The sequence below is a fragment of the Amycolatopsis sp. WAC 01376 genome (assembly GCF_003947415.1).
GTDB lineage: Bacteria > Actinomycetota > Actinomycetes > Mycobacteriales > Pseudonocardiaceae > Amycolatopsis.
On the sequence record NZ_QHKL01000013.1, the window covers coordinates 1 to 115,343 of the forward strand.

A 115,343-nucleotide genomic window follows, 5' to 3' on the forward strand; every position below is an offset into this window, starting at 1 on the left:
CAGTGTTTCGGTGGTCATAGCGTCAGGGAAACGCCCGGTCCCATTCCGAACCCGGAAGCTAAGCCTGACAGCGCCGATGGTACTGCAACCGAAGGGTTGTGGGAGAGTAGGACACCGCCGGACTAACTTCAGGACAGGGTCCTGACCAGGGTTGAGAACCCCACAGGTTCTCCCCGGGTCAGGGCCCTGTCTCTTTTCATGTCCATGGACCGACTAGAATGGTCCGTTGGCCCACCTGACGGGTGGGCGCAAGTGTCGAAACTTTTCAATAGTGGCAGGAGGCCAGGTGTCCGAGTTCGGTCGACGTGACTCAGATGATGGCGCGTCCGGCCGGTCGGGTCGCCGGGACGACAGTCCCCGCGGAGGCCGGTCTGACGCGCAGCGAGGTGACCGGCGCGGTTCCGCCGGCGGCGGGCAGGACCGGGGCGGCCGCGATGGTGGCTACCAGGGTCGCCCGCGTCGTGACGACCGCGGCGCACGCGGTACCGGCAGCAGCTATCCCGGCAAGCCCGCACGCAGTGGCGACGGTCCCCGTGACCAGCGCCCCGGTGGCAGCCGGTTCGCAAGCCAGGGGCGTGACGAGAACCGCCCGCGTTACAACAACAGCAGCGACGACCGTCGTGGCCCCGGTGCCGGCGACCGGTCCGGTAGCCGCGACAGCGACCGTCGTGGCGGCTACCGCTCCGACGACCGGCGCGACAGCCGTGACAACAAGGGTGGCGACCGCGGCGGTTTCCGTTCGGACAATCGTGGCGGCGACAGCCGCGGCGGTTACCGCTCCGACAACCGGGGTAGCGACAGCCGCGGCAGTGACCGCGGTGGCTTCCGCTCCGACAACCGGGGTGGCGACAGCCGGGGTGGCGACCGCGGTGGCTTCCGCTCCGACAACCGCGACAGCCGGGACAACCGTGGCGGCGATCGCGGTGGATACCGCGGCGGCGACAACCGTGGCAGTGACAGTCGCGGCGGCGACAGCCGCGGGGGCTACCGCTCCGACAACCGGGGTGGCGACCGCGGCGGTTACCGCTCGTCCGACAGCCGTCCCGAGCGTCGCTACGACAACCGCTCCGACAATCGTTCGGACACCCGTTCGGACAACCGCTCCGAGAACCGGTACGAGAAGCGCTCCGACAGCCGCCCGGCTCGTTCCGGTTACGGCTCGGACAATCGCGGCCGTTCCGACGACCGCCCGTCCGGCAACCGTTACGAAGGACGCCCCCAGGGCAAGTCCTACGGTGACCGCGACAACCGCGGTGACGACAAGCGGAGTGACGACAAGCGCGGTGACGATCGGCGTCCGTCCTACCGCGACGACCGCGGTGGGTCCCGTTCCGGTGGCTACAGCGGCGGCGACCGTCGTGGTCCGTCCTCGAGCGATCGCCGTCCCAGCAGTGGTGGCTACGAGCGCAAGAGCTTCGGCGACCGCGACAAGCGTGGCGACGACAACCGTGGTGCCGAGAAGCGCGGTGACGACAAGCGCGGTGCCTACCGGCCGTCCGGTGACCGTCCTGTCAGTCGCTCGTCCGACCGGCCGGAGAAGCGCTACGACGACAAGCGTGGCGGCTTCGAGCGCAAGCGTGACGACCGTCCCCAGCGCGACCGTTCCGAAGGACGGAAGGATTTCCGTTCCTCGCCTCGCACCGAGGACAAGCCGGTCGACGACGAGACCTTGGCGCGTGAGCTGCTCTCGGCTCCGGAGCTGCCGGAAGGCATCGAGTTCTCCGATCTCGACGAGGAGGTCCGCCGGGAACTCCGCACGCTGCCCAAGGCACTCGCGGAAACCGTCGGCAAGCACCTGGTCGCGGCCGGTGGCCTCGTCGACGAAGACCCCGAAGCCGCGATGGAGCACGCCAAGTACGCGAAGGCCAAGGCGTCGCGGGTCCCGATCGTCCGTGAGGCGCTCGGCCTGGTCGCCTACCACGCGGGCAACTGGTCCGAGGCACTGTCCGAGCTGCGGGCCGTCCGCCGGATGACCCGGACCGACGAACACATCGCGATCATCGCCGACGCGGAGCGCGCCATCGGCCGTCCGGAGCGGGCACTCGACCTCGCGAAGGAGGTCGACAAGGAGCGCCTGGCCAAGGCGACCCAGATCGAACTCGCGATCGTCGCCGCCGGCGCCCGGCGTGACCTCGGCCAGCTGGACGCCGCCGTCGTCTCCCTTCAGAGCGACGACCTCAAGGCGGAGAAGCGCGACCCGTGGAGCGCCCGGCTGTTCTACGCCTACGCCGACAACCTCGCCGCCGCAGACCGCAAGGACGAGGCGATCCGCTGGTTCCTGAACGCGGCAGAGGCCGACGAGGAGGACGAGACCGACGCCGACGGCCGCGCCGCGGAGCTCACGAATGGCTGACGCTCTGTCGGCCGGGTACGACGCGGTCCTGTTCGACCTCGACGGCACGGTTTACCACGGCGGCATCGTGGTCCCGGGCGCACCGGAAGCACTCCGGGCGCTTCGGGACCACGGCACCGCCGTCCGGTGGGTGACCAACAACGCCTCCAAGGCGCCCGCGGAGGTCTCCGCACACCTGGAGGCACTCGGACTCCCGGCCACGCCCGAGGAAGTCCACACGAGCTCGCAGGCCGCCGCCACCCTGCTGGGTGAGCGGCTGCCTCAGGGCTCCGTGGTGCTCGTCGTGGGCACTGACTCGCTGGCCGCCCAGATCGAGTCGGCCGGGCTGCGGACGGTCCGGGAAGCCGGTCCGGACGTGGCCGCCGTCGTTCAGGGGCATTCCCCGGAGAACACCTGGGCCGCGCTCGCGGAGGCGTGCCTCGCCATCCGCGCGGGCGCGCTGTGGGTGGCGACCAACGTCGACGCGACCCTGCCGACCGAACGCGGGCTGCTGCCGGGCAACGGGTCGATGGTGGCCGCGTTGCGCACCGCCACCGGCGTCGAACCGCTGGTGGCAGGCAAGCCGGCGCCGCTGCTGTTCACCACGGCGGCGCGGGACGCGGGCGCGGAGCGGTCGCTCGTCGTCGGTGACCGGCTGGACACCGACATCGAGGGCGCGGTCGCGGCCGGGATCGACGCGCTCTGCGTCCTGACCGGCGTCGCCGACGCGGCGTCCTTGATCAAGGCCAGGCCCGAGGAGCGTCCTCGCTACCTCTCGTGGGATCTGTCCGGGTTGAGCAGCCGCGCGGAGCTGCTCGAAATCGGGCCCAAGGACGGCTGGCGTGTCACCGCACAGGGTGACGTGCTCGAAGCCGACGGTGAAGGCGACTCCCTCGACCTGTTGCGCGCATTGTGCGCGGCGGCCTGGGAGTCGGGGATCACCGAGGTCCGTGGTGTGGGCGACACCGCCCGCGCCGCGCTCGGCGAGCTGCGCCTCGCCTGACCAGCGCTGCTAACTTGGTGGGGTGCAAGACCACTTCCACCCCGTGCCGCGACCGCCGGTACCAGGCCCTCCGCCGGTGTCTGGCCCCCCGGCGGTCCAGGTTGACCAGTTCGAGCAGCAGGACACGGATCCCCGAGCCGGGATCGACGAAGCCGTGGCAGGTCTCGACGACCTCGCCGCCCTTCCGCTCTCGGAGCACGTCGACCGCTTCGAAGCCGTGCACACCGAGCTGACGGTGGCGCTGTCCACCATCGACAAGGTCTGACCGCGTGCCCAAACGCGCCCGCCTGGACGCGGAGCTCGTCCGGCGGGGTCTCGCCCGTTCCCGGGAGCAGGCGTCCGCGCTGATCGCCGATGGCAAGGTCAGCGTGCGCGGGATGGTGGCCACCAAACCCGCGACCGGGGTCGAATCCGGCGCGCCGATCGTGGTGCGCGACAGCGACGACCCCGGCTGGGCCTCCCGCGGCGCGCACAAACTGCTCGGCGCGCTCGAAGCCTTCACCCCGCAAGGCCTTTCCACCGAAGGAAAGCGCTGCCTCGACGCGGGCGCTTCGACCGGTGGCTTCACCGATGTCCTGCTGCGCAACGGCGCCGCCACGGTGATCGCCGCCGACGTCGGCCGCGGTCTGCTGGACTGGCGGCTGCGCACCGACGACCGCGTGGTCGTGCTCGACAAGACGAATGTCCGCAACCTGACCCCGGAAGATCTCGGCGGGCAGGTCGACCTCGTGGTCGGGGACCTTTCGTTCATCTCGCTCAAACTCGTGCTGCCCGCGCTGGCCGCGTGCGCGCGGGACGGCGCCGATCTGGTGCCGATGGTGAAACCGCAGTTCGAAGTGGGCAAGGACCGGCTCGGCAGCGGCGGCGTCGTCCGTGACCCGGAGCTCCGGGCCGAATCCGTGCTCGGCGTGCTCGCCGAGGCCGGGAAGCTGGACCTGCGTCTGCGCGGCGTCGTGGCGAGCCCGCTTCCCGGGCCGTCCGGGAACGTCGAATACTTCGTCTGGCTTACCCGCGGGGCGGGGGAGACCGTCGGCACCGATGCCGAGCGGCTCGTCCGCACCGCAGTCCTGGAGGGACCCCAATGAGCGATCGCGAGGTGCTGCTCGTCGTGCACCCGGACCGGGACGCGACCCGGGACGCGGCACGTGAGGTGTCGGCCCGTTTCGCCAAGGCCGGTGTGCGGCTGCGGGTGCTCGACGAGGACGTGAAGGAGATGCTGGAGGCGGACGGCGGGATCGGCGGGCCCTGCACGGTCATGGCGCCGGAACAGGATCCGGCCGCCGGGACCGAGCTGGTGTTCGTGCTCGGCGGCGACGGCACGCTGTTGCGGGCCGCGGAACTGGCCAGGCCGAACGGCGTTCCGGTGCTGGGGGTGAACCTCGGCCGCGTCGGCTTCCTTGCCGAGGCCGATTCCGACAAGCTCGCCGACACCGTCCAGCGCGCCGTCGACGGTGACTACCAGGTCGAAGAGCGGATGACCGTCGACGTCGTCGTGACCGTCGACGGTGAGGAGACCGTCAACACGTGGGCGCTCAACGAAGCCAGTGTCGAGAAGAGCTCGCGTGAGCGCGTGCTGGACGCGCTCATCGAGGTCGACGGAAGGCCCGTGTCGTCCTTCGGCTGCGACGGCGTCCTGTGTGCCACACCGACCGGCTCGACGGCGTACGCGTTCTCCGCGGGCGGGCCGATCATCTGGCCGGACGTCCAGGCCCTGCTGGTGGTCCCGAGCAACGCGCACGCGATGTTCTCGCGGCCGCTGGTCGTCTCGCGTGACTCGGAGATCACCGTCGCCATCGATCCGGACGGTTCACCCGCCGTCCTGACCTGCGACGGATCGCGGACCTTCGATCTTCCCGCCGGCGCGGCCGTACGGGTCACCTGCGGCCGGGTGCCGGTGCGCCTGATCCGGTTGTGGGAAGGCCCCTTCACCGACCGGCTGGTGCACAAGTTCTCGTTGCCGATCAAGGGCTGGCGGGAACGACACGCCCGCTGACGGATGTCAGGAAAGGGTCGTTCAGGACAAAAAACGTCTTGAACGACCCTTTCATGACGTGCCGGGTGCGGGAATGGTCGGGGTGGGCCGCTACGGTGGGCGTCGTGCTGGCCGAGATGCGCATCCAGGGCCTCGGAGTCATCGAGGACGCCCTGCTGGAACTGCACGCGGGCTTCACCGTCGTCACCGGTGAGACGGGTGCGGGCAAGACCATGGTCGTCAGCGGGTTGCACCTGCTCTCCGGCGGCCGAGCCGAAGTGTCCAAGGTGCGGACGGGAATGCTGAAGGCCTTCGTGGAAGGCCGATTCGACTTGGGCGGCGCGGAGGGCGCCACCCGGATCGTCACCGACGCCGGGGCGGAGGTCGACGAGGACGGCAGCGTCATCGCGCTGCGCGCGGTCTCGGTCGACGGCCGGTCCCGCGCCCACCTCGGCGGCCGTTCGGTGCCGGTCGGCGTACTGGCCGATCTGTCCGAGCAGCTGATCGCGGTCCACGGGCAGAACGATCAGCTGCGGCTGCTGCGGCCCGCCGAGCAGCGCGCGGTGATCGACCGGTTCGCCGGTGAGGCCGTCACCGCACCGCTCGAGCGCTATCGCGCGGTGCGGGACGAATGGCTCGCCGTCGTCGCCGAGCTGACCGAGCGGTCCACCCGGTCCCGTGAGATGGCCCAGCAGGCGGACCTGTTGCGGCATGGGCTCACCGAGATCGACGCCGTCGCGCCCGAACCGGGCGAGGACACCGAACTCACCGAACAGATCAAGCGGCTCGCCGCGGTCGACGAGCTGCGGGCGTCGGCCAGCGCTGCGCACGCCGCCGTCGCCGGTTCGGCGGACGGGGATCCGGACGCGCCCGGCGCGCTGGGGCTGATCGGGGAGGCGACCCGCCATCTGAACGGTTCCGAGGACGCCGTGCTGCGGGAACTCGGGCCCCGGCTGGACGAGGCTTCGGTACTGCTGTCCGAAGTGGGCACCGAGCTGGGCAGCTACCTCGAAACGCTCGACGCCGACCCGGCGTTGCTGGAGAAGGTGCTCGCGCGTCAGGCGGATCTGAAGCGGCTCACGCGCAAATACGCGGCCGACGTGGACGGCGTGCTCGCCTGGGCCGACGACGCCCGCCGCCGGATGTCCACGATGGACACCTCCGAGGAGGCGCTGGCCGAACTGGCCAAGCGCCGCGACGAACTCGCCGTCACGCTGGCGGAACACGCCCTGACCCTGTCGGAGGCGCGCGTCGAGGCCGCCGCCGAACTGGCCGAGGCGATCACGGCCGAGATGTCCGGGCTCGCCATGGGGCAGGCCGAGATCGAGATCACCGTCGAGCGGCGCACCGTGGACGAGAGCGATCCGCACGCGGTGAAGGTCGAAGGCAGGCTCGTGCACGCCGGCCCCGACGGGGTCGACGACGTCGAGTTGCTGCTGCGCGCGCACAACGGCGCACCGCCGCTTCCGGTGCACAAGGCGGCTTCCGGCGGTGAGCTTTCCCGCGTGATGCTGGCGATCGAGGTCGTCCTCGCGCATGCGGACACTGTGCAGACGCTGGTGTTCGACGAGGTCGACGCCGGGGTCGGCGGCCGGGCCGCGGTCGAGATCGGCAGGCGGCTCGCGCGGCTGGCGCGTAGTCACCAGGTCCTGGTGGTCACCCACCTGCCGCAGGTGGCCGCGTTCGCCGATCAGCATCTGGTGGTGGACAAGGGGACCAGCGGCGGGGTGACCCGCAGTGGCGTGCGCGTGCTCGAACAATCGGAGCGCGTCGTCGAACTCGCCCGCATGCTCGCCGGAATGGAAAGCACCGAGACCGGCCGTGCGCACGCGGAGGAATTGCTCGCCGTCGCCGAGGCCGACAAGAGCGCGCCGGACAAGCCCAAGGCCCGCCGTGGCGGAAAGCGAAAGAAAGCGAAGTAGTGCCTGTCACGACCGGGTAGCCCGATCCGGTGTGGGTTAATCGGCGTGTTTCCATCGGCGTGGCGGACACGGAAGGCCGCGCGGATTTGTCACTATCGGTCGCATGAAGCTCACCGGCTTGCTCTCGCGTAACCAAGAGACCCTCCCCGGGATCACCGGCGTCGCCAGGGTCGACAGGCGTACGCGTGAGCTGCTCCGCCGGCTGAGCCCTGGCGACATCGTCGTCCTCGACCAGCTCGATCTCGACCGGTCGACGGCGGATGCCTTGGTGGAGGCCGAAGTCGCGGCGGTGGTGAACGCCTCGCCGTCGATCTCCGGCCGATTCCCGAACCTGGGCCCGGAGATCCTGCTCGAGGCCGGGATCCCGCTGGTCGATTCGGTCGGCGGCGAACTGCTGCGCAAGGTGAAGGACGGCACGAAACTCCGCCTGCACGAGGGCGTCGTCTACATCGGTGAGCGGCAGCTCGGATCGGGGGTCCAGCAGACGCGTGAGAGCGTCGCGGACCAGATGATCGAGGCCAAGGCCGGGATGTCCACCCAGCTGGAGGCGTTCTCCGCGAACACGATCGAATTCCTCCGCCGGGAACGCAGTCTCATCCTCGACGGTGTCGGCGTCCCGGAGATCCGGGTTCCCCTCAAGGACCGGCACGCCCTCGTGGTCGCGGGTGGCAACGGGCACGCCGAAGACCTCAAGAAGCTGAAGAAGTACATCTCCGAGCACCGTCCGGTGCTGATCGGTGTCGACGCCGGGGCCGACACCCTGCGCGCGCAGGGTTATCAGCCGGACGTCATCGTCGGCGACCCGCACGGGATCGGTGCCGAGACGCTGCGCAGCGGTGGCGAGGTCGTGGTCCCGGCGCAGCCGGACGGGCACGCGCCGGGTGTCGAGCGCATCCAGGACCTCGGGATCGGCGCCGTCACCTTCCCCGCGACGGGCAACGCCGAGGACCTCGCGCTGCTGCTGGCCGACGCGCACGAGGCGAGTCTCGTGGTCACCGTCGGCTTCCAGGCGACGCTGCGGGAGTTCCTCGACCACGGCCGGTCCGGGTCGAATCCGTCCACGTTCCTCACCAGGCTCAAACTCGGCACGAAACTGGTCGACGGCAAGGCGGTCGCGACCCTGCACCGCAGCCGGGTGTCCATCGGCGCCATCGTCCTGCTGGTGCTGGCGGCCCTGGTGGCCGCCGGCGTCGCGCTGCTGGTGTCGGACGTGGGTTCGGTCTACCTCGACTGGATCCGCGACACCTGGAACTCGTTCATCGCCTGGGGCAAGGGACTTTTCACGTGATTTCACTGCGGTACCACATCGTTTCCATCGCCGCCTGCTTCCTGGCGCTCGCCATCGGGGTGGTGCTCGGATCCACGGCGCTGAACGGTTCGCTGCTGGCCGGGCTGGCCGGGCAGAAGGAGGACCTGGGTTCCCAGGTCGCGGATCTGGAGGCGCAGCGCAACTCGCTCAACGCGAGGCTCGGTGACGCGGACGCGTTCGCCGGTGCGATGGGGCCGAAGGTCGTCGCCGGGCAGCTCGACAAGCGTTCGGTGGTGCTGGTGACCACTGAGGACGCGAAGCCCGCGGACCGCGACGCGCTCAAGCAACTCATCGGGCAGGCGGGGGCCGCCGTCACCGGCGAGATCCAGCTGACCGAGGCGTTCTCCGACCCGATGCGGTCGGATCAGCTGCGTGACGTCGTTTCGCGGTTGCAGCCCGCCGGTGTCCAGTTCCCGACCGCGGGCGACCCCGGCACCCTCGCCGGCGCTCTGCTCGGCTCGGTGGCGCTGCTGAACAAGGACAACGCTCAGCCGCAGTCCACGCCGGTGGAGCTGGCGGCCGCGCTCGGCGGGCTCACCGACGGCGGTTTCCTCAAGACCGGCGGGGAGGTGAAGCCGGCGCAGCTCGCGATCGTGCTCACCGGCTCCAAGTACACCGGGGACGGCGCCGGTGACCGTGCCTCGACCGTCGCGCGGTTCGCCGCGCAGCTCGACCGTTCCGGCGCGGGCACCGTCCTGGCGGGCGACGCGGGATCCGCCGACGGCACCGGCGCGATCGGCGTCGTCCGCGCCGACACCTCGTCGACGTCCATCCTGTCCACTGTGGACAACGCGGAGACCGCCGCGGGCCGGGTCACCACGATCATGGCGCTGCGCGAGCAGCTCGAAGGCGGCGCGGGGCGCTACGGCATCGCGGGTAACGCCCAGGCTCCCGCACCCGGTATCGCCGCCGCTGGCAACTAGCCCCCTTCGCATTTCGTCCTCTGAACGCGGTACTTGCGTGTGCAACTACCGCATTCAGAGGACTAAACGCGGGGCCAGAGGCGGGTTTTCGGGAGCGGGCGGGCGTAGGAGCCTGCCCGGCTGGTCTTGAGGTTCAGCGCGACCAGGGATTCGGCGAGGCGGACGACGACGGCGACGCCGTCGATCACCGGGATGTCGAGCATCGCCGAAATCCGGCGATCGAGGCCCGTCATCCCGGCGCAGCCGAGGACGAGGACTTCCGCCCCTGCGTCGCGGGCGCGCCGTCCGGCGGTCAGCAGCGCGGATTCCGTCCGGCGTTCGTCGGTCAGTTCGAGCACGCCGAGCCCGGCACCGAGGACGCCGACGCAGTTCCGCGCGACGCCCGCGGCGTGCAGGCTGTCTTCGATGAGCCCGCACGTCCGGTCCAATGTGGTCACCACGCCGTAGCGTCTTCCCAGCAGGCAGGCCAGATGCGCGGCCGCTTCGGTGATGTCGACGACCGGGACGTCCAGCAGTTCCCGCGCGCCTTCCCGCCCGTGCTCGCCGAAACCGGCCAGCACGAGCGCGTCGAACGGCTCGTCCAGCCCGTTGAGAAGGTCGAGGACGGCCGCGGCGCTCAGGAAGCTGTCCAGCCAGCCTTCCGCGGATTCCGGGCCCCACAACGGTGTTCTGGCCAGGATTTCGGTGCCGGGACTCGCCGCGGCGCGCGCGCCCGCCTCGATCTCCTTGGTCATCGCCTCGGTGGTGTTGCAGTTGGTGACCAGGATCCGCATCACGCGACCCGCTGTTTCCGCGACACGGCGAAGTACAGCGCCGCCGCGGAAGCGGTGCCGATGAACCACGAATACGGTGCGGCCGGGGCGAAGAACGGCACGAGGGCGATGATCGCGGACAACGCCGCCGTGGGCAGGAAGGTGACCATCGCCCGCGGGTTGAACCCGCGTTTGTAGTGGTACGGCGAATCCGGTCCGGCCACGAACAGCTTGTCCACGTCGATCCCGCCGCGTTTCACCAGGTAGTAGTCCACGATCATGATGCCGAACAGCGGGCCGAGGAAGGCCCCGAGGCCGCCGAGGAAGTAGTTGACCACCGCGGGGGAGGAGTACAGCTTCCACGGCAGCACGCACAACGCGGCGACCGCGCTGATCATCCCGCCGATGGTGAAGGTGATCCGTTTCGGCCAGATGTTGGCCAGGTCGTAGGCGGGGGAGACGAAGTTCGCGACGATGTTCACGCCCATGGTGGCGATCGCGAAGGTCAGCGCGCCGATGATCAGCACGGGTGTGTTGTCGATGCGGGCCAGCAGTTCGGCGGGGTCGGTGATGGCTTCGCCGAACACTTGGAGGCTGCCCGCGGTCACCAGCACCGACAGCAGCGCGAACGCCGTCGAGTTGATCGGCAGACCCCAGAAGTTCCCGCGCCGCACAGTTTTCTGGTTCGGGGCGAATCGGGAGAAGTCGCAGAAGTTGAGCATCAGGGTGCCGTAGATGGACAGGATCAGGCCGACCGCGCCGAACCACTGCCGTACTTGCTCCCCTGTGGACAGTGCCTTCGGGTTGCTGGTCAAGGAGATGTTCCAGTCGGCGGCGGCGAGGATCCACACCGCGAGCGCGATCATCACGACCCAGATACCCGGACCGCACCAGTCCTGGAACTTGCGCACGGCCTCCATCCCGCGGGTGAGCACCAGCGCCTGCGCGAGCCACAACGCGATGAAACAGATCCAGCCGAGTGCGTGAAGGCCGAGGAAACCCACCTCTGTCAACGGTTTCAGCCCGGGATCGATCGCGAGCACCAGCAGCGTGATGGCCACGGAGGCGAGGTAGGTCTGGATGCCGTACCAGAAGATGGCGATGATCGCGCGGATCAGCGCGGGAAGGTTCGCGCCGAAGGTGCCGAAACTGATGCGGGCGACCACGGGGAAGGGGACGCCGGTCTTCTGGCCGATCCGGCCCATCAGGTTCATGCCGAAGTAGATGAGCACGAACCCGGTCAGCAGTGCGGTGAACACCTGCCACGCTGAGAGCCCGAGGACGAACAGGCCCGCCGCGAAGGTGTAGTTGCCGAGGTTGTGCACGTCCGACATCCACAACGCGAAGATGTCGTAGACCTTCCATCGGCGTTCTTTCGCCGGGGCGAGGTCTTCGTTCCAGAGCCGGGGATCGGCGTTCTCGGTGGTAGGCGCTTCGGACCGGGTTGCTGGGGCGGCGGTCATGCGGGCCTCCGATCGACGGGGACGTCCGGTCGATTTGGTATCCCAAAATTTGGCATCCCAAATATCACCCCGCGGTGGCCCGTCGTCAAGGTTCCTGCCGATAAACTCGGGTTACGAGCTGTTACGGCAGTGTTGAACGAGGGGGTCGGGTGGCCGAGGAAGGACCGCGTCAGCCGCTGGCCGCGACCCGGCAACGGGTCCGGGACGCGCTGCGTGAACGGATCCTCGACGGACGGCTGAAGCCGGGGGACAGGCTGGTCGAACGGGAACTCGCCGAGGGCCTCGGCGTCTCGCGGGTCCCGGTGCGCGAGGCCATCCGCAGCCTGGAGGCCGAAGGGTTCCTCGCCGTCCAGTCGCCGCGGCGCATCGTCGTGCGCCAGCTGGCCAAGGCCGACGTCGAGGAGCTGTTCGACGTCCGTGAAGCGCTCGAAGGGCTCGCCGCCGGGCTGGCCGCCGAACGGGCGGGCAAAGCGGAACTCCGCGCACTCGAACGGCTGCTCACCGACGCCGCCCGCGCGACCGAAAGCGGCGACGCGGCCCGGATCACCCTGCTCAACACCCGCTTCCACGACGAGATCGTGGCGCTGGCGGGCAACGGGCTCCTGCACGAGATCCTCCGCCCGCTCGAGGGCAGGCTGCGCTGGCTGACCAGTCAGAACGAGCACTGGGGCGAACTGCTCGACGAGCACCGCCGCCTCTACGACGCGATCGCTTCGGGCGACGCCGACCTAGCGCGGTCCCATGCCGTCGAACATGTGCGGGTGAACCGGGAGGTCACGCTGAAGGCGTTGTTCCCCGAAGATGACGGAGAACGCTCCGCCGGGTGAACCGGAGATGTCAGACTCGCGACATGATCACCGACGAACAACGGGCCGCCCGCACCGCGCGGGCGGTGGCCGCCGCGGTTTCCGCGGGCCGCGACCTCGGACTGACGGTCACCGAACCCGAGGTCCTGTACGACGTTTTCTCCGTCATCGTGCGGCTGGCGCCTTCGCCTGTCGTCGTGCGCGTGCCGACCGTGCTGCCGCGCACGACCACACTGGAGACGCAACTGACCGACCAGCGGCGTGAACTCGCCGTCACCGCCTGGCTCGCCGAGAAGGGGCTCCCGGTCGTCAAGCCGAGCCCGCTGGTCCCGGCGGAGCCCGTGCAGCGCGACGGTTTCTCGATGACCTTCTGGGAGCTCATCGAGTCCGTCGAGGACGCGAACCTCACCGCAGAGCATTCGGCCGAGCTCGTCGCGACGCTGCACGCCGCGCTCCGCGACTATCCCGGCGACCTGGCGTTCCTGAACGGTCTCGACCCGTTCATCCCCGACGGCCTCGCCCAGCTCGAAGGCAAGCCGGAACTGCTCGCCCCCGCCGACCTCGACCGCGCCCGCCGCGAATGGGAGGTCTTCCGGCCGCTGCTGGCCTCGGAGGAGGCCTTCGCCAAGGCGTTCCCCGGGGCCACCGTCCAGCCGGTCCACGGTGACGCGCCGGGCTACAACCTGATCGTCACGACCGAAGGCGAGCTCTACTCCGACTTCGAGCTCGTCAACCGCGGCCCGATCGAACGCGACCTCGCCTTCAACGGCCCCGAAGGCATCGAGGCCTACAACGCCGCCGCTAGGGAACTCGGGCTGCGCGAGGTCGACGAAGGCTTGCTGCGGACCTTCGAAGCGGTGGGCCTGCTTCAGGTGGTCGCGTGCCTGGCGATGGCGCCCGACCTGCCGATGCTCGTCGACGGTCTCAAACCGATGATCGACCAGTGGCGGGAAACCCCGTTCGCGGGAGGGCTCGCCTAGGCGCTGTCCTGTAAGTCATGTTCGCGGGCTTCGCGCCCAGGCGGTCCCTGACGGCACGGGCGGACACGGCCGAGTACGACCCGGTACGAGGCCGATCCGCCCGCACCGCCAGGAACCGCCTGGATCACGAAGCCCATCGAACAGACTCACAGGACAGCGCCTAGCCGAGCATCGAGGTCCAGGCTTCGCCGAATCCGGGGAAGGTCTTCCCGACCGTCTCCGGGTTCTCCACCTCGACCCCTTCGACCTTCAGGCCGAGCACCGCGGCCGCCATCACCAGCCGGTGGTCGTCGTAGGTGCGGAACTTCCCGCCGTGCAGCGGCGCCGGCGTGATCCGCAGCCCGTCCTCGGTCTCGCGGACGTCGGCGCCGAGCGACGACAGTTCGGTGGCGAGCGCGGTCAGCCGGTCGGTCTCGTGGCCGCGCAGATGCGCCACCCCGGAGATGACCGACGGTCCCTCGGCGAAGCACAGCAGCGCCGCGATCACCGGCGTCAGTTCGCCGACGTCGTGCAAGTCCAGCTCGACGCCGGGGATCGTGCCGCTTCCGGTGACCGTCAGGCCGCCCGCGTCGAGTTCGGCGGTGGCGCCCAGGACGGGCATCAGGCTGCGCAGCCAGTCGCCCGGCTGGGTCGTCCGCTGCGGCCAGCCCGCGATCCGCACCGTGCCGCCGGTCGCGACCGCAGCGGCGACGAACGGGGCGGCCGTCGAGAGATCCGGCTCGACGATGTACTCGGGGCAGGAAAGCCTTGTCGGCGCGACGTGGAACTCGTCGCCCTCGCGCTCCACAGTGGCCCCGAAGCGGCGGAGCATTTCGACGGTCATCGCGATATGCGGTTCGCTCGGCACCTCTCCGCCGACCAGGCGCACGGTGACACCCTGCTGGAACGACGGCCCCGCGAGCAGCAGCGCGGACAGGAACTGGCTCGACGCCGACGAATCCAGGTCGACCTTGCCGCCACGCAGGCCGCCTTCGCCGTGGACGGTGAACGGCGGCGCGTCGCGGCGGTCGTCGTCGATGCGGGCGCCGAGGCCGCGCAGCGCCTTCAGCAGCGGCCCGATGGGACGGCGGCGGATCGCCTCGTCGCCGTCGAACAGCGCCGGGCCGGTGCCCAGCGCGGCGAGCGCGGGCGTGAACCTGGCGACCGTGCCCGCGTTGCCGAGTTCCACCCGGACGGTCTCTTCGGGATGGACACGGCCGGGGCCGAGCGGGTGCACGAGATAGCCGCCGATGCTGCCCTGCGAGTGCGCGCCGAGCGTGTAGAGGGCGCCGAGCATCAGCCGCGCGTCCCGGGAGTCGAGCGGGGTCCGCACCCGCGTCGGCGCGCTGGCGAGTGCGGCGAGGACGTAGGCCCGGTTGGTGATCGACTTCGAGCCGGGGACGCGGATGTCCGCGTCGAGCGGACCTTCCGCGACCGGTGCGGTCCAGGTGTCGTGCGCGTCTGTCACGCCGCGAGGGTAGCGGTTTTCCACTCCATCGGACGCTTGCGGCGTGGCCGGTGAGCGCTCCGGCGGGCGTGCGATAAGGTGGAAGCCCGTGGGACTTCAGTCGCGGGCTACCAAGTATGTCTTTGTCACCGGAGGCGTTGCCTCCTCTCTGGGTAAGGGACTCACGGCTTCCAGCCTGGGTCAGCTCCTTACCGCACGTGGGCTCCGGGTCACGATGCAGAAGCTGGATCCGTACCTCAACGTCGATCCAGGCACGATGAACCCGTTCCAGCACGGTGAGGTGTTCGTCACCGACGACGGCGCCGAGACCGATCTGGACATCGGGCACTACGAGCGTTTTCTCGACCGGGCTCTCGACGGCAAGGCGAACGTCACCACCGGGCAGGTGTACTCCGAGGTCATCGCCAAGGAGCGCCGCGGTGAGTACCTCGGCGACACCGTGCAGGTCATTCCGCACATCACCGACGAGATCAAGGCGAGGATCACCGCCGCGGCGGGCGCCGACGAGGACGGGAACAGCCCGGACGTCGTGATCACCGAGGTCGGCGGCACCGTCGGCGACATCGAGTCGCTGCCGTTCCTGGAGGCCTGCCGTCAGGTCCGCCACGACGTCGGCCGTGACCAGTGCTTCTTCCTCCACGTCTCGCTGGTCCCGTACCTCGCCCCGTCGGGCGAGCTGAAGACCAAGCCGACCCAGCACTCGGTCGCCGCGCTGCGCAACATCGGTATCCAGCCCGACGCGCTCGTGTGCCGCGCCGACCGCGAGCTGCCGGAGGATCTCAAGCGCAAGATCGGCCTGATGTGCGACGTCGACACCGAGGCCGTCATCGCCTGCCCCGACGCGCCGTCGATCTACGACATCCCGAAGGTGCTGCACCGTGAGGCGCTCGACGCCTACGTGGTGCGCCGTCTCGGGCTGCCGTTCCGCGACGTCGACTGGACCGTGTGGGGCGACCTGCTCGACCGGGTGCACAACCCGTCGGAGACGGTGCGGGTCGCGGTCGTCGGCAAGTACATCGACCTGCCGGACGCGTACCTGTCGGTGACCGAAGCGCTGCGGGCGGGCGGATTCGCCCACCGCGCCAAGGTCCAGATCGCCTGGGTCCCCTCGGACTCCTGCGAGACCCCGGCCGGTGCCGCGGCCGCCCTGTCCGATGTGGACGGTGTGCTGATCCCCGGCGGGTTCGGCATCCGCGGCATCGAGGGCAAGGTCGGCGCCATCGCCTACGCCCGCACCCAGGGACTGCCGCTGCTGGGCCTGTGCCTCGGCCTGCAGTGCATGGTGATCGACGCGGCGCGGAACCTGGCCGGGATCAAGGACGCGAACTCGGCCGAATTCGACGACGAGGGCGCGAACCCGGTCATCTCCACGATGGCCGACCAGCGCGACGTCGTCGCCGGCGAGCGCGACATGGGCGGCACGATGCGGCTCGGCGCCTACGTCGCCAAGCTCAAGCCGGGTTCGCAGGTCGCGAAGGCGTACGGCAGCACCGAGGTCTCCGAGCGGCACCGCCACCGCTACGAGGTCAACAACGCCTACCGCAAGCGCCTTTCCGAGGCCGGTCTGGTGTTCTCGGGCACCTCGCCCGACGACCACCTTGTCGAGTTCGTGGAGCTGCCCGCCGACAAACACCCGTTCTTCGTCGGCACCCAGGCGCACCCGGAGCTCAAGAGCCGCCCGACCCGCCCGCACCCGCTGTTCAGCGCGTTCGTGAAGGCCGTCGTGGACCGCAAGGTCGCCGAGCGGCTGCCGGTCGAGCTGCCCGAAGCCCCGCAGACGGTGGCCCGGTGACCGAACCCGGCAAGCACGAGTTCACCGTCGCGTCCACAAGGGACGTCCACATCGGACGCGTCGTCGGGCTGCGGGTCGACGAGGTCGTGATGCCCGGCGGCGGCACCGCCCGCCGTGAGGTCGTCGAGCACCTCGGCGCGGTCGCCGTCGTCGCGCTGGACGACGACGGCGCGGTCACGCTGATCCACCAGTACCGGCACCCGATCGGGCGACGGCTGTGGGAACTGCCCGCCGGGCTGATCGACAAGGCGGGGGAGGACCCCGTCGGCGCGGCCGAACGGGAACTGGTCGAGGAGGTCGGGCTCAGCGCCGAGCGCTGGGAGACCCTGGTCGACGTCGCGGCGTCGCCCGGCTTCACCGACGAGGTCGTCCGCGTCTATCTCGCCCGTGGACTGTCCGAAGTGGACAGGGAGGTCCTCGGCGACGAGGAGGCGGACCTCGTCATGCGGAAGTTCCCGCTCGACGAAGCGGTCCGGATGGCGCTGGCAGGTGAGCTGGTGAACGGGTCGACCGTCGGTGGTGTGCTCGCCGCGCACGCGGTGCTTTCGGGGGCGGCTTCGGCGCGGCCCGCGGACGCGCCTTGGGAGGACCGGCCGACGAAGTTCGCTTCGCGCGGTCACTAGGCGCTTAGCGCGCTATGAACGGTCCGTTACTTGCAAAATTTGCAAGTAACGGACCGTTCATGGCATTCGGGAGAGGAGCGGGGTCAGTCCCGGAGGCGGCGGCCTTGAGCGTCGGTGCCGCCGTTCGCCAGCAGCACGATCCCGTCGACCATCGGCCAGACCACCCCGATGCCGCAGGTGACCACCACGACCGCCAGCTGTCCCAAGGCGAGTCCGACGTGCCCGGTGTAGAACCGCCCGGTCCCGAACGGCAGCACGAGCTGCAGCACCCCGGCGGCGATCTTCGACTTCGGTGAGTACGGCATGACCGCGGCAGGCTGCTGGTACACGGGCACGAACGGCGGCGGGTCGAACCGCGGCGCCAGGTACGTCGGATGCGGCGCGGGCAGGTCCTGGAACAGCGGCCGGAGTTCGCCGAGCGTCACGGCCTCGTACGCGGCGAGGACCCGGCCCTCGTACTCGTCGGGCGTGATCCTGCCCTGGCTGTAGTGGTCGGCGAGCAGCCGCGCCGCCTCCTCGCGCTCGGCGGTGCCGGCGCGCATCTCGTCCGGGTCCGGTTGCTGGGACATGCTCCCAAGGTAGCCCGTTTCACACCCGCGACGCGGTACGCGCGGCGAACCCCCGAACGGGTCGTGATGGTCCTAGAGTGTCCGTGTGTCACAGGCCGGTGGTACCGGAGTCGCCCAGGTGGTCGCCGCATACCTCGACCATCTGGTGGTCGAACGCGGAACCGCGAGGAACACCCTCGACAGCTACTCCCGTGACCTGCGCCGGTACACCGCGTACCTCGACGGCGCCGACGTCGAACGCTTCACCGACGTCACCTCGGCGCACATCACCTCGTTCGGCGCGGCGCTGCGCGAAGGCGACGAAGAGCATCAGCCGCTCGCCGCGTCCTCGGCCGCTCGCGCACTGGTCGCCGTGCGGGGGCTGCACAAGTTCGCGCACGCCGACGGCATCACCGAGAACGACCCTGCCCGCGAGGTCCGCCCGCCCGCCGCGGCCAAACGGCTGCCCAAGGCACTACCGGTGGACGCCGTGCTGAAGCTGCTCGAAACCCCGCCGCCCGAGGGCGAACGGCCGCTGCGGGATCGGGCGCTGCTGGAACTGCTCTACTCGACCGGCGCGCGGATCTCCGAGGCCGTCGGGCTCGACGTCGACGACATCGACGACGCCGAACGCACCGTGCTGCTCGACGGGAAGGGCGGCAAACAGCGCATCGTGCCGATCGGCCGTCCCGCGCTGGAAGCGGTGCACGCGTACCTCGTCCGCGCGCGGCCGGCGCTCGCCACCCACGGCAGGGGGACACCGGCGATGTTCCTGAACGCCCGCGGCTCCAGGCTTTCCCGGCAGAGCGCGTGGCAGGTTCTCAAGGACACCGCGGAATCCGCGGGGATCACGGCGGGCGTTTCCCCGCACACGTTGCGCCATTCCTTCGCGACCCATCTGCTCGAAGGCGGCGCCGACGTCCGCGTCGTGCAGGAACTGCTCGGCCACGCCTCGGTGACGACCACGCAGGTGTACACGCTGGTCACGGTGAACACACTCCGCGAGGTTTACGCGACAGCACATCCCCGCGCCCTCGGCTAAACGACCCGGTCGGTCCCGGCGTGCCTCGTTGGCTCGACTCGTGAATCGCGCATAGGCTGCCGAGGATCCTGCCGAAGAGGAGCTTTCGCGTTATGTCGACACCGAACGAGCCGGCGAAGCCGTCCGCGTCCGCCGGTTCGGCCGCGGCGAGCCTCAGCCAGGTGACCATCGCAACCCCCGCCGAACACGACGGCGACGAACCGTCGGAGGACACGATCTCTTCCCGCGGCCGCAAGGCCAAGCGCGCCAAAGAAACCAAACAGCAAGAACTCGAGAGGGAAGGTATCGGCCCCACCGGCCGTCCGTACCGCGAGATCCCCGATCCGCCGCCGCTGGAACGGCACGGCCCCGCACTCGTGATGGCCATGTGCAACCAGAAGGGCGGCGTCGGCAAGACCACCTCGACCATCAACCTGGGTGCGGCGCTCGCCGAATGCGGCCGCCGGGTACTGCTGGTCGACTTCGATCCGCAGGGCGCGCTCTCGGTCGGTCTCGGCATTCAGCCGCACGAGCTGGACCAGACGGTCTACAACGTCATCATGGAGCGCTCGGTCAGCATCACCGACACCATCCGGAAGACCCGGGTGGACGGCGTCGACCTGCTGCCGAGCAACATCGACCTGTCCGCGGCCGAGGTCCAGTTGGTCGCAGAGGTAGGGCGCGAACACACGTTGTTACGGGTCCTTCGTCCGGTCATGAACGACTACGACTATGTTCTTGTCGACTGCCAGCCCTCGCTAGGCCTGCTGACGGTGAACGCACTGACCGCCGCGGACGGTGTGATCATCCCGCTGGAGTGCGAGTTCTTCAGTCTGCGAGGCGTAGCGCTCCTGATCGACACCATCGAGAAGGTGCAGGAACGCCTCAACCCCAAACTGGACATCACCGGGATTCTCGCCACCATGTACGACCCGAGAACCCTGCACTCGAAGGAGGTCATGGCGAGAGTGGTGGAGGCATTCGGCGACATCGTGTTCGACACGGTGATCAACCGCACCGTGCGGTTCCCCGAGACGACCGTCGCGGGCGAACCGATCACGACGTGGGCCCCCAAATCAGCCGGTGCGGCGGCCTATCGCGCGCTGGCACGCGAGGTGATCGCCCGGTGAGCAGGCGAGCTTCCCTGCCCGGAGCGTCCGAACTTTTCAGGATCACCTCCAGCCCCGCCCTCGATCTCCCGCCCGCGCCCGAACAGCCCGCCCCCTCGACGGGGAACGGCAACGGGAACGGATCCGGGAACGAGACGGGGCCCGCGCACAAGGAACAGCTGTCCCGTGCCGCGCGAAGCGGTTCCGGGCGGACCAAGCACGACGCGAAGATCACCGTCTACGTCTCCGGCGACGAACTGCTGGCGATGGAGCAGGCCAGGCTGAACTTGCGGGCGAAGCACGGGCTCGTGCTCGACCGCGGCAGGCTGGTCCGCGAGGCGGTGGCCGTCCTGTTGGCCGACTTCGACGCGGCGGGCGAGGAGTCGGTGCTCGTCCAGCGCTTGCGGGCGGGCAGCGAGGACGGGAAAGAGACCGAGAGCTGATGGACGACCCGGCCGCGGCTGCTCCCAGCGGCTCAGAGCCGGTCGAGCGGACAGAGGCAGACGAGACTCCCGCCGTGCACGAGACCGTGCACGGCGGGATGGTCCCCGAAGGGCTGGCCAGTGAAGAGCTGAGCACGTCCAAGTTCAAGGTGAACCTGTCGAATTTCCAGGGCCCCTTCGATCTGCTGCTCCAGCTGATCTCGCAGCACCAGCTCGACGTCACCGAAGTCGCGTTGCACCAGGTCACGGACGATTTCATCGCCTACACCCGTGCGCTCGGCACGGAGTGGAACCTCGACGAGACGACCGAGTTCCTGGTCATCGCGGCGACCCTGCTCGACCTCAAGGCGGCACGCCTGCTGCCCGCCGCCGAGGTGGAGAGCGAAGACGACCTCGCCCTGCTCGAAGCGCGGGACCTGTTGTTCGCGCGCGTGCTGCAGTACCGGGCGTACAAGCAGGTCGCGGCGCTGTTCGGTGAGCTGGAGGCCGGTGCGCTGCGGCGGTATCCGCGGTCGGTCGCGCTCGAAGACCGGTTCATGGGGCTGCTGCCCGAGGTGATGCTCGGCGTCGACCCGGCGAAGTTCGCCGAGATCGCCGTCGCGGTCTTCAAACCGAAGCCGCCGCCGACGGTGTCGATCGCGCACATCCACATGGGCCGGGTCTCGGTGCGCGAACACGCCGCGCTGCTGCGGCTCAAGCTCGCGGAACGAGGCGAAGCGACCTTCAGCGAGCTGGTCGAGGACTGCGAACACACCGTCGAGATCGTGGCGCGGTTCCTCGCGCTGCTGGAGCTGTACCGGGAGGCCACGGTCCAGTTCGAGCAGCTGGAGGCGCTCGCCGAACTGCACGTGCGCTGGACCGGCGGGTCCGTGGCGCAGGCGTCGGTGGCGGCTGAACAGGACCTCGCCGCCGCGGAGGACGAGGAGTACGGGTGAGCCCCGAAGAGACCCAGAAGACCGAAGAAACCCCCGAGACCGGTGATGGGCCGAAAGCTCCCATCACCGAGTCCGACGAGGCGAAGGACGCTTTCGTCGCGTCGGATGAGGTGAAGGACGCTTTCAGCCCGCCGGAGGCCGAGGTGCCTGCGGTCGAGGCGGAGCCGCCTGCCGACGAGGGGCTCGTGGCGGCAGGCGACGGCGACTATCCCGACCTCACCTCCGACGAGGCCCTCGAAGCGTCGCTGGAGGCGTTGCTCCTGGTCGTCGACTCGCCGATCAACGAGGAATCGCTCGCCGACACCGTCGGGCAATCCGTGTCCCGGGTCACCGTGGCGCTGCGCACGATGGCGCAGAAGTTCACCGAGCGGACCAGCGGAATCGACCTGCGCCGAGTCGGCGAAGGGTGGCGGTTCTACACTAGGGACGTCTATGCCCCGTTCGTGGAGAAGCTTCTGCTCGACGGCCAGCGTTCCAAGCTGACGCGAGCCGCACTGGAGAGCCTCGCCGTGATCGCCTATCGGCAGCCGGTGACCAGGGCCAGGGTCGCCGCCGTCCGAGGGGTGAACGTGGACGGGGTGATCAGGACGCTGCTGGCACGCGGCCTGATCGAGGAGATGGGGACCGACCCCGAAACCACAGGCACGCTGTACGTGACGACCGAGCTGTTCCTGGAGCGACTGGGCCTCTCGTCCTTGGCCGACCTTCCGCCCATCGCTCCGTTGCTACCCGAAGTGGACACCATCGATGACATCTGACCCGCATCCCGACGGCATTCGGCTGCAGAAGGTCCTTTCGCAGGCCGGCGTCGCCTCGCGGCGCGCGGCCGAGGACCTGATCGTGCGCGGTCGCGTGAGCGTGGACGGCAAGGTGGTCACCGAACTCGGCCGCCGGGTCGATCCGGACAACTCCGTGATCCACGTCGACGGCACCCGCGTGCAGGTCCGCGAGGACCTCGTCTACCTCCTGCTGAACAAGCCCAAGGGCGTGCACAGCACGATGAGCGACGACCGCGGCCGCCCGTGCGTCGGCGACTACCTGCGCGGCCGGTACGAGGAGACGCCCGGCATCGTGCACGTCGGCAGGCTCGACGAGAACACCGAAGGCCTTCTGCTGCTCACCAACGACGGCGACCTCGGCCACCGGCTGATGCACCCGTCGTACCAGGTGCTCAAGACCTACTTCGCCGAGGTCGAGGGCATCGTCCCGCGCGGCCTCGGCAAGGAACTGCGGGCCGGTTTCGAACTGCCGGACGGCATCGTCAAGGTCGACCAGTTCCGGGTCAAGGACATGCTGGCCGGTCGCACCCAGATCGAACTGGTCATCCACGAGGGCCGCAAGCACATCGTGCGGCGGCTGATGGCGGCCACCGGGCACCCCGTGCGCAAACTGGTCCGGACCGCGCTCGGCGACGTCCAGCTCGGTGCCCAGCGGTCGGGCTCGATCCGGCGGCTGAACCGCGGCGAGGTCGGTTCGCTCTACCGCGCGGTCGATCTGTAAGACTTTCCGCTCTACTGCACAGGTGATCATCGCGTTTAGCTCTCCCTGACGGGCTTTCAGCCGACGGGGAAGGGCTCAACCGTGAAAACAGTTGTGCTGGCAGGGATCTTGGCGGTCGCCGCGGCCGTGGTCGCGGCACCGCAGGCCGCGGCGAAACCGCGGGGCAGCGAACCGGTCTACGACTTCGCCCAGGCCGTCCGCGAGACGGCCTGGGTGGACATCGGCCTCGATGGGGACGGCGACGGCCGTTCCGACCGGGTCGCCGCCGACATCATCCGCCCGAAGGAACCGGCGGCGCGGGCCGAAAAGGTCCCGGTCATCATGGACGCGAGCCCGTACTACTCGTGCTGCGGGCGAGGGAACGAGAGCGAGCGCAAGACCTACGACGCGGCGGGCAGGCCGGTCGGGTTCCCGCTCTACTACGACAACTTCTTCGTTCCGCGTGGCTACGCCGTGGTACTGGTGGATCTGGCCGGTACCAACAAATCCCGCGGCTGCACCGACATCGGCGGGCCCTCGGACGTCAACTCGGCGCGCAAGGTCGTCGACTGGCTGAACGGCCGGGCGAACGGCTACACGACGGCGACCGGACCGGCCAGGACGAACGCGACCTGGTCGACGGGCGCCGTCGGCATGATCGGGAAGTCCTACGACGGCACGGTCGCCAACGGCGTCGCCGCGACCGGTGTCGACGGGCTCAAGACCATCGTGCCGATCGGCGCCATCAGCTCCTGGTACGACTACTACCGCTCCGACGGCGCGAATCTGCGCCAGGGCAGCCCGGCGGGGCTCGCGCAGACCGTTTCCCAGCGCAACGGCGGGCAGAACTGCAGCGCGGCGAACCAAAAGCTCACCGCGGGCGCGACGGCGAACGGCGACTACAACGCCTTCTGGCTCGACCGGGATCACGTGCAGAGCGCGTCGAAGGTGAAGGCCAGCGTGCTCGCTTCGCACGGGCTGGGCGACCTCAACGTCAAGACGATCAACTTCGGGCAGTGGTGGGAAGCGCTGAACGTCGAGCGCAAGATCTGGCTGACGCAGGCCGGTCACGTCGACCCGTTCGACTACCGGCGGTCGGCGTGGGTCGACACCCTGCACAAGTGGTTCGACCACTACCTGCTCGGCGTGGACAACGGCATCGAGAAGACCCCGGGCGCGAGCGTGGAACGCGAGCCGGACGTCTGGGTGGACCAGGCGGCGTGGCCCGCGGGCAGTGCGGTCACCCTGCGTCCCGCGGCAGGCGGCACCCCGGGCGTCGGCACGCTCGGCACCACCGCGGGGACGGGTACGGCGTCGTTCACGGACTCCTCCGGTCAGTCCTCGAACAGCTGGGCCGCACGTCCGACGGAGACCTCGAACGGACGCTTGCTGTTCAGCACCGGCGCGCTGGCGAAGGATCTGCACGTGTCCGGGACGGCGAAGGTGACTGTGACCGCGACGCCGTCGACGTCCACAGCGCAGCTCTCGGCGATCCTCGTGGACTACGGCCCGGCGACGATCCGGAACTACACCGGGCCGAAGGAAGGCATCAAGAACGAGCTGACGCAGTCGTGCTGGGGCGCGAGCGCTTCCGGCAACGACGCCTGTTACCTGAACACGAGCACCGACGCGGTCTCGGTCGGGCTGAACATCATCAGCCGTGGCTGGGCCGACCTGGCCAACCACGGTTCGCTGACCCAGGAGTCGCCGCTGACGCCGGGGCAGCCGTACACGATGACGTTCCGGCTGGCGAGTACGGATCATGTTGTCCCGCAAGGACATCAGCTGGCGCTGATCATCGGCGGGACGGATGGTTCGTTCATCTCGGGTCCTTCGCAGTATCCGAAGATCACCGTGGACCTGGGCAAGACTTCGCTGGCTCTGCCTGTCTCGGGTGCGGGACCGTCGGCGGTTCCGGCTCCGCTTCCGGCGGCTCCGGTGCAGATCGCGCCGGCGACCGTTTCGGGGCTTGAGCGCGGCTAGGCAAGTGCCATGAACGGTCCGTTCCTTGCAAAATTTGCGAGGAACGGACCGTTCATAGCGTCAACGTGCGGCGGTGACGATCCAGACCCCGCCTGGGATTCGTACCCCGTGCGGTGTCTCGAACTCGCCGAGCGCGTCCCGTACCCGGGCGCGGAGGCCGGTGATCGCGTCCGCGTCCACGGTCCGCAGGTTGTGCTGGATCGGGGCCATCGAGAAGACGAAGTCGGTCGCGTCGGAAGTGTCCGCGCCGAAGCCCATGTCCGCGTCCACCGGGCTGATCTCGATGTCGCGGAAGCCCGCAGCCGTGAGCACCTCGGTGATCCGTTCGGAGGCCAGTAGCGAACCCATCCCGCGGGCGGCGGGCGATGGCTCACGAAGGTAGGGAGCGAGCGCCGCCGTCGCGCGGGCGTAGGCGCTGTCGACGTCACCCGACCGCGGCCCCAGGAAGGCCAGCCGGCCGCCGGGCGCGAGCGCGCCGTGGAGATGACCGAACGCCGCGACCAGATCGGCGAAGAACATCACGCCACCCCTGCTCATGATGACGTCGAAGCCAGGTCCTTCGAACGGGTATACCTGCGCGTCTCCCTGGACGAACTCGACATTGGTGAGGTTCTCGGCCGCCGCGTCCAAGCGGGCCCGCTCCACCAGCGGCGCCGAAATGTCGATCCCCAGCGCGTGCCCGCTCCCGGCCTTTCTCGCGGCCAGCCGGGTGGTGAGCCCGGCGCCGCAGCCCACGTCCAGGACCGCGTGGCCGTCTTCGATGTTCGCGGCGGCGAAAAGCGGTGCGTCGAAGGCTTCCATCATTCCGTTGTAGCGCTCCGGGTGATCCGCCCAGAGCTTTCCCTCCCAGCCGTTCCATGCTTCGGCCTGCTGCTGGTTGGCGATCGCCACCATGGGACACCTCATCGTCGTCGTTACTAGAGTTGGACTCTAGTGCTTGACTCTAGAGATAGACTCCAGTCATGAGTGGTGTCAAGGGTGCGCGGGCCGAGCGGGCGGCGGAAACGCGGCGGCGGATCATCGAGGCCGCCAGGGAACTCTTCCTCGCCGACGGGTACGGGGCGACCACGCTTCAGCAGGTCGCCGACCGCGCGGGGGTGGCCGTCCAGACCATCTACTTCACGTTCCGCAACAAGCCGGCGTTGCTGAAGGAACTGGTCGACGTCGCGATCGCCGGCGACGACAGTCCGGTGGCGACGATGGAGCGGCCATGGTTCGCGCAAGTGCTGGACGCGCCGGACGCGCGCACGGCCGTCACCGCCCTCGTCACGGGTAGCCGCGCCGTGCTCGAACGGGTCGCCGCCGTCAACGACATGGTGCGCACCGCGACCGCCGCCCACCCCGATTTGCGCGAGCTCTGGCCTGATCGCGAAGACCCGCGCCACACCGTGCACACGGCGGCGGCGAAGGCTTTGCTGGAGAAGCCCGGCGTCAGGACCGATCTCACGGTCGAGAAGGCGGCGGACATCCTCTATGCCGTGCTGAGTCCGGAGTTGTTCCTGATCCTGACCCGTGACCGCGCCTGGGCTCCCGGCGACTGGGAGCCTTGGGTGGAGGAACTCTTGGCCGCACAGCTGCTCGAGAACGGCTGATCCGATGCAATGAACGGTCCGTTCCTTGCGAAATTTGCAAGGAACGGACCGTTCATGGCGCGTGTGGGGCGGGGTCAGCCGGTCTGCGAGGCCGCACTCTTCGACCCGAAGGGCCTTCGCTGCAGAGCCCGCGCCACCGGTTCGACGATCCGCGCGGCCGTCGGGCCGAGGATCGCCATCAGGAGCACGTACGCCGTCGCGAGTGCCGCGAGTTCGCCGGCCACCGCGCCCGCCGCCACCGCCAGCCCGGCGATGACGATCGAGAACTCGCCTCGCGCGACCAGCGCGGCTCCGGCACGAGCCCGGCCCATCTTCCCGATGCCTTGCCGTCGCGCGGCCCACCAGCCGGTGCCGACCTTCGTGAGCGTCGTCGCGACCGCCAGGATGACCGCCCAGCCGAGCACGGGCGGGATCGACGCGGGGTTCGTGTTGAGCCCGAACACGACGAAGAACACGGCCGCGAAGAGATCGCGCAGTGGTTCGAGCAGGTGCGTCGCGTTCTCCGCGGTCGAGCCCGAGATCGCGATGCCGAGCAGGAACGCGCCGACCGCGGCCGACACCTGCATCGCCGAAGCCAGGCCGGCGACCAGCAGGGCCGCGCCGAGGACCTTGAGGAGGAACACCTCGCGGTCCGGGCTGTCCACCGCCGCGGAGACGTACCGGCCGAACTTCAGCGCGATCACCAGCACGACCGTGATCACCATCAGCGAGATCCCGACCGCCTTCATGCCGCCGAGGAAGCTGACGCCACCGAGGACCGCGGTGAGGATCGGCAGGTACAGCGCCATCACCAGGTCTTCGAACACCAGGATCGACAGCACCACCGGCGTTTCCCGGTTACCGAGCCGCCCGAGGTCGCCGAGCACCTTCGCGATGATCCCGGAGGACGAGATGTAGGTGACGCCCGCCATCACGATCGCGCCGATCGGTCCCCAGCCGAGGATGAGCGCGACGATCGCACCCGGCGCGGCGTTGAGCACGATGTCGACGAGCCCCGCCATCCACGAGCGTTTCAGCCCGGTGAACAGTTCGGCCGCCGAGTACTCCAGGCCAAGCAGGAGCAACAGCAGGACGACGCCGATCTCGCTGGCGAGGTGGGTGAAGTCGCCGATGTCGCCGAGCGGGATCAGTCCGCCCTGGCCGAAGCACAGGCCGCCGATCAGGTACAGGGGGATGGGGGACATCCCGATCTTCCCGGCGAGGCGGCCGAGCGCGCCCAGCCCGAAGAAGACCGCCCCGAGTTCGATCAAGGACAGTGCGGTGTGATCCATCCGCGATCAGCCGTACTTCAAGATCTTGACGGCGGCCTCGAGACCTTCCGAGGTGCCGACCGCGACGAGCACGTCGCCCGCGGTGAGATTGAAATCCGGAGTGGGGGAGGGGTGGACCTGCCCGGCCCGCATCACCGCGACGACCGAGACGCTCGTGCGGGTCCGCATGGCCGTGTCGCCCAGCGTCCGCCCGTCGAACGGCGACGACGCCTTGATCGGCAGCTGCTTGGTGTTGATGCCGGGCAGGTCCCGGTGCTCTTCGGTGAGCTGAGCGACCAGCTGGGGCGCGCCGAGCAGGTTCGCCAGCGCGCCCGCTTCGTCGGTGGTGAGCGGAAGTGAGGCCAGGCAGGCGTCGGGATCGTCCGTTTTGGACACGATCAGCTCGACGTGTCCATCGCGATGGGTCACCACGCCGACGCGGCGGCCGTTGCGGGTGGCGAAGTCCTTGCGGACGCCTATTCCGGGGAGCGGGGTCACTTCGACGTTCACGACGTCAACAGTAACTCACCGTCCGGTTCGCTTCGGGCGGATCAGGAACAGCGCCGAGATCACGACCATCAAGGCGCACGTCGCGCCGTGGATGCCGAGCGCGGCGCCCACGGAGCCGTTGTGGGTCAACACGATCAGCATGTCGCCGAACGGGATGAACGCCAGTGCGAGCATCGCCCAGCCCAGCGCGCGGGCGTTCCGGAACAGGATCAGCGCGAGCACCACGAGCGCCGTGCCGATGTCGCGGACCCCCTTGACCGCGAGGAACGGGTCGCCGACGGACGGCATCACCGGCAGTCCGAAACCGCCCGTCTGGGTCTGCGGGAAGAACACGTATCCGCTCCCGAAGTAGAGGACGAAGAGCACGAGGGCGGCGGACAGGATGTAAGCGATCTTGGTTCTGGTCATGATCTCCGACTCCAAAAGCTAGCAGTGCTAGGAACAGTGCAGACGTTAGCGCTAGCAGCGCTAGCTTGTCTAGCGATGCTAGGATATTCGTATGGTCACGAACCCCCGGCGCGAGCGGGACCGCTCGCAGCGCGAACAGCTGATCGTCACCACCGCCCGCGAGATCGCCGAAGAAGAAGGCTGGGACGCGGTCACGACCCGGCGGCTGGCGGCGAAGATCGAGTACAGCCAGCCGGTCCTCTACAGCCACTTCTCCGGCAAGGGGGCGATCATGGCGGCCGCGGCTCTCGAGGGCTGCACCGAAATGGCCGCCCATATGCGGAAGGGGGCCGGTGCGGCGGAGGACTCGCGTGGCGCCCTGCGGAGGTTGGCGGGGAACTACTTCGACTTCGCCGACCGCAAGCCCGCGCTCTACGACGCGATCTTCACCCTTGCCAGTGAACTGGACTTCGCCAGTCCGGACAGCCCCGAGCCGTTGAAGGACGCGTTCGGCGCCCTGCTCGAAATCGTGGGCCCGGTGGCGGGCGATTACGACCCCGGCCTCTACACCGAGACGTTTTGGGCCGCCTTGCACGGCCTCGTCACCCTCGAGCGCAGCCGACGGCTCCCGGCGGCCGCGCGCGCGGAACGGATCGGCATGCTCGTCGACCGGTTCGCCGTGGGCGGCTGAGGCGTGTCGCGCGCCACCAGGCAGAATGGTCATCGATCAGATGAGCGACGAATGAGCTGAGGAGAGTTTCGGTGACGGGAGCCCTGCGTGGTGTGGTCGCGATGGACGGCCCGTCCGGAACCGGGAAATCCACGGTTTCGCGGAAGCTCGCGACGAAACTCGGCGCCGGCTACCTCGACACGGGCGCGATGTACCGCGTGGTCACCCTCGCCGTCCTGCGCGCCGGGGTCGATCCGTCCGACGCGGACGCGGTCGCCGACGTCGCGCGGAAGGCCGAACTCGGCATCGGAACCAGCCCTGACGACGCGACGGTGACCCTCGCGGGTGAAAACGTCGCCGCCGAGATCCGCGGTGCGGACGTCACCACGGCGGTGTCACCCGTTTCGGCCGTCCCCGCGGTCCGCGAATTGCTCGTCGACCGGCAGCGCGAGATCATCGCCGAGGTGCTCGGCCGCGTCGGCGGCATCGTGGTCGAAGGCCGCGACATCGGCACGGTCGTCTCACCCGACGCCCCGCTCAAGATCTTCCTCACCGCTTCGGCCGAGGTCCGCGCCGCACGCCGCAGCGCACAGGATTCCGCCGCAGGCCGCGAATCCACGCACGACGTCGCGAAGGCGGCGGTGGAACGGCGTGACCGCCTGGACTCCACGCGGGCGGCTTCGCCCCTGCGCGCCGCGGAAGACGCCGTCGAGGTGGACACCTCGGCGCTCAACATCGACCAGGTGATCGTCGCGCTGGCGGAACTGGCGCTGCACCGCGGTCTCCTCGAAGGCTGCCCCGCCGAGGCCGCCAGGTGAGCGCGAAGGGACTGCCCGAAGGCGCGAGCGACCCGTTTCACACCTTCGGCCGGGGGATCTCGAAGTTCATCGTCCGGCCCGCGTTCCGGGTCCGGGTCCACGGTGCCGAGCGGGTACCGGCGTCCGGGCCGGTGGTGTTCATGGCCAACCACAGCTCGATGGCGGAACCCGCACTGCTGTTCGGAATGTTCTCGCGGCGCACCGCGTTCCTGGTCAAGGCGGAACTCTTCAAGGGTTTCGTCGGCTGGTTCTTCCCGAAACTGGGTCAGATCCCGGTGAAACGGGGTGCGGTGGACCGCAAACCGCTGATGATGGCGGTCAAGGTGCTCGAGGACGGCGGTGCGGTGGGGATCTTCCCCGAAGGCACCCGCGGCCTCGGTGACGCCGAAAACTTCGAGCGCGGCGCGGCCTTCCTGGTCCGCGCCGGGAACGCGACCGTGGTTCCGGTCGCCACTCGGGGAACGTACAAACCCGCCGGCGCCAAGAGGCGTTGGCGGCCACGCGTCGACATCATGGTCGGCGAACCTTTCACTCCCGCGATCGGGAAGGGAAGGACAGGGCTGGAGGAGGGAACCGAGCGGCTTCGCCTCGCGCTCGCGGACCTCGTGAAGGCACTGGACGAATGGCGCTTGGAGCACGGGCTCCAAGACACGCGACAGAATGTGAAGTAGCGAATGTCTGAGCTTGACGGAGTCGGCGAGATCGACGGCTCCTGGTCCGATGAGTCCGAATTCACCACGCTGGACGCGCAGATCGCCGCGGGCGAGGCCGAGGAGGAGGCGCAGCTCGCGCAACCGGTCCTCGCCGTCGTCGGCAGGCCCAACGTAGGCAAGTCCACCCTGGTCAACCGCATCCTCGGCCGCCGGGAGGCGGTCGTGCAGGACGTTCCCGGCGTGACCCGGGACCGCGTCGCCTACGACGCCTTCTGGGCGGGCCGCCGGTTCACCCTCGTCGACACGGGCGGCTGGGAGCCGGACGCGACCGGGTTGCAGGCCTCCGTCGCCGCGCAGGCCGAGATCGCGATGGCCACCGCCGACGCGGTGCTGCTGGTCATCGACGCCAGTGTCGGCGCGACCGCGACCGACGAGGCCGCCTCGAAGGTGCTGCGCCGCTCGAAGAAGCCGGTGCTGCTCGTCGCCAACAAGGTCGACGACGACCGCCTGCTCGCCGACACCGCGTCGCTGTGGTCACTCGGCCTCGGCGAACCGCATCCGGTCAGCGCGCTGCACGGGCGTAGCTCGGGCGACCTGCTCGACGCGATCGTCAAGGCGCTGCCGGAGATGCCGCGCGACGGCGACCGCGCCACCACCGGCCCGCGCCGCGTCGCGCTGGTCGGCAAGCCGAACGTGGGCAAATCCAGCCTGCTGAACAAGATCTCCGGCGAGGAGCGGTCCGTGGTGGACTCGGTCGCCGGTACCACCGTCGACCCGGTCGACTCGCTGGTCGAACTGGACGGCGACATCTGGCGGTTCGTCGACACGGCGGGCCTGCGCAAGCGGGTCAACTCGGCCAACGGCGCCGAGTACTACGCGTCGCTGCGGACCAAGACCGCGATCGACGCGGCCGAGGTCGCGATCGTGCTGCTGGACGCCGCCGAACCGCTTTCGGAGCAGGACCTGCGGGTGCTGACCATGGTCGTCGAAGCCGGTCGCGCCTGCGTGCTCGCCTTCAACAAGTGGGACCTCGTCGACGAGGACCGCCGCCACGCCATGGTCCGCGAACTGGACCGCGGCCTGGTGCGGGTGCCGTGGGCGGACAAGGTCAACATCTCCGCGCTCACCGGCCGGTCCGTGCGCAAGCTCGCGCCCGCGCTGCGGACCGCGTTGAAGTCCTGGGACCAGCGGGTTCCCACCGGTCAGCTGAACGGCTGGCTGGCCGACCTCATCGCCGCGACCCCGCCGCCGGTGCGCGGCGGCAAGCAGCCGAAGGTGCTGTTCGCGACCCAGGCGGGCATCCGGCCGCCGACGCTGGTCCTGTTCACCACCGGCTTCCTCGAGGCGGGCTACCGGCGGTTCATCGAACGGAAGTTCCGTGAGCGTTTCGGATTCGAAGGCACCCCCGTCCGGGTGAATATCCGAGTGCGGGAAAAGAAGCAAAGGCCCAAGGTCGGCGGAAAAGCGGCCGGAAAACCACAGGGTAAACCGAAAGCGCGCTGATTTCTCACGATGTAGGTGAATATTTCACTGGGTGGACACGCCGATGACCTCGGGTTTCGGCGTGTCCACCGGTGAGGTTCGACACTCTGCCGAGACCCTCCCGAGATATGTCGTACACCTGCGGTAAAGTCAACGGTCTGCTAGCGGGCGCCTCATTCGGAGAGCGAGCCCGAATGACGCACTTCGTGAAAGGTGTGATGGGCTTGAGCGCCCATGGTTCCGTCTTGCCCGTGGTGACCGCCCGATGACCCTGACCGCCGATTCCCGGCCGATCGCCTGCGTCGCCGATGTCACCGTCGCCCCGTCCGCCACGCCGATCGCCGACCGTGCCCTCTTCTGGTCCGGCCTCGGTGCCGGTGAGCGCACCCTGATCGACATCCTCGCCGAGACCGCCGCCCGCCACCCCAACGCGGGCGCGATCGACGACGGCGAGACCACGCTGTCCTACCGCAAGCTCGTCGAAGAGATCGACGACTACGGCCGCAAGCTGACCGCCAACGGGGTCGGCGTCGGCGACCGCGTCGGCGTCCGGATCTCCTCCGGCACCGCGGAGTTGTACGTCGCGATCCTCGCCATCCTGTCCGTCGGCGCCGCCTATGTGCCGGTCGACGCGGACGACCCGGAAGAGCGCGCCGAGCTGGTCTTCGGTGAGGCCGACGTCGCCGCCGTCGTCAGCGATGGCGGCGCGATCACCGTCGTCGGCTCGCCCGGTGGCGTCGAAGGCGGCCCCGCGCCGGCCGACGACGCCTGGATCATCTTCACCTCCGGTTCGACCGGTAAGCCGAAGGGCGTCGCCGTCTCGCACGCGTCCGCCGCGGCTTTCGTCGATGCCGAGGCCCAGCTCTTCCTCACCGAGGAGCCGATCGGCCCCGGCGACCGCGTGCTCGCCGGTCTTTCCGTCGCGTTCGACGCGTCCTGCGAAGAAATGTGGCTCGCCTGGCGTCACGGCGCCTGCCTGGTCCCGGCGCCGCGTTCGCTGGTGCGGACCGGTGTCGACCTCGGCCCGTGGCTGGTCGCGCAGGGCATCACCGTCGTGTCGACCGTGCCGACGCTGGCCGCGTTGTGGCCCGCCGACGCGCTGGAAGACGTCCGCCTGCTGATCTTCGGCGGCGAAGCCTGCCCGCCGGAACTGGCCGAACGCGTCGCCGTCGAAGGCCGCGAAGTCTGGAACACCTACGGCCCGACCGAGGCCACCGTCGTCGCCTGCGCCGCGCAGATGACCGGCGAGGGCCCGGTCCGCATCGGCCTGCCGCTCGCCGGCTGGCAGCTCGCCGTCGTCAACGAGGCGGGCGAGCCCGTCGCGATGGGGGAGACCGGCGAGCTGGTCATCGGCGGCGTCGGCCTGGCCCGCTACCTCGACCCGGAGAAGGACGCCGAGAAGTTCGCGCCGCTGCCCTCGCTGGGCTGGCGTCGCGCGTACCGCAGCGGTGACATGGTCCGCGCCGAAGCCGAGGGGCTGCTGTTCCTCGGACGGCTCGACGAGCAGGTCAAACTCGGCGGCCGCCGCATCGGACTCGGCGAGGTCGACGCCGCGCTCCAGGCGCTGCCCGGAGTGCAGGGCGCCGCGGCCGCGGTCCGCCGCACCAAGGCGGGCAATCAGGTGCTGGTCGGGTACGTCGTGCCCGCCGAAGGCACGAAGTTCGACCACGACGAGGCCGCGACCCGGCTGCGCGAGCAGCTGCCCGCCGCGCTCGTCCCGCTGCTGGCGCTGGTCGATGACCTGCCGACGCGGACCTCCGGCAAGGTCGACCGCAACGCGCTGCCCTGGCCGCTGTCCACTGTGGACGCCGCCAAATCCGGGCTGTCCCCGACGGAGAGCTGGCTCGCCGAAGGCTGGGCCGAGATCCTCGGCGTCTCGGTCGACAACCCGAAGGCCGACTTCTTCACCAACGGCGGCGGGAGCCTGACGGCCGCGCAGCTGATCGCGCGGATTCGCACCCGGCATCCGCAGGTGTCGGTGAACGACATCTACGCCAACCCGAAGCTCGGCGCGCTGGCCACGCTGCTGGACGCGCTGAGCGGCGAGAAGACCGAACGCCGCGACATCGCGCCGACCCCGCGCAAGGCCGGGATCATACAGTCGCTGCTGATGATCCCGCTGATGGGACTGGTCGGCCTGCGCTGGACGACGATCGCCGCGACGCTGTCGAACGTGCTGTCGCTGGCCGGTTTCGCCTGGGCACCGACGCTGAGCTGGGCGTGGATCGCCGTCGCGTGGATCGCGCTGTTCAGCCCCGCGGGCCGCATCGCGATCTCGGCGACCGGCGCGCGGCTACTGCTGCGCGGCGTCCGCCCCGGCAGCTATCCGCGTGGCGGGCGCGTCCACTTGCGACTGTGGACGGCCGAAAAGCTCGCCGAGTTCAGCGGCGCGGACAGTGTCGCGGGTGCTTCCTGGATGACGACGTACGCCAGGGCTCTCGGCGCGCGGATCGCCAAGGACGTCGACCTGCATTCGCCGCCGCCGGTCACCGGCATGCTGAAACTCGGCCGCGGTGCCGCCATCGAACCTGAGGTCGACCTGACCGGGCACTGGGTGGACGGCGACCTCGTGCACATCGGCAAGATCCGGATCGGCGCCGACGCGCGGATCGGCGCGCGCAGCACGCTGTTCCCCGGCGCGAGGATCGGCAAGGGCGCGGAGATCGCGGCCGGGTCGACCGTGCGCGGCAACGTGCCCCCCGGACAGCGCTGGGCCGGTGCGCCCGCGGCGCGTGCCGCCAAGGATTCGCTCAAGTGGCCGTCGAGCCGCCCGCCGCGGTCGCGGTTCTGGTCTTCGGTCTACGGCGCGACCTCGGTCGCGCTGGGTCTGCTGCCCGCCGTCGCCGCCCTGCTCGCCGTCGCGGTGCTGGGTCACGCGATCGCCGGTGCTCCGTCGCTGGGTGCCGCGCTCGGCCAGGCGCTGCTGTTCACGCCGCTCGCGACCATCGCGTACTTCGTCACCTATGCCCTGCTCGTGCTCGCCGGCGTCCGTTCGCTGAGCATCGGCATGGTCGAGGGTTACCACCCCGTCCACGGCCGCGTCGCTTGGCAGGTCTGGGCGACCGAACGGCTGATGGGCATGGCGCGTGAAGGGCTGTTCCCCTTGTACGCCAGCCTGTTCACCCCGGTGTGGCTGCGGATGCTCGGGGCGAAGGTCGGCCGCAACGTCGAGGTGTCGACCGTCCTCGCGCTGCCGAAGATGACCCAGGTGGACAGTGGCGCGTTCCTCGCGGACGACACCATGGTCGCCACCTACGAACTCGGCCACGGCTGGCTGCACGTCGCGCCGGCGCGGATCGGCAAACAGGCGTTCCTCGGCAACTCGGGGATGGCCGCGCCGGGACGTTCGGTGCCGAAGCGCGGCTTGGTCGGCGTGCTGTCGTCGGCCCCGCTCAAGGCGAAGAAGGGCTCCTCGTACCTCGGGATGCCGCCGTTGCCGGTCCGCCGGTCGGTCGGTGCGTCGGACACGAGCCGCACGTACACGCCGCCGCTGCGGCTGAAGGCGGCCCGCGCGCTCATCGAACTGTGCCGCATCGTGCCGGTGATGTGCGGTGTCGCGCTGACCGTGCTGGTGGCCGCGGGGATCTTCGCGCTGGCGTCGTCGTATGGCTTCCTGGTCGCGCTGCTGCTCGGCGGACCGCTGCTGCTCGCCGCCGGTGCCGTCGCCGCGCTGACCGCCACCGCGATGAAGTGGCTGCTCGTCGGCCGGTTCCGCGCGGTCGACCATCCCTTGTGGAGCTCGTTCGTCTGGCGCAACGAACTCGCCGACACCTTCGTCGAGGCGCTCGCCGTGCCGTGGCTGATCGGTTCACTCGGCGGCACGCCGCTGCTTCCGGCGTGGCTGCGGACCATGGGCGTCAAGATCGGCCGCGGCGTGTGGCTGGAGACGTACTGGCTGCCCGAATCGGACCTGGTGAGCCTTGGCGACGGCGCGACGATCAACCGCGGCTGCGTCGTGCAGACGCATCTGTTCCACGACCGGATCATGACGATGTCGCCGGTGACCCTGGACGAGGGAGCGACGCTCGGGCCGCACGGTATCGTGCTGCCTGGTGCGAGCATCGGCGCGCGGACGACCGTCGGACCGGGCTCTTTGGTGACCCGGGGCGACGAGGTTCCCGCCGACTCGCGCTGGCTGGGCAATCCCATCTCGGCCTGGACGAAGTAGGGAAGCGGGGTTCGTTCGCGGGTGATTTCGAAGGCCTCCGCGCAGCCATCGCCCGGCTCGGACACCTCCGGTGACTCCTATCTGCCCCGGCACGGCAACGGCGGTTACCGTGTCCGGCACTACGATCTGGAGCTGGACTACAAGATCGGTCCCAACCGGCTGTCGGCCTCCGCGGCCATCACCGCGGAGGCGACGCAGGCGCTGTCGCGGCTCACACTCGACTTCGGCGAATTCCGCATCAATCGCGTGCTGGTCAACGGGAAACCGGCCAAGTACACGCGGCGTGCGCACAAGCTCCAGGTGAAGCCGGCGAAGTCGCTGGCGGCCGGAAGTGAGTTCCGGGTCGAGATACATTACGTCGGCAACCCGCGGCCGCTTCCCGGGCTGTGGGGCGACATCGGCTGGGACGAACTGACCGACGGTTCGCTCGTCGCGAGCCAGCCGGTCGGGGCGCCGTCGTGGTTCCCGTGCAACGACCACCCGTCGGACAAGGCGACCTACCGCGTCGCGCTGACGACGTCGTCGCCGTATCTCGTGGCGATCACCGGGAACCTGGTAGCGCGACACGAGCGCGCGAGCACCACGAAGTGGGTCTTCGAACGGCCCGAGCCGACGGCGACGTATCTGATGAGCGTCCAAATAGGACGGTACGACGACGTCGAACTCGTCTCCGGCCCCCAGCCCGGCTGGTTCTCGCAACCCTCCGTCGAGGCGTTCCGGATCAACCTCGACGGCGGCACCGTGGTCACCTCGGTCCCGCAACGGGCCGCCGTACCGCCGCGCCTGCGCCGGGCCTTCTCGCGCGATTTCGGGCGGCAGGGCCGGATCATGGACTCGCTGCAACGACTGTTCGGGCCGTACCCCTTCGGCGAGTACGTCATCGTCGTCACCGACGACGACCTCGACGACCCGATCGAAGCGCAGGGCATGTCGATCTTCGGCGCCAACCACGTCGACGGACGGCGCACCCACGAACGGCTCGTCGTGCACGAACTCGCGCACCAGTGGTTCGGCAACAGCCTGACCGTCGCCGACTGGCGGCACATCTGGCTGAACGAAGGCTTCGCGACCTACGCGGAATGGCTCTGGTCCGAGGAATCCGGCGAGCAGAGCGCCCACGAGTGGGCGAAGACCTGGCACGCGCGGATGAAGGCGAAACCCGCGGATCTGCGTCTCTCCGACCCCGGCGTGGCGCGGATGTTCGACGAGCGGGTGTACAAACGCGGCGGACTCCTGTTGCACGCCTTGCGTTGTACCGTCGGCGACGAGGTGTTCTTCCCGATGGTGAAGGCATGGGTGATGGAGAACCGGCACGGTCTGGTGACCACGGCTGCTTTTGTGGCACTTGCTGAACGGTTTGCCGGGCGGTCGCTGGCTGGCTTCTTCGACGCCTGGCTGGACGCTCCGGCGCTGCCTCCGCTTCCCTGACGCTCTCGCTCGCTTGAGGGTTCCCACTTCGGTGCGCCCAATGTGGCATTGGGGACGTTGTGTGTCCCCAATGCCACATTGGGCGCAGGGCTGAGTTATCCACAGTGGGGCTGATGTGGCGAGTTGTCCACAGGGGGCGACATCGGTGCTGGTGTGACTGCTCCGGGCCGTCGATGATCTTGTGGTGCGATCCGGCGAACGGGCTCGCGATCACGAGGCCCTTTACAAGTTGAGCCGCGACGGGGTGATCACCGTCGCGAGACTCGTGGAGTTCGGCGTCTCGAAGAGGACGTGCTACCGGCGTTGTCAGCCGGGCGGACGATGGCAGCGGTTGCTGCCCGGAGTGGTGCTACTCGGTTCTGGACGGCCGACTCGCCGGCAGGCGGTCGAAGGCGCCCTTGTCTACGGTGGACCGGAAGCGATCGTCACCGGTATCCAGGCCTGCCACCTCCAGGGCTTGCGAGAGCCGAAAGGCGACATCGGCCAGGTTCACCTCTTGGTGCCTTCGTCTTGCCAGGTCAGCAGCGCGGGATACGTGACCGTGGAGCGAACTACGCGTATGCCTCGGCCGGTCGTCGTGAAGGGTGTGCTCGTGGCGCCACTCGTCCGGGCGGTTCTCGATCAATGCCGCCGCTTCACCACGCACGATCCGGTCCGGGCTTTGCTGACCGAAGCCGTTCAGCGAGGTCGGCTGAACCCCGAGGTCCTCACCAGGGAACTCGAAGCAGGCAGCGACCGGGGCAGCGCGTTGCCTCGCGAAGTGCTGCGCGATGTCCTGCGAGGAGCGCGGTCGGTGGCCGAGGTGGACGCGATGGCGGTCTGGCGGCGGACGGGACTCCCGGAGCCGTTGTGGAACCACGAATTGAGGGACGTCAGCGGCCGCTACCTCGGAACCCCCGATGGCTACTTCAAGAAGGCCCGGCTCGTTTGGGAGATCGACTCGTACGACTTCCACTTCGCGAAGGAGGACTACGCCAGGACTTTGGACAGAAACGCCAGATACGCCGCGGCGGGGATCGCCGTACTGCAGACCCTGCCCAGCCGTCTTCGATCAGAGCCCGAGGAGGTCGCCAAAGAGCTTCGAGCGGCGTACTGGGCAGCCGAGGCTCATCTGCGTCGCGCGGCATGAACCCTAGAACCGCACCGGAGCGCCGGCGCAGTGCAGAGCCCCGACCTGCGTCCGGAAACGCAGCAGCGCGTCACCTCCCCGCCGGATGCTGGACAGCACCGCCACCTTTCCGGCGCCCGCGTTCTCCCGCAGTGCGTGGGCGAGCAGCGGGTGGGGTGAGATCTCGACGAAGGCGCGGTGTCCGTCGTCGAGGGCCGCCCGCACGGCGGCGCTGAAACGGACGGGACGGCGTAGGTTCGCGGTCCAGTAGGCGGCGTCGAAAGCGGCGGTGGATCTCGGGTCGGGGAGGACGGTGGAGTAGACGGGGACGCGTGCGGGTCGGGGGCGCAGGGCGGACAGTTCGGTGTTCAGGTCCGCCAGAATCGGTTCGACCTGCGGTGAATGCGACGCGACCTCGACCGGGACGAGTTTCGCCATCAGGTCTCTCGCGGCCCAGCGGTCCACCAGGGTGCGCACCCGGTCCCGTCCGCCGGCGACGACGGTCGACGTCGGGCCCGAGTGCGCGGCGACGGTCACTTCGGGCACGTCGGCCAGTTCGGTTTCGACCGTGTCCCATGGCAGGGCGACCATCGCCATCGCGCCGGTGCCGGAGACGCGCCGCATCAGCCGGGAGCGGCGGCAGATCACGGCCACACCGTCCTCTGTGGACAGTGCGCCCGCGACCACCGCAGCGGCCGTCTCGCCCATGGAGTGGCCGATCGCGGCGGCCGGTGCGGCGCCGTGTGCCCGCCAGGCCGCCGCCAGTCCGAGCTGCATGGCGAACAGCGACGGCTGGACCTGTTCGATGCCTTCCGCTGACCCGGAAAGCGCGTCGTGCAAGGAAAAGCCGGCTTCGTCGGCGATCAGTGGTGCCAGGTGATCGATCTCCTCGGCGAAGGCGGGTTCCCCGTCGAGCAGTGCCTTGCCCATCCCGGTCCATTGTGAACCGTGGCCTGAGAACACCCAGACCGCGTTCCCGGCCGAGACCACCTCGCCGATGGCGGCGCCACTGGCGGGTTCCCCGGCGGCGACCGCGCGAAGGCGGCCGGTCACCGAGTCCCGGTCCTCACCCACGATGACGGAGCGCCAGGGGCCGTGCCGCCGTCCGGCGAGTTCGGTGGCGAGGGCGGGCAGGGGATCGACCCGGTCCGCGAGCGTGGCGGCTTCGGCCGCCAGCTGCTCGGGCGACTCGGCCGAGAACGGGAAGAACATCGTTTCCTCCAACCGGAATCAGCCGAGGTACCGGCGGGCGAGGGCCTTCTTGTCGATTTTGCCGACCGCGGTCGACGGCAGTTCGTCGACGACCGCGACCCGGTCCGGGACCTTGTACGCGGCGACACCGCGGTCACGGAAGAAGGCCTGGAGTGTGCTCGTGGACGGCGGTTCGCCCGAGCAGACCAGGAACGCCACCGATCGCTCGCCGAGCACGGTGTCCGTTTCGGGCAGCAAGGCCGCGGACAGCACTCCTGGGCAGGCGAGCAGATGGCCTTCGACCTCGGTCGCGTCGATCTTCTGCCCGCCGCGGTTGATCTGGTCCTTCGCCCGGCCGACGACGTTGAGGTGACCGGTCGGGAGCCGCTGGACCAGGTCGCCGGTGCGGTAGAAACCGTCCGCGGTGAAGGCCCGCGCGTTGTGCTCGGCCGCGCGGAAGTAGCCGCGCAGCGTGTACGGCCCGCGGGTGAGCAGTTCGCCGGTCTCGCCGGGACCGACCTCGGCGTCGCCCTGGCCGACCACGCGGACCTCGTCGTCCGCGGAGATCGGCCTGCCCTGCGTGGTGTGCACGAGCTCGTCCGGATCGTCGAGCCTGGTCAGGCACAACAATCCCTCGGCCATGCCGAACACCTGCTGCAGACGGCAGTCGAAGGTCTTGGTGACCGCGGCCGCCAGGTCGTCGGCGAGCCGGGCGCTGCCGACCTGGAGAATACGAAGGCTCGAAAGATCCGTGTCACCGTGCTCGAACTCCGCGAGCCAGTGCGGCACCAGCGGAGGGTTGATGGCCGCGATCGTGACGCCCTCGCGGGCGATCAGATCGAACGACGTCCGTGCACCCGGCGAGGGAGCGAGCACGACCCGCCCGCCCGCCTGCAGGACACCGAGCATCCCCGGGCAGCTCATCGTGTAGTTGAACGCGATGGGCAGCACGGCGAGGTACACCGAGTCCTCGGTCAGCTCGCAGAGTTCCGCGGCCCGCCGGGAGTTGTAGGCGAAGTCGTCGTGCGTCCGCGGTACCAGCTTCGGCATCCCCGTGGTGCCGCCGGAGAGCAGCAGCAGGGCGAGGTCGCTCGCCCGCGGCGGGTCGACGGGGTCGGGTCCGGGTTCGTTGTCCAGCAGATCCGCCAGCGCGAGGAAGCCCTCGTGCCCGCCGGTGTCCCCGGCGACGATCACGTGCCGGATGCCGGCGTCGGCGCGGACGCGGGCGGCGAGTTCGCGGTAGTCGAACCGGGCGTGCCGGTCCGGGATGACGTATGCGACCGCCTCGGCCATCGCCGCCAGATGCGCGATCTCGTTGCGGCGATGGGCTGGCATCGCGTGGATCGGCACGATCCCGAGCCGCGTCAGCGCGAACCACAGCAGCACGAACTCGGCACGGTTCGGCAGTTGCACGATCACCTTGTCGCCGCGTTTCAGCCCGAGCCCGGTGAGCCCGGTCGTCAGGCGCCGTACGGCGGTGTCGAGCGCGGCGTAGGTCCACCGGCGGTCGCCGTCCACCAACGCGACCCGGTCGGCGTACCGGACCGCCCAGCCGGAGAGCTGTTCACCGAAGGTCACGCCCTGCCAGTGGCCGACGGCGCGGTACCGGCGGGCGTCCTCGGCCGGCCACCCTGGCCAGTCCCCGTTGTGTGCCATCCCCGCTCAGCCCTTCTGCCCGGCGAGGACCAGCTGGTGGATCTCGTCGAGCGTCTCCACCTCACTGATCGCCGCGTCGCCCACCCGGATGCCGTAGCGCTGCAGGATCCGCGCCGCGACTTCGAGCAGCAGCAGCGAATCGACACCGAGGTCTTCGACGAGGTTCGCCTCGTCGGTGACCTCCGCGGACTCGACCTCCAGCACGCGGGCCACCAGTGTCCGCAGGTCTTCCAGTTCCGGCTCGATCAGCTTGTTCCCGGTCATGAAGGCCCCTTCTTTCGTCTCTGTTCCCCGATTTCGGTTGTTCACGGCTGTTCGGCGCCCGGTCCGGCGAACGCCATCGCGGCCGCCGCCGCGCCCGGCAAGCCGCAGGACACGGCGAGCGCGCTGCCTTCGCCGCCGTCGATGCGCGCGCTCGCGGCGGCGCACTGCAGGACGCCGAGCGCCCCCGACTGACGTCCGGCCCAAGCCGAAAGGTCGAGCACCTCGCCTGGCCGGATCCCCGGTTCGGCCAGGGTCGCGACGGCTTCGCCGGTGACCGCCGAGGCCGCTGCCCGCGCGGTTCCGGCTCGCCGGTACTCGCCGAGCACGAGACGGACGCGGGCGCGGCGGCGCCGGGCCGTCCCGGCGGATTCGAGCACGACCGCGGCGGCCGCGTCGGGCCAGTGCGTCTCGCCGTTGTCGTCGAGAAGCTTTCGTACATAACGGTTGTCGGGTTCGACACCGGTGACGACGACGGCGTCCGCCCGGCCGTGCCGGATCAGCCGCCGCGCCCACTGCAAGGCGTCGAGGCCGCTGGTCGGCCCGTTCGACAGCGTCAGGTTCGGCGCGCGCAGTCCGTGGTCGATGGCGACCCAGCCCGCGGACACGTTGCTGGAGGTGTTCGGCAGCCCGGTCGGCGGCAGCAGGCTCGCGGACTCTTCGGCGATCGTGTCCAGGAACGAGCAGATGCTGTCGAGGTTCCCGGTGTTCGTGCTGACCACGGTCGCCGTCCGGAGCGATTCCCCGCGATACGAGCCATCCTCACCGAGCAGGCCCGAGTCACGGAGGGCGGTGGTGGCCGCGCGGGAAGCCAGCCGCGAGGCCCGGTCGCGGTGCCGGAACTGCCTGCCGCGCAACCCGGTCTCCGGATCGAAGCCGTCCTCGTGGCGCCGGTACGGCTCCAGCAGGTCGGCCGGTCCGCGCAGACCGTCGACGGCGATCCCCGCCCCGGTCACGACGACGGCGGTCACGACGCCGCCTCCAGGATCGCCACGGCGTTGATCCCGCTGAGCCCGAAGGCGTCGACCTGGGCGATCCGGAACTCGCCGTCCCGCGGTTCGTCGCGGACGAGGTCCAGGCCCTCGGCCTCGTCCATCGGCTCGGCCAGGCCGAGGATCGGTGGCGCCAGCCGTTTTCGCAGTGAGATCGCGGCGACGATCAGGCTCAGCAGCCCGGAGCCGCCGAGCGTATGCCCGGTCGACGCCTTGATCGCGGTGAGCGCCGGTTTCGCGCCGGCGAACACGTCGTGCAGCATCCCGGTCTCGACCAGGTCGTTGCGGACGGTTCCGGTGCCGTGCAACACGATCAGGTCGATCTGGTCCGGACCGATCCCGGCGCGGTCGTGCGCCTGCCGCACCACCCTCGCGACACTGCCTGGTTCGGGCACCGTCGGATGGTCGGCGTCGCAGTTGAGCGCGACCGACCGGAGCCGGGCCGCGACCGGCCCACCGTGGCCCGGCCTGCGGAGCACCACCGCCGAGGCGCCTTCGCCCATCATCATCCCGTGCCGTTCCTTCGCGAAGGGCCGTACTTCGCCCGGTACGCCGCTCTGGACCCGGTCGAAGATGCCGAAGGTGGCTTCGGTCAGACCGTCGGTTCCGGCCACGACGACGGTGTCGCATTCGCCGTCCGCGATCAGGTCGGCCGCCAGGCCGAGCACGGTCAGCGACGCCGCGCAGGCGTTCGCGAAGGTATGCGTTTCCACCGTGCCGAACCGTTCGCGGATCGCCGTGCCGAAATGCAGGTCGGCGAAATCCGCGTCCGCTTCGCCGCGCCACCACAGCTCCATCGAGCGTTGCTCTCGGTGTGTCGTGCCGACCAGCACCGGGCAGTTCTCCGGCAACTCGGTCAGCCCGGCGCCTTCGAGCGCCTGCGAGATCGCGTCGACCAGCCATTTCGTCGATCGGCCCGGTTCGTCCTTGCCGGGAGCGGCCCGGTCGTCGATCTCGTAGGCCGTCCGCGCCCGGAACTTCGTCGTGTCGTAGACCCGCAGCGGCCCCAGGCCGCTTCTCCCGACGCACAGTGCGTCGTGGATCGTTTCGGGGTCGCGGCCGATGCTCGAAACGGCGCCGAGTCCGCAGATGTCGAGGTCCACGGCTTTCCCTCCAGAAGGTGCTCGCGTCAGCAGAATCGCTTGACGTCCATGAACGAGAAGTCGATCCGCGGTTCGTGGCCGGTGGCCAGATCCGCGAGCAGTTCGCCGATCCCGGTGGCGTGTTTGAACCCGTGCGCGTTGTCGCCGCCCGCGACGATCACGTTCGGCGCTTCGGGCAGCGAGCCGAGCACGAACTGCCCGTCCGGGGTGAGCGTCAGCATGCACACCGCCACCCGTGAGGGTTCCGGACGCAGACCGGGCAGATGACCGGCGAGCACTTCGCGCAACCCCGTCCAGTCGGCCGGGGTCACCGAACGGTCGGTGTCCAGCGGATCGAACGGGACCGCGGTGGCGCCGAACTGCTCCAGGCCGAGTTTGACGTCGTACGGCGGATCCGCGCCGCAGCCCCACAGCACCGTGCCGCCGTCGAGTTCCCGCATGAACACGGGGAACTCCGCCAGCCGGAAACGGTCGGCGTCGCCGTCGGGTTCGAACCAGGTGACCGGCATCCGCACCACTCGGAGCTCCGGCAAGGGGGTCATGGACGGCAGCCACGACCCGGTCGCCACCACCACGCGCCGCGCCAGCCAGGTCCGTCCCGGACTGTGCACGAGGACGCCGTCGTCGATGGAGTAGATCCCGGTGACCTCGGTCCCGGTCAAGACCTGTGCCCCAGCGGTTTCCGCCGCGTCGAGCGCGGCCCGGATCGACTCCTCCGGCCGCAGCAGCCCGGCGGACGGCTCCCAGACGCCGATGTCGTCCGCGGCCAGCGCGGTGTGCTGGGGGAACCGTTCGGCGAGTTGCGCGCGGCCGAGCGGTTCGACCTCGATGCCGTGTTCGTTCGCGGCGGCCAGCGTTCCGCCCGCCACCGCCGAATCCGGCGCGCCGATCAGGAGCCCGCCGTACCGGTGCAGCAACGGTTTCCCGGCCTGGCGCCCGAGCAGGTCCCACAGTTCGCCGGATCTGCGTGCCAACGGCACCAGCCCGGGGTGTTCCAGACAGGTGATCCGGAACATCCGGCTGCCGCCGTGCGACGCGCCGAGCGAGTGGCCGCGGCCGTGGCGTTCGACGCCGATCGCCCGGACACCCCGGCTCGCGAGCTGCCACAGGGCCATCGAGCCCCAAGCGCCCAGCCCGACCACGACGACGTCGGCGTCCGGCTCAGGCATCGAAGCGGGGGACCACGCCGGAGGTGAACAGGTCGAGCGCGCGGACGGCGTGCTCGTGCTCGAGATAGCCAGGGTTCAGCTGCACGCTGACCGAAAGGTCGCTGCCGAAGTTCGCCGCGATCCAGCCGATCTGCCCGGCGACGTCGTCCGGCGTTCCGGCGAGAACCTTGTTCTCTGCCAAGGACTTCTCGAAGTCGTACGCGCGGACCTTCTCGATGAGCTTCTCGTAGCCCTGGTACGCGCCCGACGTGGTCGACGCCCACGAGGCGATCGCGCCGCTCATCTGCTCGATGTAGTTGTTCTCGAACTTCTCGCCCCAGGCCAGCGCGGTCGCCCGGTCCTCGGCGAGATAACAGGTGTACTTGATCTGGATCCGGCCGTCCTCGGGGCGCCGTCCCGAAGCCGCCCACGCGGTGCGGTAGCCCTCGATCATCTCGGTCAGCGTCTCCTGGCTGACGATCGACGGGACCACCTGGAGGTGGTGGCCGGCGGCGCCCGCCGCGGCGCACGACTCCGGATTCGAGGCGGAGGCGACGAAGAACGGCGGATACGGCTGCTGCACCGGCCGGGGCAACAGCGTCACCGGGCCGAAGCTGTGGAACTCGCCCTCGATCTTGACGTCCACTTCGGACAGAAGACGGCGGCAGGCATCGACGCCTTCGTCGAAGCGGCGACGGCTTTCGTCCATCGGGACGCCGAACCAGTCGAACTCGTCCGGCAGGAAGCCGCGGCCGAATCCGGCGTCCAGCCGTCCGCCGGAAAGGTTGTCCAGCATGGCGAGTTTGCCCGCCAGCTTGAGCGGGTGGAGGAACGCGGGGATCACCGCGCCGGTCGTGATCCGGATCCGTTCGGTCCGCGCCGCGATCGCGGCGAGCAGCGTGATCGGGTCGGGACTGTAGCCACCGTAAGGGGATCCGTGGTGCTCGACGGTCTGGACGTGTTCGAGTCCCGCTCGATCGGCCCGTTCGGACAGATCGATGACTTCGCGGTAGTAGTCACCCGCCGTTTTGCGGTCGGGGGAGAAGACGGGGAAGAAGTTCAAGCCGAATTTCACCAGTACTCCAGCTGTTCGGAAGGGCGCCGGTCAGGAAGGCCTTGGTGCGGCGGGTTTTCCGCCGAGGCCCCAGCGGTGTGCGGGCACCGGGTCCAGTACCACCCACACGTGTTCACGGATGTCTTCGCCGTAGGTCCCGACCACCGCGTCGGTGATCGCGGCGATCAGTTTCGGCTCGGTCTCTTCGGTGAGGCGGTTTTCCAGGATCTGGACATGGATGTAGGGCATGACGGAACTCGCTCCGATCTTTTCGGGCGGGATCAGGTCAGCTGTGGCTGAGTACGGCTCGCCTGCCGAAGACCTCGTTGAGGCTGCTTCGGAGCGCGGAGCACAGGAGCGCGACCTGGGTGTCGGTCAGATTGGGGTGACACGGGAGGTTCATGTGCTCGGAGAACCAGAGCCGTTCCGCTGTCGGGCATTCTCCGGGGCCATGCCCGCGGGACTGCCATTCCGGCGTGAGGTGCAAGGGGAAGTACCGCAATTGGATCTCGACGCCGCGGCGATCGAGCGCGCGTACGAGCGCGTGGCGGACGTCATCGCCTTCGGTGACGAAGAATGTGTAGAGGTGGTACGAATGTTCGTCGCCCGGATCGACGAGCGGCAGCCGGATCTGCGGGTATCCGCCGAGCACCGCGTCGAGTTTGGCCGCGATCTCGCGCCGCCTTCGCACCAGTGACGGCAGCTTCCGCAGCTGTACGGTGCCGACGGCGCAGGCGACTTCGGAAAGCGTCGCGTTCGTTCCCGCGCCGTGGATCCCGGCGACCGATTCCCGGTACACCGCTTCGGAGAATTTCATCCATGGCAGGGTTTCCGGCGGGGAACCGAGGATCCCGCTGACCGGGCCGGCGACCATGTCGACCTCGTTCGACCGGATCCGGTCCACCCGGACGGCCCAGTCGTCGCGGTCGAAGGTGATCATTCCGCCCTCACCGAGGGTGGTGATGTTCTTGGAGGAATGGAAACTGAACGTGCCGATGTCGCCGAGGGAGCCGGGCCGCCGTCCGCGATAGGCCGATCCGAGCGCGTGCGCGCAGTCTTCGAGCACCAGTACGTCGTGCCGGGCCGCGATCGCGCAGATCTTCGCCATGTCGGCCGGATTACCGCCGTAGTGCACCAGGATGATCGCCCTGGTCCGCGGGGTGATCAGCGCCTCGAGCCTGCGGGGATCGAGGTTGAGCGTTTCGGGATCGATGTCACAGAACCGGACGATCGCCGGTGAATCCAGCAGTGGCTGGATCGACGCCTGGAACGTCTGGGTGGTCGCGATCACCTCGTCGCCTGGCCGCAGGTCGAGCAGCCGGATGGCGATCTCCAGCGCGACCGTGCCGCTGGTCACCGACAACGCGTAACGAGAGCCGGTGTAGGCGGCGAACTGGGCTTCGAACCGGTCTCGCCAGGGCCCCGCCGTCAACGCGAGGTCGTTCTGCAGAACCGTTCTGAGTACTGCGAAATCTTCTTCGTCGACAACGGATCCCCGTCGTGCGGACGGAATCTGATATCGGGGCTTGGTACTTTCGGCGGCCTCGTTCACTTGCACCCCCAAGTGCGTGGATGACGAACGTCGAAAACATGCAGCCGCCGAAGCCCGGAACCCGACCGTCGCTGCATCGGCTCGAACAGTGAGCCTTTCGCAAGGGAAGCACGCCCGATTGCGGGCAGGATTCAACCTAACAGCAGACGTATGACTAGCGCAACAACCGATGTTTTGGCAGCCTTACCTAAGTAGGTCGCGCCTACCCGTCGCCTCGGTGCCGCGTCGGTGTGATCCGGGAAACTTCCGTTCGGTGTCCGACTTCGTGGAGTGCGCAGATGCAGCTGATGGACCTATCCGGCAGGCCTGGCCGCCGTCTCTTCCTGGCGGGTGCGGCCGGTTTCGTGCTCGCCGGATGTACGCCCGGAAGGGCGGGGGACACCGCCCCAACGGGCGGGTTTTCGGTGACGCTGGACGGAAAACTCGGTCCCACGGTGCTGGATCGCTTGCCCTCCAGGGTGATCGCTCTCGGTTTCGGGCAGGACGCCGACGCCGCCGTGGCTCTCGGCGTCATCCCGGTGGCCATGCAGGAGGGAACGTCGACGCCGGACCGGATCCAGCCGTGGATCGCGCCGCTGCTCGGGCCTGCCCGTCCCGAACTGGTGCGAACGGGGCCGGACCGCCCACTGGAACACTTCGCCGCCCTGCGGCCGGACCTGTTCCTCGCCGCCGGCGACTACTACCTCGAAACCGGTTACCGGCGGCTCGCCGAGATCGCGCCCGTGCTCGGCTACGTCGCCGGTCCGAACCTCGATCCGTGGCAGGAGACCACCCGGCGGATCGGCCGGGCGCTCGGCAAGGACTCCGCGGCGGAACAGCTGATCAGCGGCACGCTGGGCAAGATCGCGGCGGCGAGGGACACCGCGGGACTCGAGGGGAGGACGTTCAGCTGTAGCTCCGTGAGCGGCGGGGGACAGGTGTACACCAAGAACACACCCGAGGACGTGCTGGCGGTTTCGTTGGCGCAGTTCGGTTTGCGCCTGTCGGAGACGGTCACCCAGTTGCGCTCCACGACGACGAAGGGCGTCGCGGCGGTCGGCCCGGAGCGGCTCGACCTGCTCGACGCGGACATCATGCTGGTCAGTTACGAATCGGCCCAGCAGCGGCAGACATTCGAAGCCGAGCCGCTTTTCGCGCGGCTCCCCGCCGTACGCCGGGGTTCCTATTTCGCGATCGATAAGGCCGAAGCGCAGGCGCTGGCGTTCCCGTCCGCGCTCGCCCTCGCGTACACCGCCGAGCGGATCGTGCCGCGGCTCGCCGCGGCGGCACGATGACGCGCGGTTCACGACCCCACCTGTCCGACGACGACGTCGTGCCGCACCGGCGTGTCGTCGGCCATGATCCGGCCGATCGACGGCTGATGGCTGGGCGCGGTACAGATGACCAGATGCGGGCCCGGAGCCGTCGGCGCCGCGTGATACCAGCCGGTCTCGTCGGTGACGGTGCGGACGACGCGGCCACCGTCCGGATTCACCAGCAGCGCCACCGCGCCGGGCACCGGGTCGCCGTCGAGTCCCCGGACCCGGCCGGTGGCGGCCGCGAGCCGTTCCGCGGTTCGCGGCGGCAGGACGAGCATGCCGGCCACCGCCGCGGCCGCCACACAGCCCGCCGAAACGGCGAACGCGAAGGCGTACCCGTGCGCGAGTCCTTCCTGCATCGAAGACCCGCTCGCGGCGGCCGCGGCGATCGTGGTCAGCACGGCCAAACCGATCGCGCCACTGGTCTGCCGCACGGTGTTGAGCACGGCGGCGGCCACCCCGCCCGAGGTGGCGGGCACGCCGCTGGTCGCCGCCACCGTCAACGGGGTGAACGCCGACGCGGTCCCGAAACCGAACACCACACTCGGCAGCACGATCATCGCCACGGACGAACCGCCGGTGCCGAGTGAGGCCGCCACCCCGGCGAGACCGGCCGCCCCGAGGACGCAGCCCAGCGCCGCCGCGCGACGGGCACCGAGCCGGATGGTGAGCGGACCGGCGGCCTTGGCGCCAGCGAACATCGCCAGGCCGGCCGGCAGGAAACCGAGCCCGGCGGCGAGCGGACCGGCGCCGTGCACGTACTGCAGGACGAACGAGATCAGCACCGGAGCACCGAAGAAACCCAGGCCCAGCAGGAACATCACCAGATTCGCGCCGCGGACCGCCCGATGCCGGAACAAGCTCAACGGCACCAGCGGGGCCGCCGCCCAGCGCCCCTGGTGCAGCAGGAACAGCCCGCACAGCACGATTCCCGCGATCAGCGGACCGGAGACCTCCGGTGCGCTCCAGCCCACGGTCTCCGACTCCATCACCGCGTACACGACGCCGGTCAGCCCGGCCGTCGCCAGGACGGCGCCGACGACGTCCAGCCGGTACGCCGATCCGGACCGGGAACCGCCGGGCAGCAGGGCCAAAGTGCCGGCGACCGCGACTAAGCCCAAGGGCACGTTGACGAAGAACACCCAACGCCAGCCCGCGAACTCGGTCAGGAGGCCGCCGGTCAGCGGACCGGACGCGGCGCCGACGGCACCGATCGCGCTCCACGTGCTCAGCGCGCGGGCACGCCTCGGCCCCGCCGGGAAGGTGTCGGTCAGCAGGGACAACGTCGCGGGCATCAGCAGCGCGCCGCCGACGCCCTGCCCGGCGCGCGCGGCCAGCAGGAGCGCCGGATCCGCGGCCAGCCCGGCGAGAAGGCTCGCCCCCGCGAACAGGCCCATCCCGGCCAGCAGCACCCGGCGCCGTCCGAAGACGTCCGCGCATCGGCCGCCGAGCAGCAGGCAGCCCGCGAACGCGAGCGTGTACGCGTTGACCACCCACGGCAGCGTCGCGGCGGAGAAGCCGAGATCGGCGCGGATCCTTGGCAGGGCGACCGAGACGATCGTGGCGTCCAGCACCACCACGAACGACCCGAGACAGGCCAGCGCGAGCACCAGGTGGTCGCGGCGGCGGGCGGGAGAAGACGTGCTCATGAAACCTTTCCTGTTCCTACTGCTTCTTCATCACCCGTCCGGAAGCCGAGGACGGGCAGCGCGTGACGAGCCGCGGGGAGGTCGTACAGCGCGTCGATCGCCGCTCGCTGCCAGGAATAGCGCGCGGCCAGCCCGGCGATCTCGGGTTCGGTGGCGGGCAGGGTCGCGGCCGCGAGCAGTACGCGGATCTCCGGTTCGCTCATGACGGCTCCGGCGGGGTCCGCAGATGCCAGCCGGTGGCCGACTGGAACGCGTCGCCTGCCTCCAGCAGTTCCGTTTCGCCGCGCACCGGCCCGGCCAACTGCAGCGAAAGCGGCAGCCCGTCGGCGGTGAACCCCATGGGCAGCGCCAAAACGGGATTGGCGAGCCCGTTCCAGTACGGCGTGTGGATGACGCCGAAGAGTTCTTCGTTCTCCGGTAGCCCGGCGGGGGAGAGCAGCGACTCGAACCGGGGCGCGCCGACGGACGCCGTCGGGCAGGCGACGAGGTCCACTTCGGTGAAGAGTCCGTCGACCGCCCGCTGCGCGACCCGCCGCACGCGCTGGGCCTGGACGTAGTCGGCGCCGGTGACGAGCGCGCCGGTGGCCAGGAGTCCGCGTGTCCCGCGGCTGAAGTCGAGCCACCGATGGCACAGCTCCGCGCGGTGGTGGGCCAGCGCTTCACTGGCGACGGTCACCTGAACGGCCGTCACCAGTTCCGCCGGATACGGCAGCGTGATCCGGCTCAGCCGCGCGCCGAGTCCGGCCAGCACCGCGAGCGCGTCGGCGAAGACGCCGTCCAACGCGGGATCGCGGCCGGGCGGGAAGTGGTGGTCGCGGACGACGCCGATCCGCAGCCCGGTGAGATCGCCGCGGAATTCGGGGCGCCGCACCGGCCCGGTCGCGGAATCGGGATCGGCCGGATCCGGCCCGGCGAGCATTTCGAGCACCGCCGCGCAATCCCGTACGGAACGGGCCAGCGGGCCGATCCGGTCGAGGCTGTAGCCCAGCGGCACACAGCCGGTTCTCGGCACCCGGCCGTATCCGGGCATCAGGCCGGTGACCCCGCAGAACGCCGCGGGCACCCGGATGCTGCCCGCGGTGTCCGAGCCGATCCCGGCGAGGAACATCCCGGTCGCGACGCCGATTCCGGCGCCGGAACTCGAACCTCCCGCCCAGCGTCCGGTCCGCCACGGATTGCGGGGGATCGGGAAGGGGTGCTCCTGTTCCGGCATCCCGCAGGCGAACTCCATCGTGGTCGTCTTGCCGGTGAGCACCGCGCCCGCCGCCTTGAGCCGGGTGGCGACCGTCGCGTCCGTTCCCGCCAGCCAGCCGCGGTCGTGCACGAGGCTCTGCGCCGTCGTCGCGGCTTCGGCGGTGGCGATGATGTCCTTGACGCCGATCGGGATCCCGTGCAGTGGCCCGCGGTCCAGTCCGGCGGCGAGTTCGGCGTCCGCCCGTCTCGCCGCCGCGAACGCGGTCTCGTCGAGGCGGGTCAAATAGGCGCCGTAGACCGCGTCACCGCGATCCGCGGCGGCCATCGCCGCCTCGGTCAGGCCGATGCTCGTGAGCGTGCCGTCCCGCAGGGCCGCCGCCGTGGCGGTGAGGGTGCGCGGGCGCAGGGACGTGGTGCCGATGTCCGCCTCCGATCCATCAGGTGTGGTTAGCCTAACCTTGGACCCTCAACCCGGGTTGAGGTCAACTCGGGCGAAGCGGACCACCCGTTAGTGCCGCCCATCGGGCAAGCGGATGACTGAACGTCTGATGTTCGACAGAGCAGGTGTTTACTTGCTAGCCTGAACCAGGTTCCGCGCGCGGCCCTATCCGCGCGGACCACCGGTACGAGCGTTTTTCCGCCACCGGAGAATCCGGATCCGCCGAGGGGGATCCGCACCCGAACACCACGCCGCGCTGATCGTCGCGCTGCTCGAGTGGCGCCTGGGGAAGGACTCGCATGACCGACACCGCTCAGCCAGAGATCGCTCTCACTGTGGAAGAACCACTCGCCGCGGCACCGGATCAGGCGGTCGCGCTGACCCGGCATCCCGGGTTGCGGGAGTTCGCCGGACGGCTCGGCGACACCCCGCTGGTCGAGGTCCCCGGCCTGCCGGGCGGGGCGAAAGTGCTGGCGAAGTACGAATTCGCCAATCCGTTCGGTTCGGTGAAGGACCGCACCGCGTTCGCGCTGGTCTGCCGGGCGATCGCCGCGCACACCGGGCCGGAGCCGCTGAAACTGCTGGACGCCTCGGCCGGGAACATGGCCCGCGCGCTCGCCGGACTCGGTGAACTGGCGGGGATCCCGACCCGGCTCGTGGTCCCGTCCGTCATCCCGCCGAGCCTGCTGACCGCGATGGAGAAGACGGGCGCGGAGATCGAACTCGCCGACGCGGCGGGCGGTCTGCTCGGGATGATCAAGGTGTGCGAGAAGATCGCCGCCGACGACCCCTCACTCACCCCGCTCGTGCAACACCGGAACATGGCCAACGTCGCGGCCCACGAATTCGGTACCGGCAAAGAGATCCTGGACCAGCTCGGGGAGCACCGGCCCGCCGCCTGGGTCAGTGCGATCGGGACCGGCGGCACCCTGGCCGGCGTCCACCGTGCGCTGCGCACGCGGTGGCCGGACATCGTGGTCGCCGGGGTCACGCCCTCGGAAATGCCGTACGGCACCGAGCGGGCACCGCATTCCGAGCCCCGCTTCGCCGGGGCGGGCGGGTTCGGCAACGGGCTGCGTCAGCCGTTCGTCGACACCCAGCTCCCCGAGGCGGAACAACTGCACGTCACCTACGCCGAATCCCTGCGGGGAATGGTGGACTACCGGAAACTCACCGGCACCTCGATCGGCGCCTCCGCCGCGGCCGCGTGGCTGAGCGCGAAGAAGGTCGCCGAACGGTTCGGGCCAGAACAGGTCGTCGTGACCCTGTTCGCCGACGCCGGTCCCGAGGAGGATTGGGTCAAGGCCGAGCAGACGGCCGGATGACATGCGGCGGTCCCTCATCCGGTTGCGTGAGGATCTCGCGACCACAATGGACAAAGACCCGTCGGTGACCTCCCGCCTGGAGGCGCTCTGTCATCCCGCGCTGCCCGCGGTCTGGAGTCACCGGATCGCGCACCGGCTGCATCGCGGCGGCCACCGGATCCTCGCCCGGCTGCTGTCGAACGCGGCGAAAGTCCTGACCGGGGTGGAAATCCATCCCGGTGCCCGGATCGGCAGGCGCTTCTTCATCGACCACGGGAACGGTGTCGTGATCGGCGAAACCGCCGTCATCGGCGACGACGTGACCCTCTATCAACAGGTGACGCTGGGCGCCATCGGCTTCTGGCGTGACAACGCCAGGGCCGAGGGCGAGGCCCGGCATCCGCGTATCGGCGACCGGGTGGTCGTCGGCGCCAAAGCGACGGTGCTCGGCCCCGTGACCATCGGGGACGGCGTCGTGGTTCCCGCACACAGCCTCGTGCTCACCACCATCGAATCCGGAAGCAACGGGAAAACCCCAGTGATCGACCGACGTTCGAAGATCGGAGACGGGAATGTCCAGCGACCTCATGGCCAGTATCCGGTTCAGCGAGAATGACCTCCGCGCCCGGGTCGCCAGGTTCACCGACCTGGCCGGAACGGACGGCGGCGCCCCGGACACGGTGCTCGCGGGTTGTGCACGCGTGATGTTCAACGTGATCGGTTTCCGGCCGCCGGAGCGCAACGGCGCCGACGACGACCAGGTGATCTCCCCGATCGGCGCGAAGAGTTCGGGGAACGCGCCGATCGACATCGCCGAGGGCTTCAACCTCGCCTACATCAAGGCAACGCCGGGAAACGGCACGATCCTGCACAACCACGACACGAACGAGACGTTCATCCCCTTGAGCGGCACCTGGCGGTTCCGCTGCAACGACGAGGACGACCTGTACGTCGACCTCGGTCCGTTCGACGTGATCTCCCTGCCCGCCGGGCTCCAGCGCCGGTTCACGAACCTGGCGGCCGCTCCCGGGACGGAAGAGAGCCTGATGATCGTCATCGTGGCGGGAGACCGCCCGAAGTCGGTCATCTACCCGGAAGTACTGCAGGCCGCGCGGACCGAAGGCGCGTACACCCCGGCCACCTTCGCCTAGACGACGGTGGCTCTCGCCGAACCCGTGGTCGAGGTGCGCGTCGCGAAAGCCACTTTGGCGGACCTGTATTTGCCTGCCCACTGGATACTGATGCGGGTGAGCGGGGAAGATTCCGGACGTTCAACGTCCGGAATCTTCCCCGCTCGGCGAACCCCCTTCGACGATGGAGGAATTGGGACACTCAACGTCCCGAATCCTCCACACTCGAACGTGCCGCCGCTGACGCTTCACCTTCGCCCTGGTCAAGTATGGGCAAGCAAATACCGGTCCGCGTTCGCGACGCTTGGTGTCCCGAAAGTGGCTTTCGCGACACCGCCGCCCCACGGCCACGACCACCCCGGCCGGCACGTCCCGCCAGTCCGGTCTCCAAATCACGCGAACCCACCTTGTCTCCAGAAACGAGGACAGCGATGACCGAGTCCCCCGTCCGGGCCGACCTGTGGTTCGACCCGATCTGCCCGTGGGCGTGGCAGACCTCGCGGTGGCTGCTCGAAGCGGCCGAAGTACGCGAGATCGACCTGCGCTTCCACCTGATGAGCCTCGCCGTGCTGAACGAAGGCCACCAGTTGCCCGAAAAGTACGAAGTGATGATGCGCGAAGGCTGGTACCTCTCGCGGGTCATCGCGGCCGCCGCCCGTGACCACGGCGAGAAGGCCGTCGAACCCCTGTACACCGAGATGGGCACCCGCATCCATCCCGGCGGGAACGAGGACTACCGCGAGGTCACCGGTCTGGCCCTCGAAGCTGCCGGGCTCCCGGCCGGACTGGCAAGCGCCGGAACGGACACGACACTCGACGCCACGATCCGCACGAGCCACGACGAGGCGATGACCGCGATCGGGCCCGACCTCGGCACGCCGGTCGTGCGGATCGACGGCGGCGCCTGTTTCGGCCCGGTGCTCGCCGAGGTCCCGCGTGGCGAGGCCGCGGGCCGGATCTTCGACGGCGTCCGGGCACTCACCGGATTCGAGTATTTCTTCGAGCTGAAGCGGACGCGGACCGCGGAACCCGTTTTCGGCTGACACCACGGTTACTGGGAGGCGAAATGTGCGGAATCACCGGCTGGGTGTCGTTCGAGGACGACCTGCGGAGCCAGCGCCCGATCCTCGACGCGATGACGGCCACGATGTCCTGCCGCGGTCCGGACGCCGGAGGTGCCTGGCTGGACCGCCATGCCGCGCTCGGGCACCGCAGGCTCGCGGTGATCGACCTGCCCGGCGGTGTGCAGCCGATGTCGGCGGGCACCCCGGCCGGTGACGTGGCGCTGGTCTACAGCGGTGAGGTCTACAACTACACCGAGCTCCGGAAGGAACTGCGGGACAAGGGGCATCGGTTCCACACCGACAGCGACACCGAAGTGGTTCTGCGCGGTTACCTGGAATGGGAAGAGGGGGTCGCGGAACGGCTGAACGGCATGTACGCCTTCGCCGTCTGGGACTCCCGCACCGCGAAGCTGGTGCTGATCCGGGATCGCATGGGCGTGAAGCCCCTTTACTACCAGGCGACTTCCGGCGGCGTGCTGTTCGGTTCCGAGCCGAAGGCGATCCTGGCGAACCCGCGGGCGCCGCGTGTCGTGGACGCGGACGGTCTCCGCGAACTGGTCGCCTTCACGAAGAAACCCGGCTGGTCGCTGTGGAAGGACATGCACGAGGTCGAGCCGGGGACGATCGTCACCGTCGACGACCGCGGGATCCGTTCGCACACCTACTGGCGGCTGCGGACGGTTCAGCACACCGACGATCAGGACGCGACGGTGGCGCGGGTCGGCGAGCTGATGACCGACATCGTGCACCGCCAGCTGGTCTCCGACGTGCCGAGGTGCGTCCTGCTCTCGGGCGGGCTGGATTCGAGCGCGGTCACCGGGATCGCGGCCTCGCGGCTCGCGGAGTCAGGGGAGCCGCTGCGCACGTTCTCGGTCGATTACGCCGGACAGGAGGAGAACTTCCGCCCGGACGAGATGCGCGACGCGCCGGATTCGCCGTTCATCCGCGACGTCGTCGATCTCGTCGGCTCGGTGCACGAGAACGTCATGCTGGATCCCGCCGAGCTCACCGATCCCGACGTGCGCCGGGCCTGCGTCGCCGCGCGGGACATGCCGTCCGGGCTCGGCGACGTCGACCTCTCGCTCTATCTGTTGTTCAAGGCCATCCGGCAGCAGTCCACAGTGGCCTTGTCGGGGGAGGCGGCGGACGAGGTGTTCGGCGGCTACCGATGGTTCTTCGAAGAGGAGTCCCGGACCACCGACATGTTCCCGTGGCTGGTGTTCCGCAACGCGGTCACCAGTGATCGGGAGAACCTGCTCCGCCGTGACGTCCGCGAGGCGCTCGACGTGCCGGCCTACGCCGCCGACGAGTACGCCGCCGCGGTCGCGGAGGTCGAGCAACTGCCGGGGGACGACGCCCTCGAACAACGGATGCGCGTGATCTGCCACCAGAACCTGACCCGGTGGGTCCGGGTGCTGCTCGACCGGAAGGACCGGATGTCGATGGCGGTGGGGCTGGAGGTCCGGGTCCCGTTCTGCGATCACCGGCTCGTCGAGTACGTCTACAACACTCCGTGGGCGTTCAAGACCTTCGACGGCAGGGAGAAGAGCCTGTTGCGGCAGGCGACGAAGCATCTTCTGCCGACTTCGGTCGCCGAGCGGCTGAAGAGCCCGTATCCGTCCACACAGGACATCGGATACGCGGTCGCGCTTCAGTCACAGGCGAAACAGGTGCTCGCGGACCTCGATTCACCGGTTTTCCAGCTGGTGAACCGGGATTGGGTGTACGACGCCGTCCAGGCCGACGCGGCGACGTTGTCCGGCCAGACGCGGCACGGTCTGGACCGCGTGCTGGATCTCTTCCACTGGTTCGATCTGTACCGGCCGGCCATCCGTCTCGGTTGACCGGCCCGGTTCGCTCAACGGCGCTTCGGCGTGCTTTTCCTTTTGCGGGAAGCGGTTTTGTTCTGTGCCTTGGTCAGCACCGCGACGGCGGCGTCGATGATCACCGCGACGGCCCGTTCGGCGCGGTCGGCGTCGCCGTCGGTGATGGCCTCGGCGAGGGTGTCGTGATCCGGGAAGTCGATGTGCTCGCGGCGCAGCTCGGCCATCACCGTCGCCACCCCGCTGCTCAGCGCGTAGCTGAGGCCCTCCCACAGTTCGATCAGGACCGCGTTGTGCGTGGCGGAGATGATCGCCGCGTGGAATTCGTTGTCCGCGGCGAGGAAAGCGTCCTCGTCCCCGGCGTCACGTGCTTCGTGCTGGGCGGCGAGTGCGGCGGTGATCCGGGCGAGGTCTTCGGCGTTCCTGCGTTCCGCCGCCGTCCTGGCGGCCTGGCGCTCGATGCTGTTGCGGACTTCGAGTACTTCGAGGACGTTCGCGGCGCGGGTTCGCCGCAGCAGGGCCGCGGACAGCCCGTGCCGTGCTCTGACGTAGGTGCCGTCGCCGCGGCGCGGCTCCAACAGCCCGGCGTGCTCAAGGGCGCGGACGGCTTCGCGGACCGTGCTGCGCCCGACCCCGAGTTGCTCGACCAGCTCCTGTTCCGGCGGGATACGGGAGCCGACCGGCCATTCGCCGGTCTCGATCAGTTCCTCGAACTGGTCGACCACAGTGGACGAGAGTCTCGCTGTACTGGCCGCTCGAAGTGGCATGGCGGTCTCCCTCCTTCGGCCCCCGGATGTGGACATCAGATCGGCAGATCATATGACATCTTACTGCCTTGCCCCGGCGGAACACGCACGCCTGTTCGAAAAACGAGAGGCAAGGCGCGAAAGAACAATGTCAGCGACCGGCAACGCAGCGGATGCGTGCCGGAACCGCGGAATTCGGCGCGGCGGGATCGCAGACGATCATCCTCGACGCCTGATTTCGTTCGAGGATCACGGTCGCGGTGGCCGTCCGCGCTTCGAACCGCCGCCCGTCGGCCGGGGTGAGCGTCATTCGCGCTCCCGGGGTGAGGCCCGCGGCCAGAAGCGTTCCGAGGAACGCGGAATCGTCCTGGATCCGTTCACTGATCCGGTGCAGCCGGACCTCTTGCCGTCCGGCGTGGGTGGCCGGCCGCATTCCCGGCGGCGCCGGCACCGGGGGAAGGCCGGACAGGCCGAGAAAGGCCAAGCCGGGAATCGGCCCGCCGTACGGGCTGAACCGCGGCCCGCCGCAGAGTTCGAAGATCCGGCGCGCGGCGGCGTCGGACATCACGTGTTCCCAGCGGCAGGCCTCGTCGTGCAGCCGGACCCAGTCCAGCCCGATCACCCGATAGAGGAGTGTTTCCGCGAGGCGGTGCTTGCACATCACCCGCACCGCGATCCGCCGTCCCTCCGGCGAAAGCTCCAGCCGCCGGTCCTCGGCGACCAGGAGGAGGCCGTCGCGCTGGAGGCGGGCCACGGTCTGGCTGACCGTCGGCGGGCTCTGCTCGAGCCGGTCCGCGATCCGGGCGCGCAACGGGACGACACCGTCCTCTTCCAGCTCGTAGGCTGCTTTGAGGTACATCTCGGTGGTGTCGATCAGGCCACGGGCGGTCATACTCCGGAAGCCTGCCCCCTCAACCCGGCTTGAGGTCAAGCGCCCGGCAGCTCCACTGTGGACCGGAACTCCGGACAGCGTTCCAGCGTGTTTTCGGGGCAGCGAAGCAGATGGTGCAGATAGGTCCGCGCGGTGGCGAGCTTTTCCAGCTGGGACTCCAAAGCTTCGATACGGGCCGAGACGGTGTCCCGCCAGTCGTGCGTGGCGGTGCGCCCGGCGAGCACGGTCGCGATCTCGTCGAGGCTGAGCTGGCCGGTGTCCCGCCACAGCCGGATCAGGGCGATCCGGTAGAGCTGGTCGGTGTCGTAGTAACGCCAGCCGGATCGCCGGTGCGGCTTGATCAGTCCGCGGCGTTCCCAGTAGTGCAGGGTCGAAACCGGAAGGTCGAACCGGTCGGCGACTTCTCTGATCGATGCGGATTCCATGACATCATTTGAACTCAACCCAGGTTGAGGATGCAAGCTTAGGCTAAGCAAACACCCTCTGGGAGGTAATGAAAGTGATTCTCGAGCTCGCCGAAGCGGGAGGAAGCCCGCGCGACCTCGTCGGTGGCAAGGCGGCGAACCTCGCGGAAATGACTTCGGCGGGTTTTCCCGTGCCGGAGGGTTTCTGCGTCACGACCGCCGCGTACCGGCACGTGCTCTCCGACGGCGAGGGGCCGCGGTTGCTCGGCGAGCTGACGAGGGTGCCGTCCGGCGACGAGGGACGGCTGGCCGAACTGGCGGACCGGTTGCGGTCCCACGTCCTGACCGTCCCGATCCCGGCCCGGCTCGAAAGCGGGATCGTCGAGGCGTACGAACGGCTTTCGCGAGGCGAGCCGGCGGCGGTCGCGGTGCGGTCTTCGTCGACGGCCGAGGATCTGCCGGACGCCAGTTTCGCCGGGCAGTACGACACCTTCCTCGACATCCAGGGCTCCGGCGAGGTGCTCGCGGCGGTGCGCCGATGCTGGGCCTCGCTCTGGTCGGAGCGGGCGACCAGGTATCGGGCGGCACACGGCACCGATCGCGGACCCGCCATCGCGGTGATCGTGCAGCGCCTCGTCGACGCCGAATGCGCCGGCGTGCTGTACACGGCGAATCCGGTGTCGGGCAAACGTTCCGAGATCATCGTCGACGCCGCTCCCGGCCTGGGTGAAGCGGTGGTCTCCGGCGCGGTGACCCCGGATCACTACCGGCTGACCGTCGACGGCGAATCCCTCGAAGGCCCGGACGACGGTTGCCTGACGCCGTCACGGCTCAGTGAACTCGCGGCCGTCGGCAGGCATCTGGAGAAGCACTTCGGCGCCCCGCAGGACGTCGAGTGGGCGTTCAACGGCGAGGGTGAGCTGTGGCTGACCCAGTCGCGGCACATCACCACGCTGTTCCCCGTCCCGGAGAGCGACGAACCGCGCGCGTACTGGTCGGTCAACGTCTACCAGGGGATCAGCCGGCCCTTCACGCCGATGGGCGCGTCCATGATCCGCGAACGTCAGCGCGGGATGGCGGCGTACATGAGCGCGCTCGGCTTCTCCGACGAGATCACCGACGTGGACGGGTGGCTGTACTGGGACATCACCGACGGCGTGCGGAGCCCGGCGAAGCGGCCGAAGATGGCGGCGTTCGTGGACAGTCTCGCCGCGCCTTCGGGTCGGCTCGTAGAGCAGCTCGGCCGTGATCGCCGGTTCCCCTCGGTGGCGTCCGGTTCGGAGGAGGACGTCCCGCCGAAGAAACGGCGTCGCCGCTGGGAACGGATGATCCCCGCGTGGCTGTGGCCGGATCAGGCCCGTGCCAAGGTCGTCCGCGACGCCGAACGGCGGATCGCCGCCTTCACCGGGCCCGCCGAGGCGACGGCGGAAGAACGGCTGTCCTTTGTGGAATCCGTGCGGCGTGACGTTTGCCGGATCGAGGCGAACCTCCCTCGCGACGCCAACACCGCGGGCGGGACGGGCGGGCAGCTGGCCGGGCAGTTGCTGCGCGGTCACGTGAGCGACGCCGAGGTGGCCACCGTTTTCCGGGGTATCCCGCACAATCCGACCACCGAGATGGATCTGGCGTTGTGGCGGGCGGCGGCCGCGATCCGGCGCGACGACGAGGCCTTCCGGCTGTTGCTGGAGACCGCGCCCGACGAACTGGCCGCCAAACACCTCGCCGGGACCCTGCCGGAGGCGATCCAGCACGGCGTCGCCGCGTTCCTGGCCGAATACGGCTGCCGCGCGACCTCGGAGATCGACTTCGGCGTGCCTCGCTGGACCGATGACCCCGAGCCGGTTTTCGCGATGCTCTCGAACCTGCTTCGCGCGGAAGGGGAGGAGCAGGATCCGGAAACCCGCTTCGAGCAGGCGGCCGCGGCGGCCGAAGCGCGGATCGTCGAGCTCACCCGGCGGCTTCCGGTGACCAAGCTGCACCGGGCGCTGCTCGCGCGGTTCCTGCTCCGGCGGTCGCGGCGGTTGCGCGGCCTGCGTGAGTTCCCCAAGTTCTGCCTCATGCGCGGTTTCGCCGCCCTCCGGACACAACTGCTCCTCGTCGGCGAGGAGATCGTGCGGGCGGAGCGGCTGGAGCGGGCCGGCGACGTGATGTTCCTCGACCTCGCCGAAGTCCGCGAAGCCTTGGACAGCAGGGACTTCCGCGCGACCGCCGCACGGCGCAGGGAGATCTGGGAGCGGGAATCGCGGCGGCCCCGCGTTCCGTCGGTCGTGCTTTCCGACGGCACCGCGCCCGCCCTCGAATCCACTTCGGACGGTGGCGACCTCGCCGGGCTGGCGGCGGCGGCAGGGGTGGCGACCGGCCGGGCGCGGGTGATCCACGATCCGGACGGGGCCCGGATCGAACCGGGCGAGATCCTCGTCGCCGCGACGACGGATCCCGGGTGGACGCCGCTGTTCCTGACGGCCGCCGCGCTGGTGACCGAAACGGGCGGGATGATCTCCCACGGCACCACCGTGGCCAGGGAACACGGGATCCCGGCTGTGGTCGGCGTTCCGGGCGCAACGACGCGGATCGTCACCGGTCAGGTGATCACCGTCGACGGTTCCGCCGGGACCATCACCTTCGGCGAGACGGCGGAGGATTCCCGGTGACCGCGGTGGCATCCGCGCTCACCGGCGCGTTCAACTTCCGCGACACCGGTGGCGGGCCGATCCGGCGGGGGAGACTGTTCCGCAGCGACACCTTGCAGGCGCTGACCGGAACCGACAAGGAACTCCTGCTCGGCCGGTTCGGTATCGAGGGCGTCCTCGATCTCCGCTCCAGTGCCGAGACGGTCAGCGAGGGCCGGGCGGAGTTACCCGGTGTCCGCTATGTGAACGTGCCGTTGAAGACCGTCCAAAGCGGACGGTCGAGCGCGCTGGAGGAGATTTACGTCGATCATCTCCGGCACGACGAGAACCTGCCGATCGCCATGGAGATCCTGGCGGTCCTGCTGGCCCGTCCCGTCGTGGTGCACTGCGCGTCGGGCAAGGACAGGACCGGCGTCGTCACGGCCCTCGCGCTCGGGCTCGCCGGGGCGCCGCGCGAGCTGATCGTCCAGGACTACCTGCGCAGCGCGTACAGCCTTCCCCGCGTGATCGAGCGGTTCCGCCCGCTCGGCTTGCCGGAGGAACTGTTCCGGTGCACGGAGAGCACGATCAACGCCTTGCTGGACAGCGTCGAGGACGACTTCGGCGGGTTCGCCTGCTGGGCCCGGCAGCGTGGCGTGTCCGACGCGGCCGTCCGGACACTGAAGGCTCGCTTGCTCAACAACGGGTGAATTGTCCGACGAGACATCGGATGTCTGTACGGCTACGTGAGTGAAGGGGATGGCCAAACCCCCACTATTTCTGGAAACATGCCGGTCGCCAGGACCTGATCTGCGGTAAACGTAGTATGAATCTGGAGGCGACCCATGGCCGAGCTGTCCAGGCGATCGATGCTGAGGGTCGCGGCGGGAGCGGCGGCGCTCGGTGGGCTTTGGGCCCAAGGGGCGCACCCGGCACTCGCCGGGCAGGACGTCCATCGCCGGATCGTCGACGACGCACGCATGGTCTGGAAGCGCATGCCGCGGAACTGGCAGGAGGGTCCGTTCCTCGCCAACGGCTTCCTCGGCGTGCAGTTCTACGCGGGGGCGCAGCCGAACGTCCTCAAGGTGATGCTCAGCCACTCCCAGGTCCAGGACCAGCGCGGACAGTGGGAAGCGGGCATCGGGTACTCGCGGCTGCCGATCGGCTACCTCACCCTCGCCTTCGAGGGCGCGATCACGGCGGTGGACTGGCATCTCGACCTGTACAACGCCGAACTCGGCGGCACGATCACCACCACCAGGGGTTCGGTGCGGTTCTCCGCGCTGGTCCACAACGACCAGGACCTCCTCCTCGTCTCGCTCACCGGGGAGGCGGCCGCGGACTGGGGGTTCACGCCGCTGAAGTCGGCGACGACCAGGACGATCCGCAAACCACCCGATTACACGGCCAATCCCGATCCGAAGCTCGCCACCGCGGGCGCGGTCCGGTACTGCGAGCAGCCACTCCACGCGGGCGGCGGGTACACGACAGCGTGGTGTGAGCGGACCGTCGGCACGCGGCGGCTCCTGGCGGCGACGATCGCGTACGGGTTCCCCGAGCCGACCCACACCGCCGAGGCGATCAGGAGGGTCCACCGGGCGTCGGCGGTGAACCCCGACGCGCTCGTCGCCGGTCATCGGCGCTGGTGGAACGCCTTCTACCGGCGCAGTTTCGTGTCCGTGCCGGACAAACGTGTCCAGCGGTTCTACTGGATCCAGCTGTACAAGACCGCTTGCGCCACCCGCGCGAATGGCCCCGTCGTCGCCGAATGGGGACCGTGGTTCCCGGAGGTGGGCAACAGCTGGACGGCGGTGTGGTGGAACCTCAACGTCCAGGTCACGTACCCGATCGTCAACAGCAGCAACCATCCCGAACTCGACGCCGTCACCGCCACCTTCCGCCGCGATCACGCGAACCTCGAACTCTCGGTGCCGCCCGCGTACCGGGACGGCGAGACGTACGCGCTTTCGCATCCGGGGGACTGGCGGCTGCGGCCCGGCGGCACGCGTGCGGTCGGGATTCCCGGCCCGGCCACGAAGAACGACCAGACCGGCAACCTGATCTGGGGCCTGCACAACGTCTGGCTGGCGTATCGGCACAGCATGGACGTCCGCATCCTGCGCGAAGTCCTGTACCCGACGCTCGCCAAGGCTCTCAACTACTACCGCCACTTCCTCGCCGCCGGCCCGGACGGCGCCCTGCACCTGCCGATGACCAGGTCACCCGAGTACGCGGACGCGGCCGACTGCACGTACGACCTGTCGCTGATCCGCTGGGCGGCGCGCACCCTAGTCGAATCGGCGGCCAAGCTGCGGATCGACGACCCGCGGGTGCCGGCGTGGCGGGAGATCGGCGAGAAACTGGTGCCGTACCACCAGGATCCCGCCCAAGGCGTGCTGATCGGCGACGGTGTCCCACTCGCCGAGTCGCACCGGCACTTCTCGCATCTGCTCTGGCTCTATCCGCTGCGGGAGAAGCTCTGGGACCGTCCCGGTGACCGGGACATCATGCGCCGCACCTTCGCGCATTGGGCCGGCGCGCAGGAGAAATGGCACGGCTACAGCTTCGCGGCCGCGTCGTCGATGAGTTCCGTGATGGACGCGCCAGAGGAAGCGTTGCGCTACCTGAAGATCTTCCTGGACGGGACCGTCGTTGCCAACACCCAGCTGACGCCGAACACGATGTACCGCGAAGGCGCGAACCTCGCGATCGAGAGTCCCATCACCGCCGCGCAGTCCGTTGTGGACATGCTGCTGCAAGGCGATCACGGCGTCCTCAAGGTCTTCCCGTCGGTTTCGTCGGCGTGGCCGGAGGCGTCGTTCGAAAGCCTGCGCGCGGAGGGTGCCTTCCTCGTGGACGCCTCCCGGCGGAACGGCGCGACCGAATGGCTCCGCGTCCACAGCGAAGCGGGCGAGCCGCTCACTCTCCAGCACGGGATCCCGGGAGACATCGACGTCCGTGATGCCCGTGGACGGCGGCTTCCTTGGCGGGCCGCGGGTCCGGGCACGATCTCGATCGCGCTCGCCCGCGGCGGGACGGCCGTCGTCACCCGGCGCGGCACGCGTCCGGCATCGGAGCCCCGCGACGTGCCCGGCGACCGCGAAACTCCGGCATGGGGACTCGACCAGGAGGTCTGAGGATGGACATCACTCGCAGGACGATGCTCGGCGGTGCACTGGCGGGCGTGGCGGCTGCCGGGTTCGCGCCGTCCGCGTCGGCGGTGGAGAACGACTTCGCGCTCGGCGGGCTCGACTGGCCCGGCTTCCTCGGTACGGCCGACCTGCTCTGGCGCCGGATACCGAAGACCTGGTACGAGGGCCCGTTCCTGGGCAACGGTTTCCTCGGCTCGGGCATTTACGCCGAACCGGGCCGCAACGCCGTCCGGTTCAACGTCCAGCACAGCGAAGTGCAGGACCACCGGCCGGAATTCGGTTCCCTGTTCGGGCTCGCGCGGCTGCCGATCGGCTACTTCACCCTCGAACCGGTCGGCGCCATCACCGGGATCGACTGGCGGATGGACCTCTGGAACGCCGAACTCAGAGGCACGATCACCACGTCCGCGGGAAGCCTCTCGCTGCGCGCGATCGTCCACACCGGACAGTCGCTGCTGGTCGTCGAGATCGAGCCGACCGAGGGCGAGCGCGGCTTCGAGTGGACCTTCCACCCGGCCGAAGCGGTGAGCCCGAGAACGGATCCGAAGTTCGGGAAGCCGCCGCCCGCCGGGTACGTCGCCAACCCGCCCGCGAGTCTGGAAACGAGTGGTGACACCCACCTTTCGGTGCAGAGCCTGCTGGCGGGTGGCGAACATGTGACGGCGTGGCGCGAGGTCGCCCGGGGATCGAAGCGCACGCTGTACACGTCCGTGGCGTGGTCGTATCCGAAAAGGACGGCCGCGCGAGAAGCACTGAAGACGGTCCGCCGGGCCGAGCCGTTCTCCACGTTGACGGCGGAACACCGACGCTGGTGGCACGACTACTACCGGCACGGTTTCCTGTCCATTCCGGACACCCGGCTCCAGGCCTTCTACTGGATCCAGCTGTACAAGATCGCCTCCGCCGCGCGTCGGGAAGCACCGGTGATGGCGACCTGCGGGCCGTGGCTCGAACCGACCCCGTGGCCCGCGACGTGGTGGAACCTCAACGTCCAGCTGGAGTACTGGCTCATCCACGGGTCCAACCACCTCGAACTGGACGCCGTCAGCCACGCGCTCGGCAAGTACCGGTCGAACCTGACGAGTCAGGTCGCCGAGCCGTACCAGCACGATTCGGCGGGCATCCCGCGCACGACCGACATGACCCTGCTCAACGGCGCCGCCGGGACGAACGCCGGGTTCCCCGTCGGCGTTCCCGGCAAGGAGACGCCGACGCCGGAGGTCGGCAATCTCACCTGGGCACTGCACAACGTCTGGTTGTCCTACCGGCACACGATGGACCGGCGCCTCCTGCGGGACACCCTGTTCCCGCTGCTGCGCAAGGCGATCAACTACTACCTCCACTTCCTGGCGCCCGGGCCGGACGGGAAGCTGCACCTGCCCGCGACGTTCTCCCCGGAGTACGGCGTCAACGCGCCCGACTGCACCTACGACCTCGCGCTGATCCGCTGGGGCTGCCGGACGTTGCTGGACTCGGCGGCGGAACTGCGGATCGACGATCCGCTCGCGCGAAGGTGGCGGGAAGTCCTGGCCACGCTGGTCCCATATCCGGCCGACGCCAACGGCTACATGATCGGCGCCGGGGTGCCGTTCGCGAAATCGCATCGGCACTACTCGCATCTGCTGCAGATCTACCCGCTGTACGAGATCACCTGGGAGCGGCCGGAGCACCGGCGGATCATCGAGACCTCACTAGACCACTGGGTGGGCTTCGAGGGCGCGTTGCAGGGCTACACGTTCACCGGCGCCGCGTCGATGTCGGCGCAGATGCTGCGCGGTGAGAAGGCGGAGTTCTACCTCGGCGAACTGCAGCGCCGCTACATCCAGCCGAACACGATGTACAAGGAATCCGGTCCGGTCATCGAGACGCCGCTCTCGGCGGCGCAGTCGCTGCACGACATGCTCGTGCAGAGCTGGGGCGGGGTCATCCGGCTGTTCCCGGCCGTGCCCGCGAAATGGGCGGATGCCGCGCTGTGCGACTTCCGCACGGAGGGCGCGTTCCTGGTCAGCGCCTCACGGCAAGCCGGCAAGACGCGGTGGATCAAGATCACCAGCGAGGCCGGGGCGCCGTGTGTGCTCCGGACGGACCTTGGCGGGGAGCTGACCGTCCGGGACCGGTGGGGGAGGCCGAAACGCTGGCGGCGGCTGCCGAACGGGGACGTCCGGATCGACCTGCGGCGTGGGGAGGAGGCCGTCGTGCACCGCGCGGGCGATCGGCCGGACTTCGAGATCCGGCCGGTTCCGGCGAACGGGAACAGCTCGCCATGGGGGATGCCGTGACGCCGTGAGCGGCCATGCGCGAGAGTGTTCCTGTACTTCCTCCGGACGACAGGAGCACAGATGTCCCAGCCACCGCAGCCGGGCGAGCCCGAAGGCCAGACGCCCGACCCCGGGGCTCCGCAGGGGCAGCAGTACCCCCAGCAGCAGTATCCCCAGCCCCATCCCCAGCAGCAGGGTTGGTACGGGCCCCCGCAACAGCCGCCGCCCTCGTCGAACAAGACGGCGCTCTGGGTCGGGCTGGGGGTGCTGGGACTCGTCGTGGTGGTCGCCGTCGTGGCGATCACCGGATTCGTGACGCCGGGCTTCTTCCTCTCGGACTCGAAGAGCGAGACCGCGGTCGCGGCGCCGTCTTCGGCTCCGACGTCGAACGCGCAGGACACGACGACAGAGAGCCCGGTGGGGGTCCCGGCAAGCCGCATGGACCTGCCGAAACGCACGACGCCGCTGGCGGATCCGGCGAACTGCGCCTACCCGGCGGACTCCACCGGTTCGGTGCCGAAGAAGGCGAACCCGCCCGCGGCCGGCCCGACCCCCGCGACCGGCACGATGGCCGTCACGGTCAAGACGACCGCGGGCGACATCGCGCTGACGCTCGACCGCGGACTCGCGCCGTGCACCGTGGCGAGCTTCCTTTCGCTGGCGCAGCAGGGTTATTACGACGGCAGCCCGTGCCACCGGCTCGGCACCTCCGGCCTGCAGATGCTCCAGTGCGGCGACCCGGAAGGCTCCGGGATGGGCGGACCGGGCTACAACGTCCCGGACGAGGTCTTCCCCGAGATCAAGTACGGCCGCGGCATCCTCGCCATGGCCAAGAGGCAGACGCCGAACTCGGGCGGCAGCCAGTTCTTCATGGTCTACGGCGAGGCGACACTGCCGCCGGAGTACACGGTGTTCGGAAGCATCTCGGACCCCGGTCTGCAGACGCTGGACAAGGTCGCGCGCGCTGGGGTGGACGACGCGAAGGGCCCTGGTGACGGAACGGGGCCGCCGCGGATCCCGGTGACGTTCCAGTCGATCGCGGTGGGCTGAACGCGGTTGCCGGAAGGTCCGTGAAGGCCTCCTTGAGGGACTCTGGGTCCCTCAAGGAGGCCTTCACGGACTTCAGGATCCGTCAGGGCGGGCCACCTCGGGGACGATGAAGTTACGGCCCGTCCCGGCTCTACGAGAGGACGGTGACTGTTGAACGCTCCACGCCGCGGAGACTACGGTCGTTTCCATGACGGTTCCTCCGGCCTTGGTCGCCGCCGTTCGGTCATGGCGGGAACATGACGAACCACCGCAGCGGGCTTCCCGCTGGTCCCGCGGCTCGTGGCTCAAGCAGTTCCCGAACCACCACTCGTTCCTGAACTCGTTGCCGGAGAGCGTCGACCGGGCCGAAGCCACGCGGCACGCCGCGCGCGCCGCGACGGCGGAGGGCGCCGAACCGGCGTTTCTGGTCGCGATGATCTGGGGATACGGACCGGTCGGTTACGGCCCATGGCGTACCGCGCGGGTGCTGACCGAGAATCCGCACGCGGTCGATCGGCTGGCGGAGGCGGCCCGCGTCGCGCGCGATCACGGCGGGCCTGCAGCTTTCCGCTCTCTGGCCGATGATCCGTTGCGGTACCTGGGCGTGGCTTTCGGTACCAAGTATCTTCGGTTCGTCACGGCCGCGCTGTCGTCCGACACCGCCCCGATCTTGGACGCCGTCGTCCGCCGCTGGTTCGCGACTCACGCCGGCCTTCGCCTGAACATCGACGAATGGCGGCCGGCTGTCTACGAACGGTACGTCGCATTGCTGACGTCGTGGGCCACAGAACTCGGCCTGACCGCGGACACGGTCGAGCAAGTGATCTTCGGGGCGGCCATCACTCAGGAAGGTTCAGCACTCTGGGGTGAACGATGGGCGGGCTCCGAGGAGCCGACGGCGCGGACGGCGCAAGCCGTGCTCCTCGAGCTCGAGCGACTGTTCGAAACCGCAGACCCCCGAGCCGCGCTGGAAGCCAGAGATCACCTGGACGAACTGGAACGGATCATCCGGCAAGGCTGGTCCGATTGAGGCGCGACAACCGCAGGATCGGTGATTCGTATGGGGAACGTCCTGCCGGGCATCGTGGGAGGACTCATCGGGTTGGCAGGCGTGTTGCTCGGCGCGTGGATCACCGGCCGCAACCAAGACCGCCGTTGGCTGCGGGAACAGAAGATGAAGAGCGCGGCCGATTTCATCACGGCCGGTATGCATCTCTACGAGTCCCAGCTCGACGACAGCGACCAACGCCGCCTCACCACAGCGGACCGCGTGGCCTGGCAGGACAAGTTGCAGACTGGAAGGTCGCACATACATTTGCTGTGTCGCGAGGAAACACGCGAATCCGCCGACAAGTTCGCACGTCTGGTATGGCGGTACAAGGGAACGAAGAACGTGTCGGAAGAGGCTGACGTGGTCGACGTCCTTCGCGCTTTCAACGAACACATTCGGCGTGAGATTCGCTCCGACCGATGAATCCGAGCGGACTGTCGCCAGGTCGCCGGAGATCCGCCGCGCTACCAGGGTGTTCGGCCTTCGCCCAGCCGGGCCAGCAGTTCGGCGGGCGTGGGGCCGCTGTGGGTGTCGGGCCAGTCTCGGACCTGTTGTTCGGCCCAATCCGCCCACTGCCGGCAGGCACCGAGTCACGCCTTCACGACCGGCCGCCGAGGTCACAGCCGTCCCATTGTCACCAGGGATCACATCCGACGGTAGCGAGGGCCTCCTTCCCTACCGTCAGAGTAGGCAAGGAGGCCCTCACTACCAGGAGAACGCGTACGCAGAAGCGACACCGGCCGCGCCACGACTCCGCGCTCACGGAGCCGGTGGGCGCAGACGAGACCGGCCATACCGGCGCCCTCAGAGCGGGTTGTGCGCCCCCAGTGGCGCGGTGCAGAACGGCCCGCCGACGTACTCCGCCGCGACGCCGGTCGGCGCGGGCTTGTCCGCCAGCTGATCCGCGTAGGTCTCCGCGTTGTCGAGCGATTTGTAGCCCAGCGCTTCGGCTTCGGCGAGCGAGTAGACCCGGCGCGTGTTGTCCGAGACGCCCCAGATCAGCCGGTAGCCGGGGGAGGGGTAGCTCAGGCAGGCCTCGAACAGGCGGGCGCCGTCGTCGGGGGAGAGCCAGGTGGTCAGGCCGCGCGGGCCGAGGACGAGCGGGCTTTCGAAACACGAGCCGATCCGGATGACGATCACGTCCATGCCGAACCGCGAGTGGTACAGGCTGCCGAGCGCTTCGATGGTCGCTTTGCTGACACCGTAATAGGTGTCGGGCCGGGGCGTGGAGTCGGCGGGGAGGCCGTCTTCGCCTGCCTCGTCGTTGCGGCGGAAGCCGACGGAGTGGTTGCTGGAAGCCAGGATCACGCGCGGCACACCGGCCGCGCGCGCGGCTTCGAGGACGGTGTGGGTGCCGTTGATGTTGACGTCGAGCGTGGCTTCCCACGAGTTCTCGCGGCTGTGCCCGCCGAGGTGGATCACCGCGTCGACACCGGCGCACGCCTCCGCCATCGCCTCCGGGTCGGTCACCGAAGCGGTGATCAGCTCGACGTCCTCGCCGCCCGACGCTTCGGGTTGCGCGGCCAAGTCGAGCAGCCGCAGGATCCGCCCGGAACGGCGCAGCCGCGACCGCATCAGGGTGCCGACGATGCCCGCCGAGCCGGTGATCAGGACGCGCTGGTCTGCCATGGGTGCCCCTTGTCAGTGGAAGAAGTACGGGTCGGTCAGCGGATGCCGGCGCGGCGCAGTTGCTGGCCGAGTTCCGCGGTGATTTCGGCGAGGAGTTCGCCGACGCGCTGTGCGTCGGCGTCGGTGACTTCGGTGACCGGCATGGAGCAACTGATCGCGTCGGTGCCGGGGATGCGGTACGGGATCACGGCCGCGACGCATCGGACGCCGAGGCTGCCTTCCTCGATTTCCGCCGCATAGCCGCGTTCGCGGGTCTTCGCGCATTCGGCGTGCAGCGCTTCGGCCGTGGTGATGGTGTTCGGGGTCAGCGCCGACAGCTCCCCGGTCAGGAGCGCGTCGATCTCGTCGTGCGTCAGTTCGGCCAGCAGCGCCTTCCCCAGCGCGGTCGCGTGGGTGGGCAGCGTGCGGCCGACACGGGAGACGAGATGCGTCGAGTGTCGGGACTCGCGCGTCTCCAGGTAGACGACATCAGTGCCCTCGCGGCGCGCGAAGTGCGCGGTGAAGCCGGTCTTCTCCCGGATCCGCTCCAGTGCCTCGGTCGCGTACGGGACGACCGGGTCGCGGTCCAGGTACGCCGTTCCGCAGATCAGCGCGCGGACGCCGAGGCGGTAGCGGGCGGTGTTGGTGTCCACTTCCAGCCAGCCGGCTTCGAGCAGGGTGCGGAGCAGTCCGTGCAGGCTCGACCTGGGGAAACCGGTGCGCGCGTGGAGATCCGACAGCGAGAGCCAGACGTCGTTCGCGGCGAAGGTCTCGATGAGATCGATCGCCCGCCGGGCCGATTTGACCCCGGCGGGTTCGGCCGCGCTCGCCGCGCCGTTCGCCACGGTGACAGCGGCTTCCTGCTGTGGCATCCGCGCTCCTCCATCCGGCCGTTGACTTGTGACTCCGGCCATATTAGCGTCCCGAACAGCGTTCTTATGGATGAACATAATCACTATAACAGACTCCGTTCATGGATGTGAACAGGTCGGGCTGGGCCTTCGTGAACGCGGAAAGGAGTCAGCGGTGCATTTGCTGGACTGGATCATGGTGTCCGCGTATTTCGCGTTGATGGTCGTGATCGGCTGGTGGTCGCACAAACGGATCCACGATGTGAAGGACTTCTTCACCGCCGGGGGCCGGATGCCCTGGTGGCTGACCGGGATCTCGCATCACATGTCCGGGTACAGCGCGGTGCTGTTCGTCGCCTACGCGGGCGTGGCCTATACGAGCGGGATCACCGTCTACTTCTGGGGCATGGCCAGCATCGGCATCGGCGTCGGTATCGGCAGCTGGCTGTTCGCCGCACGCTGGAACCGGCTGCGCTCGAAGCTCGGTGTGGCCTCGCCGCTCGAGTACCTGGCGAAACGCTTCAACGTGCCCACCCAGCAGGCGCTGGCCTGGAGCGGCAGCCTGCTGAAGATCTTCGACATCGCGGCGAAGTGGTTCGCGATCGCCACGATCCTCAACGTCTTCGCCGGAGTGGATTACACCTGGGGCATCATCATCACCGGGTCGGTCACGCTGGCCTACTGCACCGTCGGTGGTCTGTGGGCCGACGCGCTCACCGACTTCGGCCAGTTCGTGATCCAGGCCATCGCGGCCATCGCCATGCTCTGGGTGGTGCTGGGCAAACTCGGCGGCGTCTCCGGTCTGTGGACGATGTGGGCCGACCTCCCGCCGAGCCACCTCAACCCGACCACGTCGAAGTTCACCACCGTCGTGTTGCTCGTGTACGTGCTGGTGAAAACCCTGGAGTACAACGGCGGTATGTGGAATCTGGCGCAGCGCTACATGGCCGCGCCGGATACGCACGCGGCACGACGGGGCGCACGGCTCTCCTCGATCCTGTACCTGGTGTGGCCCCTGTTCATGATGTTCCCGATGTTCGCGGCACCGCTGCTGATCCCGAACATCGAGAACCCGGACAACGCCTACGCGATCATGACGACGACGTTCCTGCCGCCGGGCCTGATCGGGCTGGTGCTGGCAGGCATCTTCTCCCACACGATGGCGATGGTGTCGTCCGACGCGAACGCGATCTCCGCGGTCATCACCCGCGACATGCTGCCGGTGCTGATCAAGAAGACCCGGCGGTGGACCGAAGCGCAGGGTCTGCTGGCCGCCCGCATCACGACCGCGATCTTCATCGTGCTGACCATGGCGGTCGCCACGCAGGCCCCCAAACTCGGTGGTGTGCTCGGTATCGTGGTGCTCTGGGTCGCGGCCCTGATGGGCCCGATCTCGGTGCCGCTGCTGCTCGGCATGCTCCCGTGGTTCCGCCGCTCCGGCTCCCGCGCGGCGCTGATCTCGTGGGCGGGCGGTCTCATCGCCTACGCGATCGCCTACTACGGCTACAAGGCCACCCTCGCGGTCACCGTGTCGACGCCGATCCTGGTCTCACTGGCGCTGTTCATCGGGCTCGGCTACCTCATGCCCGAGCGCAAGGCCTCGACCGACGAGCTCATCGACACGATCGACCGTGACGACGACGTCCTACCCCGCAAGTCTCAGGACGGCACCACCGTGCCTGCCTGACCGGGCCCGAACCCGGGACCATCCACAAAGAACGAAAGAGAAATCCATGGCACAGCCCAAGATCGAGCTCGACGGCCTACTGGCGTTCCCCTTGACCCCCTTCACCGAGGGGCTGGAACTCAACCTCGACGCGTTCGCGGAAACCGTCGAGAGCCACGTGGCCGCCGGAGCCGGCGCGCTGTTCGTCGCCTGCGGTACGGGCGAATTCAGCTCGCTGTCCCCGGACGAGCACGCGGCGATCCTGCGTAAGGCTCGCGAGGTCGTCGCCGGGCGTGTGCCGGTGTGGGTCGGTGCGGGCGGCGGTGCGGCGACGGCCCGTGCCGGGATCGCGGCGGCGGAGGCGGGCGGCGTGGACGGCGTCCTCCTCCTGCCGCCCTACCTGGTCACCGGTCCGCCTGCCGGGCTGGTCGACCACGTCCGGTTCGCCGTCGGGGAGTCCTCGATCCCGGTGATCGTGTACCACCGTTCCACCGGTGTGTTCACCCCCGGCTCGGCCGTGGACCTCCTCGGCATCCCGTCGGTGGTCGGCATCAAGGACGGCTTCGGCGACGTCGAACTCATGAGCCGGATCATCACCACGATCCGCTCGGTCGACAGCGACCGTGCCCGGGATTTCCTGTTCTTCAACGGTCTCCCCACGGCGGAGGTCTCCGCGCGCGCCTACGCCGCGGTCGGCGTGGCGCGGTACTCCTCTGCTGTGCACTGCTTCGCCCCCGAGATCGCGGCCCGCTTCCACCGCGCGCTCGCGGAGAACGACGACGCGGTCATGGAGGCGCTGCTCGCCGGGTTCTATCTTCCGCTGGTGGCGCTGCGGGACGAGGGGCAGGGCTTCGCCGTGTCGCTGGTCAAGGCCGCCGCACGGTTGCGCGGGGACAAGGTCGGCTCCGTCCGGCCGCCGCTGGTCGAGCCGACCGCGGACCAGATCGCCCGGCTGGAGAAGATCGTCGACGACGGGTTCGCCGTCCTCAAGTCCGTCGAGGCCGGTGCCTGAAGATGAAGGTTCTCGACGTCGTCCTGACCCCCGTCGCCTTCGCCGACCCGCCGCTGCTCAACGCCATGGGCGTGCACGAACCCTTCGCGTTGCGCGGTGTCGTCCAGCTGATCTGCGAGGACGGCGTGGTCGGCCTCGGCGAGTCCTACGGTGACCTCGCGTTCCTCGACCAGGTCCGCAAGGTGCTGCCGGAACTCAAGGGACAGGACGTGTTCGACCTCCCCGGCCTCCGCCGGAAGGTCGCCACGACGCTGGGCGAGGTCGTCTTCGCCGACGCGCACGGGCTCACCGGTGGTTTCTCCGTCAGCAAGACGGTCGCCAGCGTGTACTCGCTGTTCGAGGTGGCCGCGCTCGACGCGCAGGGGCACTACCTCGGCAGGCCGGTGGTGGATCTGCTCGGCGGCAAGGCCCGCGACGCCGTCGACTTCTCCGCCTACCTGTTCTACAAGTTCGGCGCCCACCTCGGCGCCGGCGAGGACTCGTGGGGCGAGGTGACCACGCCGGAGGCGCTCGTCGGCGAGGCGCGCCGGATGGTGGAGGAGTACGGCTTCGGATCCATCAAGCTCAAGGGCGGCGCGTTCGACCCCGACCAGGAGATGGCCGGGATCCGCGCGCTCGCCGAGGCGTTCCCCGATCACCCGCTGCGCATCGACCCGAACGCGGCGTGGACCGTCGAAACGGGCATCCGGGTCGCCGAAGAACTCGACGGCGTCCTGGAGTACCTCGAAGACCCGACGCCGGGCATCGAGGGCATGGCGCGCGTCGCCGAGAAGGCGAACATGCCACTGGCCACGAACATGTGCGTCGTGCGCTTCGCGGACATCGAGCCCGCGTTCCGGCAGCGAGCGGTCGGCGTAATACTTTCGGACCATCATTACTGGGGTGGCCTTCGGGACACCCAGGCGCTGTCCACCACGGCGGAATGCTTCGGCGTGGGGCTTTCCATGCACTCGAACAGTCATCTCGGGATCAGTCTGGCCGCTATGGTGCACGTGGCCGCGGCGACGCCGCACCTGACCTACGCCTGCGACACCCACTGGCCGTGGAAGACGGCCGACGTCATCGCCCCGGGTGCGCTGGAGTTCGCCGACGGTGCGGTCGCGGTGCCCGACAAGCCCGGGCTCGGGGTCGAACTCGACCCCGACGCGCTGGCGCGGGCCCATGAAGACTATGTCCGCAGTGGACAGACCAAACGGGATGACGTGACCTATATGCGGAAGTTCGTCGGAAACTTCGAGCCGAACACGGCACGGTGGTGACAGGGTGAAGGTCACCGGATACGCCTACCCCTGGGACGTCGTCGACGATCCCGGGTTCGTCGAGCGCGTACGGGAACTGGGCGTCGACGAGGTCGCCGTCGCCGTGTCGTACCACAGCGCCCGCGCGGCGACGCCCTGGTCACCCGAGCGCACCTCGGTCGTCGCGCGCCACGCGGCGCTGTACCGGCCGGTGCGTGAGGAGGCCTGGGGTGAGCTGAGGCCCGCCGAGCCGGACTGGGTCGAAAGCCGCGACAGCGCGGGCGACGCCGTCCGGACGCTGAACGAGGCGGGTGTCCCGGCCGCGGCGTGGATCGTGCTTACCCACAATTCGCTGCTGGGCACGGAGTTCCCGGATTTCACCGTGCGCAACTGCTTCGGCGAGCGGTACCCGTGGGCGCTGTGCCCCGGCCAGCCCGCTGTCCGCGAGTACGCCGCGAACGTGGTCGCGGAGAGCCTCGCCGGGCTCGATTTCGCCACGGTCGTCCTCGAGGCGTGCGGTCCACTCGGCGCCGTACACCAGCACCAGCACGAGAAGACCGACGGCGTCTGGTCGCCCGCGGTGGCACGGCTGCTGTCGGTCTGCTGCTGCGACGACTGCCTCGACACCTGGGCCGCGGCCGGTCAGGACCCGGCGAAGGCGCTGGGCAAGCTGCGGGCCGAGGTCCGGCGGCTGATCGACAGCGGCGACCTCCGCACCGGGGAGGACAAGATCCTGCCCACACTGCGGCAGGTCCTGCTCGACACGCGGCAGAAGGCGACCGACGCGCTCCGGCGCGAGGTGCTCGCGAAGATCCCGCCCGGTCCCCGGATCGTGCTGCACGGCGCGATGGACCCGTGGGTCACCGGCGCGCTGCCGGGGCTGACACCGTCGGTCCCGGACGACGTCGACGCGGTGGTGCTGCAGAACTGGGCACCCGGTCGCCCCGGCGTGGGCGCGGTCGCGACGGCACGGGCGAAACTGCCGTCGAAGGTCGCCGTCGGCAGCTACATCACCGCGGTGGCGGCGAGCCCGGTGCCCGACATGGAGGCCTACACCCGAGAACTCGGCAAGGCGGGCGCCACCGAACTGCACCTGTACCACCTCGGCCTCGCCGGCCCGGGGCGCTGGGCGGATCTGATGGCCGCCGTCAGCGCCGCACACGAACTCGTTTAGGAGAAGCAAAAATCATGAGCCAGGCAACGGATCCCGCCACGCTCGACCAGATCCTCGCGGCCGCCGCCGATGCGGCAGGCACGGCGGCGGCCGCGACCCCAGCCCAGCGCGCCGGATGGCTGAACGCGGCGGCGGACGCCCTCGACGCGTCCGCCGACGAGCTGATCGCGCTGGCCAACCGGGAGACGCATCTCCCGGCTTCACCGCGTCTGCAGGGAGAGCTGAAGCGCACGACGTTCCAGCTGCGCCTGTTCGGCGAGGTGCTGGCCGACGGCTCGTTCCTCGGCGCCACCGTCGACCACGCGGACGCCGCCTGGCCGATGGGGCCGCGGCCGGACATCCGCCGGTTGCTCACCCCGATCGGTCCGGTACTGGTGTTCGCCGCCAGCAACTTCCCGTTCGCGTTCAGTGTCGCGGGCGGTGACACCGCGTCGGCGCTGGCCGCCGGCTGCCCGGTCGTGCTCAAAGCGCATTCCGGTCACCCGGAGCTGTCCGCGCGCACCGGCGAGATCCTGCGTGACGCGCTGGTCGAGTCCGGTGCGCCGGAAGGGATCTTCGCGGTCGTCCACGGCCAGCAGAACGGCGTCACGGCGTTGAAGGATCCGCGGATCCAGGCGGCGTCGTTCACCGGATCGGTCCCGGGCGGGCGCGCGCTGTTCGACATCGCGACCTCACGGCCGTCACCGATCCCGTTCTACGGCGAACTCGGCAGCGTGAACCCCGTCGTCGTCACCCAGGCGGCGATCGAGGCGCGCGGCGAGGCCATCGCCAAGGGCTACGCGGGCTCGTTCAGCCTCGGTGCCGGACAGTTCTGCACGAAGCCGGGGCTGCTGTTCCTTCCAGAGGGACACGGTCTCGACGACGTGCTGCGCGAAGCCGTTTCGACGATCCCTGCGCAGCCGATGCTCAACGAACGCATCGCAGCCGGTTTCGCCGACGGGCTGGCGAAGCTGCGTGAGGTCGACGGTGTCGAGGTGCTGTCCGAGTCCGGTGGTGCGGAAGGGATCTCGCACGGCGCGACGCTGCTCGCCACGACCGCCAAGGCCTTCCTGTCCGACGCCGACACCGTCCGCGAGGAGTGCTTCGGCCCGGCGTCGCTGATCGTCACCTACGCCGATCAAGCGGAACTGATCAGCCTGCTCGGGGTGATGGAACCGGGGCTCACCGCGACCATCCAGGGCGAAGAGTCCGATGTGGACTGGATCCGTCCGGTCCTCCCGTCGCTGACCAGGGTCGCCGGCCGGCTGCTGTGGAACGACTGGCCGACCGGGGTGACGGTCACCTGGGCACAGGAACACGGTGGCCCCTACCCGGCGACCACCGCGCCGACCAGTACCTCGGTCGGCACCGCCGCGATCGAACGCTTCCTGCGACCGATCGCCTGGCAGGGCTTCCCCGACGCGCTGCTGCCAGAGCCGTTGCAGGAGAACAACCCGTGGGACCTGCCCCGCAGGACCGACGGGAAACGCCAGTAACCTCGTGAGTGGTAAGGACGGTTCTATTTGAGGGGTAAGGCAGAGGTGGCGTGACCGAGCCTCTGCGGTGAAGGCGCCTTCGCTGGCTTCAGGGTCGAGGGGGTCGTGAGTGGCAAGTGTCGTTCTAACCCTATTTATCACTCACGACCCCCTCGTGAACTGCGCAAATCGGGCACGGCTGCTGGGAAAATGTCTCTTATGGACAGTTGCGAAGCTGTGTCTTTGGCAAGTCCGCTCGCTCCGTCGCCACCTCTACCGCGCCACGTTTGTCTTACCTCTCAATAACCGTCCTTACCACTCACGAGACCTACCACACGCCGCCGCCCCTAGTTGCCGTCTTTTCGACCCCTTGGGAGGCACCGTCATGTCCGGATTCGGTCACTTCGACAGGAGAACCGCTCTGCGCTCGGGTGCGGCAGCGGCCGCTTCGGTGGCGCTCACGACCGCCCTCGCGAGCCCTTCGTCAGCGCGGCCCGCGGCCCCGGGTACGTCCTCCATCGTCACCGGATATCGCGAGCTGCAAACCGGTATCGACCGGCCGTCGGCGGAACGCACCGCCGCGCTGGCGAACCTGGACAGGGTCGCGAAGGCCTACCACGACAGCATGACGGTCGGCGGCGGTCCACTGTGGAAGGACCTCCCGCTCGGCCCTGGCAGCGAGTTCACGACGTCGATGTACGCCAGGCTGCGGGCGATCGCGGTCAACTGGGGCACCCCGGGCGGCGCGCTGGCGGGTGATCCGGCCGTCCTCGCCCGGATCAAGGCGGCGCTGGAACTGCTGTACACCAGCGATCAGTACAGCGAGAAGACCGCCGAGATCGGCAACTGGTACACCTACGAGATCGGTATCCCGCTCTACCTGCTGCACATTCTCGCGACGGTCGCCGACGAGCTGACCCAAGACGAACTCGCCAAGTACCTGAAGCCGGTGCTGAAATTCTCCGGTAATCCGAACCTCCGCACGAACAACCCGAGTGTCGTCGAGACCGGTGCCAACCGTGCGGACAAGTCCACGATCTCCATCGTCTCCGGCGCGATGCTCGGCGACGTCGAACGGATCAAACGGGGCGTCGGCGCGTTCACCGACGTGGAAGGCGGGGGAGCGGCGAGCGTCATCGCCAGGCTCCACCGCGCGGCGGGCGACGGTTTCCACACCGACGGCTCGTTCCTCCAGCACGATTCGGTGCCGTATCCCGGGCATTACGGGATCGTCCTGCTCACCGCCGTCGCGTCCGCCATCCACGTCACCAAGGGCACGGAGTTCGCACTGCCCGCCGACGTACGCGACGCGGCGTACGCGCTGGTCTCCGACACGTTCGCGCCGTTCGTCTACGCGGGCGCGCTGATGGAGTCCGTCCGTGGCCGGTTCCTTTCCCGTCAAGGGGAATCCGCGCACGACATCGGGCATCAGCTCACCGGCGCGGTCGTCCTGCTGGCGCGGTCGGCGAGCGGGAAGCGCAAGGAAGAACTCGGCGGCCTCGCCGCGAAGTGGATCACCGAGGACACTTTCGCGCCGTATCTCAAGATCCCCGACCCCGAACGGTTCGCGCCGGGGCCGGACCTTGTCGGCATCCCCGGCATCGAGTTCGCGCAGGAACTGCTGGCGACCGGGATCCGGCCGACCCGGACGGTCGCGACGCATCGCGTGTTCGGCCAGCAGGACCGGATGGTGCACATCACCGAAGGCTGGTCGGCCTCCCTCGGCGTCGCCTCGACGCGGATCTCGCGCTACGAGTCGATCAACTCCATGAACCTGCACGGCTGGTACACCGGCGACGGTTCGCTGTATCTGTTCCTGCCCAAGGCCAAGGGGCATTTCACCGACGCCTACTGGCCGACGGTCGATCCGCTGTCACTGCCGGGCACCACCACCAAGAGCGGGCCACCCCCCAAACTGGAGTCGGTGCCGCTGACGAGCAAGGAGCACTGCGGTGGCGTCCGATGGGACGCGCGGCACGGCGCGCACGCCCTCGATTTCGTCTCGCAAGACGGCACGCTGACCGCGACGAAGTCGTGGTTTTTCACACCGTCGGGTGTGCTGTGCCTCGGCGCCGGGATCACCGACACGTCCGGCGAGCTGGTCCGCACCACGATCGAGAACCGGAATCTCGGCGAGAACGGCTCCGGTGCCCTCCTGGCCGACGGCCGTCTCGTCGGCGGCTCGGAATCCTTGCGGCGTAAGCGATGGCTGCACCTGGAGAAGGTCGGCGGGTACGTCCTGCTCGACGCCGCGGAAGTGAGCGCGCTGCGCGAGGACCGGACGGGGACCTGGCGCGACATCGACAAGGGGGCCAATACCAAGGGCACGACGGTGCCGTACACCCGGCGCTATCAGAAGCTCGTGATCGAACACGGGGCCAAGCCCTCGAACGCGAGCTACGCCTACGCCGTTCTGCCGACCGCGTCGGTGCTGGAGACGATCGCCTCGGCTTGGGCGTGGCGGGTGCGGTCCAACACCGCGACCGTGCAGGCCGTCCGGATGTGGGACGCGACCCTGCTGGCGAACTTCTTCGCCGCCGGCTCGGTCGACGAGGTGTCGGTGTCCGGACCGGCGTCGGTGGCGCTCGGCCGGACCCGCGACGGCTGGCAGCTGGCCGTTTCGGATCCGACACAGCGACAGGACGTCCTGCGGGTGACGGCCCGGCGCAAGACCTTCGAGGTGCCGGTGAAGGACACGTTCGGCGCCACGCAGGTGGTTCGCGTTTAGGCGACCAATTGCGGGGCCATTTAGGTCACGTTCTGGCCTGAATGGTCCCTACGGTCACCTCATGACCGACATCGAGCAGTTCCGCATCGACATCCCGCAGTCCGAGCTGGACGACCTGACCGACCGGCTGGCCCGCACCCGCTGGCCGTCGGCGCTGCCCGGTGCCGAGTGGAGCCGAGGCGTCCCCGTCGCCTACCTCAAGGAGCTGGCCGAGTACTGGCGAGACGGCTACGACTGGCGCGCGTGGGAGAAGCAACTCAACGAGTTCCCGCAGTACACCACCGAGATCGATGGCCAGCGGGTGCACTTCCTGCACGTCCGCTCGCCGGAACCGGACGCGATCCCGCTGATCATGACGCACAGCTGGCCGAATTCGATCGCCGAGTTCCTGCACGTCCTGGGGCCGCTCACCGACCCGCGAGCCCACGGTCTCGACCCTTCGCGCGCCTTCCACGTCGTCGCGCCGTCCCTGCCGGGCTTCGGCTTCTCGCCGTTCCCCGAACCGGCCGATGAGCGTCCGTGGGACATCGCGCGGGTGGCGCGGACGTGGGCCGAGCTGATGAGCCGTCTCGGCTACGAACGCTATGGCGCACATGGGAACGACGCGGGCGCGCTGGTGACGCCCTGCCTCGCGGTGCACGCCTCCGAGCACGTCATCGGCTCGCACATCACCTCCGGACTCGGTGTGCCGATGGGCGATCCGGCGGATTTCGAAGGGCTCACCGAACAGGACCAGGCCGACCTCGCGGGCCTGATGGAGCGCTTCGCGGGCGGCAGCGGATACGCGCCGTATCTGACGAACAGGCCGCAGACGCTGAGCTTCGGCTTCCTCGATTCGCCGGTCGCGCAGCTGGCGTACCTGGTCGAGCGGTTCAAGGAGTTCGACGGCTGGCCCGAGGGCGCGGCGCCCGCGGAGCCGATCGACCGCGACCTGGTGCTCACCAACGCGACGCTGTACTGGCTGACCGGGACCGGCGGCACTTCGCTGTGGCCGTACTACGAGGGCGCGGCCGCGATGCCGATCGACCAGACGGTGGTGCCGACCGGCGTCTCGCACGGCGGGCCGTCCGCGCTGCGCAAGGTCGCCTCGCGCAAGAACGACGTCGTGCGCTGGGCGGATCACGAGAGCCCCAGCCATATGGTCGCGATGGCCGTCCCGGACGACGTGGTGACCGAGCTCCGGGAATTCTTCGGGAATCTCGCGAGGTGATGTCGAGCGGTGGTTGTCGGCTCCGACCCAGGGACGAAGCTAGAGTCAAGCGACCCTGTGGAGGACATGATGACCACCTCGTTCGAGACCGTGACCTCGGCCGACGGCACCCTGATCGCCTTCGATCGCACCGGAGCGGGCACGCCGGTGATCCTGGCGGGTGGCGCGTTCAACGACCGCACGACCGTCGCCGGCCTGGCCGCGACGCTGGCCGCGGACTTCACCGTGATCGCCTACGACCGGCGAGGGCGGGGCGACAGCGGCGCGGGCGCGGTTTATTCGGTGGAGCGTGAGGTCGAAGATCTCGCCGCGCTGATCGAGCACGTGGGTGGTTCGGCGGCGGTCTTCGGGCACTCGTCGGGAGCCGTGCTCGGGCTGGAGGCGGCCGCGAGAGGCGTCGCCATGACGAGTCTCGCCGTGTACGAGCCGCCGTACGTCGTCGACGACAGCCGTCCGAAGCCCCCTGTCGACCTCTTCGACCGCGTCCGGACCTTGATCGCCGACGGCGACCGTGACGGCGCGGCGGAACTCTTCCTGGTCGAGGGGACGGCCACGCCGGCGGAGGTCGTCAAGGGTATGCGGGACGACCCGTTCTGGGCGTGGTTCACCGGACTCGCCCACACGCTGCCCTACGACCTCGCCCTGTGCGGTCCCGGCAACGTGCTGCCCGCCGACAGGCTGGCCAAGATCTCGGTGCCCACGCTGGTGATGGACGGCGGGGAGAGCGACGCCTGGCTGCGGGCAGGCGCCCGCGCGGTCGCCGGCACGGTCCCCGGCGCCCGGCACCCCACTGTGGAGGGACAGGACCACGGCGTCCTCCACCGGCCGGACACCCTGCGCGGCCTGCTCACCGAGTTCCTCAGGTGACGGCCTTCAGCGGCTCGGCCGGCAGGCCCATCGCGGCGTAGTGGTCCCGTGCGGCCCGGGTCTGGCCGAGCCCGGCCAGTGCGCGGGCCTCCTGCAGCCGGTAGCCGATCCGCCTCGCCGTTTCGAGTGCGAGCCGATGGTGCCGGAGCCCCGCCGACGTCTCGCCGAGCGCGAGGCAGGCGGTACCCAGGCTGTTGGCCGCCATGGCCAGCAGCAACGGATGGTTGAGCCGGGTCAGGATGGCGCACGCGCGTTCGGCCTGCTCGCGCGCGTCGGCGGGCCGGTGGGCGAGCAGCAGGGCGTCGGCGTGGTCGATCCGGCTCCACGCCTCCCCGAACAGGTAGCCGAGGTCCCGCGACGAGTCGATCGACCGCTTGATGACCTCGAATGCCTCCTCGAAGCGGCCGAGCCGGGCCAGCACCAGACCGAGCTGGGCCGAGCTCAGGATCGTGCCGGGGGCGTCTTCGCGCAGTGCCACCGACCGCCGGGCCGAGGTCAGCGCGTCGTCCAGGTTGCCGAGGACCTCGTGGGTGTTGCTGAGATTGGTCCAGAGCGTGGCGGCGGCGTCGGTGCCGGCGTCCGCGACGGCCAGGCCGTCGCGATAGAACCGGATCGCTTCGGCGTAGCGGCCGAGCATGCTGTGCAGAGCACCCGCTCTGGACAGGGCGAGCGCCTCGGCCGCGCGGTCGCCGGAGGTGCGGACGACGTCCAGCCGTTCCATGGCGCAACCCATGCCTTCGGTGAGCCTCCCGTTCTCCCAGAACGCCAGGGTGAGGCTCGCCAGGCTCAACTGGATCGCTCCCGGGGCACCGATCCGGCGGGCGGCGGCGAGCCCGGTCCGCGCCACGGCGAGCAGTTCGTCGAGGTGCCCGCTCTCCCGCAGGTGTTCCGTGGTGTCTTCGGCGATCCGCCAGGCGTACTCGTCGAGACCGGCGTCGAAGGCGTGCCGGGTCACCGCAACCAGGTTCGCCCGTTCCGTCCGGTACCAGCCGGAGCCGCCGCCGTCGCGGTAGTGATCGAGCAGCCTGCCCATCGCCGGACCCGATTCCTCGTCGCGCGCGACGTTGCGGGCGTGCTCGGCGATCAGGTCATGGAACGCGTAGCGGCCCAATGCGGGCTGCCTGAGCAGGTGGGCGTCGAGGAGGTCTTCCAGCAGACGCTCGGCCTCGTGTTCGCCGGCACCGGCCAGTGCGGCCGCCGCGGGCACGCCGATGTCGGCACCGGGATTCCGCCCCAGCAACCGGAACAGGCGTTGTTGCGCGGCATCGAGTTCCCGATAGGACAGGGCGAAGGCCGCGGCCACGTCGCGTCCCGCGACGGTCAGCTCGGCCAGCCTGTCGTGCTCGGAACCCAGCCGTTCGACCAGTGTCTCCACGGTCCACTGTGGACGATTCTGCAGGCGCGCGGCCGCGATCCGGATCGCCAGCGGCAGATTCCCGCACAACGCGGCCACCCCCGAGTCCGGCCGCCCGGACGCCGCCGCGAACAGGGCGCCCGCCTGTTCGTCCGGCAGCACTTCGAGACTGATCGACGCGGCGCCGTCGACGGCGGACAGGCGGCGCCTGCCGGTGACCAGGAGGCCGACCGTGGCCGAACCGGGCAGGAGCGGCCGCAACTGGCCGGCGCTCGCGGCGTTGTCGAGCACCACGAGCAGGGACCGGCCCGCCGTTCTGGTGCGCCACAACTCCGCACGCCGGTCCACGCCGCCGGGCAGCCGGCTCGCCGGGACGTCCAGCTGCCCGAGCAGGGCTTCCAGCGCGGCCTCGGGCGGGAGCGGTTCGCGGGCGGGGGAGTGGCCGTGCAGATCCACGAACAGTTGCCCGTCGGGGAAATCGGCGGCCAGTCTGTGCGCGGCGTGGACGGCGAGCGAGGTCTTGCCGACCCCGGCCATCCCGTCGACGGCCACGGGGCGGCCGAGCCGGACGGCGTCGAACAGGCGGCGGAGTTCGGCCTCCCTGCCGGTGAAATCCGGGATGTCGTAGGGGAGGAAGCAGCGTGTCTTGCCGTATTCCGGCTCGTCACGGAGGATCCGCTCGTAGAGTTCGCGCAGCTTCGGGCCGGGGTCGAGGCCGAGTTCCTCCACCAGCCGCGTCCGAGCCTGCCGGTAGACGTTCAGCGCGTCGGCTTGCCTGCCCTGCTGGTGCAGCGCGCGCATGAGCAGTCCGGCGAACGGTTCCCGGAGCGGGTGCTCGGCGACCAACGCGGTCAGCTCCGCGACGGAGTCTTCCCCGGCGGAGATCTCTTCGTCGAGGCAACGCTCCACAAGGGACAGACGACGTTCGTCGAGTTCGTCGGCCTCGCCGCGCAAAGCCATACTGTCCACACCGGACAGTGCAGGTCCGCGCCAGCACGCCAGCGCTTCGCGGAACTCGCCCCGCGAGACGTGCTCCTCGAACGTGCGCAGGTCGAAGACGAGCGGGCGCAGGACGAAGCCAGGCCCTTCGGCGGTCAGGACGTCTTCGGCGGCGCCCTCGGCGACGAGCGTGCGCTTCAACGCCGTGGTGAGGTTGCGGATCTGGCGGATGGCCGTGGCGGGCGGATCCTCGTCCCAGACGACGTCCACCAGCCGCGATACGGAGACGACGCGATCGGCGCCGAGCAGCAGCGCGGCCAGGATCCGCTCCTGCCGCGAGCCCGCCAGCTTCAGCGCCCGCGCGCCGTTCCGGCACTGCACCGGCCCCAAGATCCGGAACTCCATCGCACCCCCTCCCGCGAGGTTAACCGGCCGTCCGCCCGCGCCGGTGCGGAAGTGATGCAGCTGTGATGCGCCGTCCGGAGAACCTGCTTCCGGACCAGATACGGGACGTGATGAGGAGAACCCCATGCGCAAGCGGTATTACGCGGCGTCGGCCGGGCTGATCGTGGCCGCGGCGGGAATCGGTGTGCCCGCCGCGGCGGCGGCGAGCGACCAGCGGGCGGAGGCGGAACGGCAGTCCTGCCAGCGCGCGTTCGACCGCGCGGTCTGGGAGGACATGGACAGCTTCAACAAACGCGACGAGGCCCGCTACCGGGCGATCATCCACCAGAACATGGTGACCGTCGGGCGCCGGGGACAGTTGTTCATCGGCTACGACGCCAACGTCGACCCGGTGGTCAACGAGCAGTTCAAGGTCCCGTACGAGTACAGCATGCCGTGGACGGTGACCCACACCGTCGTCGAGGACTGCAAGATGGGCTTCGCGATCCTCGACGCCTACTACAAGGTGCCGTCGCAGAACGTCAACCGGCACTACACGATCAGCCTGACGCTGGTACGCGAGCACGGCAAGTGGCAGGTCATCAAGGACACCGTGACCGACGTGCTGCCCTGAGGGGGTCGTGAGTGGCAATTCGGGTTAGAACTAAGGGTGTCTTCGGTATCTACGTGGATTCCGGCCGCGTTGGTGCCAGGCCCGGTCCGTGAAGGCCTCCTTGAGGGACTCTGGGTCCCTCAAGGAGGCCTTCACGGACTCGGCATCGCCACGTCCGCCCCACAGGCACCAGCAGTCACAAAGGTGGCGCGTGAAGGCCCCCTTCCCTCGGCTCAGCCGAGGAAACTCGACCTTCACACCTTGCCGAGGTACATGAAGGACCCCTTCCTGTACCTAGGCGCAAGGAAGGGGTCCTTCATGTACTCACGAGGCTGGCCCCTACGGCTTCCGGCCCACCCCGGCGTACGGCAGCGAGTTGATCTCCGGGTCCTCGGACATGTCCCCGGCACCTTGCGGGTTCCACATCGCGCAGCCGACGACGCCGGGCTCGAGGACGTCGAAGCCCTCGAAGAACGAAAGCACCTGGTCGTGGGTCCGGGGGATGGGGTTGTTCTGGGTGCTCTTGTACGCCTCGATGGCCTCGTCGAGGCCGCTCGAGTTCGCGTCGGCGGCGACGTGCGAGAGGGCGAGGAAGCTGCCGGGTGCCAGGCGCTCCCGGTAGCGCGCCAGAATCGCGTGCGGTTCCCACGAGTCCGGCACGAAATGCAGCAGCAGCAACATGAACAGACCGACCGGCTGGTCGAGGTCCAGCAGTTCCCTGGTCTCCGGCGCGTCGAGGATGGCGTTGGTGTCGCGCAGGTCGGCCTGGATCGTCGCGCACCGGTCGTTGCCACGCAGCAGCAGTCTGGCGTGGGCGACGGCGACCGATTCGCGGTCGACGTAGACCACCCGGCAGGACGGGTCGGCCTGCTGGACGATCTCGTGGAGGTTGCCGACGGTCGGGATGCCGGAGCCGATGTCGAGGAACTGCCGCACCCCCGCGTCCACCATGTGCAGCGCGGCGCGCCGCAGGAAGGCGCGGTTGAGCCGGGCCGCGTCGCGGATGCCCGGCATGATCTTCAGGATCTGTTCACCCAGGTCGCGGTCGGCCTGGAAGTTGTGGTCGCCGTCGAGCCAGTAGTCGTAGACCCGGGCGGGATTCGGCACGGCCGTGTCGACCTCGGGGGGTACCCAGCTCAGGTTCGAAGTCACCGTCGTGGCCGCCGTTCGGTTGGGATCCGTTGGGGCACAGGAGTCTATCGGTCACGCGGGGCCATGCGGCCATCGTCCGATCGTGTGGATGTGCGGCCGCGACACTCCGTCCGCGTTCCGGCGGTCCTAAGGTGACCGGGTTCAGCGCCCAGGCACCGGGAGACGAGCACGATGGCACCACTGGACGTCGCTGTCGCACCAGGCCGGTGGCCGGTGCTCGGGCATACCGTGCCGATGCTCCGCGACCCGCTGAAACTGTTGACGTCACTGCGATCGCACGGCGACGTCGTCCGCCTCGACTTCGGCCCGATGCCGGTTTATCTGGTCACCACGCCGGAGCTGGCCTGGCGGCTGCTCGCCGTCGACGCGGCGAAGTTCGACAAAGGCATCGTGTTCGACAAAATGCGGCCGTTGTTCGGCGACGGGCTCGCGACTTCGAACGGCGCTTTCAACCAGCGGCAACGACGGATGATGCTGCCCGCTTTCCAGCGAAGCCGCATCGCGCTCTACGCCGAGACGACGATGATGAAGCTCGCTGTAGACCTTGCCGACACGTGGAAACCGGGCGAGGTGGTGGAATTCGACCGGCGGATGCAGGACCTCGCGCTGACCATCTCCGGGCGCACACTGTTCTCCACCGAACTCGGCGACGACGCGCTCACCGAAATCCAGCGGTCGATCCCGATCATGCTGAAGTACGTCATGGTCCGGGCCTTCGCGCCGAAGTTCGTGGAACGGCTGCCGATCGCGGCGAACCGCGAGTTCGACGCGGCGGCCGCGCGGCTGCGGCGGGTCATCGGCGACGCCGTCCTCAAGGCGCGCGAGAAGGGCGGCGACCAGGGCGATCTGCTGTCGATGTTGTTGCTGGCCAAGGACGACGAGACCGGCGAGAAGATGACCGACCGGCAGGTGGAGGACGAGGTCATCACGATCCTCACCACCGGCGCCGAGACCACGGCCGTCGCGCTCGCGTGGTTCTTCCACGAGATCGGGGCGCGGCCGGACATCGAGCGCCGCTTCCACGCCGAGGTCGACGAGGTGCTGGCGGGCGGGCCCGCGCGATTCGAACACCTGCCGCGCCTGGTCTACACGCAGCGGATCATCAACGAGGTCGTCCGCCGCACGCCGCCGGTGATCCTCATGCGGCGGGCGCGGGAGGACGTCGAACTCGGCGGTGTGCGCATCCCCGCCGGTACCGAGGTCGCGGTCAGCCAGCACACGCTGCACCGCGATCCACGCTGGTTCCCCGAACCCGAACGGTTCGACCCGGATCGCTGGGAGCCCGAGCGCGCCGCCGAGGTGCCCAAAGGCGCGTTCATCCCGTTCGGCGCCGGCGCGCGGCTGTGCCCCGGCCACCAATTCGCACCGACGGAAATCGCCTTGGTGGCGGCGACGATCGGCGCGCGGTGGCGGTTGGAACCGGTGCCAGGGGTCAAGGTCTTCCCCAAGATCAAAGCGACGATGCAGCCGAACCGGTTACCGATGATCGCGCTGCCGCGAACGGCCTGACGGTGAGTGTTCGATCACCGGGTGTAGGGTTCATGCTCCTTCCGAGCGTTCCGATTCCGGAGAGGGTTCTGTGAGAATGCCGCTCAAACTGGCCGCGGTGGTGGCCGCCTGCTGCGCGGTCCTCGGTGGTTTCCTGGTCGCCGCGCCGGCCGCGGCCGTCGACATCCGGTGTTCCGACCTGGATCTGCCGGTCACCGGCCCGCTCGGCGAACCCGCCACGGTGCACGGCCGGTTCTGCGTGCCCGAAGGTCCGGCGCCCACGGCGGTTCAGCTGCTGGTGCACGGCGGCACGTACAACGGCGCCTACTGGGACCTGCCCTACGACCCGGATCGCTACTCCTATCAGCGGGACATGGCCAAGCACGGCTACGCGACCTTCGCCGCGGATCAGCTCGGTTCGGGCGGGAGCAGCAAACCGTTCAGTCCTCCGCTCCTGCTGCCGGTGCTGGCCCGGTCGATGCATGAGGTGATCGGCCATCTGCGCGCGGGGCGGGCCGGCGGTACGCCGTTCGAGAAGGTCGTGATCGTCGGGCATTCGGTCGGTTCGGGCATCGTCGCGGCCGAGGCCTCGACGTATCAGGACGTGGACGGCGTGATCCTCACCGGTGTCACGCATCTGCCGTCGGTACCCGCCTTGACCCTCGGCGTGGCTCTCGGTCTCCAGCCCGCCTTCGCGGACGACAAGCTCGGTTCGGTCGGCAGTGATCCGCTTTATTTCACGACCAAACCGGGAGCACGTGCCGGCCTGTTCTACGCGACGGAAAATACCGATCCGCGGGTCATCGAGGCCGACGAGGCGACCAAGGACCAGGTCGCGGTCCCGGGAATGGGAACCGTCGCCGTGTTCGGCATCGTGCTGCCCGCGACGAAGGCGATCAGGGTGCCGGTTTTCCAGGCGGTCGGGGAGAAGGACATCCTGTTCTGCGGCCTGTTCGCGCTCCGGGACTGCTCGAACGCGCGGACGTTGCGTCCGGCGGAAGCGCCGTTCTATCGGCCGGAGGCCGAACTTTCCACGTATGTTCTGTCCGGTGCCGGACATTCGCTGGCATTGCACCGCAACGCGTCCCAGTATCGGGACGCCACCCGCGGTTGGCTGAGGGAAAAGGTCGGTATTGCAGTACCGTAGGGTGACCACCCGATCAGGTGGACGGTTGACCGTGAGTACGGCCAGAGAATCGTGGAGGATGGTTCTTCACGACGGAATACGAAAACGACCCCAGGACCGGCGGACGTGACTTTCCCACTTCCGGACGGCGATGAGTTCCCGGTATCGCCGGACGCCCAGAAGAGAGCTTCATCCTCCGCATCGCCGAAGCGGAAGAACACCGCGCCGACCCGCGCCACGCTGGCCCGCAAGTGGGCCTACCTGGTCACCGGAACGGCGTATCTTCCGTATACTCACGCCCAGATCGAAGAGCATTTCGCCGCTCTCCTCGACGAGATCTTCGCGGCGGTCCTGAGTGAAGACGCCGAGCCCGCGCAGGCCGCCGAAGCCGGCGCGCGACTCGTCGCACTCAGGTGTGTCGGGCCGGACAGCCTCCGTCGCACGATGGACGTACTCGGCAAGGGGCTTTTGCATGAGCCGGAGCTGCGGAGCGTGAAGTCACTCCCCGAACGGGTGCTGCAGGTGCTCGGCGCGCTCGCGTCGGGTTACGGCGAGGCGTTGCGCGAGAGCATCCAGACACAGCAAGAGGATCTGAGTCGTACGCTGGTCACGATCGAACGCGAGACCCGGCGTGAACTGGTGCTCACGCAGGCGCGTTTCGAGCAGCTGTTCACCGGTTCGGCCACCGGGGTCGCCGTCACCAGGGTGGACGGCCGCGTCCAGCGGGTGAACCCGGCGTTCGCCGAAATGCTGAACCGGCCCGTCGCGGACCTGACCGGGCTCAACCTCTACGACCTGGTCCATCCGGAAGACGCCGAGGGCTTGCGCGAGGGGTACCGGAAGCTGCTCGAAGGCGAGAGCCAGCGGCTCGAGCTGTCGCGAAGACTCGTGGCCGACGAGGAAGAACCGACGTGGGCAGGCTTCACCGGCGCGGTGATCCGCGACCCGGCGGGTGAGGCCCAGCAGTTGATCACCCTCGTCGACGGCGACACCGACGTTTCGCTGCTGCAGCGGCAGCTGAGCCGTCAAGCCCTGCACGACCCGTTGACCGGCCTGCCGAACAGGCAGTGCTTCGGCACCCGGCTGGAACGGGCGCTGCGGCACGCCGACCCGTCGTTCGGCATCACGGTCTATCACCTCGACCTCGACGGATTCTCCCTGATCGCCGGCGGGCTCGGCCAGAAACAGAGCGACGACCTGCTGAAGAACGTCGCCGCGAAGCTGCGCGCCGTCGTCGGCGGCGAGGACGCGCTCATCGCCAGGATCGGCGGCGACGAGTTCGGCATCCTCATCCAGAACACCGCGACCAGCCCGGACGTCGCCACCGTGATCGGCATGATCAACCAGGAGCTGTCCGAACCGGTGTACCTCGAAGGCGGCAGCGGCGTCGCGGTTTCGGCTTGTGTCGGGGTGGTCCACCGGCCGCCGAGGGACATCGCGCCGCACGAACTGCTGCGCGTCTCCGACATGACACTGCGCCGGGCGCAGGCCAACGGCTATCGGCAATGGGCGCTGTCCGACTCCGTCCTCGACACCAGGGAGCGGCACGAGTTCGGCTTGGCCGTCTCCATGGCGGGCGCCTGGGAGACCGGCGAGGTCGAAGTGCACTTCCGGCCGCTGACCTGGCTGGCGGACAGCAGGCCCGCGGGGATCGAGGCGAGACTCGTCTGGAACCATCCGCGCCACGGCCGGATCGGTCACGACACCTGCGTCCGCTTCGCCAACGACACCGGTCTCATCCTGCCGCTCGGCGAATGGCTCATCCGCACGGCCTGCGAGGAGTCGGACGACAGGCTCCCGATGGTGGTGAGCCTGACGCCGAACCAGGCCGCGGATCCCGATCTCGTCGGCTCGGTGCGGAGTGTGCTCTCCACGACCGGTCTGGGGCCGTCACGGCTGCGGCTGGGCTTCCCCGCCGGTGCCGTACTCGCCGAACTCGGGGAGACCGTCGACAACCTGCACCTCCTCGCCGAGATCGGGGTGGACGCGGAACTGCAGGACTTCGGCGCGGCCGGTGACATCGTCTGCCTCGTGGACGTGCCCGTGAAGACGGTCCGGATCGCTCCCCGGCTGGCGGAGCGGCGGACGGAACCACTGGCGGAACGGTCGCTGCGGAACCTCATCGAGACCGCGGCCATGGCGGGTGCGACGGTGATCGCGGACGGGATCGATTCGACCGGGGACGCCGGATGGTGGCAGTCCGCCGGTGCCCACATCGGGGCGGGACGGTACTTCGGTTAGGCCAAGCCTCATCTCGCGTGACCAAATGGACGGCACACGTGACCAGATGGACGACACGCGTGATCAGGAGGACGACACGCGTGACTGGGGGCTCCATCGTGTGTCGTCCTCCTGATCACGCGAGATGTCCGCCCAATCACGTGTGTCGTCCGTCTGATCACGCGTGATGTCCGTCTGGACACGACTTCGGTTAGGCCGTTTGCCGCAGCGGGAGGCGCTAAGTTACCCGAGGGTTGACGTTCGCGGGCGGATTGGGCAACATCCCAGGTCCTCACCCCGCACCTCGGAGGCATGCACATGCAGGTAGGTCCGAGGCGTGGCGGGCGTTTCACCGCGCCCGTCGTCGTCTTGAGCCTCTTGCTGGTGATCGCGCTCGGTGCCTGGTGGGGCGTGGATTACCTCCGGGCCCGGTTGGCTGGCAACGGTTGCGACGCGTTGACGCCGGTCGAGATCACCGCCGCCCCCGACGTGGCGCCCGTGCTCACACGGCTCGCGCAGACCGTGCCGCAAGAAGAATGCTTCAGTGTCAACGTGACCGCGAGCGAGTCGGCCGCGACCGCCGACCTGCTCGGGACCACCACCTCGGGCGGGCCCGACGTCTGGATCCCCGAGTCGAGCACGATGTTGTCGCAGGCCAGGGACGCCGGCGCGTGGAACCTGCCGGAATCCGGTCAGTCGGTGGCGAACTCGCCGGTGGTACTGGGACTTCCCGACGAAACCGCGCGGCGGTTCGGCTGGCCGGGGAAAGCTCCTTCCTGGCAAGAGATCCTCGACGGCTCACCGGTCGGTTTCCCCGACCCGGCGCGCGATCCGCTGGGTGTCGGCACCTTGCTCGCCCTGCGGAAGCTGACCGAGAAGGAGCCCGATCCGGCCGCGGCCCTCACCGCCGTCATGCGGAAACTGAACCCCGCCCCCGGCCAGGCCCCGGCAGCCTTCCCTGCCACCGAACAATCCGTGCTCGCGCGGAATCTGGTGGCGGCGTATCCGGGTGTCCCGGTGCAGGGGTTCGACTACCCGTATGTCGTGCTGCCCAAGGCGTCCGAAGCGTCGAGGAGCGCGGCGGAACGCTTTTTGCGGCTGTTGCTCGATCCGCTCGCCGGCGGCATCTTCGCCGACGCGGGATTCCGTGCGCCCACCGGGCAGTTCGCCGTGCCGCGGGCGCGGGACAGCCGGACCGATCCGGCGCCGCATCCGGCGGGTGCCCCGCCCGCGACCGAGCTGTACGCCGTACTGCAGGCTTGGGCGGGGACGAACCTGAGCGCCCGCGTCCAGGTGCTGCTCGACGTCTCCGGTTCGATGGCCGCCGCCGTGCCGGGTACCGGGAAGAGCCGGATGGACCTCACGTTGCAGGCCGCGACGCAGGGACTCGGCCTGTTCAAACCCACCACGGAACTGGGTTTGTGGCTGTTCTCGACCAAATTGGACGGTGGCAAGGACCATCGCGTCCTGCTGCCGATGAAGACGATCGCCGAACAGAAGAGTTCGGGCGGTGTCGGGCAGTTGCAGGCCGTGCGGCCGAAAGCCGGTGGGGCGACGGGGCTCTACGATTCGATCCTCGCCGCGTACCAGAACGCCAGGCAGAACTGGAAACCCGGCCGGATCAACCTGGTCGTCGTCCTCACCGATGGGCGCAACGAAGACAGCGAGACGATCGGGCTGCCGCGGTTGCTGGAAGAACTGGGCAAACTCCAGGATCCTCGGAAACCGTTGCCGGTCATCGGAATCGGCATCGGGCCGGACATCGACGCGTCCGAACTACGCCAGGTTTCCACCGCCACCGGCGGCGATTCGTTCACCACCCCCGATCCGCGGAAGATCTCGGACGTTTTCTACCAGGCGCTGAGCAAGATCATGTGCCAGCCGCCGATCTGCAAGAATTGAGGCAGGACTTGCTCGTCCGGGGGAAGAGACCTTCGCCGGTCACGCTCGCCGCGTTCGTCGCGGGCGTGGTCCCGTTCGTCCTGCACGCGTGGGCCGCGCTGCGCGGCAGTCTCGCGCAAGACGACTTCGTCATCACCTACCACGCCGCGAAGTCGGGCCCGTTCGACTTCGGCTACTTCTTCCAGGACTACCACGGCCACCTCGCGCCGGGCGGATTCCTGCTCGCCGACGTGCTGACCGCGTGGGCGCCGCTGAACTTCGCCGTGCTGATGGCGCCGGTCCTGCTGATGCAGGCGGCGGCCTCGGTACTGCTGTGGGCGGTGCTGGTGCGCTGTTTCGGCCGCCGGTGGGGGATTCTCGTCCCGTTCACGATGTTCACGACGTCGACCTTGCTGCTCGTCCCGACGTTGTGGTGGGCCTACGCGATCCAGATCGCGCCCGTTCTGCTGGCCACCACCGCCGCGCTGCACGCCCACGTGCGGTACCTCGCCGACGGCGGACGCTGGGCGATCGCCACCGTGGGCTGGACCCTCTTCGGGCTGGCCTTCTACGAGAAGGCGGTGTTCATCCCGGTACTGGTCGCCGGGATCACCGTGCTGCTCGGGATTTCCCTGCGGCGTCACGTCGTGCTCATGGGAGTGTTCGGCGTCGTCCTCGCGGGTTACGCCGCCGTTTTCCTGGCGTTGACCACGAGTCAGGTCGGGCAGGGTGGCGGCCCGGTCACCGTCGGCACGGTCGCGGACATGACGGGCCGGATGCTCGGAGACACTCTGGTGCCGGGGATGGCGGGCGGACCTTGGTCAGGGCCGGGTCCTGGTGCGACGTTCGCCGCTTCTCCCGTGGTGGTAAGGATTGTGCTGCTGCTCGTGGCCGTCGGGGTGCTGTTCGCCGGGGTACGCGTGGGCGGGCTCCGGGCCAGGAAGGCGTGGATTCTGCTGGGCCTGGTGTTCGTCGCGGACATCGGGCTTTCGGCGGCCACCCGGCTCACCGAGGTCGGCCCGGAACTGGGCAGCGATCCCCGCTACGTCGCCGATCTCGCGCTCGTCGTCGTGCTGTGTCTCGCTTTCGCCTTCCTGGAGCCGAAACCGTTCGATCGGCCGGCGGATTCCGAGCCGTCCACGGCGAAACGGCCGCTTGCCCTGGCGTTGTGCCTCGCCCTGATCGCGAGTTCCGCCGTGGGGTTCTCCCGGCTGGCGCCCGGACTGCGGTTCGAACACTCCCGGGAATTCCTCGCCAACGCGCGGGCCTCGATCGAACGCGATCCCGCTCTCGTCCTGTACGACACGATGGTGCCGAACGACATCCTGCACGGCTGGTTCGGCGAGAACGCCCGCACCTCGCGGGTGGTGGGCCTGATCCCCGGTGCCTTGTTCGACCAGCCGACGAGCCGGATGTCCCTTTTGGACGATACCGGCACCGCGAGGACGATCGTCGGTGTGGAACCGGTTTCCCGCGGCCTGCCCGGCCCGGTGGCGGGCTGCGGCTACACCGTCGGCGAGCAACTGGTCCGGGTTCCGTTGGACACCCCCGTTCTCGGCCGCCACCTGCTGCGGATCGACTATTTCACCTCGGACGGCGGTGAAGGTTTCGTCGACCGCGACGGGGTGCGCGTGCCCGTCTGGTTCCAGCCCGGCCTGCATACGATGTACCTGCCGATCGAGGGCCTGTTCGACAAGATCGGCTTTCAGTTGTCCGCGAAGGGTGCTCCCGTCTGTCTCGTGAAGGTCGACGTCGGCAGGCCGCTCACTCAGTAAGGGTCGTACGGGCTGTCGTGGCCGAAGACCTTCGCCACGGGTGCCAACCGCAGCCGCAGCAGGATCTTGATCCCGACGTTGCGGATGAACCACGGCAACTGGGCGATCACGCGCAGCCTGTCCTTCGCCGACGGCGGGGCGAGCCGGAACCGGGCCATCGACGTCGCGCGGTCGAGATAGGTGTAGCGCCGTCCGAAGAGGACTTTCGCGATCGTGCCCAAGGTGACGCCGATCGACGAAAAGCAGTCGTGGACCAGGATTTCCCCACCGGCGGTCAGGTTCTCCGACCAGCGGAGGTCGTCGGTGTAGGTCCAGTAGTCGTGTTTGCCGTCGATGTAGAGCAACTGGATCGGGCGGTCCCAGCGCGGCCGGAGCTTCGTGCTGTACTCCGCCACGAGTTCCACGACGTCTTCGACGCCCGCCTTTCTCAGGTTGGCCTCGAATCGTTGGCGTGTCGGCGATCCGCCGAACAGGCGGCCGTCGACGAACGGGTCGACGGCGACCACCCGCGCGCCGACCGTGCAGGCGGCACTGGCGAGCACGATCGTCGAACGGCCCTGGTGGCTGCCGATTTCGACGATGAGGTCGCCCTTGTCCAGGCGGCACGCCGCGGTCCACAAGGCAAGGCCCTGCTCCCGCGTCATCCAGCCCTTGACGGGTTCGGCGAGCGACCACGCTTCTTCGAAACCGTCTGTCATAGGCGCATAGTAGCCACGTTTCCGCCTAGTATCTACCGGATGGTAACCCCCGGGGCGCTTGTGAAACGGCCCAGCACGTGGATCGTGCTGGCGCTCACCGTGCTGTCCTTTGTGCAGCGTCCCGGCAGGACGACCTTCGACACGAAACTCGACCTCGCGGTGGATCCGCTCGCCTTCCTCGGCAGGGCGCTGCACCTGTGGAATCCCCAGGCGACGGCGGGGGAGTTGCAGAACCAGGCGTACGGCTACCTGTTCCCGATGGGGCCGTTCTTCGCACTGTGCCAAGCCGTCGGGGTACCGGTGTGGATCGCGCAGCGGCTGTGGTGCGCGATCCTGCTCTCGGTCGCGTTCGGCGGCGCGCTGCTGGTGGCCCGCGCGCTGAAAATAGGGAACGAACGGACTCGGCTGATCGGAGCAGTCGGTTACGCCCTCGCGCCGAGGATGGTCACCGAAATCGGTTCGCTGTCCTCGGAGATGCTGCCCGCCGTCCTGCTGCCGTGGGTGCTGCTGCCGCTGATCCTCGCCGACCGCGTCGGCTCGCCACGTCGCGCCGCCGGGTTGTCGGCGCTCGCCGTGCTGTGCATGGGCGGGATCAACGGCGCGATGGTCGTGATGGCGCTCGTACTGCCCGGGTTGTGGCTGCTGACCAGGAAATGGCGGAGTACGCACGTCGAACTCGTCATCTGGTGGTTCGTCTTCGTCGCCGGCGTGATGCTGTGGTGGATCCTGCCGCTGGTTCTGCTCGGCCAGTACAGCCTGCCGTTCCTCGACTACATCGAGTCCGCGACGAACACCACGGCGCCGATGTCGTTGTTCGAGGTGCTGCGCGGCACGAACCAGTGGGTCGCCTATGTCGTGCAGGGCACGCCGTGGTGGCCGTCGGGCTGGGCCCTGATCGACAATCCCGTGCTGATGGCGGCCACCGGGCTGGTGGCCGCGGTCGAGCTGACCGACCTCGCGCGGCGCGGCCTGCCCGAGCGGCGGTTCCTGGTGCTCGGCGTCTTGACCGGGCTGACGCTGCTGACCGTCGGCTATGTCGGGACGCTCGACAGTCCACTGGCGGAACCCGTCCGGCAGCTGCTCGACGGCCCGCTCGCGCCACTGCGGAACGTGCACAAGTTCGAGCCGGTGCTGCGGCTGCCGCTGATGCTGGCCTTCGTCCACGGCATCACGAGCGCCGCGCCCGCGCTGCGGCGGCATCTGCGGCCCGCGCTGGGGGCCCTGTTGGTCGTGGTGATGGCCGCGCCGGTGTGGTTGCTGACGTTGCGGCCGGGGCCGGGCTGGGACGAGGTGCCGGGATATTGGTACGACGCGATGGGCCACGTCGCCAAGACCGACGCGACGGCGCGCACGCTGCTGCTGCCCGCGACCGGCTTCGGCGAATACGACTGGGGCCGCACGGTGGACGAACCGGCGCAGGCCATCGCGGACAGCCCGTGGGCCGTGCGCAACCAGGTCCCGCTGGGCTCGGAGGGCAACACCCGCCTGATGGACTCGATCGACGCGGCCCTGGCCGACGGCAGAGGCGGTCCCGGGCTCGCCGCGCTGCTCGCGCGGTCGGGCTACCGGTTCCTGGTGCTGCGCGGCGACATCGACCGCGCCAAGGTCGGCGCGCCCGATTTCACGACGTTGCGCGCCGGGCTGGCGGGATCGCCGGGGATCGAGAAGTCGGCCCAGTTCGGGCCGCTGGAGATCTTCGAGGTGGAACGGCCGGTTCCGCTCGTCACCGCGACGTCCGCGAAGGACGTCCCGACGGTGAGCGGTGGCCCGGAGAACCTGTTGCCGTTGATGAACTCCGGACAGCTCGATCCCGGCACGCCGACGGTGCTGACCGGGGACGGCGGCTCGCCGACCGGGCCGAGGCTGGTCACCGACGGGCTGCGCCGCGCCGAACGCAACGTCGGCGGGGTGCGGGACAACCTGAGCCAGACGCTGACCGCCGGGGAATCGCCGCGACAGCAACGAGCCGCGCTCGACGTGCTGCCGTTCCCCGGCGAGCAGCACCAGACCGTGGCCGCGTACCGGGGGATCCGCTCGGTGAACGCCTCGACGGCGGCGTCGTTCGCGGACGCGTTCGGCGGCTCGGATCCGAGCCATCAGCCGTTCGCCGCGGTGGACGGGGATCCCCGCACCGCTTGGCATTCGTCGAGCTTCACCGGCCCGATCGGCCAATGGCTCGAAGTCGAACTGGACACCCCGAGGCTGGTGAACACGGTCGATCTCGCGATGGTCGACGACATCCGCGTCGGCTGGCCTGCCACCCGGATCCTGATCACGACGGACAACGGTTCCGTCGATCACCAGGTCGTCCGGGGCGAGGGGGCGCACTCCTATCCGGCGCCGCCGGGGGTGACGCGCAAGGTGCGGATCACGTTGCTGTCGCTCGTGGTCGGCAGGCAGGACGGCAACGTCGGGATCTCGGAGCTGAAGATCCCCGGCGTCGATCCGCAACGCGCGCTCGAAGTGCCAGCGGACCTGTCCGCCGGTGCGGCGCCGGGCTTCGCGTTCACGCGGGGTCAGCAGCCGAGGTACGCGTGTGTGCCGGACGGCGAGCACGTCCGCTGTGACGCCAACGCGGCCCGCGACGGTGAAGAACCGGACGGGATCCGGCGGCTGTTCTCCACGACGTCGCGGAATGCCTACGAATTCGGCGGCACCGTGCTGCCCGCCGGTGGCGGCCGGGTTCCGGTGGCCCTGCCGGGCGTGCGGGTGTCCGCGACGTCGCAGCTGGGCGGGGATCCGTCGGCGAGCGCGTTCGCCGCGGTGGACGGGAATCCGGCGACTACGTGGCTGCCCGACATCACCGACCTGCGGCCGACATTGACTCTGGAGTGGGAGAAACCCCAGACCATCTCCGGTATCCGGATCGCCGCCGATCCACGCGCGCCCGCGCGGCTGGAGCTGACGACACCGACGTCGAGCCGTTCCGTCGAACTCGACGCCTCCGGCGCGGCGACGTTCCCGCCGCTGGAGACGTCGCAGCTGAAGATCGCGTTCGCCGGTCTCGACGACGACCAGCGGACCCGGAACTCGCTGGGCATCGGGACTCTGTCCCTGACCGGTGCCGAACTTCCCGCTCCGGACTCGGAATTCACGGTGCCCTGCGGATCGGGCCCGAACGTCCACCTGAACGGCTTCGACTACGACACTTCGGTCCGCGGCACACTCGCCGACTACCTCGCGCACCGGCCGCTGACGCTGTCCGCGTGCCCCGATTCGGCGGGCGGCGTCGACCTGGCGGCGGGCGGACACGAACTGCGTACCGACCGGTCCGAGTCCTTTGTGGTCCAGGACCTGTGGCTCAAACCCGCCGGGCAGGCCGTTTCGCCCGCCGCGCATCGCGCCGTCACCGTGGACTCCTGGGACGCGACGTCCCGGACGGTCACCGTGGCGGGCGGCGACGAGTCCATTTTGGCCGTTCCGGAAAACGCCAACGCGGGCTGGATTGCGTCACTGAACGGGACTCCGCTGGTGAAGACGCGCGTCGACGGCTGGCAGCAGGCGTGGATCCTGCCCGCGGGCTCGGGCGGAGTCGTCCAACTCGAGTTCACCCCGGACTGGAAATATCGCTCCGGCCTGCTCATCGGCGCGATCGCGATCCTGGCCGTACTGATCGGCGTGCTGTGGCCGGTCCGCCGGCGCCGCGTCTCCGTCGAGGCTGGTTCCGGTGTCGTCGTCCCCGTGGTCCTCATCGGACTGCTGGCCGTCCTCGGCGGAATGCTGCCGATCGTCCTGCTGATCGCCGTCCTGCTGGCCCGCCAGTTCAGCGAACGCGCGCCGCGGTACCTCGCTTTCGGCGGGATGGCCGCGGGAACACTCGTCGCGGTGGTGGGGCGGCTGCTGGGACACGGGCAGGAGTGGGCCTACGGTCCGGTGACGCAGGCTTCGCTGCTGCTGGCGGCGGCGGCGATGGTGGCGATGTGTGTGCCTTGGTTCAAGGGACCGTCACCGGATGTGGACGTCCGGACGGAGTCGTGACCGGGCGCTGTCCAGCGCCGCCCGGAGTTCGGCCGCGACCTCGGCGGGTTCGGAACGCAGGCGTGACGGCAGTGTCTGGAGTACCACGATCCCGGCCGCGGCATAACGGGCGTTGCGGGCGAGTGTGTCGCGGAACCCCTCGGTTCCCGCGTGGTACCCGAGGGAATCGATTTCCCAGGCGAAGCCCAGCTCGTCACACCAGCCGTCCGGCTGCGCGATGTAGACGCCGTTCGCGTCGAAGATCTTGACATTCCATCGGCACTCGGGCAGATCGGACCTCTGCCAGAGGTTCCAGGCGTCGGCCTCGGCGACCGAACGGGCGCCGCCCAGGATCGGCAGGAGCGTGTTCCGCAACGACTCCATGCCTGTCCGGCGGCCTTCCTCGAGTTCGTCGGAAAGCGCCCTTGGCAAGCAGAAGCCTCGCTGTACCGACTCGGCCATCATCGCGGTGACCGTGTCCTTGTCCCGTGTCCTTCGCACCGCGTCGATCACCGCTCGCGGTACCGGAGCTGTCGGGATGCCGGACCGTGATCTCGGTTTCGGCAGTCGGCGTGACCGTTCGATGTGGACGAACCCGCTGTCGGCGACCGAGCGCTCCGAGGGGACGAGCACGTGGACCTCGGTGGTGTCCGGGAGGTTGCGCAGGCCGTATCGCTCCAGGGCGCGCACACCGGTCAGGATCGAACCGTCACCGGCATGAAGGAGGGCGGCGAGAATCTTCTGTTCGTCCGTCGGCTCGCCGTTCTGGAGCAGCACGACGCCAGGCAGCAGCATTCGCCAGGCCTCACCGGGCTCGCAACGTCGCGAGATCGTCCGGCGTGGCATGCCGATGGCTTCGAGCTGTTTCGCCGTGATCACTGTCGAACCGCTGGTGATCAAAGGGTGGCGTACCCAGTCTCCTCTTCGCACCGGAACAGCTTGGAGTCGATCACCGACAGAATCCGGCGGCTCGGTGTCGTGACCGGACCTTTCGTGCGTGACCGTGTGGATTTTGGGACATCTGACGTCCCAAAATCCACACGGTCACGAATCAGCGACGTGACCGCCACTCCAGCACGGCCCCGGAAAGTGCCAACCCCCCGGCACAGCAAGCCGCGACAGTGACCACCTGAACCGCCGAAGAGTGCAGCCAGGCGGTCACCAGCACGGTCTCCACGACCACCGTCGTCCACATCAGCACGGTCACTCGCCGGTCGCCGGCGGCGAGGCGGGAGAACAGCAGGATCTGGACCAGCGCGAGCATCGAGCCGGCGAGGGCGAACGGCCAGACCGGCATGGTGCTGGCGGCGTAGCCGGGGCCGCCGATGAAGGAGAGCAAGCGTGGGCCGGCGACCACCGAGACGAGGAGTACGACGGCGTCGAGGGCGGCGCAGACGGCCAGGGCGGCGGGCAGGATGCGGCGCCGGTCGGCGCCGTTCGCGAAGCGGGGGAGCACCAGGACGCCGACGGCTTGGGGTAGCCAGTAGGCGATTTTCGTGACGATCGCGCCGAGTGCGTACTCGCCCGCCTCGTTCGCGGGGAGGGTGTGGCGGGCCAGTACCAGGTCGAGGTTCACCAGCAGGACCAGCGCCAGCATCGCCTGCGCCGCGTGCAGGACCTCGCCGGCGTGCCAGCCCGCCTTCCGCGGTCGTTGCCGTCCACAGAGGAGCCAGCCGCAGAAGATCACCAGGTACGAGCCGATCGCGGTGCCGGCCAGCGCGCCGGTGGCGTCGCCGCCGATCAGCAGTCCGATCAGCGAACCGCCGACCTTGCCCGCGCCTTCGAGTGACATGAGCCCGGCCAGGCGCGCGAACCGGCCGCTGCCCTGCAACAGACCGTGGAAGAGGCCGAGCAGCGTCAGCGGGCCGAGTGTGACGGCGAGCAGAAGCGCGGGCACGACGGAATCCAGGTGCAGCACGAAGACCAGTACCGGCGCCAGCAGCAGGCCGATGGCCGCGACGATGGCGCTCGTCGTGAGGCCCAGCGCCAGTAGTGTTCCCGAGTCCTGAGGTTTGCGAGCGACGCGCAGGGCGACCACGGTTTGCAGGCCCATCGCGGGTACGACGCCGATCACCAGTACCGCCAGCAGTGAACTCAGTTCACCGAACGCGCTCGGCGCGAGCAGCCGGGCGGCGATGATGCTCAGCGCGTAGGCGCCCGCGTTGTTGGCCGCCAGCGCGAGCGAAACGAGGATCGCCGCGACACGCTTGTCGGTTCTGGTCTGGCCGACCTCGACGTCTAAGCTCAACGGCGCTCCTATTACCGGCGAGTAATCGAGCGACCATAACCGCGATCGACGCGGAAAGGAAAGGGCAGTTGGACGCACGGCGTGAACGTCTCGTCCTGGCCGCGGTGTCGGCGGGGCTCGCGTCGCTGGTGTTCCTGCCGGTGCTCGGACGCGGCTTCGTCCTGAGCTACGACATGGTGTTCGCCCAGCGTCAGTCGCTGGTCCCGGACGCATTGGGCCTCGGTTCCGCGCTGCCTCGTTCCGTCCCCGCCGACGCCGTGATCGCGCTCGCGACAGCGGTGATTCCCGGCGATGTGGTGCAGAAAATCGTCCTGGTGCTTTCGCTCTTCGTAGCGGCATATGGCGCAGCACGGCTGGTGCCGACGGAGCAACTCGGTACGCGGATCGTCGCCGCCACCGCCTATGCGTGGACGGCCTATTTCGCGGAGCGGTTGTTCATCGGGCATTGGCCGCTCCTGCTCACCTACGCGTGTCTCCCGTGGATCGCGCGCGCCGCGCTTTCCCTGCGCCGGGACGAACCGAGGGCACTCGCGCGGCTGGTGCTCGCCTGCGCCCCCGCGGTGCTCACCCCACCAGGCGGCGTACTGGCCGCGCTCACCGCGCTCGTCCTGGCCGGGCCTCGGAAACTCGGGCACACCCTCGGTCTCGCCGTCGTGCTCAACCTGCCCTGGCTCGTGCCGACACTTCTGCACGAGGGCGGCACGTTGTCCGACCCCGCCGGGGTGGCCGCGTTCAGTGCCCGCGCCGAAAGCTGGGGTCCGGCGATCCTGAGCGTGCTCGGTCTCGGCGGCATCTGGAACGGCGACGTCGTCCCCGGCAGCCGGGGCGCGCCGATGGCCCCGGTGCTGATCCTCGTCACGGTCGCCGTGGCGCTGGCCGGGCTCCGGCCGCTGGCACGAAGGTGGGGGACGCCGCCCGCGAGAGCGTTGCTGCTGCTGGGGGTTCTCGGTGTCGTGCTCGCCGCACTGGCGACACTGCCGTTCGGCGAACCCGTGCTGTCCTGGGCGATGGGCCACGTTCCCGGCGCGGGATTGCTGCGGGACGCGCAGAAATGGGTGGCTTGGTGGGCGCTTCCGGTCGCACTCGGGTTCGCGCTCGCGGCCGAAGCCGCCGCCACACGCCTGCGGACCGACGCGGCGCGCCGGGTGCTCATCGTGGCGGCCGCGCTCTTTCCCTTGCTCACCACGCCCGATCTCGCCTGGGGCGGCTGGGGGAGGATCGAAGCGGTGCCCTACCCGGACGACTGGAACGCCGTCCACCGGGTGCTGGCGGAAGACGACCGGTCCGGTGACGTCGTCGCGCTGCCACTGTCCACGTTCCGCAGTTTCGCCTGGAACGATCACCGGACCCAACTGGACCCGGCGCCGCGCGCGCTGCCTGAAACCGTTCTCGTCGACGACACGTTGCGGGTCGGCGGCGAGGAGATCGCCGGCGAGGATTCCAGAATGGACCGTGTCCGCGCCGCGAAGTCGCCCGAGGACCTGTCCGCGGCCGGGATCGGCTGGATCCTGGTCGAACACGGGACGCCGGGGCGGGTCGACCCGCGGTTGCTGACCGGCGCGGAACGGGTGTGGTCCGGTGACTGGCTCACGCTTTACCGCACTCCCGGTGAGCCCGCCGTGACCGAGACGCGATCACCGATCCCCGTCGTGCTGGCAAACGGAGTAGCAGTGCTCTCGATCGCCGCCGCACTGTTGTGCCTCAAGTTACCGGTGCGTACATTGAGCCGACGCAGGAATTCCCTGCCGCGGAAGGAGTAGGTCTTGGGCACCCTCATCGGCGCGGCCGCCGCCGTCATCATCGGGCTGGCAACGGCCGCGGGCGGGAGTTACGCGCTGACGAACACCGCAGATCCGGACGCCGCACCCCAGGTGCAGGCGAAGATCAAGGAGCAGTTCAACCCGAATTCGAGCCCGGAGCACATCATTTACGGCAACCGCTGAGCCGGTGTCCCAGCTCGCTTCCGACCACGCCGGCCGGGTCGTCGGGCTCTACGGCGACCCCACCGTTTCCTGGAGCATCCTCCTGGAAGCGAGACTGTCTTCGGTGCTGACGCCGGAAAAGGCGCGGATGCGGCTGGCGGTCGCCGTCGGGGAACGGCCATGGCTCGGGGCCGCCCCCGACGTCGAAGCCGTTGCCGGTGAAGAACTTCCGGCGATCCGTGATCGCTTCGCCGAGGCGTCGTACGAACGCGGCGCGCCGTTGCTTCGCGTCGCCGTCGGCGTCGACGAACCCGTCGTGCTGATCGCCGCGCACCACGGCGCGCTCGACGGTCTCGGCCTGCTCGCCGTCCTCGGGCTGGCCCTCGACATCCCGATCTCGTCCGCAGCCAAGGGAATCGGCGCGCGTACGGCTGATCGATCCTTTCTCACGTCGGCCTTTCAGCGGCTCGCTGAAGCGCTTTTCGCGCCACCGGCCAGGATCACCCCGGAACGGGCCGAAAGTGGCTCAGGAGACGTGTTCAGCGCCCGTGTTCTCCCGCGCGCGCGGCTGGGGTCCGCGGCCTTCGCGGCGGCCGCCGCGAACCTGACCGAGACGTGGAACGCCCGGCACGGCGAGGAGACCGCCAGGGTGGTGGCCGCGGTGGGTGCCTCCTGGCGGGGCGGCGCCGCCCCGGAACCCGAGCACGACAGCGCGTTCTTCCGGTTGCGGCTCGGCCGCGAGCCCTCGGTCGCCGAAGTGCGCGCGCTGCTGGCCACCCAGCCGCCGGAACCCGATTTCCCCGCCCGCAGCAGCAGAATCGCCCGGCTGGGCACCCGGCTGCTGGCGGGCAGGCTCGGCTCGACCTATCTGGTTTCCAACCTCGGCGTCGTTTCGGCGGCGGACGCGGTCACGTCGATCGCGTTCTATCCCGCCGCCAGCGGCCGCTCAGGCGTGGCGTTCGGCGCGGCGACCGTCGGGGACACGAGCACCGTCACCGTGCGCGCACGCCGCAAGGACTTCGACGACGCCGCCGCGGCCGGCCTGGCCGACGGGATCGTGGAAGCCTTGCGGAGTCAGGACCCTGGGATGGGGGATGGCCACCCCGGCCACGTCGCGCACGAGTGATTCGAACCGGTGCACGCTGTGCTCCCAGTCGAACAGGCCCGCCCAGGTGACACCCGCCTGGCCCATTTCGTTCCGGCGCGCCTGATCGGCGAGCAGTCCGTCGACCCGCGCGGTGAAATCGGCGAAGTCGTCGGCCAGCAGGCCGGTCTTGCCCTCCACGATGGATTCGGCCACCCCGCCGGCCGCCCGGTAGGCCACCGACGGCACGCCGTGCGCGGCGGCCTCCATGATGACGATTCCCCAGCCCTCCTTGACCGAAGGGCACAGGTGCAGCCAGGACCGTTCCAGGATCTCGTGTTTCTCGTTCTCGTCCACCCAGCCGTGCAGCCGCACGCGGTCTTCGACACCACGGTCGCGCGCGTGTTTGCGCAAGACCTCTTCCCACGGGCCCTGGCCGACGATCTCGAGCCGCAGCGTCGGCCAGCGCCTGCTCAGTTCCGCGACGACGTCGATCGCGTGCTCGATCCGCTTGTGCGGCACCAGCCTGCTGACGGCGACCAGCGTCGGTTCGGGCGCGCGGACGGCCTTGACGCGTGGGGGAGTGTCCAAACCGTTGGGTACCACGGTGATACGTGAGCCTTCGACGCCGAGGCCGGCGAGTTCGCCCTTGGTGATCTCGGAAACCGTGACGTAGCGGCAGTGCCGGAACAGCCACGGCGCGAGCCGGGATTCGATCCACCAGCCGATCCGGCCCAGTGTCTCGCCGAGCGCGCTGATCCACTGTTCCTTGTGGACGTGGTGCACCAGCACGAGAACCGGGCAGCCCGCCACGAGCCTGGCGAAGAACGGCATCCCGTTCTGCACGTCGACGACGAGGTCGGCGTGCGCGTTCCGGATCGCCCGGAGCGCGTGAGGATACACGCCGAACTTGTTGCCGCGGCGGCGATAGCGCACGCCGTCGCGCCATTCGCCCGCGTTCGCGCCCGGGTACGCCGCGCACTGGATTTCGACCCGGTATCCGGCTTTGGCGAGTCCCTCGGCCATCCGCTCGACGTACCGCTCGGAGCCGCCGCCCTCCGGATGGCCGGTGTCGCGCCAGTTGACGAGCAGCACACGTGGCCGTTCCATCGTGGTTCTCCCAACCTGTTAGCGACAATGCTAGGTTACCGGTGCGTACACGGTAGATGAATCATTCTCGGAAAGCGATGGTTCGATGGTCGGTAATCGGTCGGTGACCCGTTCAGCGATGCCTCATCGCGCCACCTTGCGCAGATCGGTGACGTTGTTCCGGGCTTTTCTCACCGAACAGACGGATCCGGACGGTTTCTACTCGGTGCTCGCCGAGGACTCGGTCCGGCAATTGGCGCAGCACACTCCGTTGAACGGCCGCACCATCGTCGACGTCGGCGGCGGGCCTGGCTATTTCTCGGACGCGTTCCGCGCCGCCGGAGCCACCTACCTTGGCATAGATCCCGACGTCGGAGAGCTGACGGCACGGGGCGAGGCCGGGGAGAACATGGTCCGCGGCAGCGGGACGAAACTGCCGGTGCGCACCGGATCCGTGGACGTCTGCTATTCGTCGAACGTCCTCGAACACGTTTCCGAACCGGAGGTCATGCTGGCCGAGATGTGCCGGGTGACCAAACCGGGAGGGACGATTTTCGCCTCGTTCACACCCTGGTATTCGCCGTGGGGCGGGCACGAGACGGCGCCGTGGCATTTCCTCGGTGGACACTACGCCCGGCGGCGTTATCTCGAAAAGAACGGGAAGGAACCGAAGAACAAATTCGGCGAGAGCCTGTTCGCTTTTTCGGCAGGCGCGGCCGTCCGGTGGGGGAAGGCCACGCCGCTCGCCGATCTCCAGGAGGTGTACCCGCGTTACCACCCCTCCTGGGCCCAATGGATCGCGCGTGTCCCCGGGGTACGGGAGGTCGCGTCGTGGAATCTGGTGATGGTGCTGCGTAAGCGTTAGTGGCGCGAAGGCGTCGGGCGCCGCTTCACCAGCAGGAAGACTCCGAGCGCGAGGAAGGCCGCGCCGGCGACCCCGAGCACGATCGGCCCGGTGCTCCCGATGAAGTCCAGCTTGCCCTTGTTCTCGCCGACCTGCTTGACCATCGCGTCGACGGTCGCGTCGGTGAAGGTGAGCGTCCCGTCGAAGACCACGGTGGGCGTGGGGTTCGCGGCCGACCGCAGTTCCTGGTGTGACCGCTGTTCCTGCTTGACCTGGATCCCGGTCACCGGCTCGATCCAGCTGGTGATGGTGCCCGCGTAGAACTGACCCGCCTCGACGGAGTCACCGGTGGCGCCGATGAGCGAGCCCGGCACCTTCTTCGTCGAGATCTTCGTGGTGGGGATCTCCTGGACGAACTTGTAGACCTCGACACCCTTGATGTCCTCGACACCCTTGAATCGGGCCTGGACGGCGCGGCCGGTGTTGTCGTCGTAGACCTGGTAGTCCTTCTGCTCGGTGTCGAAGGGGAACTTGAAGTTCAGGCCGGGCTGCGGCTTGTACTCCTGGATCTCCTCGGGCTTCTCGCCCTCTTTCTCGGGCTTGTCCTTGAGCTTGGTGACGAAGCTGCTGTTGGCCGAGCACTTCGCCTCCTGGTCACCACCCGGCGGCATGTAGCCCTCCGCGGTGCGGCGGTCGAAGCAGACCTGCCGCTTGCTCGCGCTGACCACGGTCTGGTCGCTGGTGTCGACGACCGAGACGGCCAGCAGCCAGACGGCGACGTCCGTACCCTCACGCATCTCCGGCGGCGCGAAGTTCGCCGCCACGCGGGCGGTCGCCTTCAGGTTGGCGTTGTCGCGGATCTCCGTGACGGTCTTGCCGCCTTCGGTCTTCACGGCGAGCACCTTGGACGCGGTGCCTTCGAGGACCGACGTCGATTCCTGGTTCAGTGGCACCTTGGCGAGTTCGGGTTTCACGTAGGTCGGCAGCAACACCGCGCCGGCGATGGAGAACACCCCTAGGGCCAAGAAGATCAGGCTCAACGCACGTCGCAACGGTCCTCCTGGTGGAACCATGGAAAATCCACATTACCCATCGGTAATCAGTCGCCAGATACTGGCCCGCCCGCAGGTCAGCGTCAAAGGTGTGACCGGCGGTCACAGGCACCCCGTGCGGCCGGAAGGCGGTACCGGCGCCGCCATTCGGCCCAGGCAGCCAAACATGTTTGTTCCCGGGAACAACGTGAGCGGGACCACCATCGGACGACTTCCGGTGCGTGGAAAGGAACTTTGTGCCGCAGGACCCGAACGATTCCCGCGTGCTGGACATCGGCGCGTACTCGGATTCGATCACCGATGTCGAGCTCCGTGACGCAGTCGCGGACGTCGCGACGTTGCTTTCGTTGCACGGCAACGTGATCCGCGACCTCGACGCCAGGAGATCACGGTGGCGGCCGGGGCGGCGGTCCCCGCATCCCGACATCGTCCTGTCCGCGGCCGGACGCCGTCCACAGTGGACGAGATCGGCGAATCCCGAAGTGACCCTGCCGGTCGCCACGACCGCGCGCGGCCGCACGCTCGCGGTGCGGCTCACCGCGCGGCCCGGTCTCGGGCACACGCTGCTGGACCTCGCGAGGATCATCGACGCCGACATGGCGCCGGAAAGAAGGAGCTAAGCGTCGTCCGCCAGGCGGACCGCCTCCAGTGCGACGTAGAGCTCCCCGACGTCGACCGGGTCGGACAGGTCGCGCCTGGTCAGTTCCTGCACCCGGCGCAGCCGGTACCGGACGGTGTTCGGGTGGACGATCAGCCGGTCCGCGGCCTCCTTGGCCGAGCCGTGTCCGGCGAACCACGCGACCAGCGTGTCGAGCAGGACCCGCCGTTCGGGTTTGGGCAATACCAGGAGCCCGGCCAGCACGGAGCGCAAGACGTCCCGCGACATCTCCGGCGCGCTCGCGACCAGGGTGGTGACCGGCGAGTCGCCGAAGACGGCGACACCGGCGGCACCGGTGGCCAGCGACCGGCGGGCGATCCTGGCCCGGTGTACCGCGTCCGGCACTTCGAGGAAGCCGTTGAACGGCTTGCTCATCCCCACCGCCAGCGGCAGGGTGCCCAGGACGTCACGCAGCCGCCGGACGTCTTCGACGCGGTCGATCACGACCAGCCCGATTTCGGCGCCGGGCCGCCAGGCCGACTTCCAGCGTCGCGCCCGCAGCAGCGCCTCGACGCCGGGCCGTTCCTTCGACTCGACGGGCTCGGTCACGACGGCGACGAACGTGCCCGCCGCCGGGAGGTCGAGCTCCTTGGCGGCGTTCTCGAGTTCCGCCTGGGTGGCGAAGCGGCCCTGCAGCAGGCCGTCCAGCAGGACGAGCTTCTCGTGCGAGAGTTCGCCCGCGACCTCGTTGTACGCGGTGGTCAGCGCGTCGGAGTAGAGGTCGATGGTCTTCCATACGTTCGAGTTGATCTCCACCGTGCGGGCCGGGTTGATGAAGCCGGGGCCCGCCAGCTCCACCAGGCGTTCGTAGACGAAGATCCCGCCGATCCGGAACGCGCGGAGCACGGACGGCAGCGGGATACCCTGCCTGGCCTGCGCCAGCCCGGTCTTGCGGGCCGCGTCGAGCGGCAGCCCGCGCCCCTCGACGAGGGCGGTCAGCGCCCGCTCGAGATTCGCCCGGCAGACCTTGCGCAACTCTTCCGGCGCGGTGTTGTCCACCTGGTGATAGAACTCGTCCTCGTCGCTGAGCAGCCGGGCGAGGCGGTCACTGAACTCGGGCAGCCGGGTGAGCATCGCCTGCATGAGCGCGCGCTGCTCCCGGGGTGCGGGAGTAGCGAGAGCTTCGTTGCCCATCCGTCAACTCTAACCCGATCGAGTGGCCGCTTTTTATCACGATGCGACGAAAGGGCGGATTCAGGAGCTGAGCGCGGTTGACAACCTGCGCAGTGTGTCGCGGGCCTGCCGCAGCTCCTCGGTGGTGACGCCGCTGTCGTTGAGCAGGTCGCGCCGGGATTCGCTCGCGTCCCACAGTCGCTGCAGCAGTCGTGTGCCCTCGGGCGTGATGGCGTACAGGGACGAGCGGCGATGCGAAGGATTCGGCTCCACGCTCAGGTGGCCGGCCTCGGCGAGGTCGTCGCCGACGCGCTGCACGGCTTGACGGACCTGGCCGAGCCGTCGTGCGATGGCGGGGACGGCGAGGGGTTCTTCGGACACCGTGCTCAGCACATGCCAGCGGGCCACCGTCGTGCCCAGCCCGGTCGCCTCCCGTTCGCTGACGCGGCGGCTCAGCCCCGCGAGTTCGTAGACGTCGGCGATCAGCAGCCGGTAGTCGCGGACGAGATCGGTCATATTTGACAGCATACTGTCAAATGGTCATTCTGGCCGGATGGACGTCACCGAACGGATCGCCGCCGTCTTCACCGCCTCGGGACCGCGCCCCGAACTCGCCGGACGGCTCGGTGTGTTCGAGCCGCTGATCGGCAGCTGGGACCTGGTCGTGCACAACTACGCGGAGGACGGCAGCGTCCGGACCGTCGACGGGGAGTGGCATTTCGGCTGGGCGCTCGACGGCCGCGCGCTGGCCGACGTGTGGATCAGTCCGGCACGGACGAGCAGGGTCGGCGGCGTGGACGGGGAGTGGGGGATGAGCCTGCGCTTCTACGACGAGAAGATCGACGCGTTCCGGTCGACCTGGCTCGGCCCCGGCAACGGCTGGGTGATCCCGTTCCTCGGCAAGCGCACGGAGGACGGCTTCGAGATCGAGGCCGACACCGGCGGCGTCCGGCGCCGGTGGGTCTTCTCCGAGCTGACCGCCGCGAGTTTCTCCTGGCGCGCGGAAGAAGCGCTGCCGGACGAGGCCCCCTTCGTCCGGCAGCGTTTCGAGGCCACTCGCGCGATCAGTGGTTGATCTTGAACCAAGGCTGCGACCAGCCGAGATAGGTGTAGTTCCAGGCGTTCTTGATCTCCGAGATCGTGGTCTCGGTGAAGCTGCCGGGGCCGTGGATGTCGTTCGACAGGAACTTGCCGCCGCCGATGGAGATCATCGTGTGCCCGGTCCCGCCGTTGCTGAAGAAGGCGAGCCCGCCCGCGGGCACCTGGGTGTCACCGGGGTGCTTGTACGAACCCGGGATCTGGGTCCAGTGCACGTAGGCCGTTTCCGAGCCGCTCGCGGTCCAGCCGTAGGCCCACGAGTTGATCCGGTCGCACCAGCGGTAGTAGTTGGGATCGTTGTTGGTGTGCACGTGCGCCTTCGCCCACGCGACGGCTTCGGCGCAGGTCCTCGGGTTGCCGGTGCCCGCGGTGGAGCAGGAGAGGGTGCTGCCGGCGCAGTCCGGTGCGACCCGGCCGTCGGAGCCGGTGTAGACGTAGGCGTCGCTGATGTAGCCGCCCTTGGACGGCACGTAGTCCCAGATGTCGGTGGTGCCGTACTTGCCGGTCACCGTCGAGCCGTTGATCTGGCAGTCGATCGTGACGGCGGTGCCGCTCGCGACGGTGCCGACCGAACTCGCGCCGGTGCTCGGGCTCGACCGCACGGTCACCGCTACCCCGGAGTCGGTGTTCACCGTGCCCGTCGCCGCCAGCGCCTCGCCCGCGCCGCCGAGCATGATCGCCCTGGCCAGCGCGATCGTGCCGACGGCACCTCTGGCGATCCTCGATCGGATCTTCATCTCTGTCCTCCAGTGGTTCCCCTGATAGGGGGACAGGATGCAAGACGCTCGTACAAGCGGTGTACAAGGAATCGAGTGTCCGAAGTGGACTGTTCTATACCGGGACGAGCTCCGGTGCGGGGATTTGTCCGATGATCGGGACATCGCTCGCGTAGCGGGCGTTCCGTTCGGTGAGCAGCACCCTCAATCGGGCGAGCGCCCGGAACTGGGCCGCGCGGACCGCTCCGGCGCTCGGGAGACCGAGCCGTTCGGCCGTCTCCTCGGCCGAAAGGCCGAACACGAACCGGAGGGCGACCACCTCCCGGTGCGGCATCGGCAATCTCGCCAGCAGGGTCCCGGCTTGCAACCGATGCTCCAGCCGTTCGATCTCGTCCGGATCGCGGCGGACCCAGGACGTCAGCCCGTCGGCGATCTCCGAGACGGAGGCGACCGGTTCGCGGGACCGGCGCCGATGGAGGTCGGCGACCTTGTGCCCGGCGATCCCGAGGACGAACGCGAGGAACCGGTCCGGGCGATACCGGTAGCGGGGCAAGGCGATCAGCACCGCCTGCAACACCTCCTGCGCACAGTCCTGTGCGTCGCAGGCACCCGTTCCGGCGCTCCCGACCTTGCCCGCGCAATAGCGGAACACGTGCGGGGAAAGGAAACGGAGCAGTTCCCGGACCGCGTCCGGATCACCGGCGACGGCCGCCCGGACCAATCTGCTGTCCGGATTGGGCAATCGGCCCGCCGTGGCGGCGGCGCGGGAATCCGCGGGTACCGTCGAGGGCGCTACCTCGTCCAAGTCTGCACTCCTGGTTCAGGGGAAGTGGCCGCGAAGGTGCGCCCGTCATCGGGGACTGGGACTTCGTGCGCGATGGTCCAGCTTGCCGCTCCGTGCGGGGGTTGTCCACACGACGGGCCGGAAGTCATCCGAACCGCGCAATGTCTATTGTGGACAGTGCCGGGGCGATACCTTGAAGCAGGACAGCACCGGGGGATAGGCCGTGGTGTCGGTGCTCAGCAGATCCGAAGTCCAGACCAGGCAGTGCGCGAGAACCCGGATCCGCTGGTCGAGATCGACATTGTCGCAGGCCTCGCCGATCTGGTCGGCGCAGGTGTCCCGGTCGTCGCGGACACTGGCGGCGATGGCGCGGACGATCGCCGCGACGGCGGGGTCGAGTTTGTCGGGCCGCACCGTCCGTCCCGCGGAATCCCGCAGGCGCAAGGTGAACGGTTCACCGATCCGCAGCGAACGACGTCGATCCTTGGTGGCCAAGGAGAACGTGTCGACCAGTCGTCCGACGACTTCGCCGAGCGCCGGTTTCCGCCGGGTGGACGACGCGATGGACACCAGCGCGGTGGCGAGCCGGTCGGCTTCACCCGATCTGGTGAGAGACAGGAGATCGCGGGCGACGGTGTGCGCGCGTTTGGCAGTGGGTGTCATGTCGGGCCCCTCGTAGAGCATGCCGACAACCGATACCCGTTTGGGTGATGGCCAAACCTGAACGGCTGTCGATTGCCGCCAGTGGGGCGAGGGTTGGGCTGTTCGGCTCAAGCCGATGGGCCGTCTCCGACGCGCAAGTAGCCGCATACTGCGGCGGCGACGTGATCCGCGTAAGACGGCTCGACGTTCCGCATCCATGCCTGGAGCGCGTCGAGAAACCCGACGAGGTCCCGATGCGCACTCTGGAGGAGGCCGGGGAGGTCCTGACGCCGGATTTCCAGCCGCCGTCCTTCGGGGGACCCCCAGTCCTCGTCGTCCGCGTCCGGCCAGAACCGGATGAGGTACGGGTGCGTGACCCCTTGGGTCGTGAGTGGTAATGAGCGTTCTAACGCTCGTTACCACTCACGACCCCCGCGAAAAGTGCCCATAACGGACACTGTTGCCTGACTGGCGTCCCTTGTGGAGAGGCAAGGAGTGTGTCGGGCTCACTCGCGAGTCGCTGCCGCCGTCGAACCCGGCGGGCCATGTTCGACTTAACCCCCCGGCCGAAGCCGCGTTCGAGAAGGCCTAGCGTGCGAGCAGGTCTCGCAGTGCCTTCACCACCTCCGACGGTGATTCCTCGGCCATGAAGTGGCCCGACGTGACCGTCCGGTGGTCGAGGTCCGTCGCCCACGCCCGCCAGAGCGCGACGGCGTCGTAGCCGAGCGCGGCACCCCAGTCCTGCTGGAGCACGGTGAGCGGCATGGCGAGCCGGTTGCCCGCCGCACGAT

The 115,343-nt window shown here is 69.2% G+C and carries 98 protein-coding genes and 1 rRNA gene (1 of these 99 running past the window's edge); 61 read left to right on the forward strand and 38 right to left on the reverse strand.

Features of this window, described 5'->3' with window-relative positions; all coding sequences use genetic code 11:
* The first annotated feature begins 6 nt into the window (after positions 1-6).
* The 9 genes from rrf (at position 7) to DMH03_RS39980 (ending at position 9,461) form a co-directional block, all read left to right on the forward strand.
* Positions 7-123, forward strand: a 5S ribosomal RNA gene (gene rrf / locus DMH03_RS39940).
* 163 nt (positions 124-286) lie between these two features.
* Positions 287-2,353: a hypothetical protein gene (locus DMH03_RS39945; protein ID WP_125797203.1), complete on the forward strand. Its 2,067-nt coding sequence runs from the start codon at positions 287-289 to the stop codon at positions 2,351-2,353.
* The gene (locus DMH03_RS39950) at positions 2,346-3,335 is read left to right on the forward strand and encodes an HAD-IIA family hydrolase (RefSeq protein ID WP_125797204.1); all 990 of its coding nucleotides are present in this window, start codon (positions 2,346-2,348) and stop codon (positions 3,333-3,335) included. Before DMH03_RS39945 ends, DMH03_RS39950 begins: the two co-directional genes overlap by 8 nt.
* Before the next feature lie 22 nt (positions 3,336-3,357).
* The gene (locus DMH03_RS39955; protein ID WP_370311035.1) at positions 3,358-3,600 is read left to right on the forward strand and encodes a hypothetical protein; all 243 of its coding nucleotides are present in this window, start codon (positions 3,358-3,360) and stop codon (positions 3,598-3,600) included.
* A 4-nt stretch (positions 3,601-3,604) separates the two neighbouring features.
* A complete protein-coding gene (locus tag DMH03_RS39960; RefSeq protein ID WP_125797206.1) occupies positions 3,605-4,420 on the forward strand; it encodes a TlyA family RNA methyltransferase in 816 nt (271 codons plus the stop codon).
* Positions 4,417-5,328, forward strand: coding sequence for an NAD kinase (locus tag DMH03_RS39965; protein WP_125797207.1), 912 nt, complete (start codon positions 4,417-4,419; stop codon positions 5,326-5,328). The genes DMH03_RS39960 and DMH03_RS39965 overlap by 4 nt, the downstream gene beginning before the upstream one ends.
* A gap of 104 nt (positions 5,329-5,432) precedes the next feature.
* Positions 5,433-7,229: a DNA repair protein RecN gene (gene recN, locus DMH03_RS39970; RefSeq protein ID WP_199749210.1), complete on the forward strand. Its 1,797-nt coding sequence runs from the start codon at positions 5,433-5,435 to the stop codon at positions 7,227-7,229.
* A gap of 103 nt (positions 7,230-7,332) precedes the next feature.
* Positions 7,333-8,517: a putative cytokinetic ring protein SteA gene (gene steA, locus DMH03_RS39975; RefSeq protein WP_125797208.1), complete on the forward strand. Its 1,185-nt coding sequence runs from the start codon at positions 7,333-7,335 to the stop codon at positions 8,515-8,517.
* Positions 8,514-9,461 carry a copper transporter gene (locus tag DMH03_RS39980; protein WP_125797209.1) on the forward strand — a complete coding sequence of 316 codons (948 nt, stop codon included), beginning with the start codon at positions 8,514-8,516 and terminating at the stop codon, positions 9,459-9,461. Before steA ends, DMH03_RS39980 begins: the two co-directional genes overlap by 4 nt.
* A 62-nt stretch (positions 9,462-9,523) precedes the next feature.
* Here DMH03_RS39980 and DMH03_RS39985 read toward each other — a convergent pair whose 3' ends face one another.
* Complete coding sequence (locus DMH03_RS39985; protein ID WP_125797210.1) at positions 9,524-10,234, reverse strand: aspartate/glutamate racemase family protein; 711 nt, start codon at positions 10,232-10,234, stop codon at positions 9,524-9,526.
* The gene (locus DMH03_RS39990; protein ID WP_125797211.1) at positions 10,234-11,676 is read right to left on the reverse strand and encodes an NCS1 family nucleobase:cation symporter-1; all 1,443 of its coding nucleotides are present in this window, start codon (positions 11,674-11,676) and stop codon (positions 10,234-10,236) included. Before DMH03_RS39990 ends, DMH03_RS39985 begins: the two co-directional genes overlap by 1 nt.
* 149 nt (positions 11,677-11,825) lie before the next feature.
* Between DMH03_RS39990 and DMH03_RS39995 the strand changes: the two genes are divergently transcribed.
* A complete protein-coding gene (locus tag DMH03_RS39995; RefSeq protein WP_125797212.1) occupies positions 11,826-12,503 on the forward strand; it encodes a GntR family transcriptional regulator in 678 nt (225 codons plus the stop codon).
* A 23-nt stretch (positions 12,504-12,526) separates the two neighbouring features.
* A complete protein-coding gene (locus DMH03_RS40000) occupies positions 12,527-13,462 on the forward strand; it encodes an aminoglycoside phosphotransferase family protein (protein ID WP_125797213.1) in 936 nt (311 codons plus the stop codon).
* 160 nt (positions 13,463-13,622) lie between these two features.
* On the opposite strand, the gene aroA is transcribed toward DMH03_RS40000, so the two are convergent.
* Positions 13,623-14,909, reverse strand: a complete 1,287-nt coding sequence (gene aroA / locus DMH03_RS40005; RefSeq protein ID WP_125797214.1) for a 3-phosphoshikimate 1-carboxyvinyltransferase — start codon at positions 14,907-14,909, stop codon at positions 13,623-13,625.
* Positions 14,910-14,997: 88 nt separating this feature from the next.
* Here aroA and DMH03_RS40010 point away from each other — a divergent pair, with 88 nt between their 5' ends.
* Entirely contained in the window at positions 14,998-16,701 is a 1,704-nt protein-coding gene (locus DMH03_RS40010; protein ID WP_125786278.1) for a CTP synthase, read from the forward strand.
* Positions 16,698-17,324, forward strand: a complete 627-nt coding sequence (locus tag DMH03_RS40015) for an NUDIX hydrolase (protein ID WP_125797215.1) — start codon at positions 16,698-16,700, stop codon at positions 17,322-17,324. The genes DMH03_RS40010 and DMH03_RS40015 overlap by 4 nt, the downstream gene beginning before the upstream one ends.
* Before the next feature lie 83 nt (positions 17,325-17,407).
* On the opposite strand, the gene DMH03_RS40020 is transcribed toward DMH03_RS40015, so the two are convergent.
* Positions 17,408-17,893: a DUF1707 domain-containing protein gene (locus DMH03_RS40020; protein ID WP_125797216.1), complete on the reverse strand. Its 486-nt coding sequence runs from the start codon at positions 17,891-17,893 to the stop codon at positions 17,408-17,410.
* A 118-nt stretch (positions 17,894-18,011) separates the two neighbouring features.
* On the opposite strand from DMH03_RS40020, the gene xerD reads away from it, so the two are divergent.
* From xerD to DMH03_RS40055, 7 genes are all read left to right on the forward strand, one after another.
* Entirely contained in the window at positions 18,012-18,914 is a 903-nt protein-coding gene (xerD, locus tag DMH03_RS40025; RefSeq protein WP_125797320.1) for a site-specific tyrosine recombinase XerD, read from the forward strand.
* 92 nt (positions 18,915-19,006) lie between these two features.
* Positions 19,007-20,023 (forward strand): ParA family protein, encoded by a 1,017-nt coding sequence (locus tag DMH03_RS40030; protein WP_125786281.1) that lies wholly within the window; start codon positions 19,007-19,009, stop codon positions 20,021-20,023.
* Entirely contained in the window at positions 20,020-20,445 is a 426-nt protein-coding gene (locus DMH03_RS40035) for a cobyrinic acid a,c-diamide synthase (RefSeq protein ID WP_125797217.1), read from the forward strand. Before DMH03_RS40030 ends, DMH03_RS40035 begins: the two co-directional genes overlap by 4 nt.
* Positions 20,445-21,380 carry a ScpA family protein gene (locus tag DMH03_RS40040; RefSeq protein ID WP_199746680.1) on the forward strand — a complete coding sequence of 312 codons (936 nt, stop codon included), beginning with the start codon at positions 20,445-20,447 and terminating at the stop codon, positions 21,378-21,380. Before DMH03_RS40035 ends, DMH03_RS40040 begins: the two co-directional genes overlap by 1 nt.
* Positions 21,377-22,138 carry an SMC-Scp complex subunit ScpB gene (gene scpB / locus DMH03_RS40045; protein WP_125797218.1) on the forward strand — a complete coding sequence of 254 codons (762 nt, stop codon included), beginning with the start codon at positions 21,377-21,379 and terminating at the stop codon, positions 22,136-22,138. The genes DMH03_RS40040 and scpB overlap by 4 nt, the downstream gene beginning before the upstream one ends.
* Positions 22,128-22,880 carry a pseudouridine synthase gene (locus DMH03_RS40050; RefSeq protein ID WP_125786284.1) on the forward strand — a complete coding sequence of 251 codons (753 nt, stop codon included), beginning with the start codon at positions 22,128-22,130 and terminating at the stop codon, positions 22,878-22,880. Before scpB ends, DMH03_RS40050 begins: the two co-directional genes overlap by 11 nt.
* 93 nt (positions 22,881-22,973) lie before the next feature.
* Positions 22,974-24,842, forward strand: a complete 1,869-nt coding sequence (locus DMH03_RS40055) for a Xaa-Pro dipeptidyl-peptidase (RefSeq protein ID WP_125797321.1) — start codon at positions 22,974-22,976, stop codon at positions 24,840-24,842.
* A 60-nt stretch (positions 24,843-24,902) separates the two neighbouring features.
* Here the strand turns inward: DMH03_RS40055 and DMH03_RS40060 are convergent, their stop codons facing one another.
* On the reverse strand, positions 24,903-25,736 hold the full coding sequence (locus DMH03_RS40060) for a class I SAM-dependent methyltransferase (protein WP_125797219.1): 834 nt from the start codon (positions 25,734-25,736) through the stop codon (positions 24,903-24,905).
* A 68-nt stretch (positions 25,737-25,804) separates the two neighbouring features.
* Between DMH03_RS40060 and DMH03_RS40065 the strand changes: the two genes are divergently transcribed.
* Positions 25,805-26,434: a TetR/AcrR family transcriptional regulator gene (locus DMH03_RS40065; RefSeq protein ID WP_125797220.1), complete on the forward strand. Its 630-nt coding sequence runs from the start codon at positions 25,805-25,807 to the stop codon at positions 26,432-26,434.
* Positions 26,435-26,508: 74 nt separating this feature from the next.
* On the opposite strand, the gene DMH03_RS40070 is transcribed toward DMH03_RS40065, so the two are convergent.
* The 3 genes from DMH03_RS40070 to DMH03_RS40080 are packed head-to-tail and all read right to left on the reverse strand — an operon-like array spanning position 26,509 to position 28,602.
* Positions 26,509-27,705, reverse strand: coding sequence for a cation:proton antiporter (locus DMH03_RS40070; protein ID WP_125797221.1), 1,197 nt, complete (start codon positions 27,703-27,705; stop codon positions 26,509-26,511).
* Positions 27,706-27,711: 6 nt separating this feature from the next.
* Complete coding sequence (locus tag DMH03_RS40075; RefSeq protein WP_125786286.1) at positions 27,712-28,194, reverse strand: cation:proton antiporter regulatory subunit; 483 nt, start codon at positions 28,192-28,194, stop codon at positions 27,712-27,714.
* A 15-nt stretch (positions 28,195-28,209) separates the two neighbouring features.
* Positions 28,210-28,602: a DUF4267 domain-containing protein gene (locus tag DMH03_RS40080; RefSeq protein WP_125797222.1), complete on the reverse strand. Its 393-nt coding sequence runs from the start codon at positions 28,600-28,602 to the stop codon at positions 28,210-28,212.
* Positions 28,603-28,693: 91 nt separating this feature from the next.
* On the opposite strand from DMH03_RS40080, the gene DMH03_RS40085 reads away from it, so the two are divergent.
* The 7 genes from DMH03_RS40085 (at position 28,694) to DMH03_RS42760 (ending at position 38,929) form a co-directional block, all read left to right on the forward strand.
* Positions 28,694-29,272, forward strand: a complete 579-nt coding sequence (locus DMH03_RS40085; protein WP_125786288.1) for a TetR/AcrR family transcriptional regulator — start codon at positions 28,694-28,696, stop codon at positions 29,270-29,272.
* Between the two features lie 92 nt (positions 29,273-29,364).
* Positions 29,365-30,069, forward strand: a complete 705-nt coding sequence (gene cmk / locus DMH03_RS40090; protein WP_199749213.1) for a (d)CMP kinase — start codon at positions 29,365-29,367, stop codon at positions 30,067-30,069.
* Positions 30,066-30,740 (forward strand): 1-acyl-sn-glycerol-3-phosphate acyltransferase, encoded by a 675-nt coding sequence (locus tag DMH03_RS40095; protein WP_125797224.1) that lies wholly within the window; start codon positions 30,066-30,068, stop codon positions 30,738-30,740. Before cmk ends, DMH03_RS40095 begins: the two co-directional genes overlap by 4 nt.
* Before the next feature lie 3 nt (positions 30,741-30,743).
* Positions 30,744-32,225, forward strand: a complete 1,482-nt coding sequence (gene der / locus DMH03_RS40100; protein WP_125797225.1) for a ribosome biogenesis GTPase Der — start codon at positions 30,744-30,746, stop codon at positions 32,223-32,225.
* Positions 32,226-32,469: 244 nt separating this feature from the next.
* Positions 32,470-36,372: a Pls/PosA family non-ribosomal peptide synthetase gene (locus DMH03_RS40105; protein WP_125797226.1), complete on the forward strand. Its 3,903-nt coding sequence runs from the start codon at positions 32,470-32,472 to the stop codon at positions 36,370-36,372.
* A gap of 21 nt (positions 36,373-36,393) precedes the next feature.
* The gene (locus tag DMH03_RS40110) at positions 36,394-37,800 is read left to right on the forward strand and encodes a M1 family metallopeptidase (RefSeq protein ID WP_125797227.1); all 1,407 of its coding nucleotides are present in this window, start codon (positions 36,394-36,396) and stop codon (positions 37,798-37,800) included.
* Positions 37,801-38,392: 592 nt separating this feature from the next.
* Positions 38,393-38,929, forward strand: coding sequence for a hypothetical protein (locus tag DMH03_RS42760; RefSeq protein ID WP_233611869.1), 537 nt, complete (start codon positions 38,393-38,395; stop codon positions 38,927-38,929).
* Positions 38,930-38,932: 3 nt separating this feature from the next.
* Here the strand turns inward: DMH03_RS42760 and DMH03_RS40120 are convergent, their stop codons facing one another.
* From DMH03_RS40120 to DMH03_RS40160, 9 genes are read right to left on the reverse strand one after another with little or no spacing between them, the layout of a single operon-like run.
* Positions 38,933-40,120, reverse strand: coding sequence for an acyltransferase domain-containing protein (locus tag DMH03_RS40120; protein WP_125797229.1), 1,188 nt, complete (start codon positions 40,118-40,120; stop codon positions 38,933-38,935).
* A gap of 18 nt (positions 40,121-40,138) precedes the next feature.
* Positions 40,139-41,755 carry a (2,3-dihydroxybenzoyl)adenylate synthase gene (locus DMH03_RS40125; protein ID WP_125797230.1) on the reverse strand — a complete coding sequence of 539 codons (1,617 nt, stop codon included), beginning with the start codon at positions 41,753-41,755 and terminating at the stop codon, positions 40,139-40,141.
* Positions 41,756-41,761: 6 nt separating this feature from the next.
* Positions 41,762-42,019 carry an acyl carrier protein gene (locus tag DMH03_RS40130; protein ID WP_125786296.1) on the reverse strand — a complete coding sequence of 86 codons (258 nt, stop codon included), beginning with the start codon at positions 42,017-42,019 and terminating at the stop codon, positions 41,762-41,764.
* A gap of 41 nt (positions 42,020-42,060) precedes the next feature.
* Complete coding sequence (locus DMH03_RS40135; RefSeq protein WP_125797231.1) at positions 42,061-42,987, reverse strand: beta-ketoacyl synthase N-terminal-like domain-containing protein; 927 nt, start codon at positions 42,985-42,987, stop codon at positions 42,061-42,063.
* Positions 42,984-44,111, reverse strand: a complete 1,128-nt coding sequence (locus DMH03_RS40140) for a beta-ketoacyl synthase N-terminal-like domain-containing protein (protein WP_125797232.1) — start codon at positions 44,109-44,111, stop codon at positions 42,984-42,986. The genes DMH03_RS40135 and DMH03_RS40140 overlap by 4 nt, the downstream gene beginning before the upstream one ends.
* Before the next feature lie 26 nt (positions 44,112-44,137).
* The gene (gene solA, locus DMH03_RS40145) at positions 44,138-45,280 is read right to left on the reverse strand and encodes an N-methyl-L-tryptophan oxidase (protein ID WP_125797233.1); all 1,143 of its coding nucleotides are present in this window, start codon (positions 45,278-45,280) and stop codon (positions 44,138-44,140) included.
* Complete coding sequence (locus tag DMH03_RS40150; protein ID WP_125797234.1) at positions 45,273-46,334, reverse strand: LLM class flavin-dependent oxidoreductase; 1,062 nt, start codon at positions 46,332-46,334, stop codon at positions 45,273-45,275. Before DMH03_RS40150 ends, solA begins: the two co-directional genes overlap by 8 nt.
* A gap of 30 nt (positions 46,335-46,364) precedes the next feature.
* Positions 46,365-46,562: a 4-oxalocrotonate tautomerase family protein gene (locus DMH03_RS40155; protein WP_125797235.1), complete on the reverse strand. Its 198-nt coding sequence runs from the start codon at positions 46,560-46,562 to the stop codon at positions 46,365-46,367.
* 37 nt (positions 46,563-46,599) lie between these two features.
* Positions 46,600-47,871 carry a DegT/DnrJ/EryC1/StrS family aminotransferase gene (locus tag DMH03_RS40160; protein WP_370311037.1) on the reverse strand — a complete coding sequence of 424 codons (1,272 nt, stop codon included), beginning with the start codon at positions 47,869-47,871 and terminating at the stop codon, positions 46,600-46,602.
* Between the two features lie 272 nt (positions 47,872-48,143).
* On the opposite strand from DMH03_RS40160, the gene DMH03_RS40165 reads away from it, so the two are divergent.
* A complete protein-coding gene (locus tag DMH03_RS40165; protein ID WP_125797237.1) occupies positions 48,144-49,139 on the forward strand; it encodes an ABC transporter substrate-binding protein in 996 nt (331 codons plus the stop codon).
* A gap of 8 nt (positions 49,140-49,147) precedes the next feature.
* Here the strand turns inward: DMH03_RS40165 and DMH03_RS40170 are convergent, their stop codons facing one another.
* The 3 genes from DMH03_RS40170 to DMH03_RS40180 are packed head-to-tail and all read right to left on the reverse strand — an operon-like array spanning position 49,148 to position 52,427.
* Positions 49,148-50,812, reverse strand: coding sequence for an MFS transporter (locus DMH03_RS40170; protein WP_125797238.1), 1,665 nt, complete (start codon positions 50,810-50,812; stop codon positions 49,148-49,150).
* Positions 50,809-51,015, reverse strand: coding sequence for a hypothetical protein (locus tag DMH03_RS40175; protein WP_125797239.1), 207 nt, complete (start codon positions 51,013-51,015; stop codon positions 50,809-50,811). Before DMH03_RS40175 ends, DMH03_RS40170 begins: the two co-directional genes overlap by 4 nt.
* Positions 51,012-52,427, reverse strand: a complete 1,416-nt coding sequence (locus DMH03_RS40180; protein WP_370311039.1) for an amidase — start codon at positions 52,425-52,427, stop codon at positions 51,012-51,014. The genes DMH03_RS40175 and DMH03_RS40180 overlap by 4 nt, the downstream gene beginning before the upstream one ends.
* A gap of 317 nt (positions 52,428-52,744) precedes the next feature.
* Here DMH03_RS40180 and DMH03_RS40185 point away from each other — a divergent pair, with 317 nt between their 5' ends.
* From DMH03_RS40185 to asnB, 5 genes are all read left to right on the forward strand, one after another.
* Entirely contained in the window at positions 52,745-53,770 is a 1,026-nt protein-coding gene (locus DMH03_RS40185) for a pyridoxal-phosphate dependent enzyme (RefSeq protein ID WP_125797241.1), read from the forward strand.
* Between the two features lies 1 nt (position 53,771).
* Positions 53,772-54,365, forward strand: coding sequence for a serine O-acetyltransferase EpsC (epsC, locus tag DMH03_RS40190; RefSeq protein ID WP_125797242.1), 594 nt, complete (start codon positions 53,772-53,774; stop codon positions 54,363-54,365).
* Positions 54,322-54,900: a cupin domain-containing protein gene (locus DMH03_RS40195; protein ID WP_125797243.1), complete on the forward strand. Its 579-nt coding sequence runs from the start codon at positions 54,322-54,324 to the stop codon at positions 54,898-54,900. The genes epsC and DMH03_RS40195 overlap by 44 nt, the downstream gene beginning before the upstream one ends.
* Positions 54,901-55,310: 410 nt before the next feature.
* Positions 55,311-55,922, forward strand: coding sequence for a DsbA family protein (locus DMH03_RS40200; RefSeq protein ID WP_125797244.1), 612 nt, complete (start codon positions 55,311-55,313; stop codon positions 55,920-55,922).
* A gap of 23 nt (positions 55,923-55,945) precedes the next feature.
* Positions 55,946-57,787 carry an asparagine synthase (glutamine-hydrolyzing) gene (asnB, locus tag DMH03_RS40205; RefSeq protein ID WP_125797245.1) on the forward strand — a complete coding sequence of 614 codons (1,842 nt, stop codon included), beginning with the start codon at positions 55,946-55,948 and terminating at the stop codon, positions 57,785-57,787.
* 14 nt (positions 57,788-57,801) lie between these two features.
* On the opposite strand, the gene DMH03_RS40210 is transcribed toward asnB, so the two are convergent.
* The 3 genes from DMH03_RS40210 to DMH03_RS40220 form a co-directional block, all read right to left on the reverse strand.
* On the reverse strand, positions 57,802-58,533 hold the full coding sequence (locus DMH03_RS40210) for a FadR/GntR family transcriptional regulator (protein ID WP_125797246.1): 732 nt from the start codon (positions 58,531-58,533) through the stop codon (positions 57,802-57,804).
* 130 nt (positions 58,534-58,663) lie between these two features.
* Positions 58,664-59,404 carry a metal-dependent transcriptional regulator gene (locus DMH03_RS40215; RefSeq protein ID WP_125797247.1) on the reverse strand — a complete coding sequence of 247 codons (741 nt, stop codon included), beginning with the start codon at positions 59,402-59,404 and terminating at the stop codon, positions 58,664-58,666.
* Between the two features lie 35 nt (positions 59,405-59,439).
* The gene (locus DMH03_RS40220; RefSeq protein WP_125797248.1) at positions 59,440-59,829 is read right to left on the reverse strand and encodes a MerR family transcriptional regulator; all 390 of its coding nucleotides are present in this window, start codon (positions 59,827-59,829) and stop codon (positions 59,440-59,442) included.
* Between the two features lie 68 nt (positions 59,830-59,897).
* On the opposite strand from DMH03_RS40220, the gene DMH03_RS40225 reads away from it, so the two are divergent.
* The 7 genes from DMH03_RS40225 (at position 59,898) to DMH03_RS40255 (ending at position 70,330) form a co-directional block, all read left to right on the forward strand.
* Entirely contained in the window at positions 59,898-62,459 is a 2,562-nt protein-coding gene (locus DMH03_RS40225; RefSeq protein ID WP_125797249.1) for a PEP/pyruvate-binding domain-containing protein, read from the forward strand.
* Positions 62,456-63,127 (forward strand): tyrosine-protein phosphatase, encoded by a 672-nt coding sequence (locus DMH03_RS40230; protein ID WP_125797250.1) that lies wholly within the window; start codon positions 62,456-62,458, stop codon positions 63,125-63,127. The genes DMH03_RS40225 and DMH03_RS40230 overlap by 4 nt, the downstream gene beginning before the upstream one ends.
* Positions 63,128-63,262: 135 nt before the next feature.
* Positions 63,263-65,554 (forward strand): glycoside hydrolase family 95-like protein, encoded by a 2,292-nt coding sequence (locus tag DMH03_RS40235; protein ID WP_125797251.1) that lies wholly within the window; start codon positions 63,263-63,265, stop codon positions 65,552-65,554.
* A 2-nt stretch (positions 65,555-65,556) separates the two neighbouring features.
* Positions 65,557-67,848: a glycoside hydrolase family 95-like protein gene (locus DMH03_RS40240; RefSeq protein WP_125797252.1), complete on the forward strand. Its 2,292-nt coding sequence runs from the start codon at positions 65,557-65,559 to the stop codon at positions 67,846-67,848.
* A gap of 60 nt (positions 67,849-67,908) precedes the next feature.
* Positions 67,909-68,877, forward strand: a complete 969-nt coding sequence (locus tag DMH03_RS40245; RefSeq protein ID WP_125797253.1) for a peptidylprolyl isomerase — start codon at positions 67,909-67,911, stop codon at positions 68,875-68,877.
* A gap of 187 nt (positions 68,878-69,064) precedes the next feature.
* Positions 69,065-69,886, forward strand: coding sequence for a hypothetical protein (locus DMH03_RS40250; RefSeq protein WP_125797254.1), 822 nt, complete (start codon positions 69,065-69,067; stop codon positions 69,884-69,886).
* Between the two features lie 30 nt (positions 69,887-69,916).
* Complete coding sequence (locus DMH03_RS40255) at positions 69,917-70,330, forward strand: hypothetical protein (RefSeq protein ID WP_233611871.1); 414 nt, start codon at positions 69,917-69,919, stop codon at positions 70,328-70,330.
* Between the two features lie 381 nt (positions 70,331-70,711).
* Here DMH03_RS40255 and DMH03_RS40260 read toward each other — a convergent pair whose 3' ends face one another.
* Positions 70,712-71,536 (reverse strand): NAD(P)-dependent oxidoreductase, encoded by an 825-nt coding sequence (locus DMH03_RS40260; RefSeq protein ID WP_125797255.1) that lies wholly within the window; start codon positions 71,534-71,536, stop codon positions 70,712-70,714.
* Between the two features lie 35 nt (positions 71,537-71,571).
* Positions 71,572-72,387, reverse strand: a complete 816-nt coding sequence (locus DMH03_RS40265; RefSeq protein ID WP_125797256.1) for an IclR family transcriptional regulator — start codon at positions 72,385-72,387, stop codon at positions 71,572-71,574.
* Between the two features lie 154 nt (positions 72,388-72,541).
* Between DMH03_RS40265 and DMH03_RS40270 the strand changes: the two genes are divergently transcribed.
* The 8 genes from DMH03_RS40270 (at position 72,542) to DMH03_RS40305 (ending at position 83,715) form a co-directional block, all read left to right on the forward strand.
* Positions 72,542-74,053, forward strand: a complete 1,512-nt coding sequence (locus DMH03_RS40270) for a sodium:solute symporter family protein (protein ID WP_125797257.1) — start codon at positions 72,542-72,544, stop codon at positions 74,051-74,053.
* A 46-nt stretch (positions 74,054-74,099) separates the two neighbouring features.
* Positions 74,100-75,044: a 5-dehydro-4-deoxyglucarate dehydratase gene (locus DMH03_RS40275; protein WP_125797258.1), complete on the forward strand. Its 945-nt coding sequence runs from the start codon at positions 74,100-74,102 to the stop codon at positions 75,042-75,044.
* 2 nt (positions 75,045-75,046) lie between these two features.
* Positions 75,047-76,303: a glucarate dehydratase family protein gene (locus tag DMH03_RS40280; protein ID WP_125797259.1), complete on the forward strand. Its 1,257-nt coding sequence runs from the start codon at positions 75,047-75,049 to the stop codon at positions 76,301-76,303.
* A 4-nt stretch (positions 76,304-76,307) separates the two neighbouring features.
* A complete protein-coding gene (locus DMH03_RS40285; RefSeq protein ID WP_125797260.1) occupies positions 76,308-77,456 on the forward strand; it encodes a hypothetical protein in 1,149 nt (382 codons plus the stop codon).
* Between the two features lie 14 nt (positions 77,457-77,470).
* Complete coding sequence (locus DMH03_RS40290) at positions 77,471-78,931, forward strand: aldehyde dehydrogenase (NADP(+)) (protein WP_125797261.1); 1,461 nt, start codon at positions 77,471-77,473, stop codon at positions 78,929-78,931.
* Positions 78,932-79,295: 364 nt separating this feature from the next.
* On the forward strand, positions 79,296-81,638 hold the full coding sequence (locus DMH03_RS40295; protein ID WP_125797262.1) for a polysaccharide lyase 8 family protein: 2,343 nt from the start codon (positions 79,296-79,298) through the stop codon (positions 81,636-81,638).
* A gap of 61 nt (positions 81,639-81,699) precedes the next feature.
* Positions 81,700-82,848 carry an epoxide hydrolase family protein gene (locus tag DMH03_RS40300; protein WP_125797263.1) on the forward strand — a complete coding sequence of 383 codons (1,149 nt, stop codon included), beginning with the start codon at positions 81,700-81,702 and terminating at the stop codon, positions 82,846-82,848.
* Between the two features lie 69 nt (positions 82,849-82,917).
* Positions 82,918-83,715, forward strand: a complete 798-nt coding sequence (locus DMH03_RS40305; RefSeq protein ID WP_199749211.1) for an alpha/beta fold hydrolase — start codon at positions 82,918-82,920, stop codon at positions 83,713-83,715.
* Here DMH03_RS40305 and DMH03_RS40310 read toward each other — a convergent pair.
* On the reverse strand, positions 83,708-86,413 hold the full coding sequence (locus tag DMH03_RS40310; protein WP_125797265.1) for a BTAD domain-containing putative transcriptional regulator: 2,706 nt from the start codon (positions 86,411-86,413) through the stop codon (positions 83,708-83,710). The two genes, DMH03_RS40305 and DMH03_RS40310, sit on opposite strands and share 8 nt — an antisense overlap.
* 124 nt (positions 86,414-86,537) lie before the next feature.
* Here DMH03_RS40310 and DMH03_RS40315 point away from each other — a divergent pair, with 124 nt between their 5' ends.
* Positions 86,538-87,026: a hypothetical protein gene (locus DMH03_RS40315; protein ID WP_125797266.1), complete on the forward strand. Its 489-nt coding sequence runs from the start codon at positions 86,538-86,540 to the stop codon at positions 87,024-87,026.
* Between the two features lie 318 nt (positions 87,027-87,344).
* Here the strand turns inward: DMH03_RS40315 and DMH03_RS40320 are convergent, their stop codons facing one another.
* Complete coding sequence (locus tag DMH03_RS40320; RefSeq protein WP_125797267.1) at positions 87,345-88,157, reverse strand: SAM-dependent methyltransferase; 813 nt, start codon at positions 88,155-88,157, stop codon at positions 87,345-87,347.
* A 171-nt stretch (positions 88,158-88,328) separates the two neighbouring features.
* Between DMH03_RS40320 and DMH03_RS40325 the strand changes: the two genes are divergently transcribed.
* The 5 genes from DMH03_RS40325 to DMH03_RS40345 all read left to right on the forward strand — a co-directional run bounded on the left by DMH03_RS40325 (position 88,329) and on the right by DMH03_RS40345 (position 96,647).
* Positions 88,329-89,666, forward strand: a complete 1,338-nt coding sequence (locus DMH03_RS40325; protein WP_125797268.1) for a cytochrome P450 — start codon at positions 88,329-88,331, stop codon at positions 89,664-89,666.
* A gap of 76 nt (positions 89,667-89,742) precedes the next feature.
* Entirely contained in the window at positions 89,743-90,792 is a 1,050-nt protein-coding gene (locus DMH03_RS40330; RefSeq protein WP_125797269.1) for an alpha/beta hydrolase, read from the forward strand.
* Between the two features lie 105 nt (positions 90,793-90,897).
* Positions 90,898-93,012 (forward strand): EAL domain-containing protein, encoded by a 2,115-nt coding sequence (locus DMH03_RS40335; RefSeq protein WP_125797270.1) that lies wholly within the window; start codon positions 90,898-90,900, stop codon positions 93,010-93,012.
* Positions 93,013-93,309: 297 nt separating this feature from the next.
* Complete coding sequence (locus DMH03_RS40340; protein WP_125797323.1) at positions 93,310-94,893, forward strand: substrate-binding and VWA domain-containing protein; 1,584 nt, start codon at positions 93,310-93,312, stop codon at positions 94,891-94,893.
* Between the two features lie 8 nt (positions 94,894-94,901).
* Positions 94,902-96,647 (forward strand): hypothetical protein, encoded by a 1,746-nt coding sequence (locus tag DMH03_RS40345; RefSeq protein WP_125797324.1) that lies wholly within the window; start codon positions 94,902-94,904, stop codon positions 96,645-96,647.
* Here the strand turns inward: DMH03_RS40345 and DMH03_RS40350 are convergent.
* Positions 96,641-97,345 (reverse strand): class I SAM-dependent methyltransferase, encoded by a 705-nt coding sequence (locus tag DMH03_RS40350; RefSeq protein ID WP_125797271.1) that lies wholly within the window; start codon positions 97,343-97,345, stop codon positions 96,641-96,643. The genes DMH03_RS40345 and DMH03_RS40350 overlap by 7 nt on opposite strands.
* A 39-nt stretch (positions 97,346-97,384) precedes the next feature.
* Here DMH03_RS40350 and DMH03_RS40355 point away from each other — a divergent pair, with 39 nt between their 5' ends.
* Positions 97,385-101,323 (forward strand): alpha-(1->3)-arabinofuranosyltransferase, encoded by a 3,939-nt coding sequence (locus DMH03_RS40355; protein ID WP_125797272.1) that lies wholly within the window; start codon positions 97,385-97,387, stop codon positions 101,321-101,323.
* Here DMH03_RS40355 and DMH03_RS40360 read toward each other — a convergent pair.
* Both DMH03_RS40360 and DMH03_RS40365 read right to left on the reverse strand, forming a co-directional pair.
* Positions 101,291-102,181, reverse strand: coding sequence for a hypothetical protein (locus DMH03_RS40360; protein WP_125797273.1), 891 nt, complete (start codon positions 102,179-102,181; stop codon positions 101,291-101,293). The genes DMH03_RS40355 and DMH03_RS40360 overlap by 33 nt on opposite strands.
* A 172-nt stretch (positions 102,182-102,353) precedes the next feature.
* The gene (locus DMH03_RS40365; RefSeq protein WP_125797274.1) at positions 102,354-103,550 is read right to left on the reverse strand and encodes a lipopolysaccharide biosynthesis protein; all 1,197 of its coding nucleotides are present in this window, start codon (positions 103,548-103,550) and stop codon (positions 102,354-102,356) included.
* 68 nt (positions 103,551-103,618) lie between these two features.
* On the opposite strand from DMH03_RS40365, the gene DMH03_RS40370 reads away from it, so the two are divergent.
* Entirely contained in the window at positions 103,619-105,310 is a 1,692-nt protein-coding gene (locus tag DMH03_RS40370; RefSeq protein ID WP_125797275.1) for a hypothetical protein, read from the forward strand.
* Between the two features lie 3 nt (positions 105,311-105,313).
* Entirely contained in the window at positions 105,314-105,493 is a 180-nt protein-coding gene (locus DMH03_RS40375) for a hypothetical protein (protein WP_125786340.1), read from the forward strand.
* Positions 105,494-106,418: 925 nt separating this feature from the next.
* Here the strand turns inward: DMH03_RS40375 and DMH03_RS40385 are convergent.
* Positions 106,419-107,651, reverse strand: coding sequence for a glycosyltransferase family 4 protein (locus tag DMH03_RS40385; protein WP_125797325.1), 1,233 nt, complete (start codon positions 107,649-107,651; stop codon positions 106,419-106,421).
* Positions 107,652-107,814: 163 nt separating this feature from the next.
* Here DMH03_RS40385 and DMH03_RS40390 point away from each other — a divergent pair, with 163 nt between their 5' ends.
* Entirely contained in the window at positions 107,815-108,510 is a 696-nt protein-coding gene (locus DMH03_RS40390; RefSeq protein ID WP_125797276.1) for a bifunctional 2-polyprenyl-6-hydroxyphenol methylase/3-demethylubiquinol 3-O-methyltransferase UbiG, read from the forward strand.
* Here DMH03_RS40390 and DMH03_RS40395 read toward each other — a convergent pair.
* Positions 108,507-109,541: a DUF3068 domain-containing protein gene (locus DMH03_RS40395; protein WP_158633162.1), complete on the reverse strand. Its 1,035-nt coding sequence runs from the start codon at positions 109,539-109,541 to the stop codon at positions 108,507-108,509. The genes DMH03_RS40390 and DMH03_RS40395 overlap by 4 nt on opposite strands.
* Before the next feature lie 236 nt (positions 109,542-109,777).
* On the opposite strand from DMH03_RS40395, the gene DMH03_RS40400 reads away from it, so the two are divergent.
* Positions 109,778-110,161 (forward strand): hypothetical protein, encoded by a 384-nt coding sequence (locus DMH03_RS40400; RefSeq protein WP_125797278.1) that lies wholly within the window; start codon positions 109,778-109,780, stop codon positions 110,159-110,161.
* On the opposite strand, the gene DMH03_RS40405 is transcribed toward DMH03_RS40400, so the two are convergent.
* Positions 110,158-111,333 carry a CdaR family transcriptional regulator gene (locus DMH03_RS40405; RefSeq protein WP_125797279.1) on the reverse strand — a complete coding sequence of 392 codons (1,176 nt, stop codon included), beginning with the start codon at positions 111,331-111,333 and terminating at the stop codon, positions 110,158-110,160. The genes DMH03_RS40400 and DMH03_RS40405 overlap by 4 nt on opposite strands.
* A gap of 60 nt (positions 111,334-111,393) precedes the next feature.
* Positions 111,394-111,828: a MarR family winged helix-turn-helix transcriptional regulator gene (locus DMH03_RS40410; RefSeq protein ID WP_125797280.1), complete on the reverse strand. Its 435-nt coding sequence runs from the start codon at positions 111,826-111,828 to the stop codon at positions 111,394-111,396.
* Positions 111,829-111,865: 37 nt separating this feature from the next.
* On the opposite strand from DMH03_RS40410, the gene DMH03_RS40415 reads away from it, so the two are divergent.
* Entirely contained in the window at positions 111,866-112,387 is a 522-nt protein-coding gene (locus DMH03_RS40415) for a hypothetical protein (protein WP_125797281.1), read from the forward strand.
* Here the strand turns inward: DMH03_RS40415 and DMH03_RS40420 are convergent.
* From DMH03_RS40420 to DMH03_RS40435, 4 genes are all read right to left on the reverse strand, one after another.
* A complete protein-coding gene (locus DMH03_RS40420; protein WP_125797282.1) occupies positions 112,377-113,147 on the reverse strand; it encodes a hypothetical protein in 771 nt (256 codons plus the stop codon). The two genes, DMH03_RS40415 and DMH03_RS40420, sit on opposite strands and share 11 nt — an antisense overlap.
* A 94-nt stretch (positions 113,148-113,241) precedes the next feature.
* Positions 113,242-113,931, reverse strand: a complete 690-nt coding sequence (locus DMH03_RS40425) for a sigma-70 family RNA polymerase sigma factor (protein ID WP_125797283.1) — start codon at positions 113,929-113,931, stop codon at positions 113,242-113,244.
* A 144-nt stretch (positions 113,932-114,075) separates the two neighbouring features.
* Positions 114,076-114,573, reverse strand: coding sequence for a hypothetical protein (locus DMH03_RS40430; RefSeq protein ID WP_125797284.1), 498 nt, complete (start codon positions 114,571-114,573; stop codon positions 114,076-114,078).
* 567 nt (positions 114,574-115,140) lie between these two features.
* Positions 115,141-115,343, reverse strand: the 3' portion of a protein-coding gene (locus tag DMH03_RS40435; RefSeq protein ID WP_125797285.1) for an alpha/beta fold hydrolase. Its footprint extends 667 nt past the window's final position; the window shows 203 of its 870 coding nt (coding positions 668-870); its start codon lies beyond the right edge, outside the window — the gene reads right to left on this strand; its stop codon occupies positions 115,141-115,143.

What these genes read in the sequence shown, in the direction of transcription:
- DMH03_RS39950 (WP_125797204.1), top strand. Translation starts at nt 2,346, where the DNA reads ATGGCTGACGCTCTGTCGGCCGGGTACGACGCGGTCCTGTTCGACCTC.
- DMH03_RS39965 (WP_125797207.1), top strand. Translation starts at nt 4,417, where the DNA reads ATGAGCGATCGCGAGGTGCTGCTCGTCGTGCACCCGGACCGGGACGCG.
- steA (WP_125797208.1), top strand. Translation starts at nt 7,333, where the DNA reads ATGAAGCTCACCGGCTTGCTCTCGCGTAACCAAGAGACCCTCCCCGGG.
- DMH03_RS39985 (WP_125797210.1), bottom strand. Translation starts at nt 10,234, where the DNA reads ATGCGGATCCTGGTCACCAACTGCAACACCACCGAGGCGATGACCAAG.
- DMH03_RS39990 (WP_125797211.1), bottom strand. Translation starts at nt 11,676, where the DNA reads ATGACCGCCGCCCCAGCAACCCGGTCCGAAGCGCCTACCACCGAGAAC.
- DMH03_RS40000 (WP_125797213.1), top strand. Translation starts at nt 12,527, where the DNA reads ATGATCACCGACGAACAACGGGCCGCCCGCACCGCGCGGGCGGTGGCC.
- DMH03_RS40020 (WP_125797216.1), bottom strand. Translation starts at nt 17,893, where the DNA reads ATGTCCCAGCAACCGGACCCGGACGAGATGCGCGCCGGCACCGCCGAG.
- DMH03_RS40030 (WP_125786281.1), top strand. Translation starts at nt 19,007, where the DNA reads ATGTCGACACCGAACGAGCCGGCGAAGCCGTCCGCGTCCGCCGGTTCG.
- DMH03_RS40040 (WP_199746680.1), top strand. Translation starts at nt 20,445, where the DNA reads ATGGACGACCCGGCCGCGGCTGCTCCCAGCGGCTCAGAGCCGGTCGAG.
- DMH03_RS40050 (WP_125786284.1), top strand. Translation starts at nt 22,128, where the DNA reads ATGACATCTGACCCGCATCCCGACGGCATTCGGCTGCAGAAGGTCCTT.
- DMH03_RS40060 (WP_125797219.1), bottom strand. Translation starts at nt 25,736, where the DNA reads ATGGTGGCGATCGCCAACCAGCAGCAGGCCGAAGCATGGAACGGCTGG.
- DMH03_RS40065 (WP_125797220.1), top strand. Translation starts at nt 25,805, where the DNA reads ATGAGTGGTGTCAAGGGTGCGCGGGCCGAGCGGGCGGCGGAAACGCGG.
- DMH03_RS40070 (WP_125797221.1), bottom strand. Translation starts at nt 27,705, where the DNA reads ATGGATCACACCGCACTGTCCTTGATCGAACTCGGGGCGGTCTTCTTC.
- DMH03_RS40080 (WP_125797222.1), bottom strand. Translation starts at nt 28,602, where the DNA reads ATGACCAGAACCAAGATCGCTTACATCCTGTCCGCCGCCCTCGTGCTC.
- DMH03_RS40085 (WP_125786288.1), top strand. Translation starts at nt 28,694, where the DNA reads ATGGTCACGAACCCCCGGCGCGAGCGGGACCGCTCGCAGCGCGAACAG.
- der (WP_125797225.1), top strand. Translation starts at nt 30,744, where the DNA reads ATGTCTGAGCTTGACGGAGTCGGCGAGATCGACGGCTCCTGGTCCGAT.
- DMH03_RS40105 (WP_125797226.1), top strand. Translation starts at nt 32,470, where the DNA reads ATGACCCTGACCGCCGATTCCCGGCCGATCGCCTGCGTCGCCGATGTC.
- DMH03_RS40120 (WP_125797229.1), bottom strand. Translation starts at nt 40,120, where the DNA reads ATGTTCTTCCCGTTCTCGGCCGAGTCGCCCGAGCAGCTGGCGGCCGAA.
- DMH03_RS40125 (WP_125797230.1), bottom strand. Translation starts at nt 41,755, where the DNA reads ATGGCACACAACGGGGACTGGCCAGGGTGGCCGGCCGAGGACGCCCGC.
- DMH03_RS40130 (WP_125786296.1), bottom strand. Translation starts at nt 42,019, where the DNA reads ATGACCGGGAACAAGCTGATCGAGCCGGAACTGGAAGACCTGCGGACA.
- solA (WP_125797233.1), bottom strand. Translation starts at nt 45,280, where the DNA reads ATGCCTGAGCCGGACGCCGACGTCGTCGTGGTCGGGCTGGGCGCTTGG.
- DMH03_RS40155 (WP_125797235.1), bottom strand. Translation starts at nt 46,562, where the DNA reads ATGCCCTACATCCATGTCCAGATCCTGGAAAACCGCCTCACCGAAGAG.
- DMH03_RS40165 (WP_125797237.1), top strand. Translation starts at nt 48,144, where the DNA reads ATGCAGCTGATGGACCTATCCGGCAGGCCTGGCCGCCGTCTCTTCCTG.
- DMH03_RS40170 (WP_125797238.1), bottom strand. Translation starts at nt 50,812, where the DNA reads ATGAGCACGTCTTCTCCCGCCCGCCGCCGCGACCACCTGGTGCTCGCG.
- DMH03_RS40175 (WP_125797239.1), bottom strand. Translation starts at nt 51,015, where the DNA reads ATGAGCGAACCGGAGATCCGCGTACTGCTCGCGGCCGCGACCCTGCCC.
- DMH03_RS40185 (WP_125797241.1), top strand. Translation starts at nt 52,745, where the DNA reads ATGACCGACACCGCTCAGCCAGAGATCGCTCTCACTGTGGAAGAACCA.
- epsC (WP_125797242.1), top strand. Translation starts at nt 53,772, where the DNA reads ATGCGGCGGTCCCTCATCCGGTTGCGTGAGGATCTCGCGACCACAATG.
- DMH03_RS40195 (WP_125797243.1), top strand. Translation starts at nt 54,322, where the DNA reads ATGTCCAGCGACCTCATGGCCAGTATCCGGTTCAGCGAGAATGACCTC.
- DMH03_RS40200 (WP_125797244.1), top strand. Translation starts at nt 55,311, where the DNA reads ATGACCGAGTCCCCCGTCCGGGCCGACCTGTGGTTCGACCCGATCTGC.
- asnB (WP_125797245.1), top strand. Translation starts at nt 55,946, where the DNA reads ATGTGCGGAATCACCGGCTGGGTGTCGTTCGAGGACGACCTGCGGAGC.
- DMH03_RS40210 (WP_125797246.1), bottom strand. Translation starts at nt 58,533, where the DNA reads ATGCCACTTCGAGCGGCCAGTACAGCGAGACTCTCGTCCACTGTGGTC.
- DMH03_RS40215 (WP_125797247.1), bottom strand. Translation starts at nt 59,404, where the DNA reads ATGACCGCCCGTGGCCTGATCGACACCACCGAGATGTACCTCAAAGCA.
- DMH03_RS40220 (WP_125797248.1), bottom strand. Translation starts at nt 59,829, where the DNA reads ATGGAATCCGCATCGATCAGAGAAGTCGCCGACCGGTTCGACCTTCCG.
- DMH03_RS40225 (WP_125797249.1), top strand. Translation starts at nt 59,898, where the DNA reads ATGAAAGTGATTCTCGAGCTCGCCGAAGCGGGAGGAAGCCCGCGCGAC.
- DMH03_RS40235 (WP_125797251.1), top strand. Translation starts at nt 63,263, where the DNA reads ATGGCCGAGCTGTCCAGGCGATCGATGCTGAGGGTCGCGGCGGGAGCG.
- DMH03_RS40240 (WP_125797252.1), top strand. Translation starts at nt 65,557, where the DNA reads ATGGACATCACTCGCAGGACGATGCTCGGCGGTGCACTGGCGGGCGTG.
- DMH03_RS40245 (WP_125797253.1), top strand. Translation starts at nt 67,909, where the DNA reads ATGTCCCAGCCACCGCAGCCGGGCGAGCCCGAAGGCCAGACGCCCGAC.
- DMH03_RS40250 (WP_125797254.1), top strand. Translation starts at nt 69,065, where the DNA reads ATGACGGTTCCTCCGGCCTTGGTCGCCGCCGTTCGGTCATGGCGGGAA.
- DMH03_RS40255 (WP_233611871.1), top strand. Translation starts at nt 69,917, where the DNA reads ATGGGGAACGTCCTGCCGGGCATCGTGGGAGGACTCATCGGGTTGGCA.
- DMH03_RS40260 (WP_125797255.1), bottom strand. Translation starts at nt 71,536, where the DNA reads ATGGCAGACCAGCGCGTCCTGATCACCGGCTCGGCGGGCATCGTCGGC.
- DMH03_RS40265 (WP_125797256.1), bottom strand. Translation starts at nt 72,387, where the DNA reads ATGCCACAGCAGGAAGCCGCTGTCACCGTGGCGAACGGCGCGGCGAGC.
- DMH03_RS40275 (WP_125797258.1), top strand. Translation starts at nt 74,100, where the DNA reads ATGGCACAGCCCAAGATCGAGCTCGACGGCCTACTGGCGTTCCCCTTG.
- DMH03_RS40280 (WP_125797259.1), top strand. Translation starts at nt 75,047, where the DNA reads ATGAAGGTTCTCGACGTCGTCCTGACCCCCGTCGCCTTCGCCGACCCG.
- DMH03_RS40290 (WP_125797261.1), top strand. Translation starts at nt 77,471, where the DNA reads ATGAGCCAGGCAACGGATCCCGCCACGCTCGACCAGATCCTCGCGGCC.
- DMH03_RS40295 (WP_125797262.1), top strand. Translation starts at nt 79,296, where the DNA reads ATGTCCGGATTCGGTCACTTCGACAGGAGAACCGCTCTGCGCTCGGGT.
- DMH03_RS40300 (WP_125797263.1), top strand. Translation starts at nt 81,700, where the DNA reads ATGACCGACATCGAGCAGTTCCGCATCGACATCCCGCAGTCCGAGCTG.
- DMH03_RS40305 (WP_199749211.1), top strand. Translation starts at nt 82,918, where the DNA reads ATGACCACCTCGTTCGAGACCGTGACCTCGGCCGACGGCACCCTGATC.
- DMH03_RS40310 (WP_125797265.1), bottom strand. Translation starts at nt 86,413, where the DNA reads ATGGAGTTCCGGATCTTGGGGCCGGTGCAGTGCCGGAACGGCGCGCGG.
- DMH03_RS40315 (WP_125797266.1), top strand. Translation starts at nt 86,538, where the DNA reads ATGCGCAAGCGGTATTACGCGGCGTCGGCCGGGCTGATCGTGGCCGCG.
- DMH03_RS40325 (WP_125797268.1), top strand. Translation starts at nt 88,329, where the DNA reads ATGGCACCACTGGACGTCGCTGTCGCACCAGGCCGGTGGCCGGTGCTC.
- DMH03_RS40330 (WP_125797269.1), top strand. Translation starts at nt 89,743, where the DNA reads ATGCCGCTCAAACTGGCCGCGGTGGTGGCCGCCTGCTGCGCGGTCCTC.
- DMH03_RS40340 (WP_125797323.1), top strand. Translation starts at nt 93,310, where the DNA reads ATGCAGGTAGGTCCGAGGCGTGGCGGGCGTTTCACCGCGCCCGTCGTC.
- DMH03_RS40350 (WP_125797271.1), bottom strand. Translation starts at nt 97,345, where the DNA reads ATGACAGACGGTTTCGAAGAAGCGTGGTCGCTCGCCGAACCCGTCAAG.
- DMH03_RS40355 (WP_125797272.1), top strand. Translation starts at nt 97,385, where the DNA reads ATGGTAACCCCCGGGGCGCTTGTGAAACGGCCCAGCACGTGGATCGTG.
- DMH03_RS40405 (WP_125797279.1), bottom strand. Translation starts at nt 111,333, where the DNA reads ATGGGCAACGAAGCTCTCGCTACTCCCGCACCCCGGGAGCAGCGCGCG.
- DMH03_RS40410 (WP_125797280.1), bottom strand. Translation starts at nt 111,828, where the DNA reads ATGACCGATCTCGTCCGCGACTACCGGCTGCTGATCGCCGACGTCTAC.
- DMH03_RS40415 (WP_125797281.1), top strand. Translation starts at nt 111,866, where the DNA reads ATGGACGTCACCGAACGGATCGCCGCCGTCTTCACCGCCTCGGGACCG.
- DMH03_RS40420 (WP_125797282.1), bottom strand. Translation starts at nt 113,147, where the DNA reads ATGAAGATCCGATCGAGGATCGCCAGAGGTGCCGTCGGCACGATCGCG.
- DMH03_RS40430 (WP_125797284.1), bottom strand. Translation starts at nt 114,573, where the DNA reads ATGACACCCACTGCCAAACGCGCGCACACCGTCGCCCGCGATCTCCTG.